Origin of the sequence: Paragemmobacter straminiformis (assembly GCF_014243445.1) — a bacterium.
Lineage (GTDB): Bacteria > Pseudomonadota > Alphaproteobacteria > Rhodobacterales > Rhodobacteraceae > Paragemmobacter > Paragemmobacter straminiformis.
Map to the genome: position 1 here is coordinate 226,616 of NZ_JACLQD010000004.1, position 110,708 is coordinate 337,323.

The following is a 110,708-nucleotide window of genomic DNA, read 5'->3' on the forward strand; positions in this document are numbered from 1 at the left end:
GGGGCGAGACTGGAGGCGGGGCAGGGGGCGGTCGGTTTGCGCCCCGCGGGTGCCTTAGCCGGGACAAGCGGGCTGCGGGCCATGCAATCTGGACCCGCTTTGCACCTTCGTATAGAGGGAGGACATGAACCCGAAACCCGACGATGCAAAGCCCGCAAAGCCCGCGCGTCCGGCCGCAAAACCGACGCGGCAGGACCGGCTCAAGGCCGCGCTCAAGGCCAATATGGCGCGGCGCAAGGCGCAGGCGCGGGCCAAGGGGGCAGGGGACGGGGCCGTCCGTGACGGTGAAATTGGGACCGAGTAGGGACAGGCGGCAATGGATTCGATTTTGGTCAAGGGCAATGGCGCGTTGAACGGGGTGATCCCGATCGCGGGGGCCAAGAATGCCTGTCTGACGCTGATGCCCGCGACGCTTCTGTCGGAAGAGCCGCTCACCCTGACCAACGCGCCGCGCCTGTCGGACATCCGCACCATGACGCAGCTTCTGCAATCGCTGGGTGCCGAGGTGGCAAGCCTGCAGGACGGTCTGGTGCTGGCCATGTCCTCGCATACGATCTCGAACCACACGGCCGATTACGACATCGTCCGCAAGATGCGGGCCTCGATCCTCGTCCTCGGGCCGATGCTGGCGCGGGACGGCCATGCGGTCGTTTCGCTTCCGGGCGGATGCGCCATCGGGGCACGGCCGGTGGACCTGCACCTGAAAGCCTTCGAGGCGATGGGGGCCGAGCTTGACCTGCGCGACGGCTATGTCCATGCCAAAGCCCCCGGCGGGCGGCTGAAGGGTGCTGTCGTCGAATTCCCCTTCGTCTCGGTCGGGGCCACCGAGAATGCGCTGATGGCGGCCACGCTTGCCAAAGGCACGACCGTCATAAAGAACGCCGCGCGCGAGCCTGAAATCGTCGATCTTGCGCGCTGCCTGCAAAAGATGGGCGCCCAGATCGAGGGCGAGGGAACGTCGACCATCACCATCCAGGGGGTAGACCGCCTGCACGGCGCGACCCATCCCGTGGTGACCGACCGTATCGAGCTGGGAACCTATATGCTGGTTCCGGCGATTTGCGGGGGCGAGGTTGAACTTCTTGGCGGGCGCATCGATCTTGTCGGCGCCTTTGCCGAGAAGCTGGACGAATCCGGCATTTCGGTCACGGAAACCGCGCGGGGGCTGAAAGTCTCGCGCAGGAACGGGCGGGTCAAGGCGGTGAACGTGACGACCGAACCTTTCCCCGGCTTCCCGACCGATCTTCAGGCGCAGATGATGGCGCTGCTTTGCACCGCTGACGGGGTTTCCGTGCTGGAAGAGAAGATTTTCGAGAACCGTTTCATGCATGCCCCCGAGCTGATCCGCATGGGCGCGAAGATCGACGTTCACGGCGGCACGGCCAAGGTGACGGGCGTGTCCAAGCTGAAAGGGGCGCCGGTCATGGCGACCGACCTGCGCGCCAGCGTCAGCCTGATCCTTGCCGGATTGGCTGCCGAGGGGGAAACGCTGGTGAACCGCGTCTACCACCTTGACCGTGGATATGAACGGGTCGAGGAAAAGCTTTCGGCCTGCGGGGCCAAGATCGAACGGATCAAGGGCAACTGATGGCAGATGCACGCTTCGAGGATGGCGACGAAACCCCGCTGCGCCTTCGGGCCGAGGGGCCGGAGGATCTGTCCGTCATCTCGGCGCTGGTGCAGGATGCGGTCTTTTCCGCCGCCGACATGGCATGGCAGGCGAAACGGCATCGCTTCGCCCTCTTGCTGAACCGCTTCCGCTGGGAGGACCGCAAGGCCGCCGAAACGGCGGGGCGCGGCTATGAACGGGTGCGCACACTGCTTGTCGTCGAGGATGTGCAAGCCGTGCGTTCGCTGGGCTTTGACCGTGGCGACAAGGATCTCGTGCTGTCGCTCCTGTCGCTCGACTGGGCCGCGGGCGAGGATGGAACGGGCCGCCTGACGCTTGTTCTTGCGGGTGACGGTGCCGTGGCACTCGAGGTCGAGGCGCTGGACGTCGCCTTGCAGGATGTGACGCGCCCCTATCTTGCCCCTTCGGGCAAGGTGCCGCGGCACGAAGACTAAGGGGGGCTTTCCGCCCCCCTTCTTGGCCGTTCCGGCCAATTCATCCCCCCGAGAGTATTTGCGCAAGGCTGAAGCAGCGCAGGGCGGTGCCTGTGCAGGTCCGGCGGTCTTCGCGCCGGAATTCATGGCCCGAGGCTTGCCTTCGGCTTGACTTCGCCCCTGTCAAAGGGTGTATCGGCGGCGACCACGTTTTCGCCTCGCAAAGGGGATCATCCATGCACGCCTATCGCAGCCATACCTGCGCCGACCTCAACACCGCCCATGTGGGCCAGACGGTCCGTCTTTCGGGCTGGGTCCATCGCGTGCGCGACCACGGCGGCGTGCTGTTCATCGACCTGCGCGACCACTACGGCATCACCCAGGTGCTGGCCGACAGCGACAGCCCCGCCTTTGCCGAGATCGAGAAGGTCCGCGCCGAATGGGTCATCCGCATCGACGGGCGCGTCAAGGCCCGCGATGCCGCGCTGGTGAACCCCAAGATCCCGACAGGCGAGGTCGAGGTCTACGCCACCGGCCTGACCGTGCTTGGCGCGTCCGAGGAATTGCCGATGCCCGTCTTCGGCGAGGTGGACTATCCCGAGGAAACGCGCCTGACCTACCGCTTCCTCGACCTGCGCCGCGAGAAACTGCACCGCAACATGATGCTGCGCTCGAATGTCGTGCGCTCGCTTCGCAACCGCATGTGGGATCAGGGGTTCAACGAATTCCAGACGCCGATCATCACCGCCTCGAGCCCCGAAGGCGCGCGCGACTTCCTCGTGCCGTCGCGTCTGCATCCGGGCAAGTTCTACGCCCTGCCGCAGGCGCCGCAGCAGTTCAAGCAGCTGATCATGGTGTCGGGCTTCGACCGCTATTTCCAGATCGCCCCCTGCTTCCGTGACGAGGACCCGCGCGCCGACCGTTCGCCCACCGACTTCTACCAGCTCGATGTCGAGATGAGCTTTGTCGAGCAGGAAGACATCTTCGCCGCCGTCCAGCCGGTGATTCAGGGCGTGTTCGAGGAATTCGGCAATGGCCGCAAGGTCGACGCGCAGTGGCCGCGTATCGCCTATCGCGACTCGCTCCTGTGGTATGGCAGCGACAAGCCGGACCTGCGCAACCCGATCAAGATGCAGATCGTGTCCGAACATTTCCGCGGGTCGGGCTTTGCGGTTTTCGCCAAGCTGCTGGAAAACGAAGGCACCGAGGTTCGCGCCATCCCCGCACCCACGGGCGGCAGCCGCAAGTTCTGCGACCGCATGAACGCCTTTGCCCAGAAAGAGGGCCTGCCGGGCATGGGCTACATCTTCTGGCGCGAGGCCGAGGATGGCTCGGGCATGGAAGCCGCCGGCCCGCTTGCCAAGAACATCGGCCCCGAGCGCACCGAAGCGATCCGCACCCAGCTTGGTCTGGGCCTTGGCGATGCGGCCTTTTTCCTTGGCGGCAAGCCCGAGCAGTTCGAAAGCGTGGCAGGCCGCGCGCGCAACGAGATCGGGCGCGAGCTTGGCCTGTGCGAGACGGATACCTTCCGCTTTGCGTGGATCGTCGATTTCCCGATGTACGAAAAGACCGACGACGGGAAAATCGACTTCTCCCACAACCCCTTCTCCATGCCGCAGGGCGGGATGGAGGCGCTGATGGGCGATCCGCTGAAAGTCTACGCTTACCAGTACGACCTTGCCTGCAACGGCTACGAACTGATTTCGGGCGGCATCCGCAACCACAAGCCCGAGATCATGTACAAGGCCTTCGAGCTGGCGGGCTATCCGAACTCCGAGGTGGACAAGCGTTTTGGCGGCATGGTCAAGGCGTTCAAATACGGCGCACCGCCGCACGGGGGCTGCGCGATGGGAATCGACCGCGCCGTGATGCTGCTGGCCGACGAGCAGAACATCCGCGAGGTCATCATGTTCCCGATGAACCAGCGCGCCGAGGACCTGCTGATGGGCGCGCCGAGCGAGCCTTTGAACGAGCAGCTGCGCGAATTGCGGCTGCGGGTCGTGCCGAAGGACCAGTGAAGCGGCGTTCGGACGTATCGGACGGGGGGGCTTTGGCCCCCCTTTTCATTTTCACCGCACGGCGCGCCCCTGTGCGGGCGGGCTTTTCGCGTTTTGCGCCAAGGTCGGCTTGCGCTGGGCACCTGCGGCTACGATAGTCGGGCAACGCGGTATTTCGGAGAGACGGACATGGGTAACGAGCGCAAGATCGGGCCGGAAGTGGCAGGTTGGACGCCTGCGCCCTGGCCGGGGGATTCCCCGCTGGAGGGGCGCTATGCCCGCCTTGTGCGGCTCGATGCCGATGCCCACGCCGCCGATCTGTTCGCCGCTTTCGACGGGCATGACTGGCTTTGGGATTACATGCCGCAGGGTCCGTTCCATGCGGCCTCGGCCTATTACCGCTGGGCCAAGGATGCCGTGGCGGGCAAGGACCCGCATTTCTGGGCGATCTACGAGGCGGGCGCGGCGCATCCCGTGGGGGTTGCCGCCTATTTGCGGATCACGCCCGATCACGGGGTGATCGAGGTGGGTCACATCTGCTTCTCGCCCGCCCTGCAACGGTCGCGTGCCGCGACCGAGGCGATGTTTCTGATGATGGACTGGGCCTTTTCCAACGGCTACCGCCGCTACGAATGGAAATGCAACGCCCTCAACATGCCCTCGCGCCGCGCGGCGCAGCGGTTGGGGTTTTCCTTCGAAGGGGTGTTCCGCCAGCACATGATCCTCAAGGGGCGCAACCGCGACACGGCATGGTTCGCCATGACCGATCAGGATTGGCCCGCCCTGCGCGAGGCTTACCGTGCCTGGCTTTCCCCCGCGAATTTCGGCCCCGATGGCCGCCAGCGCGAAAGGCTGACCGAGCTTACGCAACTGGTCAGGGTATCGTCCGACCCGTTGGTCGGCGGATAAAGCGCCGCGATCCGCGCGTTCAGCGCATCGGTCAGGCGGGGCGGGGCGGTCGGTTGCATGGCGGTCACTCGCATAGGAAAGGGTGGGATCGGTTCCATCTGTCCAGCCTGCCGCAAGAAGGTTGCCAATGCGTGAACAGCCGGTCGCCCCTGCGACCCTTCTTCCCCTTGCGGCAGCGGCCGCAGGCGCGGATAAGGCAGCGCAAAGGGACAAAGGGAGAGACCCGAATGATCGGACGCCTGAACCACGTCGCCATCGCCGTGCCCGACCTGACGGCCGCGGCCGAACAATACCGCGCCACCCTTGGCGCCAAGGTCGGCGCACCGCAGGACGAACCCGATCACGGGGTGACGGTGGTGTTCATCGAACTGCCCAACACCAAGATCGAACTGCTTTATCCCTTGGGCGACGCCTCGCCCATCAAGGGGTTTCTCGACAAGAACCCCGCAGGCGGCATCCACCACATCTGCTACGAGGTGGACGACATCCTTGCCGCGCGTGACCGGCTGCAAGCCTCGGGTGCGCGGGTGCTCGGCTCGGGAGAGCCGAAGATCGGCGCGCATGGCAAGCCCGTGCTGTTCCTGCACCCCAAGGATTTCAACGGCTGCCTGATCGAACTGGAGCAAGTATGAGCATCACCGGCGCGATCGTCCTTTTCGCCACGACCTGGTTTCTGGTGTTCTTCATCGTGCTGCCCCTGCGCTTCGAAAGCCAGCAGGACGCGGGCGAGGTCGTCCCCGGCACGCCGAAAAGCGCGCCCTCGGGTCATGTCGTCGGCCGCAAGGCCAAGATCACGACCGTGGTGACGCTTGTGATCTGGGCGGTCCTCGTGGCGGTGATCATGTCGGGCGTCATCAGCATCCGGAACGTCGACGTGTTCCAGATCCTGACGCCGCGCACGCCGTAACAGGCGCGGCGCCTCTAGCGGCGCAGGCTGTGGAAGATGTGGGTAAAGGTCGCCACGCCAAGCACCGGCACCAGCAGGTTCACCAGCGGCACCGACAGCGGGGCCGCCATCAGCGTGCCCGCCGCCCAGACCGTCGCGCGGTTGGCCCGGTACAACCGGCCTGCCTGATCGGGCGGCAGGTGGCGCAGCGCGACAAGTGTGAAATATTCCCGCCCCAGAAGCCAGCCGTTCAGCGCCCAGAAAAGCAGCGGTGCAAACGGGCCGGTAAAGGGCCAGACAAGCAGCGCGGCAAGGTTCGCCCCGATCACGATCACCAGAAAGACCGCCGCGCCGAAGATCGCTTCGGCAACAGGCTGGGCGCGGACGGCCGGAAGTGCGGGGTAATGCCGCGCCTCGACCGCCGCCGCGACCCGTTCAAGGAACAGGCCGCTGAAGGCCGAGGCCACCGGCACCATCAGCACGACCGATGCGACAAGCAGCAACGCCACCGATCCGACCGACGCCGCCATGTCGATCCCGCCCACCTCGCCGATCCACGGCAAGGTCAGCGTATCGGGGGTAAGCCAGCGCACGATTTCGATCGTCACGACCCAAAGCGCCACCAGAAGCCCGAGGCTCAGCGCCACTCCGCGCAGCAGCACAGCGCGGAAACGCGGGTCTGCCCCTTGTGACAGCGCCCTTAGAAAGGCGGAAAAGATCATGCGGGCGCCTGCGTGAGGATGCGCCCAAGATCGGGGCGCGGACGGTCGGGCATGGCGGCAGCGGCAGTGCCGATGTGGATGATGCCTGCGACCGTCTCGCCATCGGCGCAGCCAAAGGCACGGGCCGCAAAGGTCGCGTCATGGCTGACCCAGCCCGTCAGCCAGTTCGCCCCCCAACCCGAGGCCGTGGCGGCATGCAGGATGTTCATGCACAAAGCGCCAGCCGACAAAAGCTGTTCCACCCCCGGGATCTTTTCCGAGGGCATGGGCGAGGAAATCACCGCCACGGCAAGGTTGCCTCGGTCGAATTGCCCGCGCCCCTTCTCGATCTTCTCGGCATCGCCGCCCAGTTCCCGCGCCCGCGCTTCGGCCAGACCGGCAAGCCGCAGCATGGCCGGACGGTCGATCAGCACCAGACGCCACGGTTCGAGCTTGCCGTGATCCGGCACGCGCAAGGCGGTTTGCAGGATCGCCATCACCTCGTCCCTTGTCGGGACGGGGCCGGACATGACCTTGGCCGGATAGGAAATGCGGGTCGAAAGATAGTCGAGGACGGCTTGGTTCGGCTTGGGCATGCGTGGCTCCTGATCTGGGGTGATGTGGCGGGGCGCAGGGCGGCCCGTCAAGGGGGCTTCGGTCACGAAACCGCCGCCGCCCGCCGTGGCCTTGCACGCCCTTGTCCGTGGTTTCCGTCGCAGCAAGGCGCAGCCTATGCCCCAATGCCTGCGGCGCAGCCTTACGGCCGGGTCAACCGCACCCGCGCGAAACCGCCGTCAGCCCGCCTTGGCAAGATCGTCGATCCAGCCATCGACAAAGGCGTCGAAAGCGGCGTTCGGCTGGCGCAGGCTCAGCGTTGGCTCGAACGGGTCGGGCGCGGTGATCGCGCTGCCGCTCAGGGTTTCAAGGACGGCATGGCCGCAGAACGGGACATAGGCTTCGGAATAGCCGCCCTCATGCGCCAGCATCAGACGGCCCCCGCACAGGTCGGCTGCCGCCTCCATCGTGCGGCGGGTCATCTGGCGGAAAGTGTCTGCCGTGGCCAGCATGCGGCCCAGCGGGTCGATGGCGGCGGCGTCATAGCCGCAGGCCACGATGATGACATCGGGTCCGAAGCGGTGCAGCGCCGGAACCACCAGACGGTCGAAGGCCGCAAGATAGCCCCGGTGCCCCGTGCCGGGCGGCAACGGGATGTTGAGGTTATACCCCAGCCCCGCCCCCGCGCCACGGTCCCCGGCGTCCCCCGTGTCCATCGGGTAATTGCGGTCCTGATGCAGCGAAATGGCAAGGACCGTAGGGTCGTCGTAGAAAATCGCCTCGGTCCCGTTGCCGTGATGCACGTCCCAGTCGATCACGGCCACGCGCAGCGACGGGTTTGCCGCCTGCGCCGCGCGGATCGCTATGGCGATGTTGGCAAGCAGGCAAAAGCCGTTGGGCCGCTCGGGCAGGCAATGGTGCCCCGGCGGGCGCGACAGGGCATAGGCATTGCGCGCCTCGCCCGCCATGACGGCGCGCAGGGCCTCGACCGTCAGCCCCGCCGACAGGGCGGCGATCTCGTATCCGCCGCGCCCGAAAGGCGCGCGGGGGCCAAGTTCGCCCCCGTTCGCATCGGAAAGCGATTTGAAGCTGGCAAGGTAGCCTTGCGGATGCACGCGCAGCAGATCGTCGGCGCTGGCCTCGGCCGCGCCCCGCAGGGCAAGATCGCGCATCAGCCCCGTGACATGCAGCAGGTTCACAAGCCGGCGCTTGGTCTCGGGGCTTTCGGGAAGGCCCGCGCCGGGCTGGACAAGCCCGCCTGTCGGCAGGGTAAACGAATAGTTGCCGCCACTGTGCCAAAGGGTGCGTTCGTCGTGAAAGAAAGCGGTGGTCATGGCGGCTCCGTGCGGTTTCTGGCAGGTTAGCGGGGCCGTGGGCAGGGGGGAAGGATGAAGAAGGCGGAACTGGCGCATCTGGCCGTCGCGGGCGCGGAATTCGCGGTGCGGGTCACGCCGCGCGCGCGCAGGCCCGGCGTCGAACTCGACGGCGGGGTTCTGCGCATCGGCGTGTCCGCCCCGCCCGAGGATGGTCGCGCCAATGCCGCCGTGGCCGAGGCGCTGGCCCATGCGCTGGGGGTGGCCAAGGGGCGCGTCGTGCTGCTGCGCGGGGCCACGTCGCGCGACAAGGTGTTCAAGCTTGAATGATGCGCGCTGGCGGCTGCGCTAAACCGCCTTGCCGCCCATGCGGTAGCTGCCCTCGGGCAGATCCAGCGCGGCGGCAAGGTCGCGCAGCTGCGTCAGCGACAGGGTGATCCTGACCGGTTCCGCGCTCAGCGGGTCGATCTGTTCCAGCGTCACGCAATCCTCGAAGGCGTTGATCGTGACATCTTCGCAAAGCCCCGCATGCCCCTCGTCGATGAGGGTGATCACGGTGGCGTCGAAGTCGTGCTCGATGGTGAACATGCGCCAAGGCTAGCGCGGCTTGGGGGCCGGGGCAACGGCGCATCTGCGCTGGCTGCCACAGCGGCGCGACGGGGCAGGGGTGGCGCAGGAAGGGCAGGGGCGTTAAGACTTTGCCGAAGCCTGCCGCAGGGGCTTTCGCGCGGCGCAGGCTGCGCTAACCTGCTGCGCAATGGCGCGGCGACGCGGTGGCGGCAGGAAGAAAACGGGGGCAGGGCATGCGGATCTGGGCTTGGGCGCTATGGGTGGCGGTGGGGCTGACGACAGCCTGCGCGCCGGTCTATCCGGTGGGTCCGGTCGCCCCTCCCCCCGGTGTCGATCTCGCACGGCCTGCGGTGTCCGAACGGCTGCAACCGCGTGACGCGGCGCGCAATTTCATTCAGGTGGTCCAGCGCGTCGAGCCGATGACCGAAGCCATGTGCCGCGCGCGCAACATCGCGCTCAACTGCGATTTCCTGATCGTCATCGACGACCGCCCCGGCCAGCCGCCCAACGCCTTCCAGACGCTCGACCGCAGGGGGCGGCCGGTTCTGGGCTTCACCCTCGCGCTGATCGCCGATGCCCGCAATGCCGACGAGATCGCCTTCGTCCTCGGCCACGAGGCGTCGCACCACATCCTCGGCCATATCCCGCAGCAGAAGCAGACCGCGACGCAAGGGGCGGTTCTGGCCGGAATCCTCGCGCAGGCGGCCGGAGGCGATGCGGCGGCAGTGCGTCAGGCGCAAGAGATGGGCGCCACGATGGGCGCGCGCAGCTACGCCAAGAACTTCGAACTCGAGGCCGATGCGCTGGGCGCCGAGATCGCGCTGCGGGCGGGCTATGATCCGGTGATCGGCACGGGTTTCTTCGACCGTCTGCCCGATCCCGGCGATGCGTTCCTTGGCACCCATCCGGCCAATGCCCAGCGCAAGGCGCAGGTGCGCGCCGTGGTGGCGCGCCTGCTCGCCGCAGGGGTCTGACGCGCCGCACGCCGTTTGATCCGGATCAAGGCAGGCCCGCGGCGGCTGCGGCATTCTGTCCCTACGGGGACGGAATGGAGGTTTGGATGATCGGATATGTCGAAGCGCCGATGGCTTGGGGCCTGACGCGCGGCATGGCGCGCGTTCTGGATGTGAACCTGACCGACGCCGTCGTCGATGGCTGGATGTCGCGCGAGGAATTGGCCGAACTGGTCGACCGCTGTCAGGCCTGCGACCGCGCGGGCGATTGCGTGCCCTGGCTCGGCAAGACGGCCCGGGCCGAGGCATTGCCCGCCTTTTGCAAGAACAAATCCGCCCTCGAGGCTCTGCGCGCGGTCTGACGCTCGGTCTGACGCTTGGTCTCACGGGGGGCTGTCCGACGCGTTGGCTTCCGGCGCCGCTTGTGTCATGGCTTCGGGGCGGAGGATGCGCAGGTGTTGCAGATCGAGGAAGTCCTGCGCGACCGCGGGTCGCGCTACGCCGTAAGCGGTGGCCCCGTTTCCGGCCGCGCCGGGGTCGAGGCCTTTCTGGCCGACCTGAAGCGCGTGAAGAAATTCGCCAAAGCCACGCATAACACATGGGCCGCCATCCTGTCCGACGGCGGACCCGTCAAGGGGGACGACGGCGAGGCCGGGGCCGGTGCCGTGATCCTGCGCATGCTCGAGCGCGCGGGGCTGGTCGATCATGTCGTCGTGGTCACGCGCTGGTATGGCGGGGTGCATCTGGGCGGTGACCGCTTTGCCCATGTGGTCACCTGCGTGCGCGCCTATCTCGACGCAAGCGAAACGGGCGGCTAACCTTTCCGGAAAAAGGCGGGGGGGACGCGATGCTTGAATGGCTCTGGGCCGAGGTGCGGCGGGTCAGGAATACGGCGGTCTGGTCTTGGCAGGGCTGGCAATCGGCATGGTCGCAGGAAAAGTCGCTGCGGCAATGGACCTTGGCGAACGCGCTCTCTGCCGCTGCGGCCTTCGCGCTCGATCTGGGCGGGGCCGAGCGGGCGGTCATCATCGGCTTCGGTCTTCTGGTGCTGGTGGCGGAACTGGTGAACACCGCGATCGAGGAAGTGGTGGACTACATCTCGACCGATATCCACCCCCGCGCCAAACGCGCCAAGGATTGCGGATCGGCGGCCGTGGCGGTCACAGCGCTTGCGGCGGGCGCCGCATGGGTCGTTGTCCTGATCGGCTAGGCCCGGCGACCGCAGGCGCAAAAGGGGGCTTTCCGCCCCCCTCGGCGCTGCGCGCCTCACCCCCCGAGGATATTTGCGCAGTGTGAAAGCCAAAAGGGTCCGACCCGTTTCATCCTTGCCGAAATACTCTCGGGGGGAGGGGCGCGGAACGCGGCCCGCGGGGGGCGGAAAGCCCCCCGTCGCGCGCAGGCTTGCAGACTGGCCCCGCAGGAAAGACAAGCCCCTCTCCCCTGTCGGTGGCAAGGGGCGTGGTCAGTCCCGCGGCGTCAGGGCAGGCAGGTCGAGAAGCCCCGCAATCTCGCGCCGGAAGGACAGGGCATCCCCCCGGTCCGGCTGATCCAGTTCCTCGGCGTAGCGGCGTCCGGCATAGGTGGCCCAGGCGATGGGCGCAGGGGCTGCGGCATCTCCGATCAGCTTGAGCGATTTGATCCCCGCCCCCTGCCAGTCCAGCGCGCGGGTGGCATGGTAAAGCGCGTCGTCGGGCCTGCGCGCGGTCACCATCAGCACGGCATCGGCCGCAATCCTGCTTTGGCGTCCCGTCCATGTGCAGCCCAGCGTCACACCATCGGCACCGACCGCCTCGGGCGCCTTCGACAGGTGCAAGGTCACGCCCAGCTCCATCAGGCGCCGCTGGATCGTGGCCTGTTCCAGCGTGTTGTCGGCCCATTCCGCCACCTTGACGGCGGGAGTGACGTAATCGACCTCGCAGCCCCGCGCGACCAGCAGTTCGGCAAGCACCGACCCGATGTAGAAATGGTCGTCATCGTAAAGCGTGACACGGCCTTGCGGCACGAGGCCCGCCATCAGGTCGTCGGGGGTAAAGACGGGCATTGCCGCATCGGTCGGGATCGGATGCAGATGCAGCCGCGCCACCGCGTCGCGCCGCCAATGGCTGCCCGTGGCGATGCAGACATGATCGGCACCGAAGCCTAGAATATCCTCAGGCGTCATCCGGCTGGCCGGAAAGAGCTGTGCATTGGGCAGGGGGGCAAGCTGGCCCAGACGGTAATCGGCCACGCGTTTCCATGCCGAAAGGCCCGGAAGCGCCGCTTCGCGAAGCACGCGACCGCCCATCTTGTCGGCCGCATCGGCCAGCGTGACGGCGTAGCCGCGCTTGGCTAGGATATGCGCCGCCTCCAGCCCTGCGGGACCGGCCCCCACGATCAGCACGCTGTCCGACGCGCCCTTGGGGTGCATCCGTTCGGGGTGCCAGCCTTTGCGCCATTCCTCCATGAAGGCCGTGTTCTGCGTGCAGCGCGAGATGCCTTGCGTCATGTCGCCGCTGACGCAGATGTTGCATCCGATGCATTCGCGGATGTCCTCGATCCGGCCTTCCTCGATTTTCTTCGGCAGGAACGGATCGGCGATCGACGGCCGCGCCGCGCCGATGAAGTCGAGGATCCCCGCCCTGATCTGCCGCACCATCGCATCGGGCGAGGTGAAGCGCCCCACGCCCACCACCGGCTTCGGGGTCAGCGCCTTGATGCCCGCGACCAGCTCTTCCTGCGCGCCTTCGGGCTTGAAACGCGAGGTGCCGGAACAGGCCTCCCATGTGCCGTTGGCAAGGTCCCAGATGTCGGGCAGATCGCCATGCATCTCGATGAAATCGCGCAGTTCCGCATTCGAGAACCCGAAAGCGCCGCCTTCATGCAGCGAAAGCCGCAGCGAGAGTGCAACTTCGCCCCGCGTTTGCTCGCGCGCGTCCTCGACGATCTCGCGCAGGAAGCGGGCGCGGTTTTCCAGACTGCCGCCGTATTCGTCGCTGCGCTGGTTCGTGGCGCGCGACAGGAAATGTTGCAGGATGCCGAAACCATGCGCGCCATAAAGGCAGATGAGGTCGAAGCCCGCCTGCTGGCTGCGACGAAAGGCGTTGCGGAACCAGCGGCGCAGGTCGCGTATGTCTTCGCGGTCCATCGTGCGGGCCTGCACGGGGTCTGAGGTAAAGGTCAGGATCGGCCCGCCCGATACGGCAAGCGGCACCTCGCGGCTGTAAAGGTTCGGCCCGTTGATGCCGGAATAGGCAAGCTGGATACCGGCAAGCGCACCGTGGCTTTTCATCGCCTCGGCCATCCGTGCCAGCGCGGGAATGTCGCGGTCGTCCCACAGGTGCTGTTCGATGAAGGGGGTGATTTCCGAAGTGGGATGGATTTCGGTCTGTTCGGTGAAGATCACACCCCAGCCGCCCTCGGCCTTGGTCCGGCGCATTTCGACCACCGCCGAAGGGTCGCGGTAGCCGCCGCCGTTGCAATGGGGCACCTGATAGAAGCGGTTCTTGGCCGTTTTCGGGCCGATCCGCATCGGCTGGAACAGGATGTCGTAGCGGTTGCCGGGCATGTCCTTGGGCATCATCTCACCCGAGCGGGCGGAAATCGGCAGCCTGCGTCTGCAGCAGCGCCGGATCGGGGGTGCGGCCGATATCGGCAACCAGCAGCGCGGGCGCGGGCCCCGCATAGGCCAGCATCGCCGCATCCGGCGCCGCAATGACCGATCCGCCGCAATAGGTGATCGCGCCTTCGGTCCCGCAATAGTTCGCATAGGCGATGGTGACCGAATGGTTGATCGCATGGGCCGGCACGACAAGCCGGCTGACATGGCCGTTGGGTTCGGGGTTGGCCGTCGGCACGAGGATGAGCGCAGCCCCTTGCAGCGTCAGCGCGCGGACCAGATGGGCGAATTCCACATCGTAGCAGATCAGCAGTCCGGTCCGGATGCCGCCCAGATCGAAGGTCGCAACCGAGTCTCCGGCGGCGTAGATCGATTTCTCGCGCGGCCCGAACAACTGCACCTTGCGGTAATGGCCGATCTCGCGGCCCGAGGCGTCGAAGGCGACGGCAGAGTTATAGACCGACGCGCCGTCGCGTTCGGCGTAGCCCACGACGATCCCGCAGCCTTGCGCCACGCAAAGCGCTGCAAGCCGCTGGTGCCACGGCCCGCCGCGCGGTTGGGCGCGGGCGGGAATGTCGGGCTGGCCATATCCGGGCAAGTAGGTTTCCGGCGCGACAAGCGTCACGGCCTGCATCGCGGCCGCCGCCTGCATCGCATGGGCCAGCGTTGCGAAGGCCGTGTCGTCGTCGCCCTCGGGCGATGTGGTCTGCAAAAGGGCGATGCGCATGAAAAGCCTTTGTCTGGGTGGGGATACCCCCGGAATTCTGCCATAAACGCTATGGCGCGGCAAACGGGTGGTATATACCCCCAAGGGGTTATCGGAGAGCGGGATGCAGCGGGACGAGGCTTTGGCGGCGGTGATCCGCGCGCAGGGCGGGGCGGGGTTCACCCCGGCGCTGCTGGTCTGGCTCGCCGCCGTCGCGGCCCCGGATTCGGTCGTCGGGCTGGCTTTCGGTGCCGATGGCCCGCCCCGGGTGCTGTTCCGGCAGGCGCGGGCGACGCAGGTCTTTGCACGGCTCGAGGCGGGGTATCTGGCGGGGGCCTATCTTCTCGACCCGTTCCACGCCTTGCACCTGCGTCAGGCGGGGGCAGGGGCCTACCGCCTGTGCGATGTGGCCCCCGACGCCTTTTCCCGCAGCCGCTACCACGAGGAATACTACCGCGACACCACGCTTCTGGATGAGATCGTCCTTCTCGCCCGTCCGCAAGCGGGCATGACGCTCATGCTCTGCCTCGGCCGCGATGCGACAAGCGGAACCGGTTTCGACGCGGCAGACTGGGCGGCATGCCGTGCCGCGGCCCCCGTCGCCGCCGCATTGGCCGAACGGCAATGGGGCGGGCTGCAACCGGGGGGCAGCGCGAGCGATGTCGTCACGGCACTGATTGCGGCGGCACGGCAGCGCGACATCGGTCTCTCGCGGCGTCAGGCCGAGGTGGCGCTGATGATCCTGCGCGGCCATTCGACCGCGTCCATCGCCTTGGGCTTGGGGGTATCCGCGCAGACGGTCAAGGTATTCCGCCGCCAGCTTTACATGCGCTGCGCGATCTCGTCTCAGGCCGAGCTGTTCGCCCTGATGCTGCCGATGCTGGCGAACCGGATCAGTTCTGCGGCGCCGACAAGGACGGAAGGCTGACCGAGAACAGCGCCGACTTTGCCGAAGGCACAAGCGCCGCGACAAGGCCGATGTTGGCGGCGACAAGCAGACCTGCAACCAGCATGTTGGTCAGGCGGCGCTTGGCGTGGATGTCGCGCTGCTGGGGAACGAAGTTCAGCCCCATGCGCTGGGCAGAATACAGGTTGCGCGGGCCATTCGACGCGTAGGTTGAGAAGGTCATGGCCGGCATCCTTGCTGGGTTCCTCGATGCTGCCTTTTTACGCCGCCACTTCGGTGCGCGACATCTGGCTTTTGGGATGCCCTGCCGGAACGGGTCTGACATTGGTATGGGTCTGCCGTCGGGGTGTCTGAAAAGTTGTTTCTTTTCAATGATGAAAAGCCCCGCACGGTCGGGGCGGCCATTCCGAAGGTATGGGTGGGGTCGTCTGGGAAGACGGCTTGCGCCTTAAACCTTCCTTCAGGGAATCGCTGCTAACTGCTCGGGAACCGATGTTTAGGGGGTTTCCGATGCCTGCACCCGTCCCGCTCGATCCGCGCTTGACCGTCGAATCCGCGACCGCCCTTTGGGGCCGTTTGCGCGGCACGGGGGCCGCCGTGCTTGACGGCTCGGCCGTGCGCCATTTCGGGGCGGCGGCGCTTCAGGTGCTGCTTGTCGCGCGGGCCGAAATGGGGGCGGGTCTTGTGCTGCAATCCCCCTCCGACCCGCTGCGTGCCGCGCTGGCAGACATGGGTGCAACCGATTTTCTGCAAGGGGGTGACGCATGACATTGCGGGTTCTTGCCGTGGACGACAGCCTGACGATGCGCGAGATGCTGCGCGCCGCGCTGTCGGCTGCGGGGTTCGATGTGACCTTGGCCGAAGACGGGCTCGACGCGCTCGACCGTCTGGCCGAAGCCGCCCCCGACCTGATCGTGACAGACCTGAACATGCCCCGCATGGACGGCTTCGGCTTTATCGAGGCGGTGCGGGCCGGCGATACGGCGGCCCGCGTGCCGATCCTGATCCTGACGACCGAGACGGGGGCCAAGCTCAAGGACCGCGCAAGGGCCATCGGGGCCACAGGCTGGATCACCAAACCCTTCGACGAGGGGTCGCTGGTGGCCACGATCAACCGTGTGGCAGCGGTATAGGGGGGCAACATGGCACCACCGACCGACCTGCGCGCCATCTTCTTCGAAGAGGCGGAAGAACTGCTGATCGCGCTTGACGCGGGCCTGCGCCGCATCGAAAGCGGCGATGCGGGCGGGGAAACGGTCAACGCCGTCTTCCGCGCCGTGCATTCGATCAAGGGCGGCGCCGCGGCTTTCGGCTTTGCCAATCTGGTTGGCTTTGCCCACAGCTTCGAATCCCTTCTCGACGACATCCGCTCGGGCGAGCGGGTGGTCGATGCGCCCCTGGTCGCCGCGCTTCTGGACGCCAGCTACCACCTTGCCGACATGGTCAATGCCGAACGCTCGGAAACGCCGCTCGATCCGGCGGTGATGCAGCACGCCCACGAAGTGCTGGTTGCCACCCGTGATCCGGCAAGCCAGCGCATCAGCATCGAGGTGCCCTTTGCCGCCGTGCCGATGGACTTCGTCCCCCTGCCGCTTGCGGGCCGCATCTTCGACATCGACTTTGCCCCCCATGCCGATGCTTTTGCGGCGGGACATGAACCCTCACTTGTCCTGCGCGACCTCTGCGCCTTGGGCAAGGCGCAGGTGGTGCTGGACGCAAGCGCGCTGACGGCTGATTTCGATCCTGCGCAATGCCGGCTGCGCTGGCAGATCCGGCTCGAGACCGACAGGGACGAGGCCGATCTTCGCGCCGTCTTCGATTTCATCGCAGGTCATTGCGACCTTGCCATCCGCGATGCGGTGCAACATCCCTCCGGGGATGTATCGGCCCCCGCAGCGCCCCCGCCGCTTCCCGCGTCACCCGTCCGCGCCGAAACTCCGGCGCCCCGCTCTGATGTGCGCCCCGAAACCCGCCCCGAACCGCGCCCCGAAACGCGCCCCGAGGCGCAGGCGCCCCGCGCGACGATCCGCGTCGATGTGGACCGCGTCGATCGGCTGGTGAACGTGGCGGGCGAGTTGGTGATCCACCACGCCATGCTGGCCGAAGCCATCTTGCGCAGCGGCAAGCGGGCCGAAACCGATGTCGACCGCAGCCTCGACCAGCTCAAGCAGCTTTCGCGCCAGATACAGGACAGTGTCATGGCGATCCGCGCCCAGCCGGTAAAACCGCTTTTCGACCGCATGCACCGCATCCTGCGCGAGGCGGCCTCGGTCGCGGGCAAACAGGCGCGTCTGGTGATCGAGGGCGAAACGACCGAGGTTGACCGCACGATCATCGAACGGCTGGCCGACCCGCTGACCCATATGATCCGCAACTCTGTCGATCACGGCATCGAAAAGCCCGCGGCGCGGCGGGCTGCGGGCAAGCCGGAAACCGGTGTCGTGACGATACAGGCCGCGCACCGGTCGGGGCGGGTCGTCATCACCCTCTCCGATGACGGGGGCGGCATCGACCGCGACCGCGTGCGTCAGGTGGCGATCAACCGCGGCCTGATCGCACCCACGGCAGATCTGTCGCCGTCCGAGGTGGACGCCTTGCTCTTCCTGCCGGGCTTTTCCACCGCGGCCGAGGTTTCGGCCCTGTCGGGGCGTGGCGTGGGCATGGATGTGCTGCGGTCCGAGATCACCGCGCTGGGCGGGCGCATTTCCATCGCCTCGCAACCGGGCAAGGGCACGGCGCTGACGATCTCGTTGCCGCTGACCTTGGCCGTGATGGACGGCATGGTTGTCGAGGCGGCGGGGCAGGTTCTGATCCTTCCGGTGTCGAGCATCGTCGAAACCCTGCGCCCCGATGGCAGCGCGGGCCACAGGCTTGGTCTGGCCGACCCCGTCGTCGAATTGCGCGGCATCTGCCTTCCCGTGATCGATGTCGGCGCGGCGCTGGGCTTTCGCGACATGCCGGTCGATCTGGCCGGACGCATCTGCGTGGTGGTCGAACGCGACGACAAGAATACCGTGGCGCTTCTGGTCGATGCGATCCACGACCAGAGACAGGTTGTCATCAAAAGCCTCGAGGACAATTACGGACATATCCCCGGCATCGCCGCGGCCACCGTTCTGGGCGACGGGTCGGTCGCGCTGATCCTCGATCCGGTCGAGCTTTTGCCAAGCCGCAGCTTGCGCAAGCCCGCCGTTCCGGCCCGAACCCCCATTGCAGCGGAGTGATCCATGACCATCGCCACAGCCGTCCTTCAACCCGACAGCCCCGCGCTGACCGCCGCCACGCCGGAACTTCGCGAATTCGTCGTGTTCCGCACCTTGGGGCAGGATTTCTGCATCGACATTCTGTGCGTGCGCGAAATCCGGGGCTGGACCAAGCCGTCGAACCTTCCCCACGCGCCCGCCTTTGTCGAGGGGGTGATCAACCTGCGCGGCGCGATTATTCCCATCGTCGATCTGGCCAACCGGCTCGGCCTCACCGCGATCGACGAGGACGAGCGCAACGTTATCATCGTGACCGCCATTGGCGAGCGGGTGACAGGGCTCGTCGTCGAGACCGTGACCGATATCCTCTCGGTGCCCGCGACCGACATCCAGCCGGTGCCGGACCTGTCCTCCGACGAATTGCGCGCCGTCTTGCGCGGTCTGGTCGTGCATCAGGGGCGGCTGCTGCGCCTGCTCGACATCGCTGCGATCCTCGGGACCGAGCTTGCGGCATGACCGCAACCGACCTGCGTTCCGACATGGTGCTGGCCGAGGGTGACTTTCGCGACCTCGCCGCCATCGTGATGGCCGAAACCGGCATCGCGCTGTCCGAGGGCAAGCGTCCGATGTTGCAATCACGGCTGCTCGGGCGGCTCAGGGCGCTGGGGCTTGACGGTTTTTCTGCCTATCTCGCCCTCATCGCCGCGCCGCAGGGCGAGGCCGAGCGGCAAGAACTTGTTTCCGCCGTCACCACCAACGTCACCGGCTTCTTCCGCGAGGAGCACCACTTCCGCCACCTCGAACAGATCGCCCTGCCGCCGCTTGTCGCGCTGGCGCGGGCGCGGGGGCGGGTGCGCATCTGGTCCTCGGCCTGCTCGACCGGCGAGGAGCCGTGGTCCATCGCCGCCACCTTGCGCAAGCTCTGCCCCGAGGCGGGCACCCTCGATCTGCGCATCCTCGCCAGCGATGTCGACCGCAAGGCGCTGGCACGGGCCGAAGCGGGCCAATACGATGCCGACGCGCTGGCAGCCCTTTCCGCCGAGGCGCGGCGCCTGCTGTTCGCCGGACAGGGCGGCGCGATCCATCCCGATCTCAGGGCGGCGCTGCGCTTTCGCCAGTTGAACCTCATTGGCCCGTGGCCGATGCAGGGCGGCTTTCAGGTGATCTTCTGCCGCAACGTCGTGATCTATTTCGACAAGCCCACGCAAGAGCGGCTCTGGCAGCGTTTTGCCGAGGCGATCCCCCCGGGCGGCTGGCTTTACATCGGCCATTCCGAGCGGATCACCGGCCCCGCCGCCGCCCATTTCGCGCCCGAGGGCGTGACCACCTATCGCAGGATCTGAAGGAGACAGTCATGAAGCGCAGCGATCTCAAGGTCGTGGTGGTCGACGACACGGCGGTCAGCCGCGGGCTGATCACGCAGGTGCTCGACTGGTTGAACATCGAAGGCTATCGCACCTTTTCCGACGGTCGCGCCGCCTTGGCGGGGCTGGCCGCGGCCCCCGCGAACCTTGTGATCTCGGATTACTACATGCCCGAAATGGACGGGCTCGGCCTGCTCGAACGGGTGCGCAAGTCGCGCGGGCTGGAACGGACGGGGTTCATCCTCGTCACCGGTCGCGCCGATCCGGCCATGATCGCCAAAGGGCGGGCGCTGGGGCTTAACAACCTGATCAACAAGCCCTTTACCAAGGAACAGATGCGCAACTGCATCGAGGCCGTGGTAGGCCCGCTGTGACGCTGCGCGCCGACCGTCTGATGGCGGGCGCTGCGGCGGAAATCGCAGCGCTTGCCGCCGATCTGCGCGCGATCGAAGCGGCCCTTGCACCCGTCCTGTCGGGGTTGCCCCCTTCGGCGGTCGTGCAGCAGCTCGATTCCGTGCTGCAGCGGCTCGACGGGCTGGCGCTGGTCCTGGCGGCCGAGGCGGCGCATGTTCCTGCCACACTCCTTCCGGGTGCGGCGGCGCGGATCGAGGCGTTGCGCCTTGCGCAACTGGCCGGGCGCCTTCTCGGCACCGGCGACGAGGGGGCCTTGCACGGGGTCGAGCTGTTCTAGAACAGGATCGGCTCGTTCCGCGGCGGGGCGACGAAGGGGCGTTCGAACACTTCGGCCGGATCGAGGAATTGCTGCTGCACCCGTCCGGTCGCCGGCCAGAACCTGATCTTGCGTCCACGGTCTCCACCGAGCGACCCGCCCAGATCGGCAATCCCCTCGCGGCGCAGGAACTCGGTGGCGAAACGGGCATTGGCCGCGCCGATATCGGGCAGGCCGCGCAGCATCCGCGCGCCGCCGAACAGCTTGCCTTGCAGGCGCTGGCGGCTTGCCCCCGCGCGGGTCAGCCCGTTGATCAGCAATTCCATCGCATGAAGCCCGTATTTGACGGCGGCAGGTCCGCTCTCGCTGCCCTCGGGCAGAAGGAAATGGTTCATCCCGCCGATACCCGTGACCGGATCGCGCAGACAGGCCGCGATGCACGAGCCGAGAACCGTGGCCAGAACCGCATCGTCATCGGCACTGATCGCATGTTCGCCCTGAACCAGAACGCGCAGGCCGCTCATGCCGCGCACCCCGGCGCCGCCAGCCTCACAAGGGCCGGCGCAATCTGGTCGAGCGGCAGGGTCCGGCATGCCGCGCCCAATTCCTCGGCCGCGCGGGGCATGCCCCAGACGACCGAGGTGGCGCGGTCCTGCGCGATGGTTGTCGCCCCCGCATCGCGCAGCGCCCGCAGACCTTCGGCTCCGTCGCGGCCCATCCCGGTCAGAAGCACGGCGACGGGCGGCACGGAAAACTGCAAGGCCGAACGGAACAGCGCATCGACCGAGGGGCAATGCCCGTTCATGGCCGGTGCGGCCTGCAAACGGCAGACGAGCCGCGTGTCGATTTCCAGATGGCGCTCTCCGTCGGGGGCAAAATAGGCCCGACCGGCCCTTGCCACCGCGCCATCGGCGGCGATCGAGGCGGCAAGGCGGCACTTGCGGCCGATCCCCTCGACCAGCCCTTGCAGATAGCCGGGGCGGATATGCTGCACGATCAGGATCGGGGGCATGTCTGCGGGCAAGGCGCCGAGCAGCTGGTAAAGCGCCTCGACCCCTCCGGTCGAGGCCCCGATCAGAATGCAGGGTGGCGCGACGCTCACCTCAGAACTCCTCCCATTCCGCAGGGCGTGCGGCGCTGGCGGCAAGCTTCGGTCTGGTCTGGCGCGCTGCGCTTGCCAGCACGGGTGCAGCGGCCGGCACCGCGCGGCGCTGATCGGGCGCCGTGCCGCGCAGGCGGAAATGGGCGACCCCTCCTGCAAGGGCTTCGGCCTCGCTGCGCAGCGAATGGCTGGCGGCGGTCGATTCCTCGACCATCGCGGCGTTCTGCTGCGTGACCTGATCCATATTCCCCATCCCCGAATTTATCTCTGAAAGCCCGGTCGCCTGCGCGCGGGCCGATTGCGCGATGGCACTGACACGGGTGGCGATCTGCGAAACACCCTGCACGATGGCCTTCAGCGCCTCGCCGGTTTCACCGACCAGCCCGACGCCCTTTTCCACGTGCCGGGACGATGCCGAGATCAAGTCCTTGATCTCGCGCGCGGCCTCGGACGAGCGTTGCGCAAGGGCCCTTACCTCCGAGGCGACGACCGCAAAGCCACGGCCGGCATCACCTGCGCGGGCGGCCTCGACCCCTGCGTTCAGCGCCAGCAGGTTCGTCTGGAAGGCGATGTCGTCGATCACCCCGATGATCTGGCGGATCTGGCGCGAGGACTGTTCGATCTCGCCCATCGCCGCGACCGCCTCGACCACCACGCTGCCCGAGCTTTCGGCGTGTTCGCGCGCTTCCGTGACCGCGCGGTCGGCCTCGTCCGCACCAAGCGCCGAGGCCTTGACGCTGGCCGTCAGCATGTCGAGCGCGGCGGCCGTTTCCTCGAGTGTCGCAGCCTGGCTTTCCGTGCGGCGTGACAGGTCGTCGGCGGCTTCGGTGATCTCGGCCGCGCCGTTGCGGATATTGGCGGCCCCCGTGACAACGCCCGAAAGCGCCCGGTCAAGCTGCTGGACGGCCGTGTTGAAATTGGCGCGCAGCATTTCGTATTCGGGCTCGAACGGATCGTCGAGCGCGGTTGTCATGTCGCCTTCGGCCAGACGCGACAAGGCCGAGCCGAGCGCATCGACAACCCGTGTCTGTGCCGCGCGATGCGCCTGCTGGTTGCGTTCCGCCGCTTCGATCCGCAGCACGGCCTCGGTCACGTCGACGCAGACCACGGTAATGCGATCGATGCCCCCCTGCGGGTCTTTCATCGCGTTGAAGGTGCAATCGACCCAGACCGATCCGCCCGTCTTGGTCCGGCGGTGCTGGCGTTCGGTGACCGTTCCGTCCCGTGCTATCCGCGCCATCAGATCGGGCAGGTTGCGCCCGTCGTCCTGCATCAGGCGGCGCAGGTCCAGCCCTTCGAATTCGGCGGTGGAATAGCCATAAAGCCGGCAGGCGTGGGCATTGGCTTTCAGCACCCGCGCATCCGCGTCAAGTTCCAGCATGACCTGGTTTGCCATGATCGCATCGAGGATCGCGCCCGCGTTGCGTTGTTTTGCTGTATCCCCGGCGGTCAGCAACACCTCTCCCTTGCCGTCGATGTCATGCAGTTGGAACGCGATTGCGCCAAGCGCGGGGGGCAGCGGCCCGCCCGAGGCAAGCGTTTGCAGCAGGCCCGGCGGCAGCAGCGTGCCACGTGTCACGGGCTGGGCAAGTTCGGGCCAGCCTTCTGTCAGGGCGCGCGCGTGGCGGGCCAGCAGGCCGGTCATCGCGGCATTGACCCGAATGACCTCTCCTGTGGACGAGACGACCATCGACGCCATCGGGTGCCGGTCGAAGGCGGCGTCCGGGATTGGCATTCTTCCCGATGCGGTCCCGTCGGGCCGACCGGCGCGCGCCTGTGCCGCGTGGCGGGCAATCTGCCCGATCTCGTCCTTGCGGCCCTGTCCCGGCAAGGGCGCTTCCGTTCCTGTCGCAGGCATCTCGCGCAAGGCTGCGGCAAGGCGGCTGGCAGGCAGGCCCACCCAGTGCAGGAACAGCCCTCCCGCCGCCAGAATGGCCAGCGCCAACAGGCCGAAGCCGGCGGCAAAGGGGCCGATGTGCCGGGCCAACTCGGGCCAGATGCCCGCCTGCGGGATCGACGTGCTGATCGCCCATTTCGATCCGGCCAGATCGAGGGGCGCATAGGCGATGGCCACTCTGCGGCCCGCTTCATCGGTCTGATCGGCCATGACGCCGGTTTCCCCGTCGAGTGCCGCGGCAAGTGCCGCACTGCGGGCCACATCCGAACCGAGCGCGAGCGGCACTTCGGCCTGACCGTGCTGCGACATGCGCAGCAGGTTGTCGGATCCGATGACGGTCACTTCCAGCCCGTCGGTCCGGTTTTCCGGCAGCGTCAGGTTCGGCACCTGAACCGCATAGACGCCGATGGTCTGGCCCGTGTCATCGTGGATCGGGGCGGCGATGAAGGCGGCCAATGCGCCGTCCGACGGGGCATAGGGAAGATAGTCCGCGAAAACCGCATCCGGTCCCTTCGCCTCGATCGCCGCCGAAAAGGCGCGTGACAGGCCTGTCGCGGAAAGCTCGCCCAAAAGCACATTGCCCAGCAGGTCGCGCTCTTTGGCAAGGGTGAACAGCACGTCGCCATTCCGGTTGATGACGAAGACATCGTAATAGCCATGCTCGGACTGGGCGGACGCGAAGTAATTCCGCATTCCGTCATAGGCCAGCCGATAGCGTGACCCGTCGGTCTGGTCCGATGTCAGGCTGCCGCGCAGCGCCTCGCGTCCGTCGGGTCCGGCCTGCACCAGAAGGTCTGATAATTGAGTGACCGCCCCGGCAGGGGCGCCGCTGTCGGCGCGCGCGACGACATCCTGCATGAACTCCTGAAAAGTGCCGTCGATATGCGCGACGATATTGGCCTGTTCGGCGGCAAGGCTTTGCTGCGCTGACTCCTCGATGCTGCGCGACAGGATCGCGATGTGGATCAGGCTCGTCGCGGCGGCGACGGCCAGCAGGGCGCCGACCACGGCGGCGGGAAGCAAGGTGCGAAGGCTATGGAAGGTCATGGGGATGCATCGCAAGTTCGGGCGCAGCAGTCAGGCTGCGCGGTGGCGGGTATCAGCAAGGGGCAGGGCCGGCGGCACCTCCCCGATCGTCAGGGTGTCGAGCTTTTCGCGCAGCCGTCCCAACTGGCCGATCAGGCCCTCGCTCGAATGGGTGACGTCGACAGCGGTGGCCGCGGTGCTCTGCGTGCTTTGGTCGAGAAGCGACATCGCGCTGTCGATCTCGGTCAGGCCGGTCGACTGGCTTTGCGTGGCCTGCACCACCTCGGCGATGGTGCGGTTGAGGGTGGCGATGGCCTCGCCGATTTCGGTCAGTGCCGCGTCGACTTCGGCCACGGTGGTCACCCCGCGCTCGACCTCGGTCGCGCTGCCGGTGATCAGGGCCGAGATTTCGGCGGCAGCATCTGTCGTGCGTTGGGCCAGCGCGCGCACTTCCGACGCGACGACCGCAAAGCCGCGACCTGAATCGCCCGCCCGCGCCGCTTCGACGCCCGCATTCAGCGCAAGAAGGTTGGTCTGGAAGGCGATGCCCTGGATCAGCTCGAGGATCCGCGTGATTTCGGCCGAGGCGCGGGCGATGGCCCCCATCGTCTCTTGCGCCCGCCCTGCGGCGCCGCGTCCTTGCCGTGCCTTGGCGTCCGCATCCGCGGCGATCTCGTTGGCCTCGGCGGTCTGGCGGGCGGTCGATCTGACCAGCCCGGTGATCTCGGACAGGGCCGCTGCCGTCTGCTCGAGAGTGGCCGCGTTGCTTTCGGTGCGGCGCGACAGGCTGTCGGCGGCCCCTGTGATCGTCCCCGCCTCTGCGCGGATCGACTCGGCCGTGACGAGGATGTCGGCCATCAACCCGCCAAGAACCGTCGTCGCAGCGTTGAAATCAAGCCGAAGCCGGTCATAGGCGCCGGGAAACGGCTCGGCGATCCGTGTCGTCAGGTCCCCTGCCGACAGGCGGCGCAACCCCTCTCCAAGGGCCGAAACGATGCGTGTCTGCACGGCAAGGCGCTCTTGCTGTTCGGCTTCGGCAAGGCTGCGCTGCCGGTCGCGTTCCGCCGTTTCTGCGGCCAGACGCGCGGCCGTTTCGCGGCCCTGCCGTTCCTTCTCCTCGGCGGTCTGGCGCGCGCGTGCAAGGGTCTCGCGCTCTTCGGCGCGCCTGCGTTCGGCCAGGGCTTCGCGGCTTGCGCGTTCTTCGGTTTCCAGTCGCTGCTTGTCGCGCAGCGTATCGCGAAAGACGGTCAGTGCTGCGGTCAACTGGCCAAGCTCGCCCCGTCCGGCCTTCAACCCGTCGACCGCTGTCAGCACACCCTGCGACAAAAGCGCGGTCGCCCGTGTCGCGCGGCGGATCGGGGCGATCAGGACAACCCATGCCAGCAACGGGCAAGCCGCCAGAAACAACGCCGCCGCGACCGACCATGACACCAGACGCGCCTGCGAGCTTTCGGCCAGCTCCAGCATCGCAGCGGTCGCCGACTCGACGCGGGACAGCACCGTTTCGGTCGAAGAACTCAGATGCGAGGCAAGTTCGCTGACCGATTGCACCGCCGCTGCGGCGCTTTTTTCGGCAGCCGACTGCGCCTGAAGCAACGCGATCTGCATCGCCACGATGCCCGTCGCCGGGTCGGCGGTCGCGACCAGTTGCGCCACGGGGGCGGCAAGCTCGGCTTCGGCCTGCTTGGCACGCAAGTCAAGCAGCGCGGCATGGGCCGAAATGGCGTTCTTCGTCATGCGGATCGCGTTGACATCGTCTGACAGGGCAACCCCGATCGCGGCTGCAAAAACGGTTCGCGCCTGGGCGTCCAGCGCGGTCAAGCGGCGGATCGGATCGATGCTCTTTCGCAGGATGCCTTCGATCACGGTCTTGCCCGCCTCGCCCGTCGCGGGGTCTTTGATGAAGCGGCCCGCATCACCGACCAAGGCGAGTTGCGCGCCTTCGGTCTGGCGATAGGTGAATTCCGCGATCGTGGTCGTCGCGTCCTGCATCGACCGCAAAACCCTGTCGATGTCCTGCTTTCGCACGAACCCGCGATGCCGTGCCGCAACAAGGTCTTTCAGCCGGTGGTCGATCTCGGCGACAAGCGCCACAACCGCCGTATCGCCCGAGGAGCCGATCCTTTCGGCGATCTCGGCCAGATGCTGGCGCGTCTCCTCCTCGGCGCGCTGCATCGTCGCCGCGTCATCGGCGGCCAGAAGCACGGCGAAGCCCTGATTGACGTCGGCAAGGTCCGACAGAAGGGTGTTGCTGCGCGCCAGAACCGGCAGCCGTTCGGTGGCAAGAGCGCGCATCTTGTCGGCGCTGCGATCCGCGGCGTCTAGACCGACATAGACCGTCGCCTCCATCGCCCCCGCAATCAGTAGGACCAAGCCCAGAACTTTGAACGTCAGGCTTCCAAGGTGTTGGCCTATGCCCGTCATGCGTCACCCCCGTTTGCTATCGGGGAAGTGGTCGCATGACGGGTGCTAACGATCTGCTAATTCACGCGGTTTCGTTAAAATGCGCGCGATTTCTGCACGCCTGTCCGCGCCGCCTCAGGGGGCGACCAGCGCCGGAGGAACGCCGCTCAGCGCGGGCGCAAAGGCCGGCATGGCCGCCGGAACCGGCGTGGGCGTCGGCTTGGGCTTTTTCGGCGCGGGCGGTGGCAGGGTCAGCTTGGTCGGGAATGACCCGTCGCGGTTCAGCACGACCACCTTGGTTCCGTCGGGCACGCGTTTGTACAGGTCGATCACGTCCTGATTGATCATGCGGATGCAGCCGGACGAGGCGTTCTTGCCGATGGAAAACCATTCGGGCGTGCCGTGGATGCGGTAGCCGTAATCGACGCCATTGGTCGTCAGATACAGCGCCCGCGCCCCGAGCGGGTTTTCAAGCCCGCCGGGTTGGCCGTCTTTCCATTTCGCAAGCTCGGGCTTGCGGTCGATCATCTCGGGCGGCGGCGTCCAGTCGGGCCATTCCTTCCGCGCGGTGATCTGCGCCTCGCCCGACCATTCGAAACCCGACTTGCCCACCGCAATGCCGTAGCGCAGCGCCTCGTTCTTGCCGGTGATAAGATAAAGGTGCCGCGCAGAGGGGTTGATGATGATCGTGCCAACCGCCTGATCGGTCGGGTAATAGACGGTCTGGCGCTGGAACTCGTCGGGGACCTTTTCTTCGGGAACCGCCGGAAGTTTGAAGGTGCCGTCCATCGACGAGACATAGACCCCCTGCGCCAGCTTGGGTTCGGGGGGCTTGGCCAGACCCGCGTCGATCATCGCCTGATCGGGCATGCAGGCCGACAACATCAGGCACAGGGCGGCTGCAACGGAGCCAAGGGTAAGGCGCATGGGTAAGCTCTTTCCTGCCGTGCGTTTCTGGGTGCCGCCCCGCATCGGGGGACAGCACCGATTGCGCAAAGCCTAACCTCCGCTTCTTGCGAGGTCAAAGCCCCAAAGGCCGGTTTCTACCTCTTCCGCATATGGTTTTGCCGCGCCGAACCGGGCGCAGGCAAAGCGGCGGCGCCGCAGGCCGTCCCGCCCGCGCGGCTTGGCACTGCTCTCCGGTCGCGTCAGGTCACCTTGGCGCGCGTCTTGTATTCGGGCCGGTCCCAGGAGCGGCTTGCCATGATCTCGGACAAGGCCGCGACGGCCGCCTTCACATCGGCCTCGCCGATATAAAGCGGGGTAAAGCCGAAGCGCAGGATATCGGGCGCGCGGAAATCGCCGATCACGCCGCGCGCGATCAGCGCCTGCATGATGGCGTAGCCTTCGGGATGGCGGAAACTGACCTGCGAGCCGCGCATGTCATGGGCGCGCGGCGTGGCAAGGGTCAACTCGGGGCAGGCGGCCTCGATCCCGTCGATGAACAGGTCGCCCAAGTGCAGCGAACGGGCCCGCAGGTCCTCCATCGCCACATGGTCCCAGACATCGAGCGCCGCTTCCAGTGCCGCGAGTTGCAGCACGGGCGGCGTGCCCACCCGCATCCGTTCCGACCCGCGACCGGGCCGATAGCCAAGGTCGAAGGCAAAGGGCGATTCGTGTCCCAGCCAACCCGAAAGGGCGGGGCGCGCCACCTCGGCATGGCGCGGGGCGACATAGATGAAGGCCGGACCACCGGGGCCGGAGTTGAGGTATTTATAGGTGCAGCCCACCGCGAAATCGGCCCCCACCTCGGCCAGATGCACAGGCAGCGCGCCCGCCGAATGGGCAAGGTCCCAGATCGTCAGCGCGCCCATCTCATGTGCCCGCGCGGTGATCGCGGCCATGTCGTGCTTGCGGCCCGTGCGGTAGTCGACCTCGGTGATAAGCGTGACCGCCACCGTCTCGTCGATGGCGTCGAACACATCCTCGGGGGCGACCGTCTTCAACGCATATCCCTGCCCCAGCGTCCGCACGAGCCCGTCGGCCATGTAAAGGTCCGACGGGAAGTTCCCCGTATCCGACAGGATCACCCGGCGCGTCGGGTTCATCTCGAGCGCCGAGGCAAGCGCCTGATAGACCTTGATCGACAGCGTGTCGCCCATCACCACCGTTCCGGCCTCGGCCCCGATCAGTCTGGCGATGCGGTCGCCCACGCGGGCGGGCTGGTCCATCCATCCGGCCTTGTTCCAGCCGGTGATCAGCAGCTTGCCCCATTCCGCAGTCACCGTCTGCGCCACGCGAGCGGCGGCGGCGCGGGGCAGGGGGCCAAGCGAGTTGCCGTCCAGATAGACCACCCCTTCGGGCAGGTCGAACATGGCACGTGTGGCGGCGAAGTCGGTTGTCATCTCGGGCTCCCTCAAGCGTTGCGCGCAGGGTGCCCGTTCGTCCGCGCCGACACAACCGCCCGCGCGGCGCGCTTCACGACGAAAATGAACGTCGAAGCGTCGGAATTTTGCTGGAACGGTCTTGCCAATCCGGTCTGCGGCATAAAAAAGGGGGGCCGCGGGAAAAGCCCCGCGATGCGAAGCGCAAGGGAGGGATGCCGATTGCCATTGACGCTCGATCTGCCGCCCCTGTGGCTTTGCCTGTTTCTGGGCGTGGTCTGGCTGATGGGGCAGGCGCTTGCCCTGCCGCTCTTCGGTGTGACCGGCACGGCGCTGGCGGGGGGGATTCTGGCCCTTGCCCTCGGCCTGATGCTGCTCGCCCTGCGCGAGATGATGCGCGCGCGCACCACTTTCATTCCGCACCGCGCGCCTGCGCATCTGGTCCAGAGCGGCGTGTTCCGCCTGTCGCGCAATCCGATCTATCTGGGCGACGCGCTCGTCCTTTTGGCCGCGATCCTCTGGCTCGACGTGCCCTTGGCGCTGCCGCTGCTGCCCTTGTTCATGCTGGTGATCCGCGAGCGCTTCATCCGCGACGAGGAAGCCCGCTTGCGCGCCGCCTTCGGGGCCGAGTTCGACGAATGGGCAACGCGCGTCCGCAGATGGTTGTGACGGAATGGTGAAAAGATTTGAAATATTGTTGCGCGGTGTTAAGTCGCGCTAGGCAAAGACGGGACCGGTCGAGAGCTTCGGTCCATATTCAGTCGGGGGAGACAGCGTGAAGATCGGGGCACCGAAAGAGATATTCGAGGGCGAGAACCGCGTCGCCATGACACCGGATTCGGCACTGGCCTTGGCCAAGCTGGGCCATAGCTGCGTGATCGAATCCGGCGCGGGCGCGAAAGCGGGCTTTTCCGACGCCGCCTATCAGGCCGCAGGGGTCGAGGTGGTCAAGACCGCCAAGGCGCTGTTCGACGCCGCCGATGTGGTCGTCAAGGTCCGTGGCCCCGAGGAAAAGGAAGCCAAGCTTCTGAAAAAGGGCCAGACCCTGATTTCCTTCTTCTGGCCGGCCCAGAACGAGGCCCTGCTCAAGCAGGTGGCCGAACAGGGTGCCACCGTCGTCGCGATGGACATGGTGCCGCGCATCTCGCGCGCGCAGAAGATGGACGCGCTGTCGTCGATGGCGAACATCGCGGGCTACCGCGCCGTGATCGAGGCGGGCAACAACTTCGGCCGTTTCTTCACCGGTCAGGTCACCGCAGCGGGCAAGGTGCCTCCGGCCAAGGTGCTGATCGTCGGCGCAGGGGTCGCGGGTCTTGCCGCCATCGGCACCAGCGTCTCGCTCGGCGCCATCGTCCATGCCTTCGACGTGCGTCCCGAAGTGGCCGAACAGATCGAATCGATGGGCGCGAATTTCGTCTTTCTCGAATTCGAACCCGCGCAGGACGGCGCCGCCACGGGGGGCTATGCCGCCCCGTCCTCGCCCGAATTCCGCGAGAAGCAACTCGCCAAGTTCCGCGAGCTTGCGCCCGAAGTCGACATCGTCATCACCACCGCCCTGATCCCCGGACGCCCCGCGCCCAAGCTCTGGACGGAAGACATGGTCAAGATGATGAAACCGGGTTCGGTCATCGTCGACCTCGCCGCCGAGCGTGGCGGCAACTGCGACCTGACCGTGCCTGACCAGAAGATCGTGACCGACAACGGCGTGACCATCGTCGGCTATACCGACTTCCCCAGCCGGATGGCGGCGCAGGCCTCGACCCTTTATTCCACCAACATCCGCCACATGCTGACGGACCTGACGCCCAAGAAAGACGGCGTGATCTTCCACAACATGGAGGATGACGTCATCCGCGGCGCGACGGTCAGCCATGACGGTGCCGTCACCTTCCCGCCGCCGCCGCCCAAGATCGCGGCCATCGCGGCCGCGAAGCCCAAGGAAAAGCCCAAAGAGCTGACGCCCGAGGAAAAGCGGGCCAAGGAAACCGCAGCCTTCAAGGCGCAGACCCGCAATCAGGTGGCCATGCTGGTCGTGGGCGGGGCGCTCATCCTGCTCGCCGGGCTTTACGCGCCCGCAAGCTTCATGTCGCACTTCATCGTTTTCGTGCTGTCGGTCTATGTCGGCGTGCAGGTGATCTGGAACGTGTCGCACTCGCTCCACACGCCGCTGATGGCGGTCACGAACGCGATTTCGTCGATCATTATCCTTGGCGCGCTGATGCAGATCGGATCGGGCCACTGGCTCGTCGTGATCCTTGGCGCCCTGTCGGTCTTTATGGCCGGCATCAACATTTTCGGTGGCTTCATGGTGACGCGTCGCATGCTCGCCATGTTCCAGAAGTCCTAAGGGGAAGCGCGCGATGGAATACGGATTCACCACCGCCGCCTATGTCGTTGCGGCAGTTCTTTTCATCCAGTCGCTGGGCGGCCTTTCGGGGCAGGAAAGCGCGAAACGCGCCGTCTGGTATGGCATCGTCGGCATGGCCCTTGCCGTGGCGGCCACGCTTTACGGCCCCGGCGCGGGCAACTGGGTCATCAGCGTCGTGATGATCGCCGTGGGCGGCGTGATCGGCTGGTATGTGGCGCAGCGCGTCCAGATGACCGAAATGCCGCAGCTTGTGGCCGCGATGCACAGCCTCGTCGGCCTTGCGGCGGTGTTCATCGGCTACAACACCCATATCGAACTCGCCGGCCTTGCAGGGCTGGACGAAACGGCCCGCGCCTCGCTGACCGGATTTGCCGGCGTGATCGCGCACAAGACGGGGGTCGAGGTGTCGATCCTGCGCGTGGAAACCTTCCTCGGTGTCTTCATCGGGGCGGTCACCTTCACCGGATCGGTCATCGCCTTCGGCAAACTCGCGGGCAAGGTCGACGGCAAGGCCAAGAAACTGCCGGGCGGCCATGCGCTGAACGCGGGGGCGGCACTGGTGTCGCTGATCCTGCTCTTCGTCTATCTGCAATCGGGCTCGACCTTCGCGCTTCTGGGCATGACGCTCGCGGCCTTCTTCATCGGCTACCACCTCATCATGGGGATCGGCGGGGCGGACATGCCCGTGGTCGTGTCGATGCTGAACAGCTATTCCGGCTGGGCGGCAGCGGCCATCGGCTTTTCGCTGTCGAACGACCTTCTGATCGTGGTCGGCGCTCTGGTCGGTTCCTCGGGTGCGATCCTGTCCTACATCATGTGCAAGGCGATGAACCGGTCGTTCATCAGCGTCATCCTTGGCGGCTTCGGGGGCACCACCGGCCCCGCGATGGAAGTCACGGGTGAGCAGATCGCCATCGACGCCGAAGGTGTCGCCGCGGCCCTGAACGATGCCGACAGCATCATCATCATCCCGGGCTATGGCATGGCGGTGGCGCAAGCCCAGCAAAGCGTTTCGGAACTGACCCGCAAGCTGCGCGCCAAGGGCAAGAACGTCCGCTTCGCCATCCACCCCGTGGCGGGCCGCCTTCCGGGCCACATGAACGTGCTTCTCGCCGAGGCCAAGGTTCCCTACGACATCGTTCTGGAAATGGACGAGATCAACGAGGACTTCCCCTCGACCGACGTTGCCATCGTCATCGGCTCGAACGACATCGTGAACCCCGCAGCGCAGGAAGACCCCAACAGCCCCATCGCCGGCATGCCGGTTCTGGAATGCTGGAAGGCCAAGCAGGTGTTCGTCTCGAAACGCGGTCAGGGCACCGGCTATTCGGGCATCGAGAACCCGCTGTTCTTCAAGGAAAACACGCGCATGTTCTACGGCGACGCGAAAAAATCGCTCGACGCGCTCTTGCCGATGATCGACTGACGCCGCCTGATCTTGCGCGAAAATTCAGGCATCCATGCCGACAGTGAAGCATCTGGCCCCGCAAATCCTGCGGGGCCATTTGCTTTTCTGCAACAGCAGCATTGCATACCCGCGTATTCATGCCTTTTCATGGAGATGAAGCGCCCCGCGCCCTATCTGTCAGGAAAGCCGACAGGACACCCATGCCCAGCATCGCCGACCACCCGCTTCGCTACGCCCTTGTGAACGAACTGCACGCGCGGCCCTTCCCCTCGCTGGAAGCGCCCTGCCATGCGGTCTACGTCGCGATCAAAGAGCCGGTCGAGGCCGCCAACCGCGACCGCGCACGCGACCGCGCGCATCTTCTGGCCCTTCTCGACCGCAACGGTTCGGCCCATCCGCAACCCGATGCCACGCATTTCTCGGGTGCCATCGGCCGCGCCGAGCTGAAATGGGAAAGCCACACCGAATTCGTCACCTACTCGGCCTTCGTCAAAGGCGTCTCCGACCGTCCCTTCGACCCGTCCGAAGCCGAGGTCTTTCCCGAAGACTGGCTGGCCGACGCCCCCGGCAAGCGCGTCTGCTCCGTCCTGATCCGCGTCGAGATCCTGCCCGAGGATGAATCTGCCGTCATCGACAAGCTCGAAGACTGGTTCGTCCCCGAAAGCCTCGCCGTCAGCCGCGTGGTCGACGGTGCCGCCGTGGTCGCGGGCGACTTCCGCATCGACCCCGCAGGTCACATGCGCTTTGCCGTCTTCGTCCGTCCCGGCACGGGCGAGCGGCGCATCGGCCGCATCGTCCAGCGCCTTTGCGAGATCGAGACCTACCGCTCCATGTCCATGCTCGGCCTCATGCGCTCGCGCCAGTTGACCGCCCGGCTCAACGCACTCGACCCGCAGCTCTCGGGCCTCGTCTCGGCACTCGACACCACCGAACGCTCGCCCGAAGCGGCGCTGCACGAACTGCTGACCATCTCCTCCGAACTGGAAAGCCTCGCCGTCCAATACACCTTCCGCTTCGGTGCCACCGCCGCCTACGAGGCCATCGTGAACCAGCGGATCGAGGTTTTGCGCGAACAGCGCATCCTCGGCCGCCAGACCTTTGGCGAATTCATGATGCGCCGCTATGATCCGGCGATGCGCACGGTGAAATCGGCCGAAGCCCGCCTTCGCAGCATGGCCGAACGGGCGCAGCGCGCCGCCGAACTCTTGCGCACAAGGGTCGATGTCGAACGCTCGGCGCAGAACCAGAAACTGCTGGAAAGCATGGACCGCCGCGCCGACCTGCAATTGCGCCTGCAACGCACGGTCGAGGGGCTGTCCACCGTGGCGATCAGCTACTACGCCGTGAACCTTGCGGCCTATGCGCTGGAACCGCTGGCCCATCCCCTGCATCTGTCGCATGGCGCGCTCATGGCGATCCTGACGCCGCTTGTCCTGCTGGGCGTCTGGCTGATGGTGCGGCGCATCCGCAACCACTTCGACTGACCGCTTCCTCTTGCCCCAAATATCCTCGGGGGGGGGCGAGCCGCAGGCGAGCGGGGGGCGGAAAGCCCCCCCGATATTTCGCAGAAATATCGTCAGCGCCCGCGGATGCGCGGGTCTAGCGCATCGCGCAACCCGTCGCCGATATAGTTCACCGACAGCACGGTCAGCGAAATCGCAAGCCCCGGCCAGACCACCCGCTCGGGATAGACCTGCATGTATTGCAGCCCGTCATAGAGCAGCCGCCCCCATGTCGGGAAATCCGGCGGAAAGCCAAGCCCAAGGAAGGACAGCACCGATTCCGTGATGATCGCATCGGCCACACCCAGCGTCGCGGCCACCATGACGGGCGAGACGACATTGGGCAGGATGTGGCGCAGGATGATGCGTTTCGGGCGCACCCCGATCGAGCGCGCTGCAATCACATATTCCCGTTCCTTCAGCGTCAGCACCTCGCCGCGCACGATGCGCGATGTCGCCATCCACGAGGTGATGCCGATGGCGCAGACGATCAGGGTAAAGGCGCCCAGCTCAGGCCCGATCAGGCTGGCGATGCGGTCGCGGAACAGCATCACCATCACCAGCAGCAGCGGAATCAGCGGCAAGGCAAGGAACATGTCGGCAAGCCGCATCAACGGCCCGTCGAGCCTGCGGAAATAGCCCGCCAGAATGCCGATCAGCGTGCCGAAGACGATGGCGATGGTCATCGCCACCATCCCGACCGCCAACGAGATTCGTCCGGCAAGCAGCATCCGCCCCAGCATGTCGCGGCCCAACTGGTCGGTCCCCAGCGGAAAGCGGAAGGACGGCCCCTGGTTCTTCAGCTTGATGGCCTGCGCGACGGTCAGTTTCTCGGGCACCCAAAGCCAGGGTCCGATCAGGACCGCGACAATCAGGAACCCGAGGACGCAAAGCCCGAAGACCGCGCCCTTGTGGCTGCGGAACTGGGACCAGATGTCCCGAAGCGGACTGGCCGGTTTGGAGCGGGCGGCGCTGGCATCAGTCATAGCGGATCCGTGGGTCAAGCAGGCCGTAAAGGATATCGGCGATCAGGTTGAACAGCACGATCAGCACGGCAAAGATAAAGGCAAGCGTCTGCACCATCGGCAGGTCATTGGCATGGATTGCCCCGATCAGGGCCGCCCCGATGCCATTCACGCCGAAAAGGTTCTCGGTGATGATCGCCCCGCCAAAGATCGACGGAATGCCAAGCGCGATGACCGTGACGACAGGGATAAGCGAATTGCGCAGCACGTGCCGCAGCACGACGACCTTTTCGTCCATGCCCTTGGCACGGGCCGTCCGCACATAGTCCATCGTCATGTTGTCAAGCATGGACGAGCGCATGTAGCGGCTGATCGTGGCCGCATTGGCCAGACCGAGGGTCATGACCGGCAGCGCCATCTGCTTGACCTGCTGCAAGAAACTCTGCCAGTCCGTCACCTCGAGCATGGTGTCGTATTTGGTCGGGAACCAGCCCAGCCAGACGGCGAAGATGATAATCAGAAGCGTGCCCGAAAAGAAGGTCGGCACCGAAAATCCGATCATGGCGAACAGCGTGCCGACCTGATCGAAAAAGGAATATTGCCGGTAGGCCGAATAGATCCCGATGGGCAGCGCGATCATGATGCCGACAAGATAGGCCGTGCCGACGACGATCAGCGTCTGCGGCAGGCGCTGTCCGATGATGGTGAAGACGGGGCTGCGCGACTGCCATGACAGGATGCGCTGCTGGCCCTCGACGATGCTCGTGCCGAACCAGCCGTCATAAAGCGTCATCGGCTCGATCCAGAAGAACTGTTTCAGCCAAAGCAGATAGCGAACAAAGACCGGCTGATCCGCGCCAAGCGCCTCGATCATCTTCTGCCGCACATCGGGCGGCACGGTCAGCGGAATTTCGGCCATGGGCGAACCCGGCGCAAGATCGACCAGAAGGAAGATCACAAGGCTGATGACCAACAGGATCGGAATGGCCAGCAACAACCTGCGAAGCGTAAAGGTTAACATGCCTTGCGCGCCCTGGGGTTACAGAGAAAAAAGGGGATGCGGGGCCGATATGGCATCGGCCCCGCCTCGTGGTCAGGTCACTTCACGCGGAACCAGTCGGCCGCGTTCCACATTTCCGAATCCCAGGCGTTGATCTGCACGCCGCCAAGGCTGTTCGAATGGGCCGAAAGCGTCCCGCGATGCACCAGCGGCACCACGATCATGCTGTCCTTGGTCACCATGTCGTTCAGCTTCTTGGCAATCTCCTGCCGCGCGGCGATGTCGGTCGTCGTGGCAAGCGTTGCGTAAAGCGCGTCATATTCCGGCGTGCAGAAGCGGTTGATGTTCTCGCCCTGCCACTGGGTTTCCGGCGAAGGCGCGTTCTTGCACTGGTACTGGCCCAGATAGCTTTCCGGATCGGGGCTTTCCGAGTTGTTGGCGTACATCTCGACGTCGGCATAGAACTTCTGGAACGTGTCCGGCGAACCGGGGTCACCACCGAAGAACACGCCCGGATCGATGGCCTTCAGCTCGACATCGACGCCAAGCTCGGTCCACCAATCCTTGATAAGCGCCTGAAAGTCCTGACGGATCGGGTTCACCGTGGTCTGGTACAGGATGTGCAGCTTCTTGCCGTCCTTGTCGCGGATGCCGTCGCCGTCGCTGTCTTTCCAGCCCGCTTCATCCAGCAGGGCCTTGGCGCCTTCCATATCCTGCGCGATGCAGCCTTCGTTGTCCGACGCCCAGCCTTCGGGGCCGGGGATCACGTTGCAGGTGGGCTTGCCGCCCGCGCCATAGCCGACCTCGACAAGGATCGAACGGTCGATGGCTTTGGACAGCGCCGTGCGCACCTTGATGTCCGACAGGATCGGGTGGGGGTGCTTGGCGGTCGCACGCTCGCCTTCCGGCAGGGCCGGATCGGGGTCGGTCGTGTTCATCTCGATCCGCTCGACCAGCGTGCCGAAGGCCACGACGAATTCGCCCTTGCCTGCGGCCTTCATCGATTCTTGCGTTTCGGGCGGGATCTGGGTGTTCCAGGCGTAGTCGAATTCGCCGGTCTCCATCACGGCGCGGGCCGAGCCTTCGGCATCGCCGCCGCCCTTGATCACGGCCGTCGCAAAGGCCGGCTTGGCCGGATCGCGGTAGTTCGGGTTGGCCGCCATCTGCACGGTGTCATTGACCGTGAAGCCCGTCACCATGAACGGGCCGGTGCCGACCGGCATGTTGTTGGCATCGGTGCAGGTGGGGGCAGCCGCGCCAAGGCAGGCTTCGAACTGCTTCTTTTGCAGCAGCGGGGCCAGCGCGCTGACAAAGGCGGTATAGGGGTTCGCCTTGGGGCCCGAGAAGGTGACCTTGATGGTCGAGGCATCGACCGCCTCGACCGAGGCCACGCCTTCGTATTTGGTCGCCTGCGAGCAGCCGCCCGCCGGATCGGTGCAATACTGCCAGGTGAACACCGCGTCATCGGCGGTGACTGCCGTGCCGTCCGACCATTTCAGATCGGGCAGCAGCTTCCACGTGATCGAGGTCATGTCCTCGGAAATGCCGCCGTTTTCCTTGGTCGGGATTTCGGTGACCAGCTTGGGGATCAGCACGCCCTCGGGCGTCAGGCCCGCCAGCGGCTCCAGCACCATCGACGCGGCGTAGATGTCCTTGGTGCCGCCCGTCAGGTAGGGGTTCATGATCGACACGGCCTGCGGGAAGGTGAGCTTCACCTCGCCATCCGTGCCGCGCTCGGCATGGGCGGCGGGGGCAAGCGCGAAGGCGGCCGCCGCTCCCAGAAGTAGGGTCTTCAGTTTCATCTTGGTCTCTCTCCTTGTTGGTTTGGCTCGTTCGCCCCGGTGGTCCGCCGTTCATCCGGCGGTTTTATTGGTATCTCCGTAAAGGTGGCAGGCAACGAAACGCCCCGCTTCCACCTCGGCCAGCCTCGGCTCCTCGACGCGGCAGCGGTCGAACACCTTCGGGCAGCGCGTGCAGAAGTTGCAGCCCGCCGGCGGATTGGCGGGCGAGGGAACGTCTCCGGTCAGGATGATGCGTTTGCGCGTCGCCTCGCGCACGGGGTCGGGTTCCGGCACGGCGGACAAAAGCGCCTGCGCATAGGGGTGCAGCGGCCGCGCATAAAGATCGTCGCGCGGCGACAGTTCGGCGATCTGCCCCAGATACATCACCGCCACGCGGTCGGCGATATGGCGCACCATCGACAGGTCGTGGCTGATGAACAGATAGGTCAGCCCCAGCCGTTCCTGCAAATCTTCCAGCAGGTTCACCACCTGCGCCTGGATCGACACATCCAGCGCCGCGATCGGTTCGTCGCAGACGATGAACTTGGGGTTCAGCGCCAGCGCCCGCGCGATGCCGATGCGCTGGCGCTGCCCGCCCGAGAATTCATGCGGGTAACGGTTGGCAAAGGCGCGGTTCAGCCCGACCTGGTCCATCAACTCGTGGACGCGGTCGAGCTTGCGTTCCCCCGACCAGTCGGTGTGCTCATCCAGCGGTTCGCTGATGATCGCCGCCAGCGTCATCCGCGGGTTCAGGCTGGCCTGCGGGTCCTGGAACACCATCTGCATCGTCGGCCGCTTCTTCCGCAGCGCCTCGGGCGACAGGGTTGCCACATCCTCGCCGTCGATCACGACAGACCCCGCCGTCGGCGTGTAAAGCCGCAGCAAGGCCCGCCCCACGGTCGACTTGCCGCATCCCGATTCACCCACCAGCCCCAGCGTCTCGCCCGGCATGATGTCGAAACTGACACCGTCGACCGCCTTCACCTCGCCCGCGCGGCGGCGCAACAGCCCCGCATAGATCGGGAAATGCATCTTGAGATCGCGCACCCGAACCAGCGGCAGCGGAGAAGCGTCCAGCATCACACACCCTCCGGCGACCAGTGGCAGGCAACGTCATGCCCCAGACCCACGGGACGGTCATCGACGGCCCGGCGCTGCGGGTTTTCCGCCTCGCAGCGGGCAAAGGCATGGGCGCAGCGCGCCCGGAACGGGCAGGCGACGGGTTCCGCCGTCATGATGGGCGGCTGCCCCTCGATCACCTGCAACCGCGCCCCGCGTTCGCCCGTCAGCGACGGGATCGTCTTCAGCAGCGCCCGCGTATAGGGGTGGCGCGGGTCGGCGAACAGCTCGGCCACGGGGGCCTGTTCCACGACCTGCCCGCCATACATCACCATCACGCGGTCCGCGATTCCCGCGATCACGCCAAGATCGTGGGTGATCCAGATGATCGCCATCCCCAGCTTCTGGCGCAGGTCCTTGACCAGTTCGATGATCTGCGCCTGGATCGTCACATCAAGCGCGGTGGTCGGTTCATCCGCGATCAGCACATCGGGGTCGCAGGCCAGGGCGATGGCGATCATGACCCTTTGCCGCATCCCGCCCGAAAACTGGTGCGGATAGGCCTTCAGCCGTTTCTGCGCATCCGGAATCCCCACCAGCGCCAGCAACTCGGTTGCCCGTTTCCGCGCCTCAGCCCGGTTCATCCCCATGTGCCGCATCAGCGGCTCCATGATCTGGCTGCCGACGGTAAAGACGGGGTTCAGGCTCGTCATCGGGTCCTGAAACACGAAGCCCACCTTCGCCCCGCGCACATCCTGCAACGCGCGCGGGCCGATCTTGAGCAGGTCGCGGTCCCCCAGCATGACCTGCCCTGCCCGCACTTCGGCAGGGGGCGAGGGCAACAGCCCGATCAGCGACATCATCGTGACCGACTTGCCCGATCCGCTTTCACCGACGACACCCAGCAACTCTCCCGGCCGCAGCATGAAGCTGACCGAGTTCACGGCGTGAACTTCGCCGCCCCGCGTGCGGAAAACGGTTTTCAACCCCCGAACATCGAGGACAGGCAGCGCCCCATCGGGCATAAGGCAGACCCCCCAGGCCTATGTTATTATTCGGAATTAATGGCTTGCCATTGGTGCAGCCCTTTCCGTTGTCCCGACTGTCACGGAAAATTCACGATCCCGCAACTGTCTTGTTGCGCTTTACCTTACGTCATTCGCGCGGGGCTTGACGCCGCGCCCGCTTGCGGAAACCTTGGGCGAAATGCCCGAAGGTCATGCAATGAACGCCGCAGAAACGCTGTCTCCCCGCCAAATCCTTGATCGTCTGGTCAAATTCCCCACCGTCAGCCACGACACCAACCTGCCGCTGGTCGACTGGGTGGAAGGCTACCTTGCCAGCCACGGCATCCGCTCCTACCGGCAGTATCACCCCGAAGGGCAAAAGGCCGCCATCTTCGCCCATGTCGGCCCTTGGGAGGAAGGCGCGGTCGTGCTGTCGGGCCATACCGATGTGGTCCCCGTCGAAGGGCAGGTCTGGTCCTCCGACCCCTGGACGGTGACCGAACGCGACGGGCGGCTTTACGGGCGCGGCACCTGCGACATGAAGGGGTTCGACGCCCTGTCGATCTGGGCGCTGGTCGAGGGGCAGAAGCGCGGGTTGAAACGTCCGCTGCAACTCGCCCTGTCCTATGACGAAGAGATCGGTTGCACCGGCGCCCCGCCGATGATCGCCGAAATGCAGAAACACCTGCCCAAGGGCAGCGCCGCCGTGATCGGCGAGCCGTCGCGCATGAAACTGATCGAAGGGCACAAGGGCGGCACAGGCTTTTTCGTCAACATGAAGGGCTACGAGGTCCATTCCTCGCTGCTGCCCTATGGCGTCTCGGCAATCCTCGAGGGGGCGCGGCTGATCGCATGGGTCAATGACCGCAATGCCGAACAGCTGGCCGCCACGCCCGGCCCCTTGGCCGCCGCGTTCGACCCGCCCTATACGACCTTTCACGTCGGCATGATCTCGGGCGGGACGGCGCATAACATCACCGCCGCCGATTGCCGCTTTGCCGTGGAAATGCGCGTGGTGCCGGGGGAAAGCGTCGATCACTGGGCCGATGCCTTCCAGACCGAGGCCGCGCGTCTCGACGCCGCGATGAAAGCCGTGCGCCCCGAAGCGGGCGTCCATCTGCACCGCTTCTTCGGCGTGCCCGCCCTGCAACCCGAAACCGGGGGCGAGGCCGCGGCCCTTGTGCGGCGGCTGACGGGTGACAATGCCTCGGGCGTTGTGTCCTACGGCACTGAAGCGGGCCAGTTCCAGGAAGCGGGCTATTCGGCCGTGGTCTGCGGTCCGGGCGACATCGCCCAGGCCCATCAGGCCGACGAATTCATCGAACTGTCGGAATTCGCCGCCGGCCAATCCTTCATGGAGCGGCTTCTGGCCGAACTTGCCTGATGCGCTTCCCGATCAACGACTCCACCCCCGTCCGCTTTGCAGGACCCGCTCCCGAAGCCTGCGACGTGGTCGTGGTCGGCGGCGGGGTCATGGGGGTGATGACCGCGTGGTATCTGGCCGAACGCGGGGTCAAGGTCACGCTTTGCGAAAAGGGCCGCATCGCGGGCGAGCAGTCCAGCCGCAACTGGGGCTGGATCCGTCAGCAAGGGCGCGACTTTTCCGAACTGCCGATCATGATGGAAAGCATGCGGCTGTGGAAATCGCTGTCGCAAGAGATCGGCGAGGGTCTGGGTTTCCGGCAAGAGGGGGTGCTCTACCTCGCCAAGACCGAGCGCGAGGTGGCAGGATTCGAGGCATGGCGCAACACCGCGATGGGCCACGGGCTTGACCTCGACATGCTCTCGGGGGCCGAGGTCGCGGCGCGGCTGAAAGGGTCGGTCAAGGAATGGCGGGCGGGCCTGTTCACCCCGTCCGATGCGCGGGCAGAACCTTGGGCGGCGGTGCCCTTGCTTGCGGCAGGGGCGGTGCGGCGCGGTGCGGTGATCATCGAGGCTTGCGCGGTGCGCGCGCTCGACGTGGCGGGCGGGCGCGTGGCGGGGGTGGTGACCGAAGCGGGGCGCATCGCCTGCGACCGCGTGGTCGTGGCGGGCGGCGCGTGGTCCTCGCTGTTTTTGCGTGCATCGGGTGTGCATATCCCACAACTCGCCGTGCTGGCCTCGGTCGCCGCGACCGAACCGATGGCCGAGGTCTTTTCCGGCAACGCCTGCGACGACGATTTCGCCTTCCGCCGCCGCACCGACGGTGGCTATTCCATCGCGCCGGGGGGCGGGCATGATTTCTACATAGGCCCCGATGCGTTCCGTAACCTGTTGGATTTCCTTCCTGTTCTCAAAAAGGACTGGCGCTCGGCCAGCTTTCGCGCCGCGGCCCCCAAGGGGTTTCCCGATGCATGGGGCACCCCGCGGCGCTGGTCGGCCGACGAGGTCACCCCCTTCGAGCGCACCCGCATCCTGAACCCCGCGCCGAACATGGCCCGGATCGACGCCGTCCAGCGCCATTTTGCCCAGGCTTTCCCGACACTTGGCCGCCCCCCCCTGCGCGCGGCCTGGGCCGGGATGATCGACACCATGCCCGATGTCGTCCCCGTCGTCGACCACGCCGCACCCCTTCCCGGCCTCACAATCGCCACAGGTCTTTCCGGCCACGGCTTCGGGATCGGTCCCGGCATGGGGCGGGTGGTGGCCGATCTGGTAGAGGGCAACCCCACCGGCCACGACCTGTCGCGCTTCCGCCTCTCGCGCTTCAGCGATGGCACGAAGCTGGAACCCGGCCCTTCCTTGTAGGGCGGCGGTGCCGCAAGGCCGGGGGGCATTCTGCCCCCCAAACCCCCCTAAGGATATTTGGAGCAAGAGGAACGGACCACCTTCATCCTTGCCGCAAATACTCCGGGGTGAGCCCGCCTGCGGGCGAGGGGCGGCGCCCCTCTCTTTACTTGTCCCGCCGCACAGGCTAGGTCGCGCCCTTCGCAAAAGGGGGCCGGCATGGCGGGCATTTTCGCAGGGATCGACTTTGGCACGTCGAATTCGACGGTCGGGCTGGCCGATGCGGCAGGTGCGCGTCTGATCGCCCTCGAGGACGATCAGGCAACGCTTCCCTCTGCCGTGTTTTTCGAGGCCGATGGCGGCGGCGCGCAGTTCGGGCGGGCGGCGATGGCGGCCTATCTCGAGGGTGACGAAGGGCGCCTGATGCGGGGGCTGAAAAGCACCCTCGGCTCGGCATTGCTGGGCGAACGGACCGCGGTGGGCAACCGCTCCATCAGCTTCAAGGATGTCGTGCAGCGGTTCATCCTGCATCTGCGCGGCAGGCTTGACGCGGCACATCCGGGACTGAAACAGGCCGTGTTCGGGCGGCCCGTCCATTTCGTCGATGACGATCCGACCGGGGACGCGGCGGCGCAGGGCTCGCTCGAAACCATCGCCCGCGCCTGCGGCTTCGACGAGGTCGAGTTCCAGTACGAACCGGTCGCTGCCGCCTTGCACTATGAACAGGGGCTAAAGCGTGAGGAGGTGGTGCTGGTCTTCGACATCGGCGGCGGCACCTCGGACATCTCGATCCTGCGGTTGTCACCCGAGCGGGCAAAGGCCGCGCACCGGATGGACGACATCCTTGCCAATGGCGGCATACGTGCGGGCGGCACCGATTTCGACCGGCTTCTATCGCTGGCCGAGGCGATGCCGCATCTGGGATACCTTGCCCCGATGAAGGGCGGCACGGGGTTGATGCCGCGGCACTATTACCTTGACCTTGCCACCTGGCACCGGATCAACGCGCTTTACACCGCGCGAACGGCGGCGGACCTCAAGGCGTTGCGCCTCGATGCCGACAGGCCCGAACTGGTCGAACGCATGATGCGCGTGGTCGAGGGGCGCAAGGGACATGCGCTGGCGATGGAGGTCGAACGGGTCAAGATCGCCCTGTCGGGGGACGAGGCCGCGCGCTTGATGCTGTCGCCCCTTGGCGGCGGACCCAATCCCGTTGCGCGGCGCGACCGGTTCGAGGCGGCGGTCGAAGCCCCCGTCGCGCGGATCGCCGGATTGATCGACGCGACGCTGCGCGAGGCGGGATTGCGGCCCGGGCAGGTCGCCACGGTCTTTCTTACGGGCGGGTCGTCGCATCTGCCGATTCTGCGGGCCACTGTCGCCGCGGCCCTGCCTGCGGCGCGGATGGCCAGCGGAGATATGCTTGGATCGGTCGGCACGGGCCTTGCGCTCGATGCGCGGCGGCGCTTCGGCTAGGGCTTGCCGGAGCCAAGGCTTTGACGCAGCATGACGGGATCAAGGAGAACCGCCATGCCCGTCAAGAACCGCTTTGCCGAACTGCTGCCCGAAATCACCGCCTGGCGGCGCGATTTCCATGAACATCCCGAACTTCTGTTCGACGTCCACCGCACGGCGGCGCGGGTGGCGGAATTGCTCCGCGCCTTTGGCTGCGACGAGGTGGTCGAGGGTATCGGGCGCACGGGTGTCGTGGGGGTGATCAAGGGGCGCAACACCGGATCGGGCCGCGTGGTCGGGTTGCGTGCCGACATGGACGCGCTGCCGATCCGCGAGCAGACGGGGGTTCCCTATGCCAGCAAGACGCCCGGCAAGATGCATGCCTGCGGGCATGACGGGCACACGGCGATGCTGCTGGGGGCGGCCAAATACCTGTGCGAGACGCGGAATTTCGACGGAACCACGGTCGTGATCTTCCAGCCCGCCGAAGAGGGCGGCGGCGGCGGGCGCGAGATGGTCGCGGACGGGATGATGGACCGCTGGGGCATCCAGGAGGTCTACGGGATGCACAACATGCCGGGGATACCGGTGGGGCATTTCGCGATCCGCCCCGGTGCCCTCATGGCGGCGGCGGACCAGTTCGAGGTCACGGTGACCGGCAAGGGCGGGCATGCGGCAAAACCGCATGACTGCATCGACACCACGCTGGTGGCCGCACAGATCATCGTGGCCATGCAAAGCATCGCCAGCCGCAACGTTGACCCGCTCAAGCAGGTTGTCGTTTCGGTCTGCACGTTCGAAACCGACAGCACCGCGCATAACGTGATCCCGCAGGTGGTGAAGATGAAGGGCACCGTCCGGACGATGGACCATGCCGTGCAGGACTTCGTCGAGCGCCGGATTTCCGAGCTTGTGTCGGGTGTGGCGCTGGCCTTTGGCGCGACCGCGCATGTCGATTACGCGCGCGGCTATCCGGTCACCCTGAACGCAGCCGAGAACACCCGCTACGCGGTCGAGGTGGCGCGCGCCGTCTCGGGGCAGGTGGATGACAACACCGCGCCCCTGATGGGGGCCGAGGATTTCAGCTTCATGCTGAACGAACGGCCCGGCGCCTATATCTTCGTCGGCAATGGCGACACGGCGATGGTGCATCACCCCGCTTACAACTTCGACGACGACGTGATCCCCTTTGGCGCAAGCTGGTATGCGGGGATGGTCGAGGCCCGGATGCCCGCCGCATGATCGCATCCGTGCTGGTGGCGGCGATCGGGGCGCTGCATGTGTATATTCTGGTGCTCGAAATGTTCCGCTGGGAGGCGCCGCGCACGCGGGCGGTGTTCGGCACAAGTGCCGAATTCGCCCGCGCCTCCAAGGTGATGGCGGGCAATCAGGGGCTTTACAACGGGTTCCTTGCTGCGGGTCTGTTCTGGGCCCTGACCAAGGGGGTGGCAGGCGCGGGGTTTGCGCTTGCCGTCTTTTTCCTGGGCTGCGTGCTGGTTGCGGGCCTTTACGGTGCAGCGACCGCCTCGCGCCGGATCCTGTTCGTACAGGCGGTTCCGGCGGCGCTGGGGTTGCTGGCTGTCGGCTTCGGGGTCTAGCCGTAGCTCAGTTTCGTCGCCTTGCCGCGGAAGATGACATAGGCAAGCACCGTGTAGCACAGGATCACCGGCAGCACGAACAGCGTGCCGATCAGGATGATGGTCAGCGCCTCGGTCGACGATGCCGCCTGCCAGATGGTCAGCTTGTCGGGCACGATATAGGGGTAGAAGCTGTAGGCCATCCCGAAGAAGCCCAGCACCATCAGCGTGACCGCCCCCGCAAAGGGGAACCATGCAAAGCTGTCGTCGCGCGTGGGCAGGCGGCGGAGCGAAAGCCACAGAAGCGCCACCAGAAGGCCCGACATCATCGGCAGCGGGGCAAGCGCCACGATTTCGGGGAAGCGGAACCATTTGTCGAAGATGCGGGCCGATACGAGCGGGGTCGCCACCGAAACCGCCCCCATGCCCAGCACCACGCCCCAGATGCCGCCCCGCGCCCATGAAACGGCCTTGATCTGCAAATCCCCGTCGGTCTTGAGGATCGTCCAAGCCGCGCCGATGAAGCTGTAGGCCACGGCAAGGGCCACGGCGGTCAGGCTGGCAAAGGCGATCTCGGCCCATCCCCAGCGCAGGCCCATGATGTAAAGGCCCAGCATGAAGCCCTGCGACAGCGCGGTCATCAGGCTTCCGGCCCAGAAGGCCGCATCCCAAGGGCGCTTGTGGGCCACGGGGGCCTTGGCGCGGAACTCGAAAGCCACGCCGCGCAGGATCAGGCCGATCAGCATGACCGCCACGGGCAGGTAAAGCGCCGTCAGGATCGCGCCATGCGCGGCAGGGAAAGCGACAAGCAGCAGGCCGATGGCAAGCACCAGCCACGTCTCGTTCGCATCCCAGAACGGGCCGATCGAGGCGATCATGCGGTCCCGCTCGGGCTCTGACGCGAAGGGGAAGAGGAGGCCCACGCCAAGGTCGAAACCGTCAAGCACCACATAGAGCAGGATCGACAGGCCCATGAGCGAGGCGAAGATAAGCGGGAGGGTAACGGGGTCGAACATGTGTTTACTCCGCCGGTTGCAGGGCGGGGGCGGGGGCTGGCAGCACCACGCCCTTCCGCGCCAGATGGAAGAGCGCGCCGATATAGGCGGCAAGCAGCAGGACATAGACCGCGAGATAGGCAAGAAGCGACGACAGCACCATGCCGCTTGCCACATTGCCAACTGCGGCCTCGGTGGTCAGCACGCCCTGCACCAGCCAGGGCTGGCGGCCGATCTCGGTCGTGTACCAACCGGCGAGGGTGGCGAGCCATCCCGCGAAGGTCATGCCGGTGAGGGCATATAGATAGGGGCGCGGCAGGTGGTCCGCCCCGCGCCGCCACAGGAGCGCCACGCCAAGCCATGCGGTGGCAAGCATCGCCATGCCGGTGCCGACCATCACACGGAAGGACCAGAAGACCGGGGCCACGGGCGGATGCAGGGCGCTGCCATCTGCGGCGACAAAGTCGTTCAGGCCCAGCACCACCCCTTCGGGATCGTGTTTTAGGATGATCGAGGCCATGGACGGGATGGCGATTTCATAACGGTTCTCGCGCGCCTCGCCGTCCGGCAGGGCGAAGAGGACGAGGGGGACGTTGCCTTGCGTCTCCCAGTTCGCCTCCATCGCGGCGACCTTTTGCGGCTGGTGCTCCAGCGTGTTCAGCCCGTGCATGTCTCCCGCGATGATCTGGAGGGGCATGAGAAGCGCGCCAAGGATCAGGCCGAAACGCAGGCCCGTGGCGGTGGCGGGGTCGCGCATCCCGCGCAAGGCACGATAGGCCGAAAGCCCCGCGATCAGGAAGGCCACGGTCAGCGCGCTGGCAAGCAGCATATGCGCCAGCCGGTAGGGCATCGAGGGGTTGAAGACGATGGCGAACCAGTCGGTCGCATGCACCACCCCGTCGCGCAGCTCATAGCCCGCAGGCGTGTGCATCCACGAATTCAGCACGATGATCCAGAAGGCGCTCATCGTCGTGCCGAAAGCCACAAGGAAGGTGGCAAGCGTATGGACCCAAGGCGGAACCCGCGCGGCACCGAACAGCATGATCCCGAGGAAAACCGCTTCGAGGAAGAAGGCGGTCAGCACCTCGTAGGCAAGAAGCGGGCCCGCGATATTGCCAACGGTCTCCATGAAACCGGGCCAGTTGGTGCCGAACTGGAAAGACATGGTGATGCCCGAGACCACCCCGAGCGCGAAGGACAGCGCAAAGACCTTCACCCAGAAGAGATAGAGGTCCATCCACTTGCGGTCACCAGTGATCTGGAACCTCAGCTTGAAGAACAGCAGCACCCAGCCCAAAGCGATGGTGATGGTGGGAAAGAGGATATGAAAGGAGATGTTCGCACCGAACTGTATGCGCGAGAGCAAAAGGGTATCCACGATGCACCTTTCCCGAATGGTTTCGCTGCATGTAGTCCGCGCCGCTCCGGTTGTAAGAGCCTGCGGCAGCCCGCCTCAGGTCCGGCATGACCCGCGATTTTTCTGCGAAAAATCCCGCAAGCCTCGGGGCGTCGCGCCGGTGGCAGCGTTGCAGGTGAGTATTTGGGCAAGGATGAAGGGATAGGGCGTGCCTTTGCCCCCTTTCATATTCGTCCAAATATCCTCGGGGGGGGCGCGGCATGCCGCGCCGCGGGGGGCAGACGGCCCCCCTTCCTTTGGCCGGGGCTGAAGGGGCCTGTGGCGTTGTGCTTGATTTTTCGCAGAAAAATCGGGGGTGTCTCAGCCGCCGGTATGGCTCATGTGCCGTGTCATCTGGCCCGCGACGGACTGGCGGGAATAGTCGAAGTCGTGGCCCTTGGGCTTGCGGGCGATGGCGGCGCGGATCGACTGTTCCAAAAGCGCGTCATCGGGAGTTGCACGCAGGGGCGCGCGGAGGTCGGCCATGTCCTCCTGACCGAGGCACATGTAAAGCTCTCCGGTGCAGGTCAGCCGCACGCGGTTGCAGGATTCGCAGAAATTATGGGTCAGCGGGGTGATGAAGCCGATTTTCTGCCCCGTCTCGTTGATCCGCACATAGCGCGCGGGGCCACCGCTGCGTTCGGCAAGTTCGGTCAGCGTGAAGCGTTCGGCAAGGCGGGCGCGCAGGTCCGACAGGGGCCAATACTGGTCAAGCCGGTCTTCGTTGCCCAGATCGCCCATCGGCATCACTTCGATGAAGGTCAGGTCATGGCCTTCGCGCGCGCACCAGTCGAGCAGGGGGAAAAGCTCGTCCTCGTTGAATCCCTTGAGTGCGACGGCGTTGATCTTGACGCGCAGGCCCGCTTCCCTTGCGGCTTCGATCCCGTCGAGCACCTGGCCCAGGCGGCCCCAGCGGGTGATGTCGGCGAATTTCTGCGTGTCGAGCGTATCAAGCGACACGTTGATGCGGCGGATTCCGCATTCGGCCAGCTCGGCGGCATATTTGCGCAGCTGCGAGCCGTTGGTCGTCAGCGTGAGTTCGCGCAGCGCGCCGCTTTCAAGATGCCGCGACATGGCGCGGAAAAAGGTCATGATTCCCTTGCGCACAAGCGGTTCGCCGCCCGTGATGCGCAGTTTTTCGACACCGAGATGGACGAATGCCGTGCAAAGGCGGTCAAGCTCTTCCAGCGTCAGCAAATCGGCCTTGGGCAGGAAGGTCATGTTTTCCGACATGCAATAGACGCAGCGGAAATCGCATCGGTCGGTGACCGAGACCCGCAGATAGGAAATCGGGCGGGCGAATGGGTCGATGAGCGGTGCGCGGTCCATGCATGATAGTTAGGAAGTCGCGCAAGGTCGCGCAAGCACGGAAGCGTCGGTTGCGCGGTCGCGGGCGTCAGACTATCGTCGGGCTATGAAACAGGTTTTGATCCTTTCCCTTGCGCTTCTGCTCGCGTCCTGCGCCGTGATCGACCGTGTGCGCGGCCGTCCTGCCGAGGCGGCGCCCGCCTCGGTGGCAGGCTTCCCCGGTGCGGCGGTGGCGCAAAGTGCCGAGGCGCTGGACGGCACGACGGAGGCCGAAAAGACGGCGGCGCTTTCGGCGGGCGCAGCGGGCGGGACGGCCTTGGGAACGGTCACGGTCTCGCTCGGATCGCCGGCCGAGCAGGGATTCTGGCTGCGCTCCTCGCTGGTCACCGCACCCGCCAAGGGGCGGGTCGTGACAGACGAGGGCGCCTCGATCGCGGTCGATCTGCTGCCGGGAAGCGGGGCGGCGCAACTGTCGCTGCCCGCATTCCGCGCGCTGGGCCTGCCGTTGACAGGCTTGCCGCTGGTGACGGTCTATTCCGGCTGACACGGCCCAGCCCTGCCAATGCCATGCGGAATCTGGCACGGCAGACGCGCCCGATCAGCCGAGGAAGCGGGCGGCTTCCTTGCGGGCAAAGGATTTGAGGCCGGCACCATGCGCATCGAGGAAGGCGCGCGCGCGCTGTGCGTCGTGCTTTGACAGATCGCGTATCCACCATGCGATGGCCTTCTGGATGAACCAGTCGCGGTCCGTGATGTAGCTTTCTGCCCATGAGAGCGCGGTTTCGCGGATCGCGAGATCGGCATCTTTGGGGAAATTCATCTTGGCATAGGGCAGGGTGATGACAAGCGCCGCGCGGCGGGTCCACATGTTGGGGCTTTGCGTCCAGCCGGCGACCGTTTCGATGCGCGACGGATCGGCGACAAGGCGCTTTTGCCCCGCAATGGTCGCATGGTCCGCCACGGCCCAGCCGTCGAATCCTTGCGCCCAGTCGCAGACAAGCTGCCATGCGGCCCCGTCGGGGCGCATGCGGGCCTGCGCCAGAAGTTTGGCGGCCGCGACCATCGCCTCGTGGACATTCGACTGCCAGAGGCCCGCCGCAAGGGCGATGCGGTCGTCGAGTGAAAGCGCGGCGCGCCATTCGGCGACCAGCTCTTCGACCTGCGGAACGGCGACGCCCAGATAGCGGCGCTTCACCTTGTGATAGGCCGCAGCCTCGGCCGCCTTGGCGGGATCGGCAAGGGCGGACAACTGGTCCAAAGCGGCTTGCGCCTCGGGCGACAGGGCGACGACAGGCTCTGCCTCTATCCCTGCATCGGCTGCGGGCGCGGTTTCTGTTCCGGCCTCTTCCGGTTCGTCCATCGGTTCGTCGACGAAAGTTCCGGTCATTCCACGGTCACCGATTTTGCAAGGTTGCGGGGTTGGTCCACGTCTGTGCCTTTCGCGATGGCGGTATGATAGGCCAGAAGCTGGGCGGGGATGGCGTAAAGGATCGGGGCAAAGACCGGCGGCATGTCGGGCAGGGTCAGCGTCTTCCACGCACCGGCCCCGGCCTCGGCCACGCCATGCGCGTCCGAGATCAGCAGCACCTTGCCGTGGCGGGCCATGACTTCCTGCATGTTCGACACGGTCTTGTCGAACAGCCCGTCGCGCGGCGCCATGACGATCACGGGAACGGCGGCGTCGATCAGCGCGATGGGCCCGTGCTTCAGCTCGCCCGATGCGTAACCTTCGGCATGGATGTAGCTGATTTCCTTGAGCTTCAGGGCGCCTTCAAGGGCAAGCGGATACATCGCCCCGCGCCCGAGGAAAAGGATGTCCTGCGCCTTGGCAAGATCGTCGGCGATGGCGGCGATGGGGGTCGAAAGTGACAGCGCGTGGTTCATCAGACCCGGCAGGTTGCGCAAGGCGTCAAGATGCGCGGCAAGCGCGACGTCGTCGATCCTGCCGCGGTCATGCGCCGCCTTCAGGGCCAGAAGCGCCAGCACCGTCAACTGGCAGGTGAAAGCCTTGGTCGAGGCCACGCCGATTTCCACGCCCGCCAAAATCGGCAGGGCAAGGTCGCTTTCCCGCGCGATCGACGAGGTGGGCACGTTCACCACCGAAACCACCCGCGCCACCTTGCCATTGGCATAGCGCAGGGCGGCAAGCGTATCGGCGGTCTCGCCCGACTGGCTGACGAAAAGTGCCCACGAGGCCGGCGACAGCGGCGGCTCGCGGTAGCGGAATTCCGAGGCGACGTCGATCTCGGCAGGCAGGCCCGCGATCTGTTCGAACCAGTATTTCGCGACATGGCAGGCGTATGAGGCGGTGCCGCAGGCGACCATCGTGATCCGGTCGACGCCCGTGAAATCGACGCCTTCGGGCAGGCGCAAGGTGCCTTCGGCCGTGGTGTAATGTTTCAGCGCGTCGGCGATCACCACGGGCTGTTCGGCGATCTCTTTCGCCATGAAATGCTTGTATCCGGCCTTTTCGACCCGCGTCGCCTCTATCTGGATGCGGGTTTCCGCGCGGTTGGCGCGGCGGTCGAGGCTGTCGAAGATCTCGGCCCCCTTGCGGGTGAGGACGGCCCAGTCCCCTTCTTCGAGATAGGTGATGCGGTCGGTCATGGGGGCAAGGGCGATGGCGTCCGACCCAACGAACATCTCGCCCGTGCCGTGGCCGATGGCCAGCGGGCTGCCCTTGCGGGCGGCGATCATCAGATCATCCTCTCCTGCAAAGAGGAAGCAGAGGGCAAAGGCCCCTTCAAGCCGCGCGATGGTGTCGCGGGCGGCGTGGATGGGGCTCAGCCCCTCGTCCATGAAACGCTGCGCGAGCAGGGCAACGGTTTCGGTGTCGGTCTGGGATTCCTGCGCATAGCCCGCCTCGGCCAGTTCGGCACGAAGGGCGCGGAAGTTCTCGATGATGCCGTTATGGACGACCGCGACGGGGCCGGCCTTGTGCGGGTGGGCGTTGGTGACGGTCGCTGCGCCATGCGTGGCCCAACGCGTGTGGCCGATGCCGGATTTGCCCGCGAGCGGTTGGTGCACCAGCAGGTCGGACAGGTTGACCAGCTTGCCCACAGCCCGGCGGCGGTCAAGCTTTCCGCCGTTGACCGTGGCGATCCCTGCCGAGTCATAGCCGCGGTATTCAAGCCGTTTCAACGCCTCGACCAGCAAGGGGGCGGCTTCATGATTGCCAAGAACACCAACAATTCCACACATTATGACTGACCTTTGGCTTTGCTTGCCTTGATGGATTTGAGCTTTTCGAACAATTTGGTGGCAAGCCCCTCTTTGTTCACCTGCTTTGCGCGGCCGATGGCGATGGCTTCGGCGGGGACGTCCTCGGTGATGACCGACCCCGAAGCGGTCAACGCACCGTTGCCCACGCTGACGGGGGCGACGAGCATCGTGTCCGATCCGATGAAGGCGTTCTTGCCGATGCGGGTGCGGTGCTTCATCACGCCGTCGTAGTTGCAGGTGACGGTTCCGGCACCGATGTTGGTGAATTCGCCCACATCGGCGTCACCGATATAGGAGAGGTGGCCGACCTTGACGCCTTCGTCGAGGATCGCGTTCTTGATTTCCACGAAATTGCCGACATGGACATGTTCGGCCAGTTCCGCGCCGGGGCGCAGGCGGGCGAAGGGGCCGACGTCCGAACCGCGGCTGATATGGCAGCCTTCGAGGTGGCAGAAGGCCTTTACCTCGGCCTCGGATTCGATGGTGACGCCGGGGCCGAAGACGACATTCGGGCCGATGACCGCATCGCGGCCGATCGTGGTGTCGAGCGCGAAGAAAACGGTATCGGGCGCGGTCAGGGTGACGCCGTTCTCCAAGGCCTCGCTGCGGGCGCGTTGCTGGAACAGGGCTTCCGCCTGCGCAAGTTCGGCACGGGTGTTGATGCCAAGGGTTTCAGCCTCGTCGCAAAGAACTAGGCCCGCCGAAAGCCCCTCGGCGCGGGCCAGCGCCACGATGTCGGTCAGGTAATATTCTCCGGCCGCATTGTCGTTCGTGACCTTGTGGCAAAGGCGGAAAAGCGTTTCGGCATCGGCGCAGATCACGCCGGAATTGCAAAGAGTTATGGCGCGTTCCTGATCGGTCGCGTCCTTGTATTCGACGATGCGGTCAAGCGTGTCTCCGCGGGCGACCAAGCGGCCGTACCGGCCCGGATCGGCGGCGGTGAAGCCAAGGACGACCACGGCATGGCGCGCGCGGGCTTCGAGCATCGCCTCGAGCGTTTCGGCGCGGATGAAGGGGGTGTCGCCGTAAAGCACGATGGCATCGCCGGATGCGCCCTGCATCGCGGCTTCGGCTTGCAGCACGGCATGGGCTGTGCCGAGTTGCTCCTCTTGCCGCGCGGTCAGGGTGCGGTCGTCATAGGCAAGTGCCGCCTTGTCCACGGCCAGGGCGCCGTGGCCCGTGACGACGACGGTCCGTTCCGGATCGAGCGCGCGGCCTGCGGCCATCGCATGGTGCAAAAGCGGGGCCGCGCCAAGGCGGTGCAGCACTTTGGGCAGATCGGAATTCATCCGCGTGCCTTGCCCTGCGGCGAGAATGATCAGCGAGACCTGCATGCTGCCCCTTTCCTTCTTGTTGCGCCCGTTTTACGCCCAAAGGGCAGGTCCGCAAGGGGCGGCCTTTCACACGAGGTTTCGGGGTGTTGCAAGCGAAACGAACGGTGGTCTTCGATCTTGACGGCACTTTGGCCGATACGTCGGCCGATCTTCTGGCTGCTGCCAATGCCTGTTTTCGCGCGATGGGCCACGGCGATGTGCTGACGCAGGCCGATGCGCTGACGGCATTCCACGGCGGGCGGGCCATGCTGCGGCTTGGCTTTTCGCGGCTGGGGGGCGTGGACGAGGCGGCGGTGGATGCGCACTATCCGGTGTTGCTGGCGGCCTATGCCGAAGGGATCGACACCCACACGCGGCTTTACCCCGGGGCGGTCGCGGCGCTTGAAGCATTGTTGTCTCGGGGCTTTCTCCTTTCTGTTTGCACCAACAAGCCCGAGGGGCTGGCCGAAACGCTGCTGCGGCGGCTGGGGGTGCGGGACCTTTTCGGCGCGCTGATCGGGGCCGATACGCTTGCCACGCGCAAGCCTGACCCCGCGCCCTATGTCGAAAGCGTGCGGCGTGCAGGGGGCGAGGTGGCGCGGTCGATGCTGGTGGGCGATACGGAAACCGACCGCAAGACGGGGCTGGCGGCGGGCGTGCCCGTGGCGCTGGTGACATTCGGGCCCGAGGGGCATGATATCGCGCGGCTTGAACCCGAAGCCCTGTTGCATCATTTCGATGCCTTGCCGGAACTTGCCGAAAGGATGCTTGGCTGATGGATCACGGAACCGCCGAACGTTTCACCGGAAGTTTCACCCAGCAAGAGCCGATCCCCGAGGCCGGGATCGAAGCGGCCATTGCCGTGCTGCGGCACGGGCGCTTGCACCGCTACAACACGGCTCCCGGAGAGATTGCCGAAACCGCGCTGCTGGAAGAGGAATTCGCGGCGCTGGTGGGGGCGAAGTATTGCCTTGCCGTCGCGTCCGGCGGCTATGCGCTGGGCTGCGCGCTGCGGGCGGTGGGCGTGGCGGCGGGCGATGCGGTGCTGACCAACGCCTTTACGCTGGCCCCTGTTCCCGGTTCCATCGCGGCGGTGGGGGCAAGGCCCGTTTTTGTCGAGGTGACGCAAGAGCTTACCATCGACTTGGCGCATCTGGAGCGGGTGGCTACAGACAGCGGGGCGCGGGTCTTGATGCTGTCGCATATGCGCGGGCATCTGTGCGACATGGATGCGCTGATGGCGCTGTGCGACCGGCTGGGTGTGACGGTGATCGAGGATTGCGCCCATACGATGGGGGCAAGCTGGAACGGGGTTCCTTCGGGGCGGCACGGGCGGGTGGGGTGCTATTCGATGCAGACCTACAAGCACATCAATTCCGGCGAGGGCGGGTTTCTGGTTTCGGACGACGCAGAGGTGATGGCGCGGGCCGTGCTGCTGTCGGGGTCCTATATGCTTTACGGCCGGCATCGGGCCGCGCCGCCTGTGGAAGTGTTTGAAAACATTCGCCTCGATGTGCCAAACGTGTCCGGGCGGATGGACAATTTGCGCGCGGCGATCCTGCGGCCGCAGCTTGCCTTGCTGGAGGACCGGCGCGAACGCTGGGGCGTTTTGTACCGGACGATGGAGGCGGGGCTTGCCGATACGGGCGGCTTGCGGCTTGTGGCGCGGCCCGAACAGGAGGTCTATGTCGCCTCGAGTTTCCAGTTCCTGTTGCCCGACTGGCCCGAGGGGCGGATCAGGGCGTTGATCGGGCGCTGTGCGGCGCGGGGGGTGGAGTTGAAATGGTTCGGCGCGCCCGAGCCTGTGGCCTTTACCTCGCGCTACGAGCATTGGCGCTATGCCGACCCCGTGCCTTTGCCGCAGACCGATAAGGTCTTGGCGGGATTGATAGATATGCGCCTGCCGCTGACCTTTGCGCCCGAGGATGCGGCGCTGATCGCGCGGATCATCCGGGCCGAGGTCCAAATGGTGCTGCAATCGGGGGAAGAGGGGGCCGCGACGCTGGCCCTCGGGGACTGAAGCCCCCGTTTTCCCTTGAAAATCAGGGGCCTGCCGTAGCACCGCTTTGCCACAGCGGCACCGTCGAGATCGACATCTTGGCCGAGCCTTCGGTCAATTCCCGCGCATGTGCGAGATATATCAGGCTGTTGCTGGTCGCGTCATAGATGCGGGTCACGGCGAGGGACTTGAAGAAGAGCGAGCGGCCTTCGGTAAAGATTTCTTCACCTTGCGGGCTGCGGTCGATGTCGCCCACGGTGATCGGGCCGGTCTGGCGGCAGGCGATGGAGCTGTTCGAGGGGTCTTCGAACCAGTTGCCCTGCACCAGACGGTCAAGGGTGGAGCGGTCGAAATAGGCGATGTGGCAGGTGACGCCCGCGACCTTGGGATCGGCCAAAGCCTCGATAACAATATCATTTCCGATCCAGTCGACGCCGACCTTGCCCACTTCTTCGGCCAGCGAGGGGAGGGGGGCTGCCAAGGCGGCGAGGGTGCAGAGCAGGGGGGCGATGCGGCGTTGCATGGGCGACTCGGGTCCTTTCGGTGACAGGGAAAAGATGGGGACGGCGGAGCGCCCATGTAAGGGGGCGGAATGCACAGTCGATGCACGGATCGGCGCAGGGCTTTTAAGGCTTTGTAGACCTTTGCATACAAAACATGGATTCCATCGTCGCAGGTGCGTCTTTTCCCATGCCCTTCGGTTGACCCCGACAAGGGGGCGGAGTAAACGGGGCCGCAAGAGAACAAGCGGCCCGTCAGTGGTTGCACCTCGCCCGTCGCCAGCACTAGGAGCACCACGTGGACACCCTTCTCCGTGAGTATCTTCCCATAATCATTCTTCTTGCGCTGGCCATCGGCCTCGGCCTTGTGCTGATGCTGTCGGCGGCCGTGCTTGCCGTGCGCAATCCGGACCCCGAAAAGGTTTCGGCCTATGAATGCGGGTTCAACGCCTTTGACGATGCGCGGATGAAGTTCGACGTGCGCTTCTATCTCGTCTCGATCCTGTTCATCATCTTCGACCTCGAAGTGGCCTTCCTGTTCCCCTGGGCGGTGGCCTTCGGCGATCTTTCGATGGTCGGGTTCTGGTCGATGATGGTGTTTCTGGCCGTTCTGACGATCGGCTTTGCCTACGAATGGAAAAAAGGAGCGCTGGAATGGGAGTGAGCACATCCCTCAACCATGCGGGGGCCGACCACGAGGTCGCCACGCAGGCGCTGAATGCCGAGTTGCAGGACAAGGGTTTCATCCTTACCTCGACCGAGGATATCATCAACTGGGCGCGGATCGGTTCGTTGCACTGGATGACGTTCGGTCTGGCCTGCTGTGCGGTCGAGATGATGCACACCTCGATGCCGCGCTATGATCTGGAACGCTTCGGGGTCGCGCCGCGCGCCAGTCCGCGCCAGTCGGACCTGATGATCGTGGCGGGCACCCTGACCAACAAGATGGCCCCGGCGTTGCGCAAGGTCTATGACCAGATGCCCGAGCCGCGCTACGTGATCAGCATGGGTTCCTGCGCGAATGGCGGTGGCTATTATCACTACAGCTATTCGGTGGTGCGCGGTTGTGACCGGATCGTTCCGGTGGACATCTACGTTCCGGGCTGCCCGCCCACGGCCGAGGCGCTGCTTTACGGTATCTTGCAGTTGCAGCGGAAAATCCGCCGCACCGGCACCATCACGCGCTGAGGGGAAGCAATGTCCGAAGCCCTGAACGAGCTTGCCGCCCATATCGCCGCAAAGCAGCCGGAAGCCGTGATCGGCTTTTCGGTCGCCTTTGGCGAGCTGACCGTTGACGTGACGCCGGCGCATATCGAAGCCTTTGTCGAATTCCTGCGGACGGACGGCGCCTGCCGCTTTTCGTCGCTGGTCGACATCACGGCCATCGACCACCCCGAGCGGGCGCAGCGCTTCGACGTGGTCTACCACTTCCTGTCGATGTACCAGAACCACCGCATCCGCGTGAAACTTGCCGTGGGCGAGACGGATATGGTGCCGTCGCTGATCAACGTGCATCCGAGCGCGAACTGGTTCGAGCGCGAAGTCTTCGATATGTTCGGCATCCTGTTTTCGGGGCATCCCGATCTGCGCCGCATCCTGACGGACTATGGCTTTCGCGGCTTTCCGCTGCGCAAGGATTTCCCGACGACCGGCTATACCGAGGTGCGTTACGACGAGGCGCAGAAGCGTGTCGTCTACGAACCCGTCAAGCTGGTGCAGGAATACCGCCAGTTCGATTTCATGAGCCCGTGGGAAGGTGCCGAATACATCCTTCCCGGTGACGAGAAAAAGGCCTGAGGACGGTCGGCGCGGCACTGGCCCGCGCCTTCTGCCTGATGTGAGGTGAGACGATGGACGGCAACTTCGACGATGCCCTGACGGGCGAGCAGAAGATCCGCAATTTCAACATCAACTTCGGCCCGCAGCACCCTGCGGCGCACGGGGTGTTGCGTCTGGTGCTTGAGCTGGACGGCGAGATCGTGGAACGCTGCGACCCGCATATCGGCCTTTTGCATCGCGGCACCGAGAAGCTGATGGAAAGCCGCACCTACCTTCAGAACCTGCCCTATTTCGACCGGCTGGATTACGTGGCCCCGATGAACCAGGAGCATGCCTGGTGTCTGGCGATCGAGCGGTTGACCGGAACGGCCGTGCCGCGCCGCGCCAGCCTGATCCGCGTGCTTTATTCGGAAATCGGGCGGATCCTGAACCACCTGTTGAACGTGACCACGCAGGCGATGGACGTGGGCGCGCTGACCCCGCCGCTTTGGGGCTTTGAAGAGCGCGAGAAGCTGATGGTGTTTTACGAGCGGGCCAGCGGCTCGCGGCTGCATGCGGCCTATTTCCGGCCCGGTGGCGTGCATCAGGACCTGACCGCCTCGCTTCTGGACGATATCGACGCATGGGCGGACCATTTCCCGAAGGTGCTGGACGATATCGACACGCTTCTGACGGAAAACCGCATCTTCAAGCAGCGCAACGCCGATATCGGCGTGGTGACCGAGGACGATATCCAGAAATGGGGATTCTCGGGCGTGATGGTGCGCGGGTCGGGTCTGGCATGGGACCTGCGCCGCAGCCAGCCCTATGAATGCTATGACGAATTCGACTTCATGATCCCGGTCGGCAAGAACGGCGATTGCTATGACCGCTATCTGTGCCGCATGGCCGAGATGCGCGAGTCGACCAAGATCGTCCGTCAGGCCATTGCCAAGCTGAGGGTGGAAAAGGGCGACGTTCTGGCGCGGGGCAAGATCACGCCGCCGAAGCGGGGCGAGATGAAGACCAGCATGGAAGCGCTGATCCACCACTTCAAGCTTTACACCGAAGGGTTCCACGTGCCGGCGGGCGAGGTCTATGCCGCGGTCGAAGCCCCGAAGGGAGAGTTCGGCGTCTATCTGGTGGCCGACGGGACCAACAAGCCCTACCGCGCCAAGATCCGCGCGCCGGGGTTCCTGCATCTGCAGGCCATGGATTACATCTGCAAGGGGCATCAGCTGGCTGACGTCTCTGCCATCATCGGCACGATGGATGTCGTGTTCGGGGAGATCGACCGCTAATGCTTCGCCGCCTTCATCCCGTCCAGCCGGACAGCTTTGCCTTTACCCCTGCCAACCTCGAATGGGCCAAGGGGCAGATTTCCAAATACCCCGAGGGGCGTCAGGCTTCGGCCATCATCCCGCTTTTGTGGCGCGCGCAGGAGCAAGAGGGCTGGCTGACCCGCAAGGCGATCGAGACGGTCGCGGATATGCTGGGCATGGCCTATATCCGTGCGCTGGAAGTGGCGACGTTCTACTTCATGTTCCAGTTGCAACCCGTTGGATCGGTGGCGCATATCCAGATTTGCGGCACGACGAGCTGCATGATCTGCGGCGCGGAAGAGCTGATCGCGGTGTGCAAGGAGCTTGTGGCCAAGACCCCGCACACGATTTCGGCGGATGGCAAGTTCAGCTGGGAAGAGGTCGAATGCATGGGCGCCTGCGCCAATGCGCCGATGGCCCAGATCGGCAAGGATTATTACGAGGACCTGACCGCCGAGAAGCTGCGCGCCTTGATCGGGCGCTTCTCGAAGGGCGAGGTTCCGGTGCCCGGCCCGCAGAACGGGCGCTATGCGGCGGAACCGCTTTCGGGGCTGACCAGCCTGAAAGACTTCGAGAGCGGGCGGAAGGCCCATAACGCCAGCGCGCAGCTGGCGGTGGATATCGGGGATACGGTCAAGCGGATCGACGGGACGGAAGTGCCGATCCTGACGCCGTGGCTGGGCAAGGCGAAGGCGGCCGCGAAACCGGGTGCCAAGGCGGCGGCGGGCGCTTCGGTCGCCGTGGCCGAGGCCGATGCCGTGGCAAAGCCCAAGCGGACAGTGAAGAAGGCCGAGGCGGAGGCCCCGGCCGAGGCGGCGGTGAAGAAGCCGCGCGCGACGAAGAAAAAGACGGAAGGCGAGGCTTGAGTAGGTAGTGAACGGGGCAGAAGCCCCCATTAAAGGGACGTCGCATGAAACGAGTTGAAAACCTGAATGCACCTTCCGCGACCGGCTGGATTCTGGCCGTCGCAGCCGGTCTTTTGGCCTTTGCCGTGGCAAGGGTCGTCGGCGGTTTCGACTATACGCCCTCGGGGTTTTTCGGGGTTCTGGTGATGGTGGCCGCCGGTCTTGTGCTGGGCATGCCCTGGGGCGGTGCCGTGCCGGGCGCGGGTGAGGTTGCGGATGACGCCGAACCGGCAAAGGCTGAACCGGCGAAGGCCGAGGCTGCCGCTGCCCCCGCCGTGAAGGTGGCCGAGGCCGTGGCCGCACCCGCTGCCGCTGTCGCCGCACCCGCTGCCGCCGTGACGCCGGACGCAGCCCCCAAGGCTGCCGCTGCGAAGGCCGCAGCCCCCAAAGCCGCGCCGAAGGCTGCGGCCAAGCCTGCCGCTGCGGCGAAGAAAGCCGAAGCCGCCCCCAAGGTGGATGCCGCACCTGCGGGCGGCAAGAAGCCTGCGGCGCTGAAAGCTCCGCGCAAGGGCAAGGCCGACGATCTGAAGCAGATCGAGGGCATCGGTCCGGCGCTGGAAAAACTGGCCAACGAGCTTGGCATTTACCACTTCGACCAGATCGCCGCATGGGGCGAGGCCGAGGTGGCGTGGATGGATACGAACCTGAAAGGGTTCAAGGGCCGCGTAACCCGCGACAAGTGGGTGGCCCAGGCGAAACTGATTGGCGAGGTCGGGATGGATGAATTCCTGCGCCGCGCCAAGACGAACGACTACTGAGGCGGGGCATGGCGTCGCCACAGGATATGGAAACCGCCAGGCAGGCGCGCATGGTCGCGCTTGTTCTGGTGGCCACCGTGGTCTTGTGGATGGGGGCGTCATTCCTCGGGGGAAAGTTTGGCTGGGAAACCCGCTATGCGTTCCTCTTCGACCTCGCCGCTTTGGCCGCGTTCTTCTGGACGATGGTCGTGACGTATCGGATCTGGCGCAAGCGCCAGAGCAATTGAGGGGCTGGATATGCTCAAGGATCAGGACCGTATCTTCACCAACCTGTACGGGATGCATGACCGCTCCCTTGCCGGCGCGAAGAAGCGCGGGCATTGGAACGGCACGGCCGAGATCATCCAGCGCGGGCGCGATACGATCGTCGAGCAGGTCAAGGCTTCGGGTCTGCGGGGCCGTGGCGGCGCGGGCTTCCCGACGGGGTTGAAGTGGTCCTTCATGCCCAAGGTCTCGGACGGGCGCCCGTCCTATCTTGTGATCAATGCCGACGAGTCGGAACCGGGCACCTGCAAGGACCGCGAGATCATGCGGCATGATCCGCACACGCTGATCGAGGGGGCGCTGATCGCGTCTTTCGCGATGGGGGCGAATGCCTGCTACATCTACATCCGCGGCGAATACATCCGCGAGCGCGAGGCGCTGCAGGCGGCCATCGACGAATGCTATGACGCGGGGCTTCTGGGCAAGAATGCCGCGAAGTCGGGTTGGGATTTCGACCTGTATCTGCATCACGGGGCAGGGGCCTATATCTGCGGCGAGGAAACCGCGCTGCTGGAAAGCCTTGAGGGCAAGAAGGGGATGCCGCGGATGAAGCCGCCGTTCCCGGCCGGTTCGGGGCTGTATGGCTGCCCGACCACGGTGAACAACGTGGAATCGATTGCCGTGGTGCCGACGATCCTGCGGCGCGGTTCGGACTGGTTCGCGTCTTTCGGGCGTCCGAACAATGCGGGCACCAAGCTGTTCGGCATTTCGGGCCATGTGATGCACCCTTGCGTGGTCGAAGAGGCGATGTCGATTTCGCTGAAAGAATTGCTCGACCGGCATTGCGGCGGCGTGCGTGGCGGGTGGAAGAACCTGAAGGCGGTCATTCCGGGCGGGTCTTCGGTGCCGATGCTGAACGCGGCGCAGTGCGAGGATGCGATCATGGACTTTGACTGGCTGCGCGAGCAGCGGTCGGGCCTTGGCACGGCGGCGGTCATCGTGATGGACCAGTCGACCGATGTCATCAAGGCGATCTGGCGTCTGTCGAAGTTCTACAAGCACGAGTCTTGCGGCCAATGCACCCCCTGCCGCGAGGGCACGGGCTGGATGATGCGCGTGATGGACCGTCTGGTGCGGGGCGAGGCGGAGGTCGAGGAAATCGACATGCTGCTGAGTGTCACGAAGCAGGTGGAAGGCCATACGATCTGCGCGCTTGGCGATGCGGCGGCATGGCCGATCCAAGGGTTGATCCGGCAGTTCCGCGACGAGATCGAGGACCGGATCAAGGCCAAGAAAACGGGCCGCATTTCGGCGGTGGCAGCAGAATGACGCGCGGCTTGGGCATGGTCGGTCTGGCAAGGCGGGGGCTTCTGGCCGTCGTTGCCAGTGCGTGCCTTGCAGGCGTGACGCTGGCCGAGGGCAAGGTGCCTTTGGCCGAGAACCAGCATATCCGCGACAGCCTTGTCGCGGGGCGGATTGCCGATGTGCTGCGCACCGAATGCAGCGGTCTGCATGCGCGGATGATCCTTGTGCTGCAAAAGCTGGACGATCTGAAGGAATACGCCATTGCCGAGGGCTATACCGAGGCCGAGGTGAAAGCGTTCCTGAAGGACAAGGACCAGAAGAACGCCATGAAGGCGCTGGCGGCCGATTATCTGGCCAAGGCCGGGGCCGTGAAGGGCGACGAGGAAAGCTATTGCCGCGTCGGCAAGGAAGAAATCGCCAAGGAGACTTTGGCGGGCAGTCTGTTGTGGTCGTGGTGACCATGGGCTGCAACGGGATGACATGCCGCGGCGCGATGCGCGATGCGGGCTTTGACAAGCGACTGGGCGAAGGACGGGTAGGGCTATGACCAACCTCAAGAAGATCAGCATCGACGGGGTCGAGGTCGAGGTGGATGGCGCGATGACGATCATCCAGGCGGCCGAGGTCGCCGGGATCGAGATTCCGCGCTTTTGCTACCATGAGCGGCTGACCATTGCCGGCAACTGCCGGATGTGTCTGGTCGAGGTGGTGGGCGGCCCGCCGAAGCCTGCCGCGTCTTGCGCGATGCAGGTGCGTGACCTGCGCCCCGGCCCGAATGGCGAGGCGCCGGTGGTCAAGACCAAGTCGCCGATGGTCAAGAAGGCCCGCGAAGGGGTCATGGAATTCCTGCTGATCAACCATCCGCTGGATTGCCCGATCTGCGATCAGGGCGGCGAGTGCGACTTGCAGGATCAGGCGATGGCCTACGGCGTCGATTTCAGCCGCTACCGCGAGCCGAAGCGGGCGTCGGATGACCTGAACCTCGGGCCGCTGGTTGCGACCAAGATGACGCGCTGCATTTCCTGCACCCGTTGCGTGCGCTTTACGACCGAGGTCGCGGGCATCACCCAGATGGGCCAGACGGGGCGGGGCGAGGACAGCGAGATCACCTCGTATCTGGGGATGACGCTGGATTCGAACCTGCAAGGGAACATCATCGACCTGTGCCCCGTGGGCGCGCTGACGAGCAAGCCCTATGCCTTTACCGCGCGGCCGTGGGAATTGACCAAGACCGAAACGATCGACGTGATGGATGCGCTGGGGTCGAACATCCGCGTGGATGCCAAGGGGCGCGAAGTGATGCGCATCCTGCCGCGCAACCATGACGGCGTGAACGAGGAATGGATTTCGGACAAGACGCGTTTCGTCTGGGACGGGTTGCGCCGGCAGCGGCTGGACACGCCCTATATCCGCGAGAACGGGCGTCTGCGCAAAGCGGGCTGGGGCGAGGCTTTGGCCGCAGTCGCCGCCGCGATGAAGGGCAAGAAGGTTGCCGGTCTGGTGGGCGATCTGGTGCCCGTGGAAGCGGCCTTCAGCCTTAAGGCGCTGGTCGAAGGGCTGGGCGGCAAGGTGGAAGCGCGCGTGGACGGGGCGCGGTTGCCTGCGGGGAACCGGTCGGCCTATGTCGGGACCGCGAAGATCGAGGATATCGACAGCGCCAAGGGCATCTGGATCGTCGGGTCGAACCCGCGCACGGAAGCGCCGGTGCTGAACGCACGCATCCGCAAGGCATGGCAGCTGGGCGCCGCGGTGTCGGTGATCGGGTCGGGTGCGGACCTGACCTATGATTACAAGCACCTTGGCACCGACCGCGCGGCGCTGGTCAAGGCGGTCGAGGGCGCGGAAGCCTTTGGCAAGCCCGCCGTGGTGATCGTGGGGCAGGGTGCGCTGAACGAGGCGGATGGCGAGGCGGTTCTGGGGCAGGTCATGGCGCTGGCCGAAAAGCTGGGCGCGAAGCTTCTGGTGCTGCACACCGCCGCCGCCCGTGTGGGCGCGATGGATGTGGGGGCTGTCACCGAAGGCGGCCTGTCGGCGGCGCTCGACGGGGCCGAGGTTGTCTACAACCTTGGTGCCGACGAGGTGGAGATCGCGGCGGGTGCCTTTGTGGTCTATCAGGGCAGCCACGGCGACCGTGGCGCGCATCGGGCGGATGTGGTTCTGCCGGCTGCGGCCTATACCGAAGAGAACGGGCTGTTCGTGAACACCGAAGGCCGCCCGCAACTCGCGCTGCGCGCCGGTTTCGCGCCGGGCGAGGCGAAAGAGAACTGGGCGATCCTGCGGGCGCTGTCGGCGGAACTGGGCGCGACCTTGCCCTGGGACAGCCTTGCCGGTCTGCGCCGTGCGCTTGTGTCTGCGCATCCGCATCTGGGCCGCGTGGACGAGGTGGCCGCGAACGACTGGCAGCCTGTGGCGGTGAAGGCCCCTGCAAAGGCCGATTTCCGCAATGCGGTCAAGGACTTCTACCTGACCAACCCGATTGCCCGCGCCTCGGCCCTGATGGGCGAGTTGTCGGCAGGGGCTGCGGCCCGCGCGCGGGTCGCGGTGGCGGCGGAATAAGGGGCGATGCGGATGGCGATGGCATTGGCAACAGGATGGATGGCCGCGGCAGCGGGCCTTTCGGCCTGCGCGCCCACGCCCACGCCGGATGCCGGCGAGACGGCTTTCGCGCCGGACTACAAGGGGATCGAGACGATCCTGCTGGACGGCGATCTGGTGAATTTCCGCGTGGCCATGACGGGCGCGCGGAACGACGGGGATGTTGACGCCTATGCACGCTGTGCGGCGGCGCAATATGCCCTGATCCGTGGCTTCGGCTTTGCGCGGCATGTCCGCACGACCGTAGCGCAAACGGGAGAAATCTGGCGCGGGGATGCGGTTTACACCATATCCGCCGCGCTTCCCCGCGGGCTGAAAACGATCGACGCCGAAGTGACGGTGCGCGATTGCGGCGCGCAGGGAATACCGACGGTTTAGGGAACAGGCATCATGACGGACTTCTTTTCGACTACCCTTGGGATGGCGGTGCTGGTGGCGGCACAATGCCTGCTTGTCGTCGGCTTCGTGATGATCTCGATGCTGTTCCTTGTCTACGGCGACCGGAAGATCTGGGCCGCCGTGCAGATGCGGCGCGGGCCGAACGTGGTGGGGCCGTGGGGCCTGCTGCAAACGGTGGCCGATGCGCTGAAATATGTGCTGAAGGAAATCGTCATTCCCGCAGGGGCGGACCGTCCGGTCTATTTCCTTGCGCCGATGCTGTCCTTTGTTCTGGCGATGATGGCCTGGGCGGTGATCCCGTTCAACGGCGGCTGGGTTCTGGCCGATATCAACGTGGCGATCCTGTTCGTCTTTGCCATGTCCTCGCTTGAAGTCTACGGGGTGATCATGGGGGGCTGGGCGTCGAACTCGAAATACCCGTTCCTCGGCTCGCTCCGGTCGGCGGCGCAGATGATTTCCTATGAGGTGTCGCTGGGTCTGATCATCATCGGGATCATCATCTCGACGGGGTCGATGAACTTCAGCGCCATCGTGGAAGCGCAGCGCGGGTCGTTCGGGCTGTTCAACTGGTACTGGCTGCCGCACCTGCCGATGGTGGCGCTGTTCTTCATTTCGGCCCTTGCCGAAACGAACCGCCCGCCCTTTGACCTGCCGGAAGCTGAATCGGAACTGGTGGCCGGTTTCATGGTGGAATATTCCTCGACGCCGTTCCTGCTGTTCATGGCGGGCGAATATATCGCCATCTTCCTGATGTGCGCGCTGATGAGCCTTTTGTTCTTCGGCGGCTGGCTGTCGCCCATTCCGGGGCTGCCGGACGGGCCGGTCTGGATGATCCTGAAGATGGCCTTCTTCTTCTTCCTGTTCGCGATGGTGAAGGCCATCGTGCCGCGCTACCGCTACGACCAGTTGATGCGGATCGGCTGGAAAGTGTTCCTGCCGCTGTCCTTGGGCTGGGTCGTCGTGGTTGCGTTCCTTGCGAAATTCGAAGTGCTTGGCGGCTTTTGGGCCCGCTGGGCGATTGGGGGCTGATCCATCATGGCAAACATCGACTGGAACCGCGCGACCAAGTATTTCTTCCTGCAGGACTTTTTCAAAGGGTTCGCGCTGGGGATGAAGTATTTCTTCGCCCCCAAGACCACGCTGAACTACCCGCATGAAAAGGGGCCGCTGTCGCCGCGCTTTCGTGGCGAACATGCGTTGCGCCGCTATCCCAACGGGGAAGAGCGCTGCATCGCCTGCAAGCTGTGCGAGGCCGTCTGCCCCGCGCAGGCCATCACCATCGATGCCGAACCGCGCGAGGACGGCAGCCGCCGCACCACGCGCTACGACATCGACATGACCAAGTGCATCTACTGCGGTTTCTGCCAGGAGGCTTGCCCCGTCGATGCCATCGTCGAAGGGCCGAACTTCGAGTTCTCGACCGAAACCCGCGAAGAGCTTTACTACAACAAAGAGAAACTGCTCGAGAACGGCGCCCGCTGGGAAGCCGAGATCGCGCGGAACCTCGAGCTTGACGCGCCTTACCGGTAAAACCCAATGAATGACGCCTTTGCCAAGATGATGCAGCAGATGATGGAGCAGGGCCAGGAAATGGTCCGCGCCTTCAACCCTGCGCTCGAGACGATGCAGGTGAAGGGGTTCGACAAGATGTTCCCCACCATGTCGAAGGACATGATGGAGATGTGGTTCGGCAAGACCTTCAACCGCGAGGGGCTGGACGCCAAGACGCGGCTTCTGGTCACCATCGCCGCGCTGACGGTGCTGGGCGCGCAGGCCGAGCCGCAGTTGAAGATGACGGTGCGCCACGCGCTTGAGGCGGGGGCGACGGAACGCGAGATCGCGGAAGTGATCTGGCAGATGAGCATGTTCGGCGGGCTTCCCGCCATGCAGAAGGCGCTTGAGACCGCTCAGGCCGTCTTTGCCGAAGTTAAGGAGAAAGACGCATGAGCGTTGCAGATTACGCCTTTTATGCCTTTGCCAGCGTCACCGTGGTGGCGGGGCTTCTGGTGACGGTCAGCCGCAACCCCGTGCATTCGGTGCTGTGGCTGATCCTTGCCTTCCTTTCGGCATCGGGGCTGTTCGTGCTGCTGGGGGCCGAGTTCGTCGCCATGCTGCTGATCATCGTCTATGTCGGCGCGGTGGCGGTGCTGTTCCTGTTCGTCGTGATGATGCTCGACATCGACTTTGCCGAGTTGAAGGGCGAGATGGCGAAATACATGCCGCTGGGCCTGCTGATCGGGGTCGTGATCCTGATGCAGATCGCGCTGGGGATCGGGGCCTGGGTGCAGGCCGATGGCGCGATGGGGCTGCGGCAGGCCGTGGCGCCGGCGCTGGACGATGTGGAGAACACGCGGGCGCTGGGGCTCTTGGTCTATGACCGCTACGGGTTCCTGTTCCAGTTGTCGGGGCTGATCCTGCTGGTCGCGATGATCGGGGCGATCTTGCTGACGCTGCGGCACCGCAAGGATGTGAAGCGGCAGAACGTGCTGGCCCAGATGTGGCGCGATCCGGCGGTGGCGATGGAGCTTAAGGACGTGAAGCCGGGACAGGGCTTGTAAGTGAGGCGGTGCGCGGCGGTTGCGCACCCTGTGAAGGATTTGGCGATGACGGCACAGTGGATCTTCGGAGCGGACAGGACGGCGCTTTATGCGGCTTTCGTCGCCGTTGCCGCCTTGCTGTCGCTGTCGGCTTGCGTGTCGGACGAGCAGGCGGTGGACATGGGGCTGGCGACGCAATGCGACAGTTCCGGCGCGGTCGAGAAGCTGGGCGATCCGGCGGGGCGTTTCGTGACCGAGACGCAGCGCGAGGTGTGCCGCGGGCCGAAGCGTGACGCCTATACCGAGCAGCGCCTGCTGCTGTCGGATTGCCAGAACGGCACGCAATACGCCATCGGCATGTTGCGCCAAAGCGCCGATCCGGCGCGGCGGGGGCCGGACTACGACCTGATCGACACCGTCAACCGCGAGAAACTGCGGCTGAAGGTCGGTCTTACGGATATTTCGACGCTGACAAGCGGCCTTACGGCGGCGGGTGTCACGGTCAAGGCGCAACCCGGCAAGGGTGCGGCGCAATGCGAAAAACTGGCTGCGCGAGCGGCGAACTGATACGGGCGCAAGACCCGGAGGGAACGGATGATGGTTGGACTTGAACATTACCTGACAGTGGCGGCGGCCCTGTTCGTGATCGGGATCTTCGGGATCTTCCTGAACCGCAAGAACGTGATCGTCATCCTGATGTCGATCGAACTGATCCTGCTGGCGGTGAACATCAACTTCGTCGCCTTCTCCTCATACCTTGGCGATCTGGTGGGGCAGGTGTTCACCCTGTTCATCCTGACGGTCGCCGCCGCCGAGGCCGCCATCGGCCTTGCCATCCTCGTCGTGTTCTTCCGCAACCGCGGAACGATCGACGTGGAAGACGTCAACGTGATGAAAGGCTGACCCCGAATGACAACGATCATTCTTTTTGCGCCCCTGATCGGCGCGCTGATCTGCGGCTTTGGCTGGCGTTTCATCGGCGAGCGGACGGGGCAGGTTCTGACCACCGGTCTGGTGATGCTGGGGGCGCTGCTGTCGTGGTATGTGTTCCTGACGCATGACGGCGTGGTGCAGCACATCCCGTTGCTGCGCTGGATCGAGAGCGGGTCGCTGGCGACCGAATGGGCGATCCGCGTGGACCGTCTGACGGCGATCATGCTGGTGGTCGTGAACTCGGTCTCGGCCTTGGTGCATCTCTACTCGTTCGGCTACATGGCGCATGACGAGAACTGGTCCGAGGACGAACCCTATCGGGCGCGGTTCTTCGCCTATCTCTCGTTCTTTACCTTTGCCATGCTGATGCTGGTGACGTCGGACAACCTTGTGCAGATGTTCTTCGGCTGGGAAGGGGTGGGGGTCGCCTCGTATCTTCTGATCGGGTTCTACTACAAGAAGCCGAGCGCCAATGCCGCCGCGATCAAGGCTTTCGTCGTGAACCGCGTGGGCGACTTCGGCTTTGCGCTTGGCATCTTCGGGCTGTTCTTCCTGACGGATTCGGTGAATTTCGACACGGTCTTTGCCGCGGCGCCCGAGCTTGCGCAGACGAACCTGAGCTTCCTTTGGGGCGAATGGAATGCGGCCAACCTGATCGGGGTCTTGCTGTTCATCGGGGCGATGGGCAAATCGGCGCAGCTGTTCCTGCATACCTGGCTGCCCGACGCGATGGAGGGGCCGACGCCCGTTTCCGCGCTGATCCACGCCGCGACGATGGTGACGGCAGGGGTGTTCCTTGTCTGCCGCATGTCGCCGCTTTACGAATTCGCGCCGGATGCCAAGACGATGATCGTGGTGGTGGGCGCTACGACGGCCTTCTTTGCCGCGACGGTCGGTCTGGTGCAGAACGACATCAAGCGCGTGATCGCCTATTCGACCTGTTCGCAGCTTGGCTACATGTTCGTGGCGGCGGGCGTGGGTGTCTATTCGGTCGCGATGTTCCACCTGTTCACGCATGCCTTCTTCAAGGCGATGCTGTTCCTTGGTGCGGGTTCGGTGATCCACGCCACGCATCACGAACAGGACATGCGCAACTATGGCGGGCTGCGGAAGAAGATTCCGCTGACCTTTGCCGCGATGATGATCGGCACGCTGGCGATCACGGGCGTGGGCATTCCGCTGACCCATATCGGCTTTGCGGGCTTCCTGTCGAAGGACGCCGTGATCGAAAGCGCCTTTGTCGGGTCGGGCTATGCCTATGTTCTGCTGGTCGTGGCGGCTGCGATGACGAGCTTTTATTCATGGCGCCTGATGTTCATGACCTTTTATGGCGAGAACCGCGCGCATGGGGCCGGACACGGGCATGACGCGCACGGCCACGGCCACGACGCGCATGGGCACGACGCGCATGGCCATGACGATCACGGGCACGAAGGGCATGGGCATCATGAACCGCATGAAAGCCCGGCCGTCATGCTGATCCCGCTGGGGGTGCTGGCGCTTGGCGCGGTGTTCTCGGGGATGGTCTGGTACAACAGCTTCTTCGGTGACGAGGCCAAGATGCGGTCGTGGTTCGGTATGGCGGCAGGCGTCGAACATGCCGAAGCCGCTGCGGCGACCGAAGCCACCGCGACCGAAGCTACCACCACGGAAGCAACCACCACCGAGGGCGCGGCGACCGAAGCCGTGGCGACCGAAGCGCATGGCGAGGGCTGGACGCAAGGTGCGATCTTCATGGGGCCGGAGAACGAGGTGATCCACCACGCGCATGAAGCGCCGACGCTGGTCAAGATCTCGCCCTTCATCGCGATGGTGCTTGGCTTCCTGCTGGCCTTCCAGATGTATATCCGCCGTCCGGACCTGCCCGCGAAGCTCGCGGCGAACCAGCGGCCGCTTTACCTGTTCCTGTTGAACAAGTGGTACTTCGACGAGATCTACAACTTCCTCTTCGTCCGGTCGGCCAAGGCGCTGGGGGCTTTCCTGTGGAAGCGCGGCGACGGGGATATCATCGACGGGTCGATCAACGGGGTGGCGCTTGGCGTCGTGCCCTTCTTCACGCGGCTCGCGGCGCGCGCGCAGTCGGGCTACCTGTTCCACTATGCTTTTGCCATGGTTCTGGGCATTGCCGCCTTGATTACCTGGATGACGCTCTGGGGGGGCGCGAACTGATATGGATAACCTCCTGTCGATCATCACATTCATTCCGGCGGTCGCGGCGGTCATTCTGGCGCTGTTCCTGCGCGGGTCTGACGCTGCGGCGCAACGCAATGCCAAATGGCTGGCGCTGCTGGCCACGAGCGCGACCTTCGTCGTTTCGCTTTTCGTGCTGACGGGCTTTGACCCGCAGAACACGGGCTTCCAGTTCGTCGAGGAAGGCGACTGGATCCTTGGCCTGAAATACAAGATGGGCGTGGACGGGATTTCGGTCCTGTTCGTGATGCTCACGACCTTCCTGATGCCGATCACGATCGCCGCCTGCTGGTCGGTCGAGACGCGGGTGAAGGAATATATGATCGCCTTCCTGATGCTCGAGACGCTGATGCTTGGCGTGTTCTGCGCGCTGGACATGGTGCTGTTCTACCTGTTCTTCGAGGCAGGCCTGATCCCGATGTTCCTGATCATCGGCATCTGGGGCGGCAAGGAGCGCATCTATGCGGCGTTCAAGTTCTTCCTTTATACCTTCCTCGGCTCGGTGCTGATGCTGGTCGCGATGATCGCGATGTATATGGATGCGGGCACGACCGACATTCCGACGCTGCTGTCGCACAGCTTCGCCTCGGACGAGATGGTGGTGATGGGCTTCCATGTCGTGGGCGGGTTGCAGACGCTGCTGTGGCTGGCGTTCTTTGCCTCTTTCGCGGTGAAGATGCCGATGTGGCCGGTGCATACATGGCTGCCGGATGCGCACGTGCAGGCCCCCACGGCGGGGTCGGTGGTGCTGGCGGCGATCTTGCTGAAGATGGGGGGCTATGGCTTCCTGCGGTTCAGCCTGCCGATGTTCCCGGTGGCGTCAGACCTGCTTGCGCCGCTGGTGTTCTGGATGTCGGCGATTGCCATCGTCTACACCTCTCTCGTGGCGCTGGCGCAATCGGATATGAAGAAGCTGATCGCCTATTCGTCGGTGGCCCACATGGGTTACGTGACGATGGGGATTTTCACGGCGAACCAGCAGGGCATCGACGGGGCGATCTTCCAGATGCTGTCGCACGGCTTCATCTCGGGTGCGCTGTTCCTGTGCGTGGGGGTCATCTATGACCGGATGCACACGCGCGAGATCGACGCCTATGGCGGTCTGGTGAACCGGATGCCCGCCTATGCGCTGGTGTTCATGTTCTTTACCATGGCCAATGTCGGCCTGCCGGGGACAAGCGGGTTCATCGGGGAATTCCTGACGCTGATGGGGATTTTCCAGGTGAACACCTGGGTTGCCGCCGTGGCGACGACGGGGGTGATCCTGTCGGCGGCCTATGCGCTGTGGCTGTATCGCCGCGTCGTCATGGGCGAGCTGGTGAAAGAGGCGCTGAAGTCGATCACCGACATGACCCGCCGCGAGAAGGCGATTTTCGCGCCGCTGATCGCCATGACGCTGCTTTTGGGCATCTATCCGTCGCTGGTGACCGATATCATCGGGCCGAGCGTTTCGGCGCTGGTGGCCGAGCATCAAGCCGCGTTGCCGCCCGTCGCGGGCGACACGCAACTGGCACAGAACTGAGGGACGAGAGATGATTTCCGCAGATTTTTCGACCGTCCTTCCGGAACTGGTTCTGGCGATCTTTGCCATGGGGGCGCTGATGTTCGGCGTCTATACCGGCAAGGACAAGGTGGCGCCGCTGATCGCATGGGCCACGGCGGGGGTGTTCCTTGCGCTGGCGCTGTGGATCGGGCTGGGGGGCGAGGGCGAGCGGACCGCGTTTGGCGGGCTGTTCGTGGACGACCCCTTTGCGCGCTTTGCCAAGGTGATCATGCTGGTCTCGGCCTCGGCCGTGCTGATCATCGGGCAGGATTACATGGTGCGGCGCGACCTGCTGCGCTTTGAATACCCTGTGCTGATGGTGCTTTCGGTCATCGGGATGATGGTGATGGTGTCGGCTGGCGACCTGATGTCGCTGTACATGGGGTTGGAGCTGCAATCGCTGGCGCTTTATGTGCTGGCTTCGGTGCGGCGCGACTCGGTCAAGTCGACGGAAGCCGGTCTGAAGTATTTCGTGCTGGGGGCGCTGTCGTCGGGGCTGCTGCTGTATGGCGCGTCGCTGGTCTACGGTTTCGCGGGCACCACGCAATTTGCGGGCATCCTGTCGACGCTGGGCAATGGCGTGCCGCTGGGGCTGCTGTTCGGGCTGGTGTTCATGCTGGCCGGTCTGGCCTTCAAGGTGTCGGCCGCGCCCTTCCACATGTGGACGCCGGATGTCTACGAGGGGTCGCCCACGCCGGTGACGGCCTTCTTTGCGACCGCGCCCAAGGTGGCGGCGATGGGGCTGCTCGCGCGGCTGGTGCATGACGCGTTCGGCGGCATTCCCGCCGACTGGACGCAGGTGCTGGCGGCGCTGTCGGTGGTGTCGATGTTCCTTGGCGCGGTGGCCGCCATCGGGCAGAAGGACATCAAGCGGCTGATGGCCTATTCGTCGATCGCGCATATGGGCTTTGCGCTGATGGGTCTGGCCAGCGGCACGGCCGAGGGCGTGACGGCGATGCTGGTCTATATGGCGATCTATGTCACCATGAACGTCGGCACCTTTGCCTTTATCCTGTCGATGGAGCGGGACGGGCGTCCGGTGACGGATATTGCGAGCCTCAACATGTTCTCGAAAACCGAACCGCTGAAAGCATTGGCGCTGCTGGTGCTGATGTTCAGCCTTGCCGGTGTGCCGCCGATGGTCGGCTTTTTCGGCAAGTTCTACGTGCTGAAGGCGGCGGTCGATGCGGGGATGACGTGGCTTGCGCTGGCGGGGGCGGTGGCGTCGGTCATCGGTGCCTTCTACTACCTGCGCATCGTCTTTTTCATGTATTTCGGCAAGGAAGGCCAAGGCGTGGAAAGCCGCATGGCCCCCGCGCAATGGGCTGTGATGGTTGCCGTGGCGATCATCATGGTCGTGGGGATCGTCAACCTGTTCGGCATCCAGCCGATGGCGGCCATCGCGGCGGAAGCCCTTGTCCGCTAGGGCCGGATGGCCGGTTGGCCTGGGCAGGCTGGTCCTGCCCAGCGTCGATAGCACGAATGCGGAAGCGCAAAGGCTGGCCCCGTCGATGACGGGGCCAGTCTGGATTCTGGCAGGCGAGCAGACGGCGGGGCGCGGGCGGCGGGCGCGGCCCTGGGCCAGCCCGCGCGGGAATTTCTACGCCACGCTGCTGATGCAGCCGCGCGAAGGGGCCGAGGTCGTGGCGCTGCGGTCCTTTGCCGCCGCGCTTGCCTTGCGCGATGCCTTTGTGGCGGTCAGCGACATGCCTGATGCCTTCCGGTTGAAATGGCCCAATGATGTGCTGCTGAACGGCGGCAAGGTCGCGGGTATCTTGCTGGAAAGCGCGGGCGCGGGGCAGGGCGTGGGACATCTGGCCATCGGGATCGGGGTCAACCTGATCGGCGCGCCGGATGTGGCGGCGGTCGAGGCGGGGGCCGTGCCGCCCGTGTCATTGCTGTCGGAAACGGGGTTGCGGGTGACGCCCGAGGCGTTTCTGGATGTGCTGGCCCCGGCGTTTGCCGATTGGGAGGCGCGGTTGATCGCCGAGGGCTTTGCCCCGCTGCGCAGTGCATGGCTGGCCCATGCGGCCCGTCTGGGCGAGGTTATCCGCGCGCGGACGGGGCGCGAGGAGCGCGTGGGCGTATTCGAGACCATCGACGCCACGGGCGCGCTGGTCATGCGGCAGGGGGACGAGCGTATCGCCCTTCCGGCGGCGGATGTGTTTTTCTGACGGGAGGGGCGGGGATGCTTCTGGCCATCGACTGCGGCAACACGAATACGGTGTTTTCGATCTGGGACGGGTCGCGGTTTCTTGCGACATGGCGGATCGCGACCGATCACAAGCGCACGGCGGACGAGTATTTCGTCTGGATGTCGACGCTGATGATGCTGTCAAAGACGGAAGCCCGGATCACCGAGGCCATCATCTCGTCGACGGTGCCGCGCGTGGTGTTCAACCTGCGCGTCCTGTGCGACCGCTATTTCGAGTGCCGCCCGCTGGTGGTGGGCAAGCCGGAATGCCGCCTGCCGGTGATGCCGCGGGTCGATCAGGGGACGACCGTGGGGCCTGACCGGCTTGTGAATACGGTGGCGGCGCATGACCGGCACGGCGGCGATCTGATCGTGGTGGATTTCGGCACGGCGACGACCTTCGATGTGGTGGATGTGGACGGCGCCTATATCGGCGGGGTGATCGCGCCGGGGGTGAACCTGTCGCTGGAAGCCCTGCACATGGCCGCCGCCGCCCTGCCGCACGTGGATGTGTCGCGCCCGGCCCGTGCCATCGGAACGAATACGGTGGCCTGCATGCAATCGGGTGTATACTGGGGGTATATCGGACTGGTCGAAGGCATCGTGCGCGAAGTGCGCAAGGAACGCGATCGTCCGATGAAAGTCATTGCGACAGGTGGTCTCGCATCCCTGTTCGCCCAAGATACCGCGCTATTTGACAGCGTCGAGGATGACCTGACCATGCATGGTCTGGTTCTCATCAACCGCTACAACAAGGAACTGGAAACGGCATGAGTGCGAACCGGCTGATCTATCTCCCCCTCGGCGGCGCCGGGGAGATCGGCATGAACTGTTACGTCTACGGCTACGGGCCTGCGGGCAAGGAACGGCTGATCCTTGTCGATCTGGGCGTGACCTTCCCCGATATGGACACCACGCCGGGCGTCGATGTGATCATGCCCGACATATCCTGGCTCGAGGCGCGGCTTGACCGGCTGGAGGCCATTTTCATCACCCATGCGCACGAGGACCATATCGGCGCATTGGGCCATCTGTGGCCACGGCTGAAGGCGCCCGTCTATGCGCGGCGCTTCACGGCGGCGATTGCCAAGCTGAAGATGGAAGAGCATGGCCATTCGACCGCATCGCTGCATGTGGTCGCCTCGCGGCCCGAGACGGTCGAGGCGGGGCCGTTCCGGGTGCAATTCGTGCCGGTAAGCCATTCGATCCCGGAAAGCGCCGCCCTTGTGATCGATACGCCCGCGGGGCGGATCGTGCATTCGGGTGACTTCAAGCTCGACCCGACCCCGATGGTGGGCGAGGGCTGGGAGGATGCGCGCTTTACCGAGATCGCCGCCGAGCGCCCCGTCAAGGCGCTGATGTGCGATTCGACCAACGTGTTCAGCCTGCACGCCGGACGGTCGGAGGCGACGATCCGCGAGCCGATCCGCGACCTGATCAAGGGGCATAGCGGTCTGGTGGTGGCGACGACCTTTGCCAGCAACGTGGCACGCCTGAAAACGCTGGCCGAGGCCGCGCGGGCAGCCGACCGGACCGTCTGCCTGATGGGGCGGGCGATGAAGCGGATGGTTTCGGTGGCGCAGGAGACCGGGGTTCTGACCGACTTTCCGCGCACCGTTTCGCCCGAGGATGCGGGCGATGTGCCGCGCGGCAACCTGATGCTGATCGTGACGGGCAGTCAGGGAGAGCGGCGCGCGGCCACGGCGCAGCTTTCGCGCGGCAAGTATCTGGGAATGGAGCTGAAGAAGGGGGATCTGTTCCTGTTCTCGAGCAAGACCATTCCGGGGAACGAGCGGGAAGTGTTGAAGATCGTCAACGCCTTTTCGGAAATGGGCGTCGATGTGATGGACGATGCGGGCGGCAAATACCACGTGTCCGGCCATGCCAACCGCCCCGATCTGGAACATATGCATCGCCTGCTGCTGCCGGATATGCTGATTCCGATGCATGGCGAGCATCGCCATCTGCGCGAACATGCGCGGATTGCGACCGAGGGCGGAATCGTCTCGGACATCGTGACCAACGGGATGATGGTCGATCTGACCGGCGATGCGCCCAAGGTCGTCGACTACATCGAGACGGGGCGGCTGTATCTGGACGGGTCGGTGCTGATCGGCGCGATGGACGGGGTGGTGCGTGACCGGATCCGTCTGGCGCTGAACGGGCATGTGATGGTGACGGTGATCCTTGACGACGACAGCGACACGCTGGGCGACGCCTGGGTCGAGCTGCGCGGTGTGCCGCAGAACGGGCGCGGCGGCCCGCTGGTCGATGCGCTGGAGGAAGAGCTGAACGCCTTTCTGAACGGGGCGGGCAAGAAGCTGCTGCGCGACGATGACAAGCTGGACGAGGCGCTGCGGCGGATCGTGCGGCAGGTCAGCATGGAAGAGATCGGCAAGAAGCCGGAAGTGACGGTCGTCGTCAGCCGCTTGATGGCGGAATAGGCGATTTCATCCGGTCCAGCGACCGGATGAGACGGCCGAGACACTGGCGGAGGTCCGCGCGATCCTGCGCGGGCCAGCCGCCGCGCAGTGCCGCCATCGACGGGGCGAGGTCTGTCTGAACGCGGGTCAGTGCCTGCTGGCCCGTGGCGGTCAGCCGGTTATGCGACGGGGCAACTGTCGTTCAGCGCGGAAAAGCTGACAGGCTGGTCTGTCGCGATGGATGCGGCGGGAACGCCGGATGTCTATTGGCAGACGAAATTCGACGATTTCGCGTTTCTGGCATGTGTCGGGGGGATGGGGGTGCTGACCGCCGCGCTGCCGGGCCGTGGTCTGGGCGCGCCTGCGGGCTTCTAGGGGGGGCGGCAGGCGGTGTCGCCTGCCGCATTTGGTTCATGCCTCGCTGACGGCGTGGGCTTCCTCTTCGATCTCGTCCGTGTGCGGGGCTTCGGCGATCTTGAAGCTGCGCAGGATGAAGTCGGGGACGTGGTCGCCCATGCCGACGACGGGCGAGTCGCGGCGGTCGTCGCGGCGACGGTCATCGCGACGGTCATCGCGGCGGGGTTCGTCGCGGTTGCGGTCGCGCGAGCGGTCTTCGCTGCGGTCGCCGTTGCGGTCACCACGGGGGCGGTCATCGCGGCGCTCTTCGCGGGGCCGGTCGTCGCGGCGGGGTTCGTCGCGGCGGGGTTGGGGGGCGGGGGCGGCTTCGACGGCTTCCACCTCGGGCGCTTCGATCACGGGGATGGGGGTCATCGAGGCGTTTTCGCCATGCGGCTGCGGTTCGCGCGTGCCACGGTTGCGGTCACGGCTGCGGCCCGAACCGCTGCGACCCGAGTCGGAGCGGCCGCCACGGTCGCCACGGCCTTCGCCGCCACGGTCCTTGCGGTCCTCGCGCGGGGCGCTGTCGCCTGCCGAGGCAAGATCGACGCCTTCGGGCAGTTCGCCGCGCGGGATCGGCTGCTTAACAAGGCTTTCGATGGCGTTGATGTATTTGTCGTCATGCGGGGTGGCGATGGTCACGGCCTTGCCCAGACGTCCGGCGCGGCCGGTGCGGCCGATGCGGTGGACGTAATCTTCGGGATGCGAGGGCACATCGAAGTTGAACACATGGCTTACCGCCGGAATGTCGAGGCCGCGCGCCGCCACATCCGAGGCGACCAGAAGGTGCAAGGTGCCGTCGCGGAAGCCGTCGAGCGTTTTCATGCGCTGCGACTGTTCAAGATCGCCGTGGATCGGCGCGGCGTTGAAGCCGTGCGATTTCAGCGACTTGGCGACCACATCCACATCCATCTTGCGGTTGCAGAAGATGATGGCGTTGGTGCAGGCCTCGCCCTCGTTCTTGATGAGCTGGCGCAGGACGGCACGCTTTTCGCCGAAGCTGCGATCCTTGCGCGACGGGGTGAACTGGATCAGCTTCTGCTCGATGGTCGAGGAGGCGGAGCTTTGACGCTCGACCTCGATCTTGGCGGGGTTGGTCAGGAAGGTCGAGGTGATACGCTCGATCTCGGGGGCCATCGTGGCCGAGAAGAACAGGGTCTGACGGGTAAAGGGCGTCAGCTGGAAAATGCGTTCGATATCGGGAATGAAACCCATGTCGAGCATGCGGTCGGCTTCGTCCACGACCATGATCTGCACGCCGGTCAGCAACAGCTTGCCACGTTCGAAATGGTCGAGCAGGCGGCCGGGGGTGGCGATCAGCACGTCGACGCCACGGTCGATCAGCTTGTCCTGCTCGCCGAAGGAGACGCCGCCGATCAGCAGGGCCTTGGTCAGTTTGGTATGCTTGGCGTAGGTGTCGAAGTTTTCGGCAACCTGTGCGGCCAGTTCGCGCGTGGGCGCAAGGACAAGGCTGCGGGGCATGCGGGCGCGGGCGCGGCCCTGTCCCAGAAGGGTGATCATCGGCAGCGTGAAGCTGGCGGTCTTGCCCGTGCCGGTCTGGGCGATGCCAAGCACGTCTCGCCCTTGCAGCGCATGCGGGATGGCCTGGGCCTGAATGGGCGTGGGGGTTTCGTAGCCTGCTTCGGAAACGGCCTGAAGAACGCGCGGATCGAGCGCGAGGTCGGAGAATTTGGTCATAAGCGTCCTATGGGATGCGGTATCGGACCGCATTGGAAAACAAGGGACGCAATGTTCCGGGCGCCCCGGCGTCTGGGCCGATTTGGCTTGCATCGCCCTTAGCCCAAAAGCTGTGCAGGGTCAAGGATTACAGGAAAGGCGGAGAAATATGACTTTGCGAACTTGCTTTTCCTGCGGGTCTTTGGCGCTATCTGTGAAGCGAAGAAAACCATCGGAGTGTCGCACCATGATCGAGAAACATTCTACCGCCGTCTGGAAAGGAACCCTGAAGGATGGCGCGGGGAAACTGACCACCCAGAGCGGGACGATTTCGGACCTGCCCTACACCTTTGCCACGCGCTTCGAGGGTGCCAAGGGGTCGAACCCCGAGGAGCTGATCGGGGCGGCGCATGCGGGGTGCTATGCCATGTTCCTGTCGGCGCTGATGAGCGGCGAGGGCATCGTGCCCGAGCGGATCGAGGCGACCTCGACCATCGGGCTGGACCCGACGACCGAGGGCGGCCCCACGGTCAAGACCGCGCATCTTGTGGTGCGGGTGAAGGCTCCGGCGGAAGAGGCCAAGGTGCTGGAACTGGCCGAGAAGGCCAAGGCGGGGTGCCCGATCTCGAAGCTGCTGAATGCCAAGGTGACGATGGAAGTCGCGGTCGGCTGATCGCAGGCTGGCAGCGGGACGCAAAGGTAAAGGGCACCGGAGAGGTGCCCTTTTCGCTACCAAGAGGGGCGGTCGGTTGCGGCGGAAAGCTGCGGTCGCCAGCCTGCCTGCATCACGCGGACGATCGGGTCAGGCGTAAGGACGACGACCTCGGCCCCCGGTATGGCGACGGGCGGAAGGTAGCCCTGCGGGGTGTAGGGGTGCAGCGCGCCATCGCCCCGAAGATGGGGCCTGCCTTGCCAGAGGAGATAGGCACCGAAGGGCAGAGCCTCGGCCCGCGCGCTGTGGCGGCGCTGGCTGCGGCCGTCGAGGCGGGCGGCGTGCAGGGCGGCATCGAATGCGCCTGCTTTCTCTGTTAGTCCGAAAGCGCGTGCCCATGCGGCGCGGAAGTCGTTGTAGACGGGGCGGCGGCATTCGGCGCAGGGGCGGTGTCCGGCGGCGCAGGCCACGGCCTCGTCCAGAAAGAACAGCGGGGTGTAGCGGTTCGGCGCGGCGCGCGGGACTTTGCCCCGGGCGGGTTTTTCGCGCAGGGTGCAGGTGATCCAGAGCTTGCCCGAATAGGGACGGCGCAGGGTTCCGGTGGCATCGTGCAGGCAGCCGCGGTTGCCCATGAATTGCCCGCGCTGCGGCAGCCTGTCGAAAGTTCCGTCAGGCTGCACGCGGTTGCGCATGTCACACCATCATCTGCTTCGTCGCGGACAGGGTGAGCTTGGGGTAATCGCGTTCGATGCGGTCGATGTCCCATTTCAGGCGGGTGAGAAAGACGGTGTCGCCGTCGCTGTCCTGCCCGATATGGCCTTTGTTCACGTTGATGAACTTTTCCATCTCGTCCTTGGGGCCCGAAACCCAGCGTGCGCTGGTGAATTGCGAGGGCTCGAACCTGACGGGCAGGCCGTATTCCTGTTCGATGCGGCTTGCCAGAACCTCGAATTGCAGCTGGCCCACGACGCCCACGATGAAGCCCGAGCCGATCATCGGTTTGAAGACCTTGGCGGCACCTTCCTCGGCGAATTGGGTCAGGGCCTTTTCGAGGTGCTTGGCCTTCATCGGGTCGCCCGCGCGGACGCCTTGCAGGAGTTCGGGCGCAAAGGAGGGGATGCCGGTGAAGCGGAGCGCCTCGCCCTCGGTCAGGGCGTCGCCGATGCGGAGCTGGCCGTGGTTCGGGATGCCGATGATGTCGCCGGCCCATGCCTCTTCGGCAAGCTCGCGGTCGGCGGCAAGGAAGAGGACGGGGTTCGAGACTGCCATCGTTTTCTTGGAGCGGACATGCAGCAGTTTCATGCCGCGTTCGAAATGGCCCGAGGCGAGGCGGACAAAGGCCACGCGGTCGCGGTGTTTCGGGTCCATGTTCGCCTGCACCTTGAAGACGAAGCCGGTGACGGGCGCCTCTTCGGGGGCGATCTGGCGTTCGGCGGCGGTCTGGACCTGCGGTTCGGGGCCGTAATCGCCCATGCCGTCCATCAGCTCGCGTACGCCGAAGGAGTTGATGGCCGAGCCGAACCAGATCGGCGTCATCGAGCCGTTGAGGAAGCTTTCGCGGTCGAAGGCGGGCAGAAGCTGGCGGGCCATGTCGACCTCTTCGCGCAGCTTGGCGAGAAGGTCGGCGGGGACGTGATCGGCAAGCTTGGGGTCGTCGAGGCCGCTGATCTGCACGGTTTCGGCGACACGGTTGCGGTCGGCGCGGTCCATGATTTCAAGCCGGTCGCGCAACAGGTCGTAGGCGCCGACGAAATCGCGCCCCATGCCGATGGGCCACGAGGCGGGGGTGACATCGATGGCAAGGTTTTCCTGGATCTCGTCGATGATCTCGAAGGTGTCGCGGGATTCGCGGTCCATCTTGTTGCAGAAGGTCAGGATCGGCAGGTCGCGCAGGCGGCAGACCTCGAACAGTTTCTGCGTCTGGGATTCGACGCCCTTTGCCCCGTCGATCACCATGATCGCGGCATCGACAGCCGTCAGCGTGCGGTAGGTGTCTTCCGAGAAATCGCTGTGGCCGGGGGTGTCGACAAGGTTGAAGCGGTATTTGCCGTAGTCGAAGGACATGGCCGAGGCGCTGACGGAAATGCCCCGCTCCTGCTCCATTTTCATGAAGTCCGACCGCGTGCGGCGGGCTTCGCCCTTGGCGCGGACCTGGCCCGCCATCTGGATTGCGCCGCCGAAAAGCAGGAACTTTTCGGTAAGCGTGGTCTTGCCGGCGTCGGGGTGCGAAATGATCGCAAAGGTCCGGCGGCGGGCGATTTCGGGCGGAAGTTGGGGGCGATTGTCCAGCATGGCGGGGATTTAGCCGAAAGCGGGGGCGGCGTCCACCTGTTGCGCCCTTTGGATTGGCAGCGCAGGGCCGGGGGTGCTAGGTCTTGGGCCAAAGCAACGGAGGGCGTCATGGATCTGGGGATCAGGGGCAAGCGGGCGCTGGTCTGCGCATCGAGCAAGGGGTTGGGGCGCGGCTGTGCCGAGGCGCTGGCCGAGGCGGGCGTGGACCTTGTGCTGAACGCGCGGGGGGCCGATGCGCTTGAGGCGACGGCGGCCGCGATACGGGCAAAGTATCAGGTGGGCGTGGTCACGGTGGCGGCCGACATCACGACCGAAGAGGGGCGGGCGCGGGTGCTTGATGCCGCGCAAGGGGTTGATATCCTTGTGACAAACGCAGGCGGTCCGCCGCCGGGGCTGTGGTCGGACTGGAGCCGCGAGGATTTCATCCGCGCCATCGACGCCAATATGCTGACGCCCATCGCGCTGATGCAGGCGCTGATGCCTGCGATGATGGACAGGGGCTGGGGGCGGGTGGTGAACATCACCTCGCAATCGGTCAAGGCGCCGATCGGGCAGTTGGGGCTGTCGAACACCGCGCGGACGGGGTTGACCGGCTTTGTCGCGGGAACCTCGCGGCAGGTGGCGGAAAAGGGTGTGACGATCAACAACCTGCTGCCCGGAATTCACGACACGGATCGGGCGGTCTCGCTCGACAGTGGTGTGGTCAAGGCCGAAGGGATCACGATGGACGAGGCGCGGCGGCGGCGGGCGGCGGGGATTCCGGCGCGGCGTTACGGGACGGCGGCCGAATTCGGGGCGGCCTGCGCCTTTCTCTGCTCGGTCCATGCGGGGTTCATCGTGGGGCAGAACATCCTGCTCGACGGCGGGGCGACCAACGCGACGATCTGAGCCTGCGGCAATGCACGGGTGATGCAGATGCGACGCTCACCCATTTGACGGGCTGTTAAGGTTAACGGCCGCGCGAGAGGGGGGCTGTCTGCCCCCCTCGACGGCTGCGCCGTCTCACCCCCCGAGGATATTTCGGGCAAGAGGAAATCGGCGCTGCTTCCTCTTGCCGAAAATATCCTCGGGGGTGAGCCCTGAAAGGGCGAGGGGGCGGAAAGCCCCCTGCGCGCGCGGGCGGCCTGCTTGCGGACGGGGGGCTTGGCTGCTAGGGCTATTCCCGATTGTTTCGCTTGGGATCGTTGCATGTCGAATGCCATCCGGCTTGAGGTGTCAGGGCTGACCCGTTCTTTCGGGGGGCGGCCCGTGGTGGATTCGGTATCGCTGACGGTTGCGGCGGGGCAGGTGACCTGTCTGCTTGGCCCGTCGGGCTGCGGCAAGTCGACGACGCTGCGGATGATCGCAGGGGTCGAGCGGCCCGATGCGGGGGTGGTCAGGATCGACGGGGCCGCGATGTTCGGAGCCGGTGTGAACCTGCCGCCCGAGGCGCGGTCGGTCGGGTTGATGTTTCAGGACTTTGCGCTGTTTCCGCATCTGACCGTGGCGCAGAACGTGGCCTTCGGCCTGTCGGGTGACAAGGCGGCCAAGGCCGCGCGGGTGGGCGAGTTGCTCGAGCGGGTCAATCTGACCGGCTACGGCGCCAAGCATCCGCACGAGCTGTCGGGCGGCGAGCAGCAGCGGGTGGCGCTGGCGCGGGCGCTGGCACCGCGGCCACGGGTCATGCTTATGGACGAGCCGTTTTCCGGTCTCGACAACCGGTTGCGCGACGGGATCCGCGATGTGACGCTGGATGTGCTGAAGGAAGAGGGCGCGGCTGTGCTGCTGGTCACGCACGAGCCCGACGAGGCGATGCGCATGGCCGACGAGATCGCGCTGATGCGGGCGGGGCGGATCGTGCAGCAGGGCGCGCCCTACAACGTCTACAACGCGCCGGTGGACCGTGCGGCGGCGGCGTTCTTTTCGGACATCAACGTCATCCGTGGCGTCAGTCGCGGGGCGCTGACCGAAACGCCCTTTGGCGCCTTTCTGACTCCGGGCCATGCGGACGGGGCCGAGGTGGAGATCGTGATCCGCCCGCAGCACCTGAAGATCGATTTCGACCGTGGCGGGCGCGGGCCGAACCCGACGGTGGGCGATGGCACGCCCGCGCGGGGGGTGGTGCAGCGCGCGCGCTATCTGGGGGCGAATTCGCTGGTGGAATTCCGGATGGAGTTTGACGGATCGGTGCTGACGGCAAGCGTGCCGGGGGTGTTCCTGCCCAAGGCCGGCACGGCGCTGTGGCTGATGATCCGGCGTGACAGGTGTTTCGTCTTCGGCAAGAGGTAGGGGCGGGGTGCCCCAAGCCTGCGGCCTTCGGGGGCGGGGGCAGGGCTTGGGTGCGCCTGTCCGGTCAATCCGGCAGGTCGTCATGCGCGAGGCCGGCTTGCGGCATCAGTGTCGCCACTTTGGCAAGCAGGTTGCGGGCGGCGCGCGCGCGCGGGCCTTCGGCGGCGGAGACATGGGTCAGCCCCTCGACCAGCGCGTCGAGTTCGTCTTGCGTCATCAGCGTGGGCGGCAGCAGCAGGGGTGAGCGCAGGATGTAGCCGAGGCCCCTTTCGCCATCGACCGGCAGGCCCGAGCGGGCCATCACCCCCATGTCGCGCCAGATGGTGCGGGTCGAGACTCCGGTCGCGAGGGCCAGTTCGGCCGCAGTATGAAGCCGCCCGTCGCGCAGGATCTGGATCAGGTCGAAGATGCGGTCGTCGCGGTTCATCGGGGGGCTTTGATGCAAGCAGGGGGCGAGGGACTGACAGGCTACTGACATATAACTGTCAGTAGCGCTAGGAAAGCAGAGATTCGGCGCTTTTCGGTCCGGCAGGCTTGGGCATAAATGACCGGCGAAGTGCAGGGAGTCGCTTGCCGCAGGCAGGGCGACCACGGATCAAGGAGACGGTCATGGGACGTTTGGGACCTTTGGAAATCATCATCATCGCCGCAGTCGTGCTGGTGCTTTTCGGGCGCGGCAAGATTTCGAACCTGATGGGCGAAGTGGGCAAGGGCATCACGGCCTTCAAGCGCGGGGTCAAGGATGGCTCGGCCGAGGCGGAAGCTGCCGCCGCGGCGGCTGTCGAGGCCGCGCGCGACGTGACGCCGGAGACCGAGAAGGAAAAGGTCTGAGTCCGGCCTTGCGCCCGGATTTGGCGAGGGAAGGGCTGAGACATGCTTGATATCGGCTGGAGCGAACTGGTCCTGATCGGGGTCGTCGCGCTGATCTTCGTGGGGCCGAAGGACCTGCCGCGCATGTTCCATGCGCTCGGTCGGGTCACCTCGAAGGCGCGGGGCATGGCGCGGGAATTCCAGCGGGCGATGGATGATGCGGCCAAGGCTTCGGGGCTGGACGAGGTGAAGAAGGACCTGAACGGGCTTCAGACCGGTCTGAAGGCCGCGACGAACCCGTCGAGCCTCGGGATCAATGCGCTGGAGGATGCGGCGCGCAAGTTCGAGAAATGGGACCCGAAAACGGTGATGCGGCCGGGTGCCGCCGCGACGGCGACTGCTGCCGCCGCTCCGGCGGCGGGGGCTGCGGCTTCGGTCGTGACCGTGGGGGGCACCGAGATCGGGCCGGAAACCAAGGCGCTGGCCGACAAGCGGGCTTCGGAAGCGGCTGCCGCGCGGGCCAAGGCGCATGAGTTGCAGGCGAAGGCCGCGGCATCCGCCAGCGCCACCTTTGCCGCGCGGGCCAAGGCCGATGCCGAAGCCGCCGCGCAGAAGGCTGCGGCGGAAAGTGCCGCAGCGCCTGCGCCCAAGCCACGCGCGCCCCGTGCCAGAAAAGCCGCAGAGCCCGCGCCCGAAGCTGTGGCGGAAGCCGCGAAACCGGCGAAGAAGCCGCCAGTCAGACGCAAGAAGAGTGACGCATGACGACGCAGGACGATATCGAGGACAGCTCGGCCCCGCTGGTCGAGCATCTGGCAGAGCTGCGCAACCGGCTGATGTGGTCGGCGGCGGCCTTTGTCGTGGCCATGTTCACGGTCTATCCCTTTGCGATGCAGGTGTTCAACTTCCTGTCGCAGCCGATCTGCAAGGTGCTGGCAGGCATGGGGCAGAACTGCCAGCTGGTGCTGATCTCGCCGCAGGAAGGGTTTTTCGTGGCCATCAACATCTCGCTCTTCGGCGGGCTGGTGCTGGCCTTTCCGGTCATTGCCTACCAGTTGTGGCGCTTTGTGGCGCCGGGGCTCTACCGGTCCGAGCAGAGCGCGCTTCTGCCGTTTCTGATCGCCTCGCCGGTGATGTTCTTCTTCGGGGCGGCCTTTGCCTATTTTGTCGTCCTGCCGATGGCGTTCAACTTCTTCCTCGGCTTCCAGCAATTCGGCTCGGCCGCAAGCGGGGCGGCGAGCGGGGCGGTCGCGGATGCGGCGGACCCTCTCAAGCAGGTGGCGTCGGTTCCGGGGATCGTGTTCCAGGGGTCGGCGCAGGAATACCTCGGGGTGACGATGAAGTTCATCCTTGCCTTCGGACTGTGCTTCCAGTTGCCGGTGCTGCTGGTGCTGCTGGGCAAGGCGGGGCTGATCGGGTCGAAGGGCCTGTCGGCCATGCGGAAATACGCGGTGGTGGCGATCCTGATCCTTGCCGCGGTGGCGACGCCGCCGGATGTGATCAGCCAGATTATCCTGTTTTCGGCCATCTACCCGCTTTACGAGGTGTCGATCTTCCTGATCCGGCGCATCGAAAAGACGCGCGAGGCCAAGATGCGGGCCGAGGGCACCTGGGTGGACGAAGACGAGGAAGACGCGGCGTGAGATCGGTGCTGGAACGGATCGCGGGGGCGCTGGAGCGGATGGCACCGGCGCCCCTTGCGGCACCCGATTTCGGGGCCGAGGCTTTCGTCTGGCACACGGCGCCCGACCGGCTGGAACCGGTGGCACGGGTGGCCCGCGTGGACCTGTCGCTGCTGGTCGGGGTGAACCGGTCGCGCGACACGCTTCTCGAGAACACCCGCCATTTTGCCGCCGGATTGCCGGCCAACAACGCGCTGCTCTGGGGCGCGCGGGGGATGGGGAAATCGTCGCTGGTCAAGGCCGTGCATGCGGCGGTGCGCGCCGAAGGGCATGATCTGAAGATCGTGGAATTGAGCCGCGAGGATTTGCCGAGCGTCGGGCGCCTGTTGGGCGTGCTGCGCGGGGCGCGGGCGCGGTTCATCCTGTTCTGCGACGATCTGTCGTTCAGCCATGACGACCAGCATTACAAAAGCCTCAAGGCGGTGCTGGATGGCGGCATCGAGGGGCGGCCCGAGAACGTGCTGTTCTATGCCACCTCGAACCGCAGGCATCTGATGCCGCGCGACATGATCGAGAACGAGACCCAGGCGGCGATCCATTCCACCGAGGCGGTGGAGGAAAAGGTCAGCCTGTCGGACCGGTTCGGGCTGTGGCTCGGGTTCCACCCCTGTTCGCAGGACGAATATCTGGCGATGATCGCGGGCTATTGCGCGGCGCATGGCGTTGCGGTTCCGGACGAGAGGTTGCGGGCCGAGGCCATCGAATGGCAGGCAACGCGGGGCGGACGGTCGGGCCGCGTGGCCTGGCAATTCTTCTGCGACCTTGCCGCACGCGAAGGCGTGAAGGTCCCGGGCTGACCGGAGCGGCGATTTTTCTGCGAAAAATCGGGGCAGGCGCCCGAACGGGCGGGCAATGTTACCGGCTGCCGGTTTCTGGCCGCCGGTTTCTGGTCGGGCGTGGTGGATTTGAGTATTTGGGCAAGGATGAAGCCCCGTGCGGCTTTCACACCGACCCAAATATCCCGGGGGGAAATCGGCCCCTTGGCCGATGGGGGGGCTGGCCCCCCTGCGAGGGTGCAGCCCATGCGAGGCCGCAGGATTTTCGGGATTTTTCGCAGAAAAATCGGGGTGGGGCGGGGCGGGCCTTGCGGGTGGGGGGCGCGGTGCTTAGCCTAGGGCCTTCCTTTTGCCTGTGGTGCCTATGCTTTTCGAAATTCTCATCGTCCTCGCCCTGATCGTCGTGAACGGGGTGCTTTCCATGTCCGAGATGGCCATCGTCTCGGCGCGGCCTGCGCGGTTGCGCTCGCTCGAGGGGAAGTCGCGGGGGGCGGGGGCGGCGCTGCGCTTGGCCGAACAGCCGGGGCGGTTTCTCTCGACCGTGCAGATCGGGATTACGATGGTTGGCGTGCTGTCGGGTGCCTTTTCGGGGGCGACGCTGGGCGCGCGGCTTTCGGACTGGCTGGCTGCGGAAGGCATGGCGCGCGAGACGGCGAACACGCTGGGCGTGGGCGGGGTCGTGCTGGTGCTGACCTATCTGTCGCTGATCGTGGGCGAGCTTGTGCCAAAGCAGCTTGCGCTGAAGAATGCCGAAGGCATCGCTATCCGCATGGCGCCTGCGATGCTGATCCTGTCCAGGGCGGCCGCACCCGTGGTCTGGGTGCTGGAGCATTCGGGGCGGCTGGTGCTGTTCCTGATGGGGCAATCGGGCGAGAGCACGGCGAAGGTGACCGAGGAGGAGGTGCATACGCTGCTGTCCGAGGCGCATGAGGAAGGGCTGATCGAACCCGAAGAGCGCGAGATGATGGCGGGGGTGATGCGGCTGGCGGACCGTTCGGCCCGTGCGCTGATGACGCCGCGCCACGAGGTGGAGATGCTGGAGCTTGAGGCGAGCAGTGTCGAGACGGTGGCGGCGATCCGGCGCATCGCGCGGCCCCGCATGCCGGTGCAAAGCCGCGAGTCGGGCGAGGTGGTCGGGATCGTGCGGCTTTCGGATGCGTTCAACGCCCTGTCGCGGCGCGAGACGCTGGACCCGAAGAAGCTGCTGCGCGAGGTGCCTGTGGTGTCGGACATGGCCGATGCGCTGGATGTGATGGAGATCTTGCAGGGGTCGGACGACCATCTGGCGCTGGTCTATGACGAATACGGGCATTTCGAGGGGATCATCACCTCGGGCGATATTCTCGAGGCGATCACGGGGTCGGTCGCGGCGGCCACGGCGGAGGAGCCGGCGCTGGTCGAGCGGGCGGACGGGTCGCTGCTGGTGTCGGGCTGGATGCCTGCGGATGAATTCTGCGACCGCATGGGCCTGCCGCGCGAATTGGCGGGCGGCTACGAGACGGTGGCGGGGCTGGTGCTGAACATCTTTGGCCGCCTGCCCGCGCTGGGCGAGGCCGTCGAGGCCGAGGGGCTGCGGTTCGAGATCATGGATTTCGACGACCGGCGGATCGACAAGGTTCTGGTCAGCAAGACGGCCGACTAGCGCCGCTGCTGCCTGAGACGCGGGAGGTCAGAGACGGCTGGCGTCAGAGAAGGGGGGCGTCAGCGTTTCCAGACATGGACACCGGGGCGGCAGGTCGCCTCGTCGATGCGCAGGCCCTGGGCCGAGAGCAGGCGGCGGCATTCCTGCATGCCTTCGCGGCCGTAGATGTCGCGGTGGAATTCTGCGACGAAGGTGTTGATTCCGGTCAGATCGGCGTGGCGCAGAAAGTCCAGCTCGCCCCCTTCGATATCCATCATGATCGTGTCGGGGGCGAAGTCGGCCACGAGGTCGGCATAGCGCAAGACGGGAACCGAGACGGTCTGCGCGCGGTCGGGCTTGCGCGAGACGAGGCCGGAGCCGAGGAAATTGCCCATCACGAAAAAGTCGATGCTGGCGGGTGCGTCGGGCGCGGTAAGCACGACGGCGTGGCGCAGGGTGATGATGTCGGACAGGCCGTTCGTTGCGTGCAGATGGGCGATATGCGGGATCAGCGCGGGGTTTGCCTCGATGCTGAGCAGGGCCTTGGGGGCGAGGTTCATGGCGAGGATCGCGCCCACGACGCCCGCGCCCGCGCCGAGTTCGAGGATGCGCGCGCCCTTGGGGATGGCGGCGAGACCGCAGGCGACCTCGTTGCGTTCGTAGCGGCCTTCGTTCAGCGAGGTGATCATCGACGGGCCGAGGTGGGGTGCGGCGGGGACGCGCACGCCGTGCAGGGTGGCGATGATGGGGGCCTCGGACGGGGCGGGAGCGGATGCCGCCGCAGGGGCGGGGGCCGCTTCGGGTTCGGGCGGCAGGGCGGGCCCTGCGGGGGGTGCGGCCAGTTCCGAGGCGAGGGCCGCCGCCGCTTCGAGCGATTTCAATCCGGATGCGAGGCCGGTCTTGGCCGTTGTTTTCACGGCAGGTTTCGACGTCGGCTTCGGGGCCTGCTTCGGGGCAGGTTTCTTGGCCGGCTTGCTTTTGGATTTGGACATGGGAACCTGCAACTACGGAAAAGGAAAAGCGGGGTCGGCCTATTTCAGGTAGGGCATCGGGTCGGTGCTTTCGACGCCGCGACGGACTTCGAAATGCAGGAAGGCGGGGTTGCCCGAGCGGACGGTGGCGATGGTCTGGCCACGGGTGACCTTGTCGCCCTTTTTCACCTTGATGCCCGCGACGCCGGCATAGACGGTCAGCAGCCCGCCGTCGTGGCGGATGACGATGATCGGGGTTTGTTCGGTGTCCTGGGTGATGGCGGCGACGGTGCCTGCGGCGGCGGCCTGAACGGCCGTGCCTGCGGGGGCGGCGATGTCGATGCCTTCGTTCTTTTTCGGCTGGTAGGTGCGGATGATGTTGCCCGAAACCGGCATGGCGAATTGCGCCGAGGATGCGGTGGTGCGTTCCTGCGACATCTCGGGCGAGGCGGGGGCGGAATCGGCAACCTCTGCCGCGGTTTTCGGGGTTTCGGCGGGCAGGGGCTGCTTGGCCGAAGGCGGTGTCGGCGTGGGCGTTCCCGCACCGGGGGCCGAGGTCGCGACCTTGGCGGGTTGGGCGGGTTGGGCTTCGGCCTCGGGCGGGGCGCCGGTCGGGGTCGGGATCATGAGATACTGGCCCTCGCGCACGTCGAGGTCGGGGCCGAGGCCGTTCCAGTCGGCCAAAGCGCGGGCCGAGACGCCATAGGTGCGGGCGATGGAGAAGGCGGTTTCGCCGCGTTTGACCTGATGCCGCGTGGGCGCCATGTCGCCGAGGTTGGCGGCGGGCGCTGCCGTGGCGGGGGCAGGGGCTGCGGGGGCGGCGGTGTCGACGCGGTCGAGGGCGGTGGTGGCGATGGACGAGACATCGACCGATCCCGGCCGCGCGGCGCTGCCTGCGCGAAGCGGGGCCGAGGCGACGGTGCCGCCGCCGATGGCGCTGCCCGGGGCTGCGGCGAAGGCGCCACCCTCGACCCGGCGGGGCAGGGCGAGGACTTCGCCGTCACGCAGGGGGGCATTCGCATCGACGGCATTGTAGCTGGCGAGTTCGGCGGGCGTGAGGCCGATGCGGGCGGCGACGGTCGCGGGTGTGTCGCCGCGGCGGGCCACGGCCACCTGATAGCCGGGGTAGGAGATGACGCCGCGCCCGTCGGGCGTGGGGCGGGCGGCGGTGACGCCGCGCGCGGCGGCGGCGGTGGTCATGACATTGCCGCCGCGCAGGTCCCAGTCGAGGTTGTCGATGGGGTTCGTGCCGCCGGAACAGGCGGCAAGCGCGCAGGTGCCGAGGAGAAGCGCCGTCTTGCCGAGGAGGTGCCACGTCTGGATGGTCATTGCTCTGCCCTTACAAGCGGTCCGGGTTGGTCCCGGCCTGATCTATTTGCCGTCTATTCCGTGCCCAGCCCTTCGACAAGCGGGACAAAGCGCACGGGTCGAAGTTCGTCATAGTCGAAACCGCTTTCGGTGCGCGTCACTTTTATGAGACTTTGCACCGTGTCGGACTGGCCGACCGGCAGCACCATGATACCGCCGGTTTTCAACTGCGCCAAGAGCGGGCTTGGCGGGTCTTCCGCTGCGGCTGTGACGATGATGCGGTCGAAGGGGGCCTGATCGGGCAGGCCGAAGCTGCCGTCCGAGGTGATGGCGGTGATGTTGGTCAGGTCGAGCGCCGCGAAGAGGTCGGAGGCTTCGCGCACGAGGCGGCGGTGGCGGTCGACGGTGTAGACGCGGCGGGCGAGGTGCGAGAGGATCGCGGCCTGATAGCCCGAGCCGGTGCCGACTTCGAGCACCTTGTCGCGGGGCTGGACGTTCAGCGCCTGCGTCATCAGCCCGACGATGGAGGGTTGGCTGATGGTCTGGCCGCAGGCGATGGGAAGGGGCATGTCCTCGTAGGCGCGGTCGGCAAAGACGCCACGGACGAAAAGGCCGCGGTCGGTGCGTTCCATCGCCGAGAGGACGCGGTGGTCGGTGACGCCGCGCGAGCGGAGGGCGTAAAGAAAGCGCATCTTGCGTTCGGCAACGGAGCCTTCGTCGTCGAAGTCTCCGGCCCCCCCTGTCATGCGAGCCGCGCCGAAAGGTCGGCCAGAAGGTCATGCGCGGTCAGGTCCGCGCGCATGGGGGTGACCGAGATGTAGCCTTCGAGGTTCACCGCCGCATCGGTGCCGGGAAGCGTGGGGGTCTGCTGCGGGCCGCCCTTGATCCACAGGAACTTGCGCCCCGAGGGCGACTGGTGCGGTTCGACGCTGAACGAGGTGTCGCGGCGGAAGCCCTGCGCCGCGACGCGGGTGCCCTTGACCCGCGCGGCGGGAAGGGGCGGGAAGTTCACGTTGTAGAAGGTGCGGTAGTCGTCGTTGGTCCAGATGCCGGCGTCGAGCAGTTTGCGGACCACGGCGGTGCCGTGGGTGCGGGCGGCTTCGAACGGGTCGGACAGGCCATCCATTTCGGGGCCGAAGAATTGCGACAGGGCGATGGCGGGGATGCCCTGCAAGGCCGCCTCCATCGCGCCGCCGATGGTGCCGGAGTAAAGCACGTTCTCGCCCGAGTTGTTGCCGCGGTTGACGCCCGAAAGCACCAGATCGGGTTTGGCGCCGTCAAGCACGTCGTAGATGCCTGCAAGCACGCAATCGGCGGGGCTGCCCTCGGCCGCAAAGCGGCGGGGGGCGAGCTTGGCGATCATCATCGGGTGGGTGTAGCTGATGCAATGGCCGACACCCGATTGTTCGAACGCGGGGGCGACGACCCATACCTCGCCCTGCGGGCCGGCGATGGCATGGGCGATTTCTTCCAGAACCTGAAGGCCCGGAGCGTTGATGCCGTCGTCATTCGTCACAAGGATGCGCATGCTGTGCCTGTATTGCTGGCCCCCTGATTAGACGAGGGCGCGGGGGGCGGCAAGCGGGGGTTGCGGCCAAGGCGTGCGGGGTTAGTCTGGTGTGGCAAAGATGGAGGGTCGGGCGATGCGGATGAAGCGGTTGGGGGCATCGGGGTTGCAGGTGTCGGAGCTGTGTCTGGGCTGCATGACCTATGGCGAACCCTCGCGCGGGGGGCACAGGTGGACCCTGTCCGAGGCCGAGAGCCGCCCGCTGATCCGCGCGGCGGTCGAGGCGGGGATCAGCTTTCTGGACACGGCCAACATCTATTCGGACGGATCGTCCGAGGAGATTCTGGGCGATTACCTGTGGAGCATCGCACGGCGGGACGAGATCGTGCTGGCGACCAAGGTGCATGGGGTGATGGAGGCCGAGCCGCATATGCAGGGCCTGTCGCGGCGGGCGATCATGCACAATATCGATGCGAGCCTGCGGCGGTTGAAGACCGATCATGTGGACCTCTATCAGATCCATCGCTGGGATTACGACACGCCGATTGCCGAGACGATGGAGGCCTTGCACGATGTGGTGAAGGCGGGCAAGGCGCGGTATCTGGGGGCGTCGAGCATGTTCGCATGGCAATTCGCCAAGGCGCAGGAGGTGGCGCGGGCCAATGGCTGGACGCCGTTCATTTCGATGCAGAACCAGATCAACCTGATCTACCGCGAGGAAGAGCGCGAGATGGTGCCGCTGTGCCTTGACCAGGGGGTGGGGATGATCCCGTGGTCGCCGATGGCGCGGGGGCGGCTGACCCGCCCCTGGGGGACCGAGACGGCGCGGGGGCAGACGGATGCCTATATGCGGGTGCTTTACGACCGGACCGAGGCGGCGGACCGCGCCGTGATCGAGGCGGTGCAGGAGGTGGCGGCCGAGGTCGGGCGGCCCATGGCGCAGGTGGCGCTGGCATGGGTGCGCCAGAAGGCGGGGGTGACGGCGCCGATCATCGGGGTGAGCAAGCCCGCGCAGCTGGCCGAGGCGCTGGCGGGGCTGTCGCTCGAGCTGTCGGCCGATCAGATCGCGCGGCTTGAGGCGCCCTATGTGCCCCATGCGGTGGCTGGGCACGGCTGAGACGCGGCGCGCGCCCGAAGGGCCAAGCCGATAAAATTGCGGGAATTTTCCCTGCGGGCGCGAAAACCGCGTTAACCGCTGCCGTTAGACAGTCCTGTGTGCGGGTTGCACGGGTTGGTAATGGTGGCTTTCGGTATGTTTCGCAGGCGCGGCCCGTTTCGGGCAGGGGCGGGCGAGGGGCGCGCGCTGATGCAGGCGCTGTTGCGGATTCGCGAGATCGGCGAACCCGTGGCCAAGCGTCAGGCGGATGCGACGCTGCGGCAGGTTCTGGTGACGGAACGCCACGCCGAGGCCATCGCACTGGCGAAGGCATGCCTTTTGCATATCGCAGCCGGACCGGAGCCGCGCGCCGCACTTGTCGCCGCGCGCTGTCCGGCGCTGCAGGTCAGGCAGGGCGTTAACGGATCGGCAAGGCAGGCGGGCTAGGCTTTGCCGCAAGGGAGGATGGGATGCGGGCATTCTGGACGGCACGGACGGGACGCACGGCACCGGAAGGCGGGGCCTTCGGGATTGCCTTGACGCGGATCAGGCTGGCGGGCGAGGGCTGGGCCGCCGCCGAGGCGGAAGCCGCCTTCCGGCAGGTGCTGGGCGAGGGGGCGCGGCCCGACCTTGCCCGCCGCTCGCTCGAGCGGATCGCGGCGGGGCCGGACCCGCGGGCTGCCCTGATCGCCGCAGGTGCGCTGCGGATGGTTGCGGCAGGCGAGGCTGCGGCTGCGGTTCAGTCTGACGCGACGGACGCGACGGGGTCTGCGAGGAAGTAGCCTTCGGGTGCGAACAGAACCGCGAGGATGGCGACATAGGCCAGCGTGAACAATGCGATCGGTGCCCAGTTCGAGGGCGTAGAACCGGATCGGCCCGAGGCGGGGCCGAGAGAGTGGGTCTTTCGCATGGCAGTGCGCTCCGACGTGATTGATTGACACAGTATAGTCGCATTCCGTGAAGCGAGGGTTCCGAAGAATCTGGCGGATGCGGAATATTGTTCCGGATCGGCGGAATATCGCGGACACGGTCGCGGATTTCCGCGCGGATCGGCGCGCGAGGGGGAATAATTTTTCTGCATCTGCGGAATCGGGCGCTGCGCTGCGGCGGCTGGCCCCGCGATGGCGGGGGCGCACAAGGCAAACGGGCGCCCGTTGCGGGGCGCCCGTGAGGTCGTGGAGTCGTGAAGTCGTGGGGTCGTGCCGGCCCGCGCCGGCCCGCGCGATCAGTCGCGGGCGCGTTCGACGTAAGAGCGGTCTTCGGTGTTGATGATGATGCGGGTGCCGGCGCCGATATGGGGCGGAACCATCACGCGCACGCCGTTCGAGCACATGGCGGGCTTGTAGGAGGACGAGGCGGTCTGGCCTTTGACGACAGGCTCGGTCTCGGTGATCTCGACGGTCACTTTCTGCGGCAGTTCGAGGGCGATGCACACGCCTTCGAAGGTTTTCAGATAGACCTTGATGCCTTCGGACAGGAACACGTCGTCTTCGCCCACGACATCGGGGGAGACGGTGATCTGTTCGTAAGAGGCCGGTTCCATGAAGTGGAAGCCTTCGCCGTCGCTGTAGAGAAAGTCGTATTCGCGTTCGTCGACGGTGGCTTTCTCGACCATCTCGGTCGTGCGCCAGCGTTCGGCGACCTTAACCCCGTCGGAGATGCGGCGCATGTCGACCGAGGTGGTCGGCGTGCCCTTGCCGGGATGGAAATTCTCGGCCTTGAGGACGGCGTAGAGGCGGCCGTCCATCTCGACGACATTGCCCTTGCGGAGGGAGGAGGCGATGACTTTCACGGGGTCGTTTCCTTGCGGTTTCGGACGGGGGCGCGTATTTGCGCCCCGTATTCAGGATATGCTGGCGCGGCATCTAGCGCATCTTTGCGGAAATCTCAAACCGAAAGCGGGCAGGTCATGGAAGGTGCGTGGTGGGAGCGGGGGCGGCATGCGGACCGGCGGGGGGTGCTGCTGGCGCGGAACCGGATTCAGGCGGCCATCCGTGGCTGGCTGGCAGAGCGCGACTTTGTCGAGGTGGACCCCGTGGCGCTTCAGGTCAGCCCCGGCAACGAGGCGCATCTGCATGCCTTTGCCACCGAGGCCATCGGCAATGACGGGGTGGCGCGGCGGATGTATCTGCACACCAGCCCCGAATTCGCGATGAAAAAGCTGCTGGCGGCGGGCGAGACGCGGATCGCGGCCTTTGCCCATGTCTGGCGCAACCGCGAGCGGGGGGCGCTGCACAGCCCCGAGTTCACCATGCTCGAATGGTATCGGGTGGCTGAGGATTACGCCGTGCTGATGGAGGATACCGCCGCGTTCCTGCGTCTGGCGGTGCGGGCGGCGGGGTCGGAGGTCTTGCGCTTTCGCGGGCGCGCGTGCGACCCGTTCCAGCCCTATGAGCGGCTGAGCGTGGCCGAAGCCTTTGCGCGCCATGCGGGGGTGGACCTGCTGGCCACCATCGGGCCGGACGGGGAAACCGATGCCGGGGCGCTGCGGGGGCAGGTGCAGGCGGCGGGGGTGCGGGTCGCCGGGGATGACACGTGGTCGGATATGCTGAGCCGCTGTCTTTCGGAAAAGGTCGAGCCGCAGCTGGGGCTGGGGCGGATCACCATGCTTGACCGCTATCCGGCCGCCGAGGCGGCGCTGGCGCGGCCCGTGGCGGGTGACGGGCGGGTTGCGGAACGCTTCGAGGTCTATGCCTGCGGGGTGGAACTGGCCAACGGTTTCGGAGAGTTGACCAATCCGGCCGAACAGCGGCGGCGCTTCGGGTTGGAGATGGACGAGAAGGCGCGGGTCTACGGCGAACGCTATCCGCTGGACGAGGATTTTCTGGCCGCCTTGGGCCATATGCCCGATGCGAGCGGGATCGCGCTGGGCTTTGACCGGCTGGTGATGCTGGCCACCGGCGCGCCGCGCATCGACGATGTGATCTGGGTGCCTGTGGCGGGCTAGGCGCCTTGCGCCGGATCGGGCTGCGATCGGGGCTGCGCTTTCGCGTGTGACTTCGGCACTGGTCTGCATTTGCGGGGGGATTTACGCTTGGCCCCGAGGCTGCGCGGATGTGGGGGCCAGACGGGTGGCCAGACGGGTGGGCAGACGGGTGGCGGGGCGGTGTTTGCGCCCCGGATCGTGCCGGACTGCGGAAAAAGCGCAGGCGCGGCCCGATTTCGAGACGAAAGATGATGACATTACCTCCTTTGGATAGATGCAAGAAAGCGCGGATCAGTCGTAATGAGGCGCGGGGATAAACAGGGGAAATGGATATGGGTTTTGTGAAAGTGTTGGCGGCTGTGGCGGCCTTGGGTTTCTCGGGGTGGAGCGCAGAGGCGGGCGAACCGCTGCCGGCACCGACCGGCGAGGTGGTGCTGACCGTGACCGGCCAGATCGACCGCACCAATGCGGGCGATGCGGCCGAATTCGATCTGGCGATGTTGCAGGCGCTTGATCCGGTCACGGTGACCACCTCGACCATCTGGACGGACGGGGTGCAGGAGTTCCGCGGCGTGTCGCTGGAGCGTCTGATGAAGGAAGTCGGCGCGACGGGCGGCATGATCGCGGCCTCGGCGCTGAACGACTATACGGTGCAGATCCCGATGACCGATGCGGTCGAGGGTGGCGCCGTGCTGGCCTTTGAAGCGAACGGGGCCGAGCTGTCGGTGCGCGACAAGGGCCCGCTCTGGGTGATCTACCCCTACGACTCGAGCAAGGACTACCAGAGCGAGGTGGTCTATGCCCGGTCGATCTGGCAGGTCGCCAAGATGGACATCGCGGCCGAGTAAGGCCACCGGATCGCTTGCCAAGACGGAAGGCGCCGCCCATATCGGGCTGGCGCCTTTTCAATTGGCGCGAGGGAGCCTGACATGAGCCTTGCCGCCTTTCGCTTCGACAACAGCTATGTGCGCGCGCTTCCCGGGACGTTCCTGCCGGTGCGGCCCGCCGTTGCCCCCGCGCCGCGGCTGGTGGTGCTGAACGAGGGGCTGGCCGCGGAGCTTGGCCTTGGGCTGGGCGATGCGGCGGCGGTGGCCGAGGTGCTGTCGGGGCGCGCCGTGCCGGACGGGGCCGAGCCTGTGGCGCAGGCCTATGCGGGCCACCAGTTCGGCGGCTTTTCGGCACAGCTTGGCGACGGGCGTGCTGTTCTGCTGGGCGAGGTGGTGGACCGCGCCGGACAGCGGCGGGACATCGCGCTGAAGGGGTCGGGCCGGACGCCGTTCTCGCGCGGGGGGGACGGCAAGGCGGCGCTTGGGCCGATGCTGCGGGAATATCTGCTGGGCGAGGCGATGCATGCCTTGGGCATTCCCACGACGCGCGCCCTGGCCGTGGTGGCGACGGGCGAGGATGTGCTGCGCGAGGTGGCCTTGCCCGGTGCGGTGCTGACGCGGGTCGCGGCGAGCCACATCCGTGTGGGGACCTTTCAGTTCTTTGCGGCACGGGGCGATCTGGCGCAGGTGAAGGCTTTGGCCGATTACACCATCGCGCGGCATTATCCCGACTGTGCGGGGGCCGCGAACCCCTATCTGGCGCTGTTCGATGCCGTGGTGGCCGCGCAGGCGCGGCTGATCGCGCAGTGGATGGGGGTGGGGTTCATCCACGGCGTGATGAATACCGACAACATGGCGTTGTCGGGCGAGACCATCGACTATGGCCCCTGTGCCTTTATGGAAGGCTATGCCGAGGGGACGGTGTTTTCCTCGATCGACCATACGGGGCGCTATGCCTATGGCAACCAGCCGCTGATTCTGGGCTGGAACCTTGCGCGGCTGGCCGAGGCGCTGCTGTCGCTGTTCGATGCCGACGGGGACAGGGCCGTCGATCTGGCCAACGGGCGGCTCGAGGGGATCGCCGGGCGCTATCGGGCGGAGTGGCTGGCGGTGATGCGGGCCAAGCTCGCGCTGGAGGGCACGGGCGAGGACCATGCCGATCTGGTGGAGGGGTTGCTTGCGGCGATGGCGGGGCAGGAGGCCGACTGGACGCTGACCTTCCGGCGGCTTGCGGATGCGGTGGCAGGCGACGGATCAGAAGGGGGGGCAGCGGGCGGATCAGCCGACGGGTCAGCGGACGGGGCGATCCTGCCGCTTTTCGCGGACCCCGCCGCGATGCGGGCATGGTTGCCGCGCTGGCGCGGCCGTTTGGGCGCGTGGGCCGCAGCGCGGTTGCGGGCGGCCAATCCGGCGGTCATTCCGCGCAACCATCGCGTCGAGGCCGCGCTCGATGCGGCGACGGCGGGCGATATGGGGCCGTTCCATGCGCTGCTGGCGGCGGTGACGCGGCCCTTTGACGAGGACGAGGCCTTCATGCTGCCCGCGCCCTCGGGGTTCGGGCGCTATGTGACCTATTGCGGGACGTGACCGGAATTTGACGCAAATTCCGCCTGCGCCGCCGGGGCCGGGGCCGCGGCGGACCCGTGCGCGGAAGATGCGTCATTTTCCGCTTCCGTTGCCGCGAGGCGGGGTGCATCCTTCGGGCATGGACCAGCGGACCGACATCACCGAAAGACTGGCGCTGTCGCTGCGCGAGACGCGGCGGGCGCGGGGCCTGTCGCTGGATGCGGTGGCCAAGCTGTCGGGTGTGTCGCGGTCGATGGTGAGCCAGATCGAGCGCGGGGAAAGCAGCCCCACCGTGGCGACGCTGTGGAACCTGACGCAGGCCTTGCAGGTGGATTTCGCGGGGCTTCTGGGTGCGGCGCCCGCGCGGGGCATCACCGTGACGCGGGCCGCCGCCGCGCCCGTGATCGCGGGGCGGGGCGAGGGGGTGACGATCCGGATTCTCTCTCCTGCCGAAACCGTGGGCGAGCACGAGGTTTACGATCTGGCCTTTGCCGCCGGGGGGGCGCTGGTGTCCTCGGCCCATTCGGCGGGGTGCCGCGAGCATCTGACGGTGATCGAGGGTGCGCTGACGGTGCGGTCGGGCGACGAGGCCGAGCATCTGGGCGCGGGCGATGTGGCGCGCTATGCCGCCGACCGCCCGCACGAGATACGGGCCGAGGGCGGGGCCGCGCGGGCCATTCTGATCGTGCAGGACAGTTGAGCGGTCTGCCGCCGTTGCGCGGCGGGGCGGGCGGTTTTCGAGTATTTGGGCAAGGCTGAAGGCGCAAGTTTGGTGCTTTGGTCGCGGTTTTTCCGGCATTGCGGAATTTATTCCGCTATGTTGACGGATCGGGCGGGCTGTGCGATGCTTCCGATATAGCGGAAAGGGTTCTGTCATGGCGGACAAGTCGGCGTTTCTGGCCTATCTGGACGAGAGCTTGCGGGGGATCGAGGCGGAGGGGCTTTTGAAGCGCGAGCGCGAGATCGCGGGGGCGCAGGGGGTGCGGGTGCGCATGGGCGGGCGCGAGATGCTGAACCTGTGCGCCAACAACTACCTTGGCCTTGCGGATGACCCGCGCCTGATTGCGGCGGCAGAGGCGGCGATGGCGGGCCACGGCTACGGGATGGCGAGCGTGCGCTTCATCTGCGGCACGCAGGACCTGCACCGCGCGCTCGAGGCGCGGATCGCGCGCTTTCTGGGCAAGGAGGATGCGATCCTGTTTGCCGCCTGTTTCGATGCCAACGGGGGGCTGTTCGAGCCGTTGCTGGGGGCCGAGGATGCCATCATCTCGGACAGTCTGAACCATGCAAGCATCATCGACGGGGTGCGCCTGTCCAAGGCGCGGCGCTACCGTTACGCCAATTCGGACATGGATGATCTGGAAACGCAGCTCAAGGCGGCGCGGGCCGGGGGCGCGCGGTTTGTGATGATCGCCACGGATGGCGTCTTTTCGATGGACGGGTATCTGGCGAAGCTGCCCGAGATCACCGCCTTGGCCGAACGTCATGGCGCGATGGTCATGGTGGATGATTGCCATGCCACGGGCTTCATGGGGCCGGAGGGGCGGGGGACGCCCGCGCATTTCGGGGTGGAGGTCGATATCCTGACCGGCACCTTGGGCAAGGCGCTGGGCGGGGCCTTGGGCGGCTATGTCGCGGGGCCGCGGGCGGTGGTCGAGGTGCTGCGGCAGCGCGCGCGGCCCTATCTGTTTTCAAACGCCTTGCCGCCTGCGGTGGTGGGGGCGGGGCTGGCGGCGCTGGACATCGTCGAAGGGGCGAATGACCTGCGGGCGCGTCTGTTCGAGAATGCGCGCTACTGGCGGGCGGGGCTGGCGGAAGCGGGGTTCACGCTGCTGGCGGGGGAACACCCGATCGTTCCCGTGATGCTGGGCGAGGCGGGGCTGGCGCAGGCGATGGCTGCGGAATTGGCCCTGCGCGGCGTGCATGTGGCGGGGTTCTTCTTTCCGGTCGTGCCAAAGGGCGCGGCGCGGATCAGGACGCAGATGAATGCGCGGCTGGGCCGTGACGATCTGGATTTCGGGTTGGAGGCGTTCCGCGCGGCGGGGCGGGCAACGGGGGTGCTGGCATGAGCAACGAGATGAAGGCGCTGGTGAAGGCCAAGGCAGAGCCGGGGCTGTGGATGGAGCGCCGCCCCGTGCCCGAGATCGGCCCCGACGATGTGCTGATCCGCATAAGGAAGACCGGCATCTGCGGGACGGATATCCATATCTGGAACTGGGACGAATGGGCGGCGCGGACCGTTCCCGTGCCGCTGGTCACGGGGCATGAATTCGCGGGCGAGATCGTCGAGATCGGGCGCAATGTCGAGGGGCTGTCCATCGGGCAGCGCTGTTCGGGCGAGGGGCATCTGATCGGGCGGCATTCGCGGCAAAGCCGTGCAGGCAAGTTCCACCTTGACCCCGAGACGCGGGGGATCGGGGTGAACGAGCCCGGCGCTTTCGCGGAATACCTGCGGCTTCCGGCATTCAACGTGGTGCCGCTTCCCGAGGCCATCGACGACGAGATCGGGGCGATCCTCGACCCGTTGGGCAATGCGGTGCATACGGCGCTGAGCTTCGATCTGGTGGGCGAGGATGTGCTGATCACGGGGGCGGGGCCGATCGGGATCATGGCTGCCGCCGTGGCGCGGCACGTGGGGGCGCGGCATGTGGTGATCACGGATGTGAACCCCGCACGGCTGAAACTGGCGGCCGAGGTCGCGGATGTGATGCCTGTGAACGTGGCCGAAGAGCAGCTTTCGGACGTGAAGGCGCGGTTGAAGATGACCGAGGGGTTCGATGTCGGCATGGAGATGAGCGGCAATCAGGCCGCACTCGACCAGATGGTCGAGAACCTTGTGATGGGGGGGCGGATCGCCATGCTGGGCATCCCGCCGGGCAAAAGCCCCGTCGACTGGAGCCGGATTGTGTTCAAGGCGATCACGATCAAGGGGGTCTACGGGCGCGAGATCTTCGAGACTTGGTACAAGATGATCGCCATGCTGGAAAACGGGCTGGATGTGCGCAAGGTGATTACGCACCGCTTCCGCGTGGATGATTTTGCCGAAGGCTTCGCCGCGATGCGCTCGGGGTTGTCGGGGAAGGTCGTTCTCGACTGGGGCTGAGGCGTTTGCGGCTGTGGCGGGGGCAAATCTTCCGCTGCCTGCCCGAACGGACCGATGGCGAAACCGCCGTGCCGCCCGACGGATCGGCGGGGCGCGCGGTTGGCTGTTTCCCCTTCATCCTTGAAAAATAATCCTGGGAGGGGTGCGGGGAGGGCAGGCGGCCCTCACCGCTTGGGCGGGCAGGGCGCGCGGCGGGGGGCCCGTGCGGTTGCGCCGTGCGGTTGCGCCGTGCGGTTGCGCCGTGCGGTTCTGGCGGCGGGGGGAAGGTTCCGGCGGGAAATCGGCACGCAGCGGGCCATCGGGGGCTTGCGCGGCGCGGCGGGGTCGTATAGTCGGACAACGCTCTCGGCGGGTTGGCGGAGAGGTTACGCAGCGGATTGCAAATCCGTGAAGACCGGTTCGATTCCGGTACCCGCCTCCAGAGCTTTCCCCTTGAAAACAAAACAAGAAACCTGACGTATCAGGCGTTTGGGCTGTTGCCGTTCCGGGTTGTGCAAGCCCTTTGCGGGCGCGGTGGCCGAATCTTTTCAGGGAAAGACCGGGTGGCTGACGCCGCCCTTTGGGGGAAGTGGACGGATCGCCTGCGCCCTGCCTGCGGTCTTTGCCTGCGTGGTGAAGGACTGCCGCATCTGCGCCGGGCGGGCACCTGCGCCGAGGTTCGGGGCGATGCTGGTGGTGGTTTGCAGTCTCGCGTGCTGTGGCGTTTCTATCTTTTGATATTGCAATTAATATTTAGTCTTTATCTTCTATCTTAATTTATCGTTTTTTATTTTAACAATCTCGGAGTCCCGTGGTTATTCTGCCACGCGGTAAATTGCAAAACCGTTATAATACAGTTGGATAACAGGCTTTCCCTGCGGGGCGAAATGCCGTTTTTCCGGAATTTATCGGCGGTTTTACGGGGGGATATTCTCGTGCCCGTTCACACTCATTAGGAAAGGTCCGCAAATTAACGTTCGATAAGGAGTACGAATATGAAATTCGCAAGCGTTCTCGTCGGTCTGGCTGCGGTTGCCGTGGCCGGTGTCGCCCATGCGCAGGATATGGCCTCGGGGATCAGCGGTGACTTTTCCATCGCGCGCTCGTCGCAGGTCTGGGGCGGGGACAACACCAATACGGTCGGCGTCGATGACCTTTCGGGGCGCGTTCTGGTGCCGCTGTCCGGCCCCTGGGCCTTGCAGGTCGAGGGAAATTACGGCGCGGTGGCCGGGTCTGACCGCGCGGCGGCCTATGACGACAACCTGTACCTGTCCTACGGCAACTTCGGCGCCCATGCGCTTTATCGCGCCGAGCGTTTTCAGGCAGGCGTGATGGCGGCCAAGTCGTCGGCGACGGTCGATGGCGAAGAAGCCTATTACGACACGATGCTCGGGCTGGAAGGGCAGACCTATTTCGGGAATGCGACCGTCTGGGGGCAGGTTGCGTCGGTGTCCGGCTATGAGGAATATGCCGGAAACGAGGACCTGAGCCTTGGCGTGGTGCGGGGCGGTGTGCGCTATTTCATCGGTGATGCGACGAGGATCGACCTTGAAGGCACCTATGCGAAAGGCACCTTTGACGATTACGACGCGAAGATCGCGTTCTGGGGCGTCGGGGTCGAACACCAGATCGTCTCGGAAGCGAATTACGGCGTGTCGGTCTTTGCCCGCTACGAAGGCAGCAACTTCGACTTCACCGACGATTATTCGTCCGAGGCATGGCTGTCGGACAAGACCATCAAGGTGGGTCTGTCGATCAAGTTCGGCGGCAAGAGCCTGCGCGAGGCTGACCGGAGCGGTGCCAACACCGACCTGATCAATGCGGGCCGGTTCAACATCATCGACTCGACCTATTGATCGTGATTGCACCGCCCCCCGGAATGGTTGTTCCGGGGGGCGGTTGCGCATGTGCGGGGTGCCATTGCGGCCCCCCGAGTGCCGCTTCGGGCGCAGGCGGTCAGGCCAGTTCGCTGACGCGGTAGGCGGCGCGGGCGAGCCAATCGGGGTCGATCTCGACTCCCCAGCCCGGTTCGGCGGTGATGATGGCATGGCCGTCCTCGATCCGGTAGGGATCGTTGCGGAACAGTCCCTGCTGCCACGGGTAGTAATCGGCGCCCTCGATGGAGAATTCGAGGTATTTGCCAGCGTTGGGCAAGGCCTTGAGCAGGTGCATGGTGCAGATCGTCACCAGCCCGAGGTTGGCGGCATGCGGGGTGACCGGCAGGCCTGCGGCGGCGGCCATGCGGGCCACGTGCAGCGTGCGGTGGATGCCGCCCATATACATCACGTCGGGCTGGAGGATATCGACCGAGCGGCGGTCGAGCATGAGTTGCCAGCTTGAATATTCGCAGTCCTGTTCGCCCCCTGTGACATCGAGCGCGAGTGCGGCACGCACGCGCGCGGTGGCGTCATAGTCCCAATAGGGGCAGGGTTCCTCGAAATGGCCGATGCCATTGTCTTGCAAGAGGTGGCCCAGTTCGATGGCGCGGGGGGCCGAGTAGCAGGAATTGGCGTCGACCAGTTTGTCGATGCCGTCGCCAAGCGCGCGCGAGACGGTTTGCACCACCTCGGGGGTGCGGCCGGGCCATTCGTCCTGATCGCGCCCGCATTCGCGCCCGACGCGCCATTTGAAGGCGGTAAAGCCCTGTTCGTCGCGCAGACGCCGGAAGCGGGCGGCTTCGTCCGCGGGCGTGATGTCGCGTTTCATCGAGGAGGCATAGGCGCGCAGCTTGCCGGGGGTGCCGCCAAGCAGTTCGACGACGGGCTTGCCCTGAAGCTTGCCGTTCAGGTCCCAGAGTGCGGTATCGAGCCCCGCCATCGCGCGGCGCAGGTAAGAGCCCGGGAATTTGTGTTCGCGTTCCTGGATGAGGTCCAGAGTGTCAGCGAAATCGGTGGCGTCGGTGCCGAGCGCATGGGGCGCGATCTGGCGGTGGAACACTTCGGTCGTGATGTCGGCGAGGTAGGTCGAGACCTGACCCCAGCCCTGCGCGCCGGTTTCGGTGGTGGCACGCACGAAGGCAAGGTCGGGGGTGCCGAAGGTTTCGAGGCGGGTGATCTTCATGGGCGCGGTCCTTTCGGGCTGCCGTGGCTTGGCGCGAGCCAAGCGCGTTGCGGGCCTGCGGTCTGTTCCATTCGCGACCTCGGGGCGGGGGCGGGGGCGCGGACGGGGGCAGCGGACGGGGGCGCGGATGGGGCGGGCATCCATCGGGATGGGTTGGCCATAGCCGCATGGTCGGAACAACCGCAACGGGCATGACATTCGCAACGTGACCGTCAGAGGCGGGCTGTGGGAGTCCGCTCCGGACAGGTTATGCCATGAGTGTCATTGCACTTGAGACGGGTGCGGCTGCCATCGCGCCGAAGAGCCTTGCCATCGACGGCATGGACTTTGGATACAATTATTCCGGGTTCCGGCCGGTCGACCGGTTCGAGAACCAGCTTGCCGACAACCATGTAGGGTTGATCACATGGCCGGGCGGAACGCTTTGCGAGCGCAGTCCGGACCGCTACGGTTTCCAGTTCGACGGCCTTTACAATCCGGCGTTGAACCGGCCCGGTCTGGCCGAGATGTTCCAGATCGCCCGCGCCGAGGGGGCGGGGCTGTCGGTCGTGCTGCCCACGGTGCGATATGAGGGCGACGATGCCGCCCTGCGTGCGGATGTGCATGATTTCATGGGAAAATTGCTGGGCGGGCACTACGGCCCCTTGCCGGATCATTTGCAGCTCGAGGTTGGAAACGAGTGGTATGTGGCCTTTGGTTCGGGCCTTGGGGATGCGGCGGCCTACGGGCATGTGGCCGATATCTACGTGCAGGAGATGGCGCGCGCGCTCGAGGACCCTTCGGTCAATCTGATCGGCGCGGATGTGGATATCGCCGTGCAATGCGGGCGCACGCTGGAAGAGGACGAGGCGATCCGTGCCGAGTTCCACGGCGACGATCTTGCAGAGGTGGACATGGTCATCCACCACCGGTTCGCGCTGTCCGCGACGGGTGTGGACCGGACCGCCGACGAGGTGGGGCGCATCCTCGATGCATGGGAGACGGACGCGGCGGCGCATGGCGGAGACCGGCCGGAGCTGTTTCTGGGCACCTACAATGTCGGTTCTTTGACACGTGACGAGGCGTTGGACCAGTACATCAAGGCCGAGGCCGATCTTGGCCATGTGGTCAGGGCCTCGGACATCGACCTTGAACACCGGACGGACGCGCCGTTCGAGCGTTTCTGGCAGGATCAGCTTGGCGCGCGGGATTACGGGCCAGAGCATCCGCGCCTGCTGCTCGAGATGTTTGCGGAATATGGCGGCGAGGGCATGGGCGGGGCCGGTGTCTACGGGGTGGACATGGTGCATGCCGGACGCTTCACCACGCAGGATGCGCAGGGGCATGTGCAGGATTTCGTCGCACAGGACATGCTCGACATGCTGGCGGAATCGACGCAAGGCACGCGGCTTCTGAAGATCGGCCTGACCAATGACCGCGGCGACGATGTCTGGGCCTATGGCTTCGAGAACGAGGACAAGCTGGTGGTGTTCCTGTCGGCCGATGACCTGCCGCCCGGCACGGTGACGCTGGCGATGAAGGGGGTGGGGACGACCTACAAGGCGGTCTATGGCGAAAGCCTGACGGCGAAGGTGCCCGATGACTGGATGACCCGCTTCGACGTGCCGGACAATGCGCAGGTGGACGAGACCAACGAAGGCAGGACCTATGCGGTGGGCGTCCGCCATGCCGTCACGCCGACGGCGGATGCGGAAGGTGTGACGGTGGCGCTGGACCAGCCCTACGAGGTGGTGCGGCTGAGCTTTGCCAAGACCGATGCGGGGCTGCGCGAGATCGGGTCCTATTCGCATGACCACGGGGTCGAGCTTGCGGGACCGCTGGTCGAGACGACCGAGGTGGTCGGCGATCCGGCGGCCGAGGAAGATGCCGGCGCGGGGCATGGCCTTGGCGCGCATCATGACACGGCCGGAGCCGACCCGGTCGAGGACGGGGCGGATCATGGCGGCGATCTGGGGATCGGCGGCCTGCTTGCGGCCTTCGTGCCGCTGCTGCTGCTACTTGGCGGCGGGATCTGAGCGGAACAGCGCCGCAAGTGCTGCGGTGTCGATGGCGGGCAGGATCTGGCCTGCCGGGCGGAAGGTCGGGACCGGTTCGGCGGCGACGAGGGCGTTGACGATGGCCTCGTCGGTCGCCTCGACCGCGGCGAGGTAGAGCGGGTCGATGTGGTGCGGGTTCAGCGCCTGACGGTCGCAGAGCGGACCTGCATGTTCGGGCATCGGCCCCGCGTCGGCGGTGGAAAAGGCAAGGAAGATGTCGCCCGAACTGTTGCCGCCCGCCGTGCCCGACCGCGCGATGCCGAGGGCCGCCCGTTTGGCGAGGGCGCGCAGCGACAGCGCCGAGAGCGGGGCATCGGTGGCGAGGATGACGATGATCGAGCCGGTCTCGCGCGGGGGCGGGGCGGTTTCGGGGAAAAGCCGGCCCAAGGGTTTGCCAAGGATCGTCAGCCAGTCGCGCAGCCCGTGGTTGGCCTGAACCAGCGCGCCGAGCGTGTAGTCGCGCCCGATGGTCACGCGGCGCGAGGCGGTGCCGGTGCCTGCCTTGAACCCGTAGGCGATCATGCCGTTGCCGCCGCCGGTGTTGCCTTCGGCGACAGGGCCGCCCCGGGCCGAGGCAAGGGCCGCGCGCGCGTGATCGGGGGTCACGCGCATGGCGTTGATGTCGTTGAGCCTGCCGTCATAGGTTTCGGCCACCACGGGCATGGCCCAGGCGTGGCCTGCGAAATGGTCGGGGTAGCGGTCGATCATCCAGCGCGTGGCGGCGCTGTGGCAGGCGCCGATGGCATGGGTGTTGGTGACGAGGACGGGGCCGAAGAAATAGCCCGCGTCGTCGATCCAGTGCGTGCCCGTCATCTCGCCATTGCCGTTGAGCGAGAAATGGCCCGCCATGACAGGGCGGGGCGTGCCGCTGTCGGCGCGCGGCAGAAGGGCGGTGACGCCGGTGCGCAGACCGATGGCATGATCGGTCAGGGTCGTGAAGCCGACCGCGATGCCTGCGACATCGGTGATGGCATTCAGGGGGCCGGGCGTGCCGGGGAAGGGCAGGCCAAGATCGCGGGCGCGGGGTTTCGTGTCGGTCATGGGGAAAGACTGCTGCCTTTGGGCCGGTCTGTAAAGCCGTGCCGTGGCGGGTCTGCCCGTGCGGGGGCCAGCCCCCGCGCCCCCGGAGTATTGGGGCAAGGATGAAGGGAAAGGGCGGATCCCCCTGTTCATCCTTGTCCAAATACTCCGCAGGGGGTGCGGGGGGGCGCGCAGCCCCCCGCGTGCCGCGGCCGAAACTTGCGCTGGACTTATCGGCATGGGTCTGTTGGCCCTATAGCCGCGGCGGGCAGTAGGGGATGATGCGGCCAAGTCCCTGCGGTCTGCGGGGGGTCATGCATTGCACGGAAAGGACGCGCCCATGGAAGGGTTGGATCGGTTCAACGATATCAGTCAGGTGGTCGAGGCCGACCGCGCCCATGTCTGGCATCACCTCAGCCAGCACAAGCAGTACGAAACCGGCGTCGATCCGCGTGTGATCGTCGAAGGCAAGGGCATGAAGGTCTGGGATGCCAAGGGCAAGGAGCATCTCGATGCCGTGTCGGGCGGTGTCTGGACCGTCAACGTGGGTTACGGGCGAGAGAGCATCGCCAATGCGGTGCGCGACCAGCTGATCAAGATGAACTATTTCGCGGGTGCGGCGGGGTCGATCCCCGGGTCGATCTTTGCGCAGCGGCTGATCGAGAAGATGCCGGGGATGAGCCGGGTCTACTATTCCAACTCGGGGTCGGAAGCGAACGAGAAGGTCTACAAGATGGTGCGCCAGATCGCGCACAAGCACCACGGCGGCAAGAAGTGGAAGATCCTTTACCGCGACCGCGACTATCACGGCACGACGATCGGCACGCTGGCGACCAGCGGGCAGGACCAGCGGGCGATGCAATACGGGCCCTATCCCGACGGCTTCGTGCGCGTTCCCCATTGCCTCGAATACCGCAAGCAGTGGGATGTCGAGAACTATGGCGAGCGCGCCGCCGAGGCCATCGAGGAGGTGATCCTGCGCGAGGGGCCGGATACGGTGGGCTGCCTCGTCCTCGAGCCGGTGACGGCGGGCGGCGGCGTGATCGTGCCGCCCAAGGGCTATTGGGAGAAGGTGCAGGAGATTTGCCGCAAGTATGACATCCTGCTGCATATCGACGAAGTGGTCTGCGGCGTGGGGCGGACCGGCACGTGGTTCGGCTACCAGCATTACGGCATCCAGCCCGATTTCGTGACGATGGCCAAGGGTGTCGCCTCTGGCTATGCCGCGATTTCCTGCACGGTGACGACCGAAAAGGTCTTTGCGCTGTTCAAGGACGACCCGACCGACACGATGAGCTATTTCCGCGACATCTCGACCTTTGGCGGCTGCACGGCCGGACCTGCGGCGGCGCTGGAGAACATGAACATCATCGAGCGCGAGGGCCTGCTG

General features: G+C 65.8%; 111 protein-coding genes, 1 tRNA gene and 1 pseudogene (1 of these 113 cut by a window edge). 77 read left to right on the top strand and 36 right to left on the bottom strand.

Going from position 1 to position 110,708, the window contains the following annotated elements:
- Positions 1-124: 124 nt before the first annotated feature.
- From H7F16_RS14445 to H7F16_RS14475, 7 genes are all read left to right on the top strand, one after another.
- Positions 125-304, top strand: coding sequence for a hypothetical protein (locus H7F16_RS14445; RefSeq protein WP_185798326.1), 180 nt, complete (start codon positions 125-127; stop codon positions 302-304).
- A gap of 12 nt (positions 305-316) precedes the next feature.
- A complete protein-coding gene (gene murA / locus H7F16_RS14450; RefSeq protein WP_185798327.1) occupies positions 317-1,588 on the top strand; it encodes a UDP-N-acetylglucosamine 1-carboxyvinyltransferase in 1,272 nt (423 codons plus the stop codon).
- On the top strand, positions 1,588-2,064 hold the full coding sequence (locus H7F16_RS14455) for a DUF2948 family protein (protein WP_185798328.1): 477 nt from the start codon (positions 1,588-1,590) through the stop codon (positions 2,062-2,064). Before murA ends, H7F16_RS14455 begins: the two co-directional genes overlap by 1 nt.
- Before the next feature lie 215 nt (positions 2,065-2,279).
- Complete coding sequence (aspS, locus tag H7F16_RS14460; RefSeq protein WP_185798329.1) at positions 2,280-4,061, top strand: aspartate--tRNA ligase; 1,782 nt, start codon at positions 2,280-2,282, stop codon at positions 4,059-4,061.
- 168 nt (positions 4,062-4,229) lie between these two features.
- On the top strand, positions 4,230-4,949 hold the full coding sequence (locus tag H7F16_RS14465; protein ID WP_185798330.1) for a GNAT family N-acetyltransferase: 720 nt from the start codon (positions 4,230-4,232) through the stop codon (positions 4,947-4,949).
- Positions 4,950-5,176: 227 nt separating this feature from the next.
- Positions 5,177-5,581 (top strand): methylmalonyl-CoA epimerase, encoded by a 405-nt coding sequence (mce, locus tag H7F16_RS14470; protein WP_185798331.1) that lies wholly within the window; start codon positions 5,177-5,179, stop codon positions 5,579-5,581.
- A complete protein-coding gene (locus H7F16_RS14475) occupies positions 5,578-5,856 on the top strand; it encodes a DUF1467 family protein (RefSeq protein WP_185798332.1) in 279 nt (92 codons plus the stop codon). The genes mce and H7F16_RS14475 overlap by 4 nt, the downstream gene beginning before the upstream one ends.
- Positions 5,857-5,870: 14 nt before the next feature.
- Here H7F16_RS14475 and H7F16_RS14480 read toward each other — a convergent pair whose 3' ends face one another.
- From H7F16_RS14480 to H7F16_RS14490, 3 genes are all read right to left on the bottom strand, one after another.
- Complete coding sequence (locus tag H7F16_RS14480) at positions 5,871-6,557, bottom strand: EI24 domain-containing protein (RefSeq protein WP_185798333.1); 687 nt, start codon at positions 6,555-6,557, stop codon at positions 5,871-5,873.
- Complete coding sequence (locus H7F16_RS14485; protein ID WP_185798334.1) at positions 6,554-7,132, bottom strand: nitroreductase family protein; 579 nt, start codon at positions 7,130-7,132, stop codon at positions 6,554-6,556. The genes H7F16_RS14480 and H7F16_RS14485 overlap by 4 nt, the downstream gene beginning before the upstream one ends.
- 198 nt (positions 7,133-7,330) lie before the next feature.
- Complete coding sequence (locus H7F16_RS14490; RefSeq protein WP_185798335.1) at positions 7,331-8,425, bottom strand: class II histone deacetylase; 1,095 nt, start codon at positions 8,423-8,425, stop codon at positions 7,331-7,333.
- Positions 8,426-8,479: 54 nt separating this feature from the next.
- Here H7F16_RS14490 and H7F16_RS14495 point away from each other — a divergent pair, with 54 nt between their 5' ends.
- Positions 8,480-8,734 carry a DUF167 domain-containing protein gene (locus H7F16_RS14495; RefSeq protein WP_185798336.1) on the top strand — a complete coding sequence of 85 codons (255 nt, stop codon included), beginning with the start codon at positions 8,480-8,482 and terminating at the stop codon, positions 8,732-8,734.
- Positions 8,735-8,752: 18 nt separating this feature from the next.
- Here H7F16_RS14495 and H7F16_RS14500 read toward each other — a convergent pair whose 3' ends face one another.
- Positions 8,753-8,992 carry a hypothetical protein gene (locus H7F16_RS14500; protein WP_185798337.1) on the bottom strand — a complete coding sequence of 80 codons (240 nt, stop codon included), beginning with the start codon at positions 8,990-8,992 and terminating at the stop codon, positions 8,753-8,755.
- 215 nt (positions 8,993-9,207) lie between these two features.
- On the opposite strand from H7F16_RS14500, the gene H7F16_RS14505 reads away from it, so the two are divergent.
- The 4 genes from H7F16_RS14505 (at position 9,208) to H7F16_RS14520 (ending at position 11,137) form a co-directional block, all read left to right on the top strand.
- Positions 9,208-9,948, top strand: coding sequence for a M48 family metallopeptidase (locus tag H7F16_RS14505; protein ID WP_185798338.1), 741 nt, complete (start codon positions 9,208-9,210; stop codon positions 9,946-9,948).
- 74 nt (positions 9,949-10,022) lie between these two features.
- Positions 10,023-10,289: a DUF6455 family protein gene (locus H7F16_RS14510; protein WP_241741459.1), complete on the top strand. Its 267-nt coding sequence runs from the start codon at positions 10,023-10,025 to the stop codon at positions 10,287-10,289.
- A gap of 93 nt (positions 10,290-10,382) precedes the next feature.
- A complete protein-coding gene (locus H7F16_RS14515) occupies positions 10,383-10,745 on the top strand; it encodes a YigZ family protein (protein ID WP_185798339.1) in 363 nt (120 codons plus the stop codon).
- Between the two features lie 29 nt (positions 10,746-10,774).
- The gene (locus H7F16_RS14520) at positions 10,775-11,137 is read left to right on the top strand and encodes a diacylglycerol kinase (protein WP_185798340.1); all 363 of its coding nucleotides are present in this window, start codon (positions 10,775-10,777) and stop codon (positions 11,135-11,137) included.
- A gap of 252 nt (positions 11,138-11,389) precedes the next feature.
- Here the strand turns inward: H7F16_RS14520 and H7F16_RS14525 are convergent, their stop codons facing one another.
- Positions 11,390-13,483 (bottom strand): oxidoreductase, encoded by a 2,094-nt coding sequence (locus H7F16_RS14525; protein WP_338402015.1) that lies wholly within the window; start codon positions 13,481-13,483, stop codon positions 11,390-11,392.
- A 4-nt stretch (positions 13,484-13,487) separates the two neighbouring features.
- Positions 13,488-14,249 carry a carbon-nitrogen hydrolase family protein gene (locus H7F16_RS14530; RefSeq protein ID WP_185798341.1) on the bottom strand — a complete coding sequence of 254 codons (762 nt, stop codon included), beginning with the start codon at positions 14,247-14,249 and terminating at the stop codon, positions 13,488-13,490.
- A gap of 103 nt (positions 14,250-14,352) precedes the next feature.
- Between H7F16_RS14530 and H7F16_RS14535 the strand changes: the two genes are divergently transcribed.
- Positions 14,353-15,156 (top strand): helix-turn-helix transcriptional regulator, encoded by an 804-nt coding sequence (locus H7F16_RS14535; RefSeq protein WP_185798342.1) that lies wholly within the window; start codon positions 14,353-14,355, stop codon positions 15,154-15,156.
- On the opposite strand, the gene H7F16_RS14540 is transcribed toward H7F16_RS14535, so the two are convergent.
- Positions 15,122-15,358 carry a hypothetical protein gene (locus H7F16_RS14540; protein WP_185798343.1) on the bottom strand — a complete coding sequence of 79 codons (237 nt, stop codon included), beginning with the start codon at positions 15,356-15,358 and terminating at the stop codon, positions 15,122-15,124. The two genes, H7F16_RS14535 and H7F16_RS14540, sit on opposite strands and share 35 nt — an antisense overlap.
- Positions 15,359-15,645: 287 nt before the next feature.
- Here H7F16_RS14540 and H7F16_RS14545 point away from each other — a divergent pair, with 287 nt between their 5' ends.
- The 7 genes from H7F16_RS14545 to H7F16_RS14575 are packed head-to-tail and all read left to right on the top strand — an operon-like array spanning position 15,646 to position 20,393.
- Positions 15,646-15,903 carry an STAS domain-containing protein gene (locus H7F16_RS14545; RefSeq protein WP_185798344.1) on the top strand — a complete coding sequence of 86 codons (258 nt, stop codon included), beginning with the start codon at positions 15,646-15,648 and terminating at the stop codon, positions 15,901-15,903.
- A complete protein-coding gene (locus H7F16_RS14550) occupies positions 15,900-16,268 on the top strand; it encodes a response regulator (protein ID WP_185798345.1) in 369 nt (122 codons plus the stop codon). Before H7F16_RS14545 ends, H7F16_RS14550 begins: the two co-directional genes overlap by 4 nt.
- Before the next feature lie 9 nt (positions 16,269-16,277).
- Positions 16,278-18,359 (top strand): chemotaxis protein CheA, encoded by a 2,082-nt coding sequence (locus H7F16_RS14555; RefSeq protein WP_185798346.1) that lies wholly within the window; start codon positions 16,278-16,280, stop codon positions 18,357-18,359.
- Positions 18,360-18,362: 3 nt separating this feature from the next.
- Positions 18,363-18,854 (top strand): chemotaxis protein CheW, encoded by a 492-nt coding sequence (locus H7F16_RS14560; protein WP_185798347.1) that lies wholly within the window; start codon positions 18,363-18,365, stop codon positions 18,852-18,854.
- Positions 18,851-19,681 carry a CheR family methyltransferase gene (locus tag H7F16_RS14565; RefSeq protein ID WP_185798348.1) on the top strand — a complete coding sequence of 277 codons (831 nt, stop codon included), beginning with the start codon at positions 18,851-18,853 and terminating at the stop codon, positions 19,679-19,681. Before H7F16_RS14560 ends, H7F16_RS14565 begins: the two co-directional genes overlap by 4 nt.
- An 11-nt stretch (positions 19,682-19,692) precedes the next feature.
- Entirely contained in the window at positions 19,693-20,076 is a 384-nt protein-coding gene (locus H7F16_RS14570) for a response regulator (protein ID WP_185798349.1), read from the top strand.
- Positions 20,073-20,393: a hypothetical protein gene (locus H7F16_RS14575; protein WP_185798350.1), complete on the top strand. Its 321-nt coding sequence runs from the start codon at positions 20,073-20,075 to the stop codon at positions 20,391-20,393. The genes H7F16_RS14570 and H7F16_RS14575 overlap by 4 nt, the downstream gene beginning before the upstream one ends.
- Here H7F16_RS14575 and H7F16_RS14580 read toward each other — a convergent pair.
- The 6 genes from H7F16_RS14580 to kynU form a co-directional block, all read right to left on the bottom strand.
- On the bottom strand, positions 20,390-20,896 hold the full coding sequence (locus H7F16_RS14580) for a chemotaxis protein CheD (RefSeq protein WP_185798351.1): 507 nt from the start codon (positions 20,894-20,896) through the stop codon (positions 20,390-20,392). The two genes, H7F16_RS14575 and H7F16_RS14580, sit on opposite strands and share 4 nt — an antisense overlap.
- Positions 20,893-21,474 carry a chemotaxis protein CheB gene (locus H7F16_RS14585; RefSeq protein ID WP_185798352.1) on the bottom strand — a complete coding sequence of 194 codons (582 nt, stop codon included), beginning with the start codon at positions 21,472-21,474 and terminating at the stop codon, positions 20,893-20,895. Before H7F16_RS14585 ends, H7F16_RS14580 begins: the two co-directional genes overlap by 4 nt.
- Position 21,475: 1 nt before the next feature.
- Positions 21,476-24,418 carry a methyl-accepting chemotaxis protein gene (locus H7F16_RS20010; RefSeq protein ID WP_185798353.1) on the bottom strand — a complete coding sequence of 981 codons (2,943 nt, stop codon included), beginning with the start codon at positions 24,416-24,418 and terminating at the stop codon, positions 21,476-21,478.
- Between the two features lie 30 nt (positions 24,419-24,448).
- On the bottom strand, positions 24,449-26,770 hold the full coding sequence (locus H7F16_RS14595; RefSeq protein ID WP_185798354.1) for a methyl-accepting chemotaxis protein: 2,322 nt from the start codon (positions 26,768-26,770) through the stop codon (positions 24,449-24,451).
- A gap of 165 nt (positions 26,771-26,935) precedes the next feature.
- Positions 26,936-27,727 carry a L,D-transpeptidase gene (locus H7F16_RS14600; protein WP_185798355.1) on the bottom strand — a complete coding sequence of 264 codons (792 nt, stop codon included), beginning with the start codon at positions 27,725-27,727 and terminating at the stop codon, positions 26,936-26,938.
- 221 nt (positions 27,728-27,948) lie between these two features.
- Entirely contained in the window at positions 27,949-29,145 is a 1,197-nt protein-coding gene (kynU, locus tag H7F16_RS14605) for a kynureninase (protein WP_185798356.1), read from the bottom strand.
- A gap of 201 nt (positions 29,146-29,346) precedes the next feature.
- Between kynU and H7F16_RS14610 the strand changes: the two genes are divergently transcribed.
- The 4 genes from H7F16_RS14610 (at position 29,347) to H7F16_RS14625 (ending at position 34,384) form a co-directional block, all read left to right on the top strand.
- Positions 29,347-29,793 carry a methyltransferase family protein gene (locus H7F16_RS14610; protein ID WP_241741460.1) on the top strand — a complete coding sequence of 149 codons (447 nt, stop codon included), beginning with the start codon at positions 29,347-29,349 and terminating at the stop codon, positions 29,791-29,793.
- Positions 29,794-29,899: 106 nt separating this feature from the next.
- The gene (locus tag H7F16_RS14615; RefSeq protein WP_185798358.1) at positions 29,900-31,471 is read left to right on the top strand and encodes a Re/Si-specific NAD(P)(+) transhydrogenase subunit alpha; all 1,572 of its coding nucleotides are present in this window, start codon (positions 29,900-29,902) and stop codon (positions 31,469-31,471) included.
- Between the two features lie 13 nt (positions 31,472-31,484).
- Complete coding sequence (locus tag H7F16_RS14620) at positions 31,485-32,918, top strand: NAD(P)(+) transhydrogenase (Re/Si-specific) subunit beta (protein WP_185798359.1); 1,434 nt, start codon at positions 31,485-31,487, stop codon at positions 32,916-32,918.
- 182 nt (positions 32,919-33,100) lie between these two features.
- Positions 33,101-34,384, top strand: a complete 1,284-nt coding sequence (locus H7F16_RS14625) for a DUF3422 family protein (RefSeq protein ID WP_185798360.1) — start codon at positions 33,101-33,103, stop codon at positions 34,382-34,384.
- Between the two features lie 92 nt (positions 34,385-34,476).
- Here the strand turns inward: H7F16_RS14625 and H7F16_RS14630 are convergent, their stop codons facing one another.
- From H7F16_RS14630 to H7F16_RS14650, 5 genes are all read right to left on the bottom strand, one after another.
- On the bottom strand, positions 34,477-35,388 hold the full coding sequence (locus H7F16_RS14630) for an ABC transporter permease (RefSeq protein WP_185798361.1): 912 nt from the start codon (positions 35,386-35,388) through the stop codon (positions 34,477-34,479).
- Positions 35,381-36,388 carry an ABC transporter permease gene (locus tag H7F16_RS14635; RefSeq protein ID WP_185798362.1) on the bottom strand — a complete coding sequence of 336 codons (1,008 nt, stop codon included), beginning with the start codon at positions 36,386-36,388 and terminating at the stop codon, positions 35,381-35,383. Before H7F16_RS14635 ends, H7F16_RS14630 begins: the two co-directional genes overlap by 8 nt.
- A 77-nt stretch (positions 36,389-36,465) precedes the next feature.
- A complete protein-coding gene (locus H7F16_RS14640) occupies positions 36,466-38,169 on the bottom strand; it encodes a peptide ABC transporter substrate-binding protein (protein WP_185798363.1) in 1,704 nt (567 codons plus the stop codon).
- Positions 38,170-38,220: 51 nt separating this feature from the next.
- Entirely contained in the window at positions 38,221-39,228 is a 1,008-nt protein-coding gene (locus H7F16_RS14645; protein ID WP_185798364.1) for an ABC transporter ATP-binding protein, read from the bottom strand.
- Positions 39,228-40,232: an ABC transporter ATP-binding protein gene (locus tag H7F16_RS14650; RefSeq protein ID WP_185798365.1), complete on the bottom strand. Its 1,005-nt coding sequence runs from the start codon at positions 40,230-40,232 to the stop codon at positions 39,228-39,230. The genes H7F16_RS14645 and H7F16_RS14650 overlap by 1 nt, the downstream gene beginning before the upstream one ends.
- A gap of 199 nt (positions 40,233-40,431) precedes the next feature.
- Here H7F16_RS14650 and argE point away from each other — a divergent pair, with 199 nt between their 5' ends.
- From argE to H7F16_RS14675, 5 genes are all read left to right on the top strand, one after another.
- A complete protein-coding gene (gene argE / locus H7F16_RS14655; protein WP_185798366.1) occupies positions 40,432-41,598 on the top strand; it encodes an acetylornithine deacetylase in 1,167 nt (388 codons plus the stop codon).
- On the top strand, positions 41,598-42,941 hold the full coding sequence (locus H7F16_RS14660; protein ID WP_185798367.1) for an NAD(P)/FAD-dependent oxidoreductase: 1,344 nt from the start codon (positions 41,598-41,600) through the stop codon (positions 42,939-42,941). Before argE ends, H7F16_RS14660 begins: the two co-directional genes overlap by 1 nt.
- A 198-nt stretch (positions 42,942-43,139) precedes the next feature.
- The gene (locus H7F16_RS14665) at positions 43,140-44,393 is read left to right on the top strand and encodes an Hsp70 family protein (protein ID WP_185798368.1); all 1,254 of its coding nucleotides are present in this window, start codon (positions 43,140-43,142) and stop codon (positions 44,391-44,393) included.
- 54 nt (positions 44,394-44,447) lie between these two features.
- Positions 44,448-45,614 (top strand): M20 aminoacylase family protein, encoded by a 1,167-nt coding sequence (locus H7F16_RS14670; protein ID WP_185798369.1) that lies wholly within the window; start codon positions 44,448-44,450, stop codon positions 45,612-45,614.
- Positions 45,611-45,970, top strand: a complete 360-nt coding sequence (locus tag H7F16_RS14675) for a DUF1304 domain-containing protein (RefSeq protein ID WP_185798370.1) — start codon at positions 45,611-45,613, stop codon at positions 45,968-45,970. Before H7F16_RS14670 ends, H7F16_RS14675 begins: the two co-directional genes overlap by 4 nt.
- Here the strand turns inward: H7F16_RS14675 and H7F16_RS14680 are convergent.
- From H7F16_RS14680 to moaA, 3 genes are all read right to left on the bottom strand, one after another.
- Positions 45,967-46,965: a cytochrome d ubiquinol oxidase subunit II gene (locus tag H7F16_RS14680; RefSeq protein ID WP_185798371.1), complete on the bottom strand. Its 999-nt coding sequence runs from the start codon at positions 46,963-46,965 to the stop codon at positions 45,967-45,969. The genes H7F16_RS14675 and H7F16_RS14680 overlap by 4 nt on opposite strands.
- Before the next feature lie 4 nt (positions 46,966-46,969).
- On the bottom strand, positions 46,970-48,322 hold the full coding sequence (locus H7F16_RS14685; RefSeq protein ID WP_185798372.1) for a cytochrome ubiquinol oxidase subunit I: 1,353 nt from the start codon (positions 48,320-48,322) through the stop codon (positions 46,970-46,972).
- A 339-nt stretch (positions 48,323-48,661) separates the two neighbouring features.
- On the bottom strand, positions 48,662-49,669 hold the full coding sequence (gene moaA / locus H7F16_RS14690; RefSeq protein WP_185798373.1) for a GTP 3',8-cyclase MoaA: 1,008 nt from the start codon (positions 49,667-49,669) through the stop codon (positions 48,662-48,664).
- A gap of 85 nt (positions 49,670-49,754) precedes the next feature.
- On the opposite strand from moaA, the gene H7F16_RS14695 reads away from it, so the two are divergent.
- Entirely contained in the window at positions 49,755-50,192 is a 438-nt protein-coding gene (locus H7F16_RS14695; protein ID WP_185798374.1) for a hypothetical protein, read from the top strand.
- Between the two features lie 54 nt (positions 50,193-50,246).
- Here the strand turns inward: H7F16_RS14695 and H7F16_RS14700 are convergent, their stop codons facing one another.
- From H7F16_RS14700 to glmU, 3 genes are read right to left on the bottom strand one after another with little or no spacing between them, the layout of a single operon-like run.
- Positions 50,247-51,035, bottom strand: a complete 789-nt coding sequence (locus H7F16_RS14700) for a DNA alkylation repair protein (protein WP_422121125.1) — start codon at positions 51,033-51,035, stop codon at positions 50,247-50,249.
- A complete protein-coding gene (glmS, locus tag H7F16_RS14705) occupies positions 51,032-52,849 on the bottom strand; it encodes a glutamine--fructose-6-phosphate transaminase (isomerizing) (protein WP_185798375.1) in 1,818 nt (605 codons plus the stop codon). Before glmS ends, H7F16_RS14700 begins: the two co-directional genes overlap by 4 nt.
- A complete protein-coding gene (gene glmU / locus H7F16_RS14710) occupies positions 52,849-54,204 on the bottom strand; it encodes a bifunctional UDP-N-acetylglucosamine diphosphorylase/glucosamine-1-phosphate N-acetyltransferase GlmU (protein ID WP_185798376.1) in 1,356 nt (451 codons plus the stop codon). Before glmU ends, glmS begins: the two co-directional genes overlap by 1 nt.
- Before the next feature lie 86 nt (positions 54,205-54,290).
- On the opposite strand from glmU, the gene H7F16_RS14715 reads away from it, so the two are divergent.
- On the top strand, positions 54,291-54,959 hold the full coding sequence (locus tag H7F16_RS14715) for an HAD hydrolase-like protein (RefSeq protein ID WP_194308500.1): 669 nt from the start codon (positions 54,291-54,293) through the stop codon (positions 54,957-54,959).
- Positions 54,959-56,203 (top strand): DegT/DnrJ/EryC1/StrS family aminotransferase, encoded by a 1,245-nt coding sequence (locus H7F16_RS14720; RefSeq protein ID WP_185798378.1) that lies wholly within the window; start codon positions 54,959-54,961, stop codon positions 56,201-56,203. Before H7F16_RS14715 ends, H7F16_RS14720 begins: the two co-directional genes overlap by 1 nt.
- A 22-nt stretch (positions 56,204-56,225) precedes the next feature.
- Here the strand turns inward: H7F16_RS14720 and H7F16_RS14725 are convergent, their stop codons facing one another.
- Positions 56,226-56,705 (bottom strand): CreA family protein, encoded by a 480-nt coding sequence (locus H7F16_RS14725; RefSeq protein WP_185798379.1) that lies wholly within the window; start codon positions 56,703-56,705, stop codon positions 56,226-56,228.
- Between the two features lie 275 nt (positions 56,706-56,980).
- Here H7F16_RS14725 and H7F16_RS14730 point away from each other — a divergent pair, with 275 nt between their 5' ends.
- The 24 genes and pseudogenes from H7F16_RS14730 to H7F16_RS14845 all read left to right on the top strand — a co-directional run bounded on the left by H7F16_RS14730 (position 56,981) and on the right by H7F16_RS14845 (position 78,123).
- On the top strand, positions 56,981-57,346 hold the full coding sequence (locus tag H7F16_RS14730) for an NADH-quinone oxidoreductase subunit A (protein ID WP_185798380.1): 366 nt from the start codon (positions 56,981-56,983) through the stop codon (positions 57,344-57,346).
- Positions 57,337-57,870, top strand: a complete 534-nt coding sequence (locus tag H7F16_RS14735) for a NuoB/complex I 20 kDa subunit family protein (protein ID WP_185798381.1) — start codon at positions 57,337-57,339, stop codon at positions 57,868-57,870. The genes H7F16_RS14730 and H7F16_RS14735 overlap by 10 nt, the downstream gene beginning before the upstream one ends.
- Positions 57,871-57,879: 9 nt before the next feature.
- Positions 57,880-58,479: an NADH-quinone oxidoreductase subunit C gene (locus tag H7F16_RS14740; RefSeq protein WP_185798382.1), complete on the top strand. Its 600-nt coding sequence runs from the start codon at positions 57,880-57,882 to the stop codon at positions 58,477-58,479.
- A 53-nt stretch (positions 58,480-58,532) separates the two neighbouring features.
- Positions 58,533-59,741, top strand: a complete 1,209-nt coding sequence (locus H7F16_RS14745) for an NADH-quinone oxidoreductase subunit D (RefSeq protein WP_185798383.1) — start codon at positions 58,533-58,535, stop codon at positions 59,739-59,741.
- Positions 59,741-60,604 (top strand): annotated as a pseudogene (gene nuoE, locus H7F16_RS14750) (NADH-quinone oxidoreductase subunit NuoE); the annotation flags it as partial. The gene H7F16_RS14745 and the pseudogene nuoE, both read left to right, overlap by 1 nt.
- Positions 60,605-60,672: 68 nt before the next feature.
- Positions 60,673-61,425 (top strand): NADH:quinone oxidoreductase, encoded by a 753-nt coding sequence (locus tag H7F16_RS14755; RefSeq protein ID WP_185798385.1) that lies wholly within the window; start codon positions 60,673-60,675, stop codon positions 61,423-61,425.
- A gap of 8 nt (positions 61,426-61,433) precedes the next feature.
- Positions 61,434-61,652 carry a DUF5337 domain-containing protein gene (locus tag H7F16_RS14760; protein WP_185798386.1) on the top strand — a complete coding sequence of 73 codons (219 nt, stop codon included), beginning with the start codon at positions 61,434-61,436 and terminating at the stop codon, positions 61,650-61,652.
- A 10-nt stretch (positions 61,653-61,662) separates the two neighbouring features.
- A complete protein-coding gene (nuoF, locus tag H7F16_RS14765; protein WP_185798387.1) occupies positions 61,663-62,958 on the top strand; it encodes an NADH-quinone oxidoreductase subunit NuoF in 1,296 nt (431 codons plus the stop codon).
- Positions 62,955-63,392 carry a DUF5333 domain-containing protein gene (locus H7F16_RS14770; protein ID WP_185798388.1) on the top strand — a complete coding sequence of 146 codons (438 nt, stop codon included), beginning with the start codon at positions 62,955-62,957 and terminating at the stop codon, positions 63,390-63,392. Before nuoF ends, H7F16_RS14770 begins: the two co-directional genes overlap by 4 nt.
- Before the next feature lie 85 nt (positions 63,393-63,477).
- Entirely contained in the window at positions 63,478-65,490 is a 2,013-nt protein-coding gene (nuoG, locus tag H7F16_RS14775) for an NADH-quinone oxidoreductase subunit NuoG (protein ID WP_185798389.1), read from the top strand.
- Positions 65,491-65,496: 6 nt separating this feature from the next.
- Positions 65,497-65,907: a hypothetical protein gene (locus H7F16_RS14780; RefSeq protein ID WP_422121126.1), complete on the top strand. Its 411-nt coding sequence runs from the start codon at positions 65,497-65,499 to the stop codon at positions 65,905-65,907.
- Between the two features lie 12 nt (positions 65,908-65,919).
- Positions 65,920-66,957 carry an NADH-quinone oxidoreductase subunit NuoH gene (gene nuoH, locus H7F16_RS14785; RefSeq protein WP_185798391.1) on the top strand — a complete coding sequence of 346 codons (1,038 nt, stop codon included), beginning with the start codon at positions 65,920-65,922 and terminating at the stop codon, positions 66,955-66,957.
- A gap of 6 nt (positions 66,958-66,963) precedes the next feature.
- Positions 66,964-67,458: an NADH-quinone oxidoreductase subunit NuoI gene (gene nuoI, locus H7F16_RS14790; RefSeq protein WP_108434926.1), complete on the top strand. Its 495-nt coding sequence runs from the start codon at positions 66,964-66,966 to the stop codon at positions 67,456-67,458.
- 6 nt (positions 67,459-67,464) lie between these two features.
- Positions 67,465-67,875, top strand: coding sequence for a carboxymuconolactone decarboxylase family protein (locus tag H7F16_RS14795; RefSeq protein WP_185798392.1), 411 nt, complete (start codon positions 67,465-67,467; stop codon positions 67,873-67,875).
- Complete coding sequence (locus H7F16_RS14800; protein ID WP_185798393.1) at positions 67,872-68,486, top strand: NADH-quinone oxidoreductase subunit J; 615 nt, start codon at positions 67,872-67,874, stop codon at positions 68,484-68,486. Before H7F16_RS14795 ends, H7F16_RS14800 begins: the two co-directional genes overlap by 4 nt.
- Positions 68,487-68,531: 45 nt before the next feature.
- Entirely contained in the window at positions 68,532-69,032 is a 501-nt protein-coding gene (locus tag H7F16_RS14805) for a hypothetical protein (protein ID WP_185798394.1), read from the top strand.
- A 30-nt stretch (positions 69,033-69,062) separates the two neighbouring features.
- Positions 69,063-69,368, top strand: coding sequence for an NADH-quinone oxidoreductase subunit NuoK (gene nuoK, locus H7F16_RS14810; RefSeq protein ID WP_108434930.1), 306 nt, complete (start codon positions 69,063-69,065; stop codon positions 69,366-69,368).
- Between the two features lie 6 nt (positions 69,369-69,374).
- Positions 69,375-71,567, top strand: coding sequence for an NADH-quinone oxidoreductase subunit L (gene nuoL, locus H7F16_RS14815; protein ID WP_185798395.1), 2,193 nt, complete (start codon positions 69,375-69,377; stop codon positions 71,565-71,567).
- 1 nt (position 71,568) lies between these two features.
- Positions 71,569-73,110: an NADH-quinone oxidoreductase subunit M gene (locus H7F16_RS14820; RefSeq protein WP_185798396.1), complete on the top strand. Its 1,542-nt coding sequence runs from the start codon at positions 71,569-71,571 to the stop codon at positions 73,108-73,110.
- A gap of 10 nt (positions 73,111-73,120) precedes the next feature.
- A complete protein-coding gene (gene nuoN, locus H7F16_RS14825; RefSeq protein ID WP_185798397.1) occupies positions 73,121-74,557 on the top strand; it encodes an NADH-quinone oxidoreductase subunit NuoN in 1,437 nt (478 codons plus the stop codon).
- Complete coding sequence (locus H7F16_RS14830; protein ID WP_185798398.1) at positions 74,547-75,305, top strand: biotin--[acetyl-CoA-carboxylase] ligase; 759 nt, start codon at positions 74,547-74,549, stop codon at positions 75,303-75,305. The genes nuoN and H7F16_RS14830 overlap by 11 nt, the downstream gene beginning before the upstream one ends.
- 14 nt (positions 75,306-75,319) lie before the next feature.
- Positions 75,320-76,099, top strand: a complete 780-nt coding sequence (locus H7F16_RS14835) for a type III pantothenate kinase (protein WP_185798399.1) — start codon at positions 75,320-75,322, stop codon at positions 76,097-76,099.
- Positions 76,096-77,769: a ribonuclease J gene (locus H7F16_RS14840; protein WP_185798400.1), complete on the top strand. Its 1,674-nt coding sequence runs from the start codon at positions 76,096-76,098 to the stop codon at positions 77,767-77,769. Before H7F16_RS14835 ends, H7F16_RS14840 begins: the two co-directional genes overlap by 4 nt.
- A 129-nt stretch (positions 77,770-77,898) precedes the next feature.
- Positions 77,899-78,123 (top strand): hypothetical protein, encoded by a 225-nt coding sequence (locus H7F16_RS14845; RefSeq protein WP_185798401.1) that lies wholly within the window; start codon positions 77,899-77,901, stop codon positions 78,121-78,123.
- 36 nt (positions 78,124-78,159) lie between these two features.
- Here H7F16_RS14845 and H7F16_RS14850 read toward each other — a convergent pair whose 3' ends face one another.
- The gene (locus H7F16_RS14850; protein WP_185798402.1) at positions 78,160-79,842 is read right to left on the bottom strand and encodes a DEAD/DEAH box helicase; all 1,683 of its coding nucleotides are present in this window, start codon (positions 79,840-79,842) and stop codon (positions 78,160-78,162) included.
- Between the two features lie 226 nt (positions 79,843-80,068).
- Here H7F16_RS14850 and H7F16_RS14855 point away from each other — a divergent pair, with 226 nt between their 5' ends.
- A complete protein-coding gene (locus tag H7F16_RS14855; RefSeq protein ID WP_185798403.1) occupies positions 80,069-80,494 on the top strand; it encodes an OsmC family peroxiredoxin in 426 nt (141 codons plus the stop codon).
- Between the two features lie 56 nt (positions 80,495-80,550).
- Here H7F16_RS14855 and H7F16_RS14860 read toward each other — a convergent pair whose 3' ends face one another.
- Positions 80,551-81,165, bottom strand: coding sequence for a hypothetical protein (locus H7F16_RS14860; RefSeq protein WP_185798404.1), 615 nt, complete (start codon positions 81,163-81,165; stop codon positions 80,551-80,553).
- Position 81,166: 1 nt separating this feature from the next.
- Positions 81,167-82,765, bottom strand: coding sequence for a peptide chain release factor 3 (locus H7F16_RS14865; protein ID WP_185798405.1), 1,599 nt, complete (start codon positions 82,763-82,765; stop codon positions 81,167-81,169).
- A 108-nt stretch (positions 82,766-82,873) separates the two neighbouring features.
- On the opposite strand from H7F16_RS14865, the gene H7F16_RS14870 reads away from it, so the two are divergent.
- Positions 82,874-83,653: an SDR family oxidoreductase gene (locus H7F16_RS14870; RefSeq protein WP_185798406.1), complete on the top strand. Its 780-nt coding sequence runs from the start codon at positions 82,874-82,876 to the stop codon at positions 83,651-83,653.
- Positions 83,654-83,953: 300 nt separating this feature from the next.
- Positions 83,954-85,033, top strand: coding sequence for an ABC transporter ATP-binding protein (locus H7F16_RS14875; RefSeq protein ID WP_185798407.1), 1,080 nt, complete (start codon positions 83,954-83,956; stop codon positions 85,031-85,033).
- Between the two features lie 64 nt (positions 85,034-85,097).
- Here the strand turns inward: H7F16_RS14875 and H7F16_RS14880 are convergent, their stop codons facing one another.
- A complete protein-coding gene (locus tag H7F16_RS14880) occupies positions 85,098-85,460 on the bottom strand; it encodes a helix-turn-helix transcriptional regulator (protein ID WP_185798408.1) in 363 nt (120 codons plus the stop codon).
- A 182-nt stretch (positions 85,461-85,642) separates the two neighbouring features.
- Between H7F16_RS14880 and tatA the strand changes: the two genes are divergently transcribed.
- The 5 genes from tatA to H7F16_RS14905 all read left to right on the top strand — a co-directional run bounded on the left by tatA (position 85,643) and on the right by H7F16_RS14905 (position 89,940).
- On the top strand, positions 85,643-85,864 hold the full coding sequence (tatA, locus tag H7F16_RS14885; protein WP_185798409.1) for a twin-arginine translocase TatA/TatE family subunit: 222 nt from the start codon (positions 85,643-85,645) through the stop codon (positions 85,862-85,864).
- Positions 85,865-85,906: 42 nt separating this feature from the next.
- Positions 85,907-86,605: a Sec-independent protein translocase protein TatB gene (gene tatB, locus H7F16_RS14890; RefSeq protein ID WP_185798410.1), complete on the top strand. Its 699-nt coding sequence runs from the start codon at positions 85,907-85,909 to the stop codon at positions 86,603-86,605.
- A complete protein-coding gene (gene tatC / locus H7F16_RS14895) occupies positions 86,602-87,483 on the top strand; it encodes a twin-arginine translocase subunit TatC (protein WP_185798411.1) in 882 nt (293 codons plus the stop codon). Before tatB ends, tatC begins: the two co-directional genes overlap by 4 nt.
- Positions 87,484-87,521: 38 nt before the next feature.
- Complete coding sequence (locus H7F16_RS14900; protein ID WP_185798539.1) at positions 87,522-88,319, top strand: ATP-binding protein; 798 nt, start codon at positions 87,522-87,524, stop codon at positions 88,317-88,319.
- Positions 88,320-88,662: 343 nt separating this feature from the next.
- Complete coding sequence (locus H7F16_RS14905; protein WP_185798412.1) at positions 88,663-89,940, top strand: hemolysin family protein; 1,278 nt, start codon at positions 88,663-88,665, stop codon at positions 89,938-89,940.
- A gap of 59 nt (positions 89,941-89,999) precedes the next feature.
- On the opposite strand, the gene H7F16_RS14910 is transcribed toward H7F16_RS14905, so the two are convergent.
- The 4 genes from H7F16_RS14910 to surE are packed head-to-tail and all read right to left on the bottom strand — an operon-like array spanning position 90,000 to position 93,726.
- Complete coding sequence (locus H7F16_RS14910) at positions 90,000-90,911, bottom strand: FkbM family methyltransferase (protein ID WP_185798413.1); 912 nt, start codon at positions 90,909-90,911, stop codon at positions 90,000-90,002.
- 39 nt (positions 90,912-90,950) lie between these two features.
- Entirely contained in the window at positions 90,951-92,219 is a 1,269-nt protein-coding gene (locus H7F16_RS14915; protein ID WP_185798414.1) for a M23 family metallopeptidase, read from the bottom strand.
- A gap of 53 nt (positions 92,220-92,272) precedes the next feature.
- A complete protein-coding gene (locus H7F16_RS14920; RefSeq protein WP_185798415.1) occupies positions 92,273-92,944 on the bottom strand; it encodes a protein-L-isoaspartate(D-aspartate) O-methyltransferase in 672 nt (223 codons plus the stop codon).
- Positions 92,941-93,726: a 5'/3'-nucleotidase SurE gene (gene surE, locus H7F16_RS14925; protein WP_185798416.1), complete on the bottom strand. Its 786-nt coding sequence runs from the start codon at positions 93,724-93,726 to the stop codon at positions 92,941-92,943. Before surE ends, H7F16_RS14920 begins: the two co-directional genes overlap by 4 nt.
- Positions 93,727-93,826: 100 nt before the next feature.
- Here surE and H7F16_RS14930 point away from each other — a divergent pair, with 100 nt between their 5' ends.
- The 3 genes from H7F16_RS14930 to H7F16_RS14940 all read left to right on the top strand — a co-directional run bounded on the left by H7F16_RS14930 (position 93,827) and on the right by H7F16_RS14940 (position 95,583).
- Entirely contained in the window at positions 93,827-94,822 is a 996-nt protein-coding gene (locus H7F16_RS14930; RefSeq protein ID WP_277818389.1) for an aldo/keto reductase, read from the top strand.
- 120 nt (positions 94,823-94,942) lie between these two features.
- On the top strand, positions 94,943-95,248 hold the full coding sequence (locus tag H7F16_RS14935) for a hypothetical protein (RefSeq protein ID WP_185798417.1): 306 nt from the start codon (positions 94,943-94,945) through the stop codon (positions 95,246-95,248).
- 23 nt (positions 95,249-95,271) lie between these two features.
- Positions 95,272-95,583 carry a hypothetical protein gene (locus H7F16_RS14940; protein WP_185798418.1) on the top strand — a complete coding sequence of 104 codons (312 nt, stop codon included), beginning with the start codon at positions 95,272-95,274 and terminating at the stop codon, positions 95,581-95,583.
- Between the two features lie 443 nt (positions 95,584-96,026).
- On the opposite strand, the gene efp is transcribed toward H7F16_RS14940, so the two are convergent.
- Positions 96,027-96,593, bottom strand: a complete 567-nt coding sequence (gene efp / locus H7F16_RS14945; protein WP_185798419.1) for an elongation factor P — start codon at positions 96,591-96,593, stop codon at positions 96,027-96,029.
- A 117-nt stretch (positions 96,594-96,710) separates the two neighbouring features.
- On the opposite strand from efp, the gene epmA reads away from it, so the two are divergent.
- The 8 genes from epmA to H7F16_RS14985 all read left to right on the top strand — a co-directional run bounded on the left by epmA (position 96,711) and on the right by H7F16_RS14985 (position 105,058).
- Positions 96,711-97,748 (top strand): EF-P lysine aminoacylase EpmA, encoded by a 1,038-nt coding sequence (epmA, locus tag H7F16_RS14950; protein ID WP_185798420.1) that lies wholly within the window; start codon positions 96,711-96,713, stop codon positions 97,746-97,748.
- A 311-nt stretch (positions 97,749-98,059) separates the two neighbouring features.
- Positions 98,060-98,575: a putative pterin-binding protein gene (locus H7F16_RS14955; RefSeq protein WP_241741461.1), complete on the top strand. Its 516-nt coding sequence runs from the start codon at positions 98,060-98,062 to the stop codon at positions 98,573-98,575.
- A gap of 81 nt (positions 98,576-98,656) precedes the next feature.
- The gene (locus H7F16_RS14960; protein WP_185798422.1) at positions 98,657-100,141 is read left to right on the top strand and encodes a protein adenylyltransferase SelO; all 1,485 of its coding nucleotides are present in this window, start codon (positions 98,657-98,659) and stop codon (positions 100,139-100,141) included.
- Positions 100,142-100,259: 118 nt separating this feature from the next.
- Positions 100,260-100,820 carry a helix-turn-helix domain-containing protein gene (locus H7F16_RS14965; RefSeq protein WP_185798423.1) on the top strand — a complete coding sequence of 187 codons (561 nt, stop codon included), beginning with the start codon at positions 100,260-100,262 and terminating at the stop codon, positions 100,818-100,820.
- Between the two features lie 175 nt (positions 100,821-100,995).
- Complete coding sequence (locus tag H7F16_RS14970) at positions 100,996-102,189, top strand: glycine C-acetyltransferase (protein ID WP_185798424.1); 1,194 nt, start codon at positions 100,996-100,998, stop codon at positions 102,187-102,189.
- Positions 102,190-102,197: 8 nt separating this feature from the next.
- Positions 102,198-103,223 (top strand): L-threonine 3-dehydrogenase, encoded by a 1,026-nt coding sequence (gene tdh, locus H7F16_RS14975; protein ID WP_185798541.1) that lies wholly within the window; start codon positions 102,198-102,200, stop codon positions 103,221-103,223.
- Between the two features lie 347 nt (positions 103,224-103,570).
- Positions 103,571-103,644 (top strand) — tRNA-Cys (locus H7F16_RS14980).
- A gap of 553 nt (positions 103,645-104,197) precedes the next feature.
- Complete coding sequence (locus H7F16_RS14985; RefSeq protein ID WP_185798425.1) at positions 104,198-105,058, top strand: hypothetical protein; 861 nt, start codon at positions 104,198-104,200, stop codon at positions 105,056-105,058.
- A 100-nt stretch (positions 105,059-105,158) separates the two neighbouring features.
- Here H7F16_RS14985 and H7F16_RS14990 read toward each other — a convergent pair whose 3' ends face one another.
- Complete coding sequence (locus tag H7F16_RS14990; protein WP_338402016.1) at positions 105,159-106,460, bottom strand: mandelate racemase/muconate lactonizing enzyme family protein; 1,302 nt, start codon at positions 106,458-106,460, stop codon at positions 105,159-105,161.
- Between the two features lie 56 nt (positions 106,461-106,516).
- Between H7F16_RS14990 and H7F16_RS14995 the strand changes: the two genes are divergently transcribed.
- A complete protein-coding gene (locus H7F16_RS14995) occupies positions 106,517-108,277 on the top strand; it encodes a hypothetical protein (RefSeq protein WP_185798427.1) in 1,761 nt (586 codons plus the stop codon).
- Here H7F16_RS14995 and H7F16_RS15000 read toward each other — a convergent pair.
- Positions 108,257-109,339: a DmpA family aminopeptidase gene (locus H7F16_RS15000; RefSeq protein ID WP_185798428.1), complete on the bottom strand. Its 1,083-nt coding sequence runs from the start codon at positions 109,337-109,339 to the stop codon at positions 108,257-108,259. The genes H7F16_RS14995 and H7F16_RS15000 overlap by 21 nt on opposite strands.
- A 319-nt stretch (positions 109,340-109,658) precedes the next feature.
- Here H7F16_RS15000 and tpa point away from each other — a divergent pair, with 319 nt between their 5' ends.
- Positions 109,659-110,708, top strand: the 5' portion of a protein-coding gene (gene tpa / locus H7F16_RS15005) for a hypotaurine--pyruvate aminotransferase Tpa (RefSeq protein WP_185798429.1). The gene runs 333 nt beyond the window's last position; only the first 1,050 of its 1,383 coding nucleotides appear in the window; the start codon lies at positions 109,659-109,661; the stop codon falls past the right edge of the window.

Excerpts from the sequence above, each read along its gene's own strand:
- H7F16_RS14445 (WP_185798326.1), top strand. The coding sequence starts at position 125 with ATGAACCCGAAACCCGACGATGCAAAGCCCGCAAAGCCCGCGCGTCCG.
- murA (WP_185798327.1), top strand. The coding sequence starts at position 317 with ATGGATTCGATTTTGGTCAAGGGCAATGGCGCGTTGAACGGGGTGATC.
- H7F16_RS14455 (WP_185798328.1), top strand. The coding sequence starts at position 1,588 with ATGGCAGATGCACGCTTCGAGGATGGCGACGAAACCCCGCTGCGCCTT.
- aspS (WP_185798329.1), top strand. The coding sequence starts at position 2,280 with ATGCACGCCTATCGCAGCCATACCTGCGCCGACCTCAACACCGCCCAT.
- H7F16_RS14465 (WP_185798330.1), top strand. The coding sequence starts at position 4,230 with ATGGGTAACGAGCGCAAGATCGGGCCGGAAGTGGCAGGTTGGACGCCT.
- mce (WP_185798331.1), top strand. The coding sequence starts at position 5,177 with ATGATCGGACGCCTGAACCACGTCGCCATCGCCGTGCCCGACCTGACG.
- H7F16_RS14475 (WP_185798332.1), top strand. The coding sequence starts at position 5,578 with ATGAGCATCACCGGCGCGATCGTCCTTTTCGCCACGACCTGGTTTCTG.
- H7F16_RS14480 (WP_185798333.1), bottom strand. The coding sequence starts at position 6,557 with ATGATCTTTTCCGCCTTTCTAAGGGCGCTGTCACAAGGGGCAGACCCG.
- H7F16_RS14485 (WP_185798334.1), bottom strand. The coding sequence starts at position 7,132 with ATGCCCAAGCCGAACCAAGCCGTCCTCGACTATCTTTCGACCCGCATT.
- H7F16_RS14490 (WP_185798335.1), bottom strand. The coding sequence starts at position 8,425 with ATGACCACCGCTTTCTTTCACGACGAACGCACCCTTTGGCACAGTGGC.
- H7F16_RS14495 (WP_185798336.1), top strand. The coding sequence starts at position 8,480 with ATGAAGAAGGCGGAACTGGCGCATCTGGCCGTCGCGGGCGCGGAATTC.
- H7F16_RS14500 (WP_185798337.1), bottom strand. The coding sequence starts at position 8,992 with ATGTTCACCATCGAGCACGACTTCGACGCCACCGTGATCACCCTCATC.
- H7F16_RS14505 (WP_185798338.1), top strand. The coding sequence starts at position 9,208 with ATGCGGATCTGGGCTTGGGCGCTATGGGTGGCGGTGGGGCTGACGACA.
- H7F16_RS14510 (WP_241741459.1), top strand. The coding sequence starts at position 10,023 with ATGGAGGTTTGGATGATCGGATATGTCGAAGCGCCGATGGCTTGGGGC.
- H7F16_RS14520 (WP_185798340.1), top strand. The coding sequence starts at position 10,775 with ATGCTTGAATGGCTCTGGGCCGAGGTGCGGCGGGTCAGGAATACGGCG.
- H7F16_RS14525 (WP_338402015.1), bottom strand. The coding sequence starts at position 13,483 with ATGCCCAAGGACATGCCCGGCAACCGCTACGACATCCTGTTCCAGCCG.
- H7F16_RS14530 (WP_185798341.1), bottom strand. The coding sequence starts at position 14,249 with ATGCGCATCGCCCTTTTGCAGACCACATCGCCCGAGGGCGACGACGAC.
- H7F16_RS14535 (WP_185798342.1), top strand. The coding sequence starts at position 14,353 with ATGCAGCGGGACGAGGCTTTGGCGGCGGTGATCCGCGCGCAGGGCGGG.
- H7F16_RS14540 (WP_185798343.1), bottom strand. The coding sequence starts at position 15,358 with ATGACCTTCTCAACCTACGCGTCGAATGGCCCGCGCAACCTGTATTCT.
- H7F16_RS14545 (WP_185798344.1), top strand. The coding sequence starts at position 15,646 with ATGCCTGCACCCGTCCCGCTCGATCCGCGCTTGACCGTCGAATCCGCG.
- H7F16_RS14550 (WP_185798345.1), top strand. The coding sequence starts at position 15,900 with ATGACATTGCGGGTTCTTGCCGTGGACGACAGCCTGACGATGCGCGAG.
- H7F16_RS14555 (WP_185798346.1), top strand. The coding sequence starts at position 16,278 with ATGGCACCACCGACCGACCTGCGCGCCATCTTCTTCGAAGAGGCGGAA.
- H7F16_RS14560 (WP_185798347.1), top strand. The coding sequence starts at position 18,363 with ATGACCATCGCCACAGCCGTCCTTCAACCCGACAGCCCCGCGCTGACC.
- H7F16_RS14565 (WP_185798348.1), top strand. The coding sequence starts at position 18,851 with ATGACCGCAACCGACCTGCGTTCCGACATGGTGCTGGCCGAGGGTGAC.
- H7F16_RS14570 (WP_185798349.1), top strand. The coding sequence starts at position 19,693 with ATGAAGCGCAGCGATCTCAAGGTCGTGGTGGTCGACGACACGGCGGTC.
- H7F16_RS14580 (WP_185798351.1), bottom strand. The coding sequence starts at position 20,896 with ATGAGCGGCCTGCGCGTTCTGGTTCAGGGCGAACATGCGATCAGTGCC.
- H7F16_RS20010 (WP_185798353.1), bottom strand. The coding sequence starts at position 24,418 with ATGACCTTCCATAGCCTTCGCACCTTGCTTCCCGCCGCCGTGGTCGGC.
- H7F16_RS14600 (WP_185798355.1), bottom strand. The coding sequence starts at position 27,727 with ATGCGCCTTACCCTTGGCTCCGTTGCAGCCGCCCTGTGCCTGATGTTG.
- kynU (WP_185798356.1), bottom strand. The coding sequence starts at position 29,145 with ATGACAACCGACTTCGCCGCCACACGTGCCATGTTCGACCTGCCCGAA.
- H7F16_RS14620 (WP_185798359.1), top strand. The coding sequence starts at position 31,485 with ATGGAATACGGATTCACCACCGCCGCCTATGTCGTTGCGGCAGTTCTT.
- H7F16_RS14625 (WP_185798360.1), top strand. The coding sequence starts at position 33,101 with ATGCCCAGCATCGCCGACCACCCGCTTCGCTACGCCCTTGTGAACGAA.
- H7F16_RS14630 (WP_185798361.1), bottom strand. The coding sequence starts at position 35,388 with ATGACTGATGCCAGCGCCGCCCGCTCCAAACCGGCCAGTCCGCTTCGG.
- H7F16_RS14635 (WP_185798362.1), bottom strand. The coding sequence starts at position 36,388 with ATGTTAACCTTTACGCTTCGCAGGTTGTTGCTGGCCATTCCGATCCTG.
- H7F16_RS14640 (WP_185798363.1), bottom strand. The coding sequence starts at position 38,169 with ATGAAACTGAAGACCCTACTTCTGGGAGCGGCGGCCGCCTTCGCGCTT.
- H7F16_RS14645 (WP_185798364.1), bottom strand. The coding sequence starts at position 39,228 with ATGCTGGACGCTTCTCCGCTGCCGCTGGTTCGGGTGCGCGATCTCAAG.
- H7F16_RS14650 (WP_185798365.1), bottom strand. The coding sequence starts at position 40,232 with ATGCCCGATGGGGCGCTGCCTGTCCTCGATGTTCGGGGGTTGAAAACC.
- argE (WP_185798366.1), top strand. The coding sequence starts at position 40,432 with ATGAACGCCGCAGAAACGCTGTCTCCCCGCCAAATCCTTGATCGTCTG.
- H7F16_RS14660 (WP_185798367.1), top strand. The coding sequence starts at position 41,598 with ATGCGCTTCCCGATCAACGACTCCACCCCCGTCCGCTTTGCAGGACCC.
- H7F16_RS14665 (WP_185798368.1), top strand. The coding sequence starts at position 43,140 with ATGGCGGGCATTTTCGCAGGGATCGACTTTGGCACGTCGAATTCGACG.
- H7F16_RS14670 (WP_185798369.1), top strand. The coding sequence starts at position 44,448 with ATGCCCGTCAAGAACCGCTTTGCCGAACTGCTGCCCGAAATCACCGCC.
- H7F16_RS14675 (WP_185798370.1), top strand. The coding sequence starts at position 45,611 with ATGATCGCATCCGTGCTGGTGGCGGCGATCGGGGCGCTGCATGTGTAT.
- H7F16_RS14680 (WP_185798371.1), bottom strand. The coding sequence starts at position 46,965 with ATGTTCGACCCCGTTACCCTCCCGCTTATCTTCGCCTCGCTCATGGGC.
- moaA (WP_185798373.1), bottom strand. The coding sequence starts at position 49,669 with ATGGACCGCGCACCGCTCATCGACCCATTCGCCCGCCCGATTTCCTAT.
- H7F16_RS14695 (WP_185798374.1), top strand. The coding sequence starts at position 49,755 with ATGAAACAGGTTTTGATCCTTTCCCTTGCGCTTCTGCTCGCGTCCTGC.
- H7F16_RS14700 (WP_422121125.1), bottom strand. The coding sequence starts at position 51,035 with ATGACCGGAACTTTCGTCGACGAACCGATGGACGAACCGGAAGAGGCC.
- glmS (WP_185798375.1), bottom strand. The coding sequence starts at position 52,849 with ATGTGTGGAATTGTTGGTGTTCTTGGCAATCATGAAGCCGCCCCCTTG.
- glmU (WP_185798376.1), bottom strand. The coding sequence starts at position 54,204 with ATGCAGGTCTCGCTGATCATTCTCGCCGCAGGGCAAGGCACGCGGATG.
- H7F16_RS14720 (WP_185798378.1), top strand. The coding sequence starts at position 54,959 with ATGGATCACGGAACCGCCGAACGTTTCACCGGAAGTTTCACCCAGCAA.
- H7F16_RS14725 (WP_185798379.1), bottom strand. The coding sequence starts at position 56,705 with ATGCAACGCCGCATCGCCCCCCTGCTCTGCACCCTCGCCGCCTTGGCA.
- H7F16_RS14735 (WP_185798381.1), top strand. The coding sequence starts at position 57,337 with ATGGGAGTGAGCACATCCCTCAACCATGCGGGGGCCGACCACGAGGTC.
- H7F16_RS14740 (WP_185798382.1), top strand. The coding sequence starts at position 57,880 with ATGTCCGAAGCCCTGAACGAGCTTGCCGCCCATATCGCCGCAAAGCAG.
- H7F16_RS14745 (WP_185798383.1), top strand. The coding sequence starts at position 58,533 with ATGGACGGCAACTTCGACGATGCCCTGACGGGCGAGCAGAAGATCCGC.
- H7F16_RS14755 (WP_185798385.1), top strand. The coding sequence starts at position 60,673 with ATGAAACGAGTTGAAAACCTGAATGCACCTTCCGCGACCGGCTGGATT.
- H7F16_RS14760 (WP_185798386.1), top strand. The coding sequence starts at position 61,434 with ATGGCGTCGCCACAGGATATGGAAACCGCCAGGCAGGCGCGCATGGTC.
- nuoF (WP_185798387.1), top strand. The coding sequence starts at position 61,663 with ATGCTCAAGGATCAGGACCGTATCTTCACCAACCTGTACGGGATGCAT.
- H7F16_RS14770 (WP_185798388.1), top strand. The coding sequence starts at position 62,955 with ATGACGCGCGGCTTGGGCATGGTCGGTCTGGCAAGGCGGGGGCTTCTG.
- nuoG (WP_185798389.1), top strand. The coding sequence starts at position 63,478 with ATGACCAACCTCAAGAAGATCAGCATCGACGGGGTCGAGGTCGAGGTG.
- H7F16_RS14780 (WP_422121126.1), top strand. The coding sequence starts at position 65,497 with ATGCGGATGGCGATGGCATTGGCAACAGGATGGATGGCCGCGGCAGCG.
- nuoH (WP_185798391.1), top strand. The coding sequence starts at position 65,920 with ATGACGGACTTCTTTTCGACTACCCTTGGGATGGCGGTGCTGGTGGCG.
- nuoI (WP_108434926.1), top strand. The coding sequence starts at position 66,964 with ATGGCAAACATCGACTGGAACCGCGCGACCAAGTATTTCTTCCTGCAG.
- H7F16_RS14795 (WP_185798392.1), top strand. The coding sequence starts at position 67,465 with ATGAATGACGCCTTTGCCAAGATGATGCAGCAGATGATGGAGCAGGGC.
- H7F16_RS14800 (WP_185798393.1), top strand. The coding sequence starts at position 67,872 with ATGAGCGTTGCAGATTACGCCTTTTATGCCTTTGCCAGCGTCACCGTG.
- H7F16_RS14805 (WP_185798394.1), top strand. The coding sequence starts at position 68,532 with ATGACGGCACAGTGGATCTTCGGAGCGGACAGGACGGCGCTTTATGCG.
- nuoK (WP_108434930.1), top strand. The coding sequence starts at position 69,063 with ATGGTTGGACTTGAACATTACCTGACAGTGGCGGCGGCCCTGTTCGTG.
- nuoL (WP_185798395.1), top strand. The coding sequence starts at position 69,375 with ATGACAACGATCATTCTTTTTGCGCCCCTGATCGGCGCGCTGATCTGC.
- H7F16_RS14820 (WP_185798396.1), top strand. The coding sequence starts at position 71,569 with ATGGATAACCTCCTGTCGATCATCACATTCATTCCGGCGGTCGCGGCG.
- nuoN (WP_185798397.1), top strand. The coding sequence starts at position 73,121 with ATGATTTCCGCAGATTTTTCGACCGTCCTTCCGGAACTGGTTCTGGCG.
- H7F16_RS14835 (WP_185798399.1), top strand. The coding sequence starts at position 75,320 with ATGCTTCTGGCCATCGACTGCGGCAACACGAATACGGTGTTTTCGATC.
- H7F16_RS14840 (WP_185798400.1), top strand. The coding sequence starts at position 76,096 with ATGAGTGCGAACCGGCTGATCTATCTCCCCCTCGGCGGCGCCGGGGAG.
- H7F16_RS14850 (WP_185798402.1), bottom strand. The coding sequence starts at position 79,842 with ATGACCAAATTCTCCGACCTCGCGCTCGATCCGCGCGTTCTTCAGGCC.
- H7F16_RS14855 (WP_185798403.1), top strand. The coding sequence starts at position 80,069 with ATGATCGAGAAACATTCTACCGCCGTCTGGAAAGGAACCCTGAAGGAT.
- H7F16_RS14860 (WP_185798404.1), bottom strand. The coding sequence starts at position 81,165 with ATGCGCAACCGCGTGCAGCCTGACGGAACTTTCGACAGGCTGCCGCAG.
- H7F16_RS14865 (WP_185798405.1), bottom strand. The coding sequence starts at position 82,765 with ATGCTGGACAATCGCCCCCAACTTCCGCCCGAAATCGCCCGCCGCCGG.
- H7F16_RS14870 (WP_185798406.1), top strand. The coding sequence starts at position 82,874 with ATGGATCTGGGGATCAGGGGCAAGCGGGCGCTGGTCTGCGCATCGAGC.
- H7F16_RS14875 (WP_185798407.1), top strand. The coding sequence starts at position 83,954 with ATGTCGAATGCCATCCGGCTTGAGGTGTCAGGGCTGACCCGTTCTTTC.
- H7F16_RS14880 (WP_185798408.1), bottom strand. The coding sequence starts at position 85,460 with ATGAACCGCGACGACCGCATCTTCGACCTGATCCAGATCCTGCGCGAC.
- tatA (WP_185798409.1), top strand. The coding sequence starts at position 85,643 with ATGGGACGTTTGGGACCTTTGGAAATCATCATCATCGCCGCAGTCGTG.
- tatB (WP_185798410.1), top strand. The coding sequence starts at position 85,907 with ATGCTTGATATCGGCTGGAGCGAACTGGTCCTGATCGGGGTCGTCGCG.
- tatC (WP_185798411.1), top strand. The coding sequence starts at position 86,602 with ATGACGACGCAGGACGATATCGAGGACAGCTCGGCCCCGCTGGTCGAG.
- H7F16_RS14900 (WP_185798539.1), top strand. The coding sequence starts at position 87,522 with ATGGCACCGGCGCCCCTTGCGGCACCCGATTTCGGGGCCGAGGCTTTC.
- H7F16_RS14905 (WP_185798412.1), top strand. The coding sequence starts at position 88,663 with ATGCTTTTCGAAATTCTCATCGTCCTCGCCCTGATCGTCGTGAACGGG.
- H7F16_RS14910 (WP_185798413.1), bottom strand. The coding sequence starts at position 90,911 with ATGTCCAAATCCAAAAGCAAGCCGGCCAAGAAACCTGCCCCGAAGCAG.
- H7F16_RS14915 (WP_185798414.1), bottom strand. The coding sequence starts at position 92,219 with ATGACCATCCAGACGTGGCACCTCCTCGGCAAGACGGCGCTTCTCCTC.
- H7F16_RS14920 (WP_185798415.1), bottom strand. The coding sequence starts at position 92,944 with ATGACAGGGGGGGCCGGAGACTTCGACGACGAAGGCTCCGTTGCCGAA.
- surE (WP_185798416.1), bottom strand. The coding sequence starts at position 93,726 with ATGCGCATCCTTGTGACGAATGACGACGGCATCAACGCTCCGGGCCTT.
- H7F16_RS14930 (WP_277818389.1), top strand. The coding sequence starts at position 93,827 with ATGGAGGGTCGGGCGATGCGGATGAAGCGGTTGGGGGCATCGGGGTTG.
- H7F16_RS14935 (WP_185798417.1), top strand. The coding sequence starts at position 94,943 with ATGGTGGCTTTCGGTATGTTTCGCAGGCGCGGCCCGTTTCGGGCAGGG.
- H7F16_RS14940 (WP_185798418.1), top strand. The coding sequence starts at position 95,272 with ATGCGGGCATTCTGGACGGCACGGACGGGACGCACGGCACCGGAAGGC.
- epmA (WP_185798420.1), top strand. The coding sequence starts at position 96,711 with ATGGAAGGTGCGTGGTGGGAGCGGGGGCGGCATGCGGACCGGCGGGGG.
- H7F16_RS14955 (WP_241741461.1), top strand. The coding sequence starts at position 98,060 with ATGGGTTTTGTGAAAGTGTTGGCGGCTGTGGCGGCCTTGGGTTTCTCG.
- H7F16_RS14960 (WP_185798422.1), top strand. The coding sequence starts at position 98,657 with ATGAGCCTTGCCGCCTTTCGCTTCGACAACAGCTATGTGCGCGCGCTT.
- H7F16_RS14965 (WP_185798423.1), top strand. The coding sequence starts at position 100,260 with ATGGACCAGCGGACCGACATCACCGAAAGACTGGCGCTGTCGCTGCGC.
- H7F16_RS14970 (WP_185798424.1), top strand. The coding sequence starts at position 100,996 with ATGGCGGACAAGTCGGCGTTTCTGGCCTATCTGGACGAGAGCTTGCGG.
- tdh (WP_185798541.1), top strand. The coding sequence starts at position 102,198 with ATGAAGGCGCTGGTGAAGGCCAAGGCAGAGCCGGGGCTGTGGATGGAG.
- H7F16_RS14985 (WP_185798425.1), top strand. The coding sequence starts at position 104,198 with ATGAAATTCGCAAGCGTTCTCGTCGGTCTGGCTGCGGTTGCCGTGGCC.
- H7F16_RS14990 (WP_338402016.1), bottom strand. The coding sequence starts at position 106,460 with ATGTCATGCCCGTTGCGGTTGTTCCGACCATGCGGCTATGGCCAACCC.
- H7F16_RS14995 (WP_185798427.1), top strand. The coding sequence starts at position 106,517 with ATGAGTGTCATTGCACTTGAGACGGGTGCGGCTGCCATCGCGCCGAAG.
- H7F16_RS15000 (WP_185798428.1), bottom strand. The coding sequence starts at position 109,339 with ATGACCGACACGAAACCCCGCGCCCGCGATCTTGGCCTGCCCTTCCCC.